The sequence below is a fragment of the Tolypothrix sp. PCC 7601 genome (assembly GCF_025677855.1).
Classification (GTDB): domain Bacteria; phylum Cyanobacteriota; class Cyanobacteriia; order Cyanobacteriales; family Nostocaceae; genus Aulosira; species Aulosira diplosiphon.
Map to the genome: position 1 here is coordinate 1 of NZ_CP064883.1, position 85,278 is coordinate 85,278.

Here is an 85,278-nt window from a genome sequence, read left to right on the forward strand (position 1 = left end):
GGTAAAGACCCCGGTGCTGGGTATGGGAAGGCAATTTATGGTGATTTTTCTATCATGATGCCAGCCGCATACTCAGTAGTTCGCAACCACAACATCCACCTTCACGAAACCATATCTAAAGATGGGTGCTGGGTGCGTTATCTCGAAGGTTCACGCCTTGACTTAAAAGACATTCAATTCTTTTGGGGAAGTGCAGCGCTCCCCCAAGCTGTTCACACCCTGCTACACGAAGATAAAGCCAAAAAAAGCAGAACTGGCATTAGAAAGCATCCTTGCAGACTTAGCAGTTCTCAATATTCCTTCCGAGATGAAACTAGAAATTAGTTTGAGCAACCACAACCCAGAAGCTGGGGAGAGAGGAGATTAAACGCAGAGTTCAAGGTGTTCACGCCTTCCAACACAAGCTTCCCCCCGTAAATCATTGAGATTGTCACCAAAACAGTAGAAATCGCAGTCACAGGTAAATACCAGAAGGATTTGGAAGTATCGCTCATTGCTTATTTGGTGAACCAACTCTAGCCCTAGAAGAGTCGGAAATTGCCATCGGGCTTGATATTGGTTCATCCACTTGGCTAATTACCGTATTTAACGGCAATGGTGCAGTCATAGACCGTCACCTGATTGAAGGTGGATGTGGTGAGTTGCACTCAATGATTGCAGAAGCATTAGACAAGCGGAATGACAAAGTAAGTCTGCTGTCCAAAGATGTCAAACACTCATCTTCTTTAGTGAACCGAGGGATTTTAGAAGGAACTTTAACTTATGGAGGTAATCACCTTACAGGCAAGAATTTTGAAGCTGAATACAGCCAATGTCTTGATGAATGGTGGTCTACAAGAATTGAAAAATTCGCTAATTTCGTCACTTCTAGCAATTACTTAGACCGTGCTAAATATCTTGTTGCTTGGGGTGGTGGTGTTTCACTGCCAGTGGTGGATCAAAATCTCGCTGACTTAGGCTTTGTGGTCTTACCAAACCCCAATTCATCAATGCGTTTGGACTGAAGTTATTAACAGAAATCTCGACAGGAGTATAAACAAGTGGCTGATAAAACGTCATACGAATCTCGGCGTATAACCATTTCTTACTTAGCAGTTGAGGAACTGTGCCAGATGTTCAATATCCCTGCTGATGCGCCAACACAAGCACTATCAGCAGCAGTAGAAAAGCTCATTTTTCAGGGTGGGGTCAATTTACAAACATTTTCCAAAAATCAAAGTCAGGCATCTACAACAACAGCAACTCACCCGAATAAAGCAGGAATAGCTTCTATGGTTAGTCAGTTTAAGGGAGTCGCTTCATGAAGAACCTAAATAGAGTGTATGACTCAACTTTACTTACCCAGTCGAAGGTTTACCAAATCGACCGAACACTGTACCAATACCGCTATAGCACAGGCACAATCCAAGCACCACAATACATCTTCCGCCCACTAGCAGGACAACGAAAGAAAGCGGATTTTAAGCTGAATCACAAAGCTTTAACTACTCGCTGTTATGAAGTTGAGGGGGCAAAAATAAATAGTTCCGTACTAAGTCAAGAATCATTGCAGTTATCAATATTTTGATGAGGTGAATTATGCAGAATCAAGCACTGCCAGAATTAGTTGCACAAGCCCAACAATTACTCACCCAAATCAGGCAGCATCCCCAATTTTTAGCACTGCAAATTGATGCAGATGTCACGATAGGCGATGTTACCCAATTTTTCAACGCGCTGGGGTGGGAAGTAACAGCCACTGCTGTGGATGTATCAAAGGAAGGCTTTTCAGTAATGGGGAGAGGCGATCGTATTCGCCGGCAAGCTGGCGATCGCCCTCTGGTTGCAAAAGAACAACACACAGAGATTTTATCAAGATGAATAACTCCAATCTATTTTTCGCCGCATTAAACGCCCTAACTAACAATGGATGCCCAAGAGAATTGGCGCAATCAGCAGCAGAGATAGTTGCTAATGATGATCCATTCCTACCCAATTTAGGTAGAACACCAGAGCAGCAGCAGATAATCCAAGAAACACTGCCATACTTGCAATCTGGAATCTATGACCAGTTTGAAACAATTGATGAAACACCAAACCCTTTAACTCATGGTCAGTTTTTAGGGAATTTTGGCTCTGAATTACCAGACGAAACGATTTTTCGACTTGCAGAAGGCGATTCAACAGCACTAAATGACATTACGGATCACGCAACTAGAGACAAAGCAAACAACATCTTTACAAGATTGGAAGAACTAGGAGCGTGGGAGTGATGAACCGGACAGTAAAACTCAAACTGGATGCACCCATCACCTATGCCGCTTTGCATTCCCTTTCGGGGCATTAGCCAAGAAACCGTATTCCAAGCCCTAGACGGCAATCAGACAGCAGCTGCAACTGTGGCAGATTTTAGAATCAAGCAAACCCAACGCGCCCAAAATGCTAAGGCAGTATTCGGCAACCTATCACTTGGTTTACAGGCAACTGAAACCGTCATGGCAGAAGAAACCCAGTTTCTCACCGCCGCAGGTACGAGCATCAACAAAATGGCTGAGGGTTGGTCAAAGCTGTTAGGGTCAGTGATACCCGTTTAGGCTATGGGCCTACAGCAAAAAGTGATTGCATCTGATAACCAACTAGCCCAAGAACAGTTTCGGCACTCTAGGACACTTAACTTATTGGGTGAATCGCACCGTGCAACGCTCAGAACCATTGAGATTGACGCTACCAAGGCACAAACTCAACTTTGGCAGCAGGTCAAGGACAAGCAACAAGGACTTTCACCCGCAGACCGAGCTAAAGAAACCTTAAAAGACATTCACAGACACGGTTCTAACGCTGTTAATCGTGCCAAAGGTTTCTTTAGACGCTTACTCGACTAAATCTAAATAAAAGCCCAGGAGCTAAACCTGGGCTAACTTTCTTCCCAAAGGTGTTCCTATGTTGACCAACAATCAAAAACAAACACCAATTTACTTTGATGCAGAGATTGTAGACCTTGGCGTACAGTCTGTAGACGGTGAACAGTATGACTCGGAACTCTTACAGCAGGCGATATCTGAAACTGACAGCAGTATCACCATAATTCAAGGCATTGCTCAAGGTGCATTCCTGGCAGGATTGCAAATCACATCAACCCAATATCTCTACCTTGCTGGCAGTGTTGGACTATTCCCAATAGTCATTGCTGGCTTACCCGTTGGGGCATCCTTGGCGGCTACCCTCTGCTACTTAAGATTTCACAACAGCATCATTCCCCAAATGAGCGACCGCCAAAAATTTGGCATTGGTGTAATTCGCTCTGCAACGCTAGCCGCTAGTTCATGGAAGTTGACAGGTGATGCCCAAGACATGGACAAAATAGCCCGTAACAGTTTTTCTACCGTGACTGAGCAGGTAAAAGCATCCTTGGGCATCGAGAAGCCCAAAGAAACTAATTACGGGTTATTTCTTGGGTTAGCCGCCGTTGTTTCTGTTGTCCTATGTTTCTACTGGCGTAAGAAATGAAAGACGTAAAACCATCAGAACTTAACCAGCGTTGTTATAGTCTGCCACTGCGTCTAAATCTCCTGATGATGGCATCGGTACTAGGGGCGGTGATTTGTGTTGTAGTAGGTCATTTAGGCGACGGGATAGCCAAGAAAGAAATATGTTTTTACCCAAAATCAGCCAGGATACATGATGCTCCACTAGAGGCAGAGGGAGATACAGAGCGTTTACTTTTGGGTAATAAGTATTGCCGTTATGAACAGAGATCGCAAATTCCCGAACCCTACTTGAAGGCTAATCAGTACCGCACCAGCAACCCCAACTATAACGAGTGGGCATTTCTCCAGCATGAAAGCTTATATGTATTCCGAGAACTAAGTGCTGATAATCCGTTTAAGATTCACTTTGGGCTAGGAGCGATGGTGTTGGGGGGAATTGGTTTGTTTTTGACAAGCAAAGCCAAAGACTATCTCAGCGACATTAGACCCCACTACCGAGCTACTAAACAATTTGAGGGCGTAAAAGCTTCTTACAGCGTAAGACTAGGTGAGCAACTGCTAGACCTGTCTGGTAACGAACTGTTGAAATACTTGCGTGGGATTAAAATCGCTGAGGCTAGACAACAGTTTATAGCTAGTATCACCCCACAGCAGCAGACAGCTTTACTCATGGCGATGTCGGCGGATGATTATTACGAATTTGGACACCTGCTCGACTCTGGGCAAAGCTTTGAAAAGTTTGAGCCTCAACAGCAGCCAGCCCCACAGCTACCACACGGCACACCAGGAACTGTGGAGGAGCAAATGCAGCAACCAGTAATCCCACCCGACAATAACACCGCATGGGTGCAAAACCTCATCAAACAAACTGCCCTGATTTGGGGCAACCAGGGCGGTGGTAAATCTTGGCTTGCTCGTTATGTCGCCAAACAGAAAAAACAAGCAGGCTACCGCGTTGTTGTCCTTGACCCTGACAGTAACCGTGCAGAATGGCGAGGGGTTGAAAGTTACCATTCTTGGTCGGATATTGAGCAACAGATCCGCGAATACGTTGAGGAATTAGAACAACGGTTAAAAACCTTTAATAATTCATCTTTAAGTGAGTCGCAATGGCGGCAGAAACTTTGGAGCGAGGGCAAAGCAACCGCCCTAATTTGTGAAGAAGCCACCACCTATGGCGACTTTATTAAAGATGAGGAATTACTATCAAAATTCGGGAAGCTGGCATTAACTAAAAGCCGTAAACAAGAGATGCCTTTAACTGTGGTAGCTCACAACAATACCCAGACTTGTTTATTTGGGATTAAAGGCTTACATAATCTGGTTTCTAAAATGCTGCAAGTTGAATGTTTGGCACAGGTAGATCCAATTACACTGCAACCAAAATCTACGGGTCTTGCCAAGGTAAAACTCGATAGTTCCAACGAATGGATATTAGTTGAACTGCCGACTATGACAGCCAAAATATCTGATTTTAGTGACACTCTATCAGCAGCAGATTCTCACCTAATTCCCCCCATAGATCAAGCCACTTTAGAGCGGATTTATGAACTAGAAATTAATCTTGGTGACAAGGCAAGTGATACCCAATCCGCGCCTAATCAACTATCACCAATGGCGCAAAAAGTTGTATGAATATCTCACCAGAACCGAGAGAATGACAGCCGATGTTAGGGAGTTCAAGGGCAATTTTAAAGTCAACTCGGAGAGATTCACTGTTGAGCAAATTAAGGGTTGGATGTACGAAATTGTGGGGGCAGGAAAGGCTGACTGGATAGGCGACGGTGTTATCAAGCTCAATCAAATTTAGCCGCTTTCTATGGCTGGTGTCTGCTCCCCAAAACCCCCCCCCCTTTTTTGCGGACATCGGACACCAGACACTACAGACACCAAACGCTAAAAGCCTTATACAGTATGGACACGTTCAGACATTAGAGCGGACACGTAAAGACACCAGATGTCTGTGACGTGTCCGTTGTGTGTCTACCAGACACTAATAACAAATCTGCCAACAAATAAACAATTGATAAATTTTAAAAAATTTTGAGGGATTTTTCTCTCTTTTTATCGGTCGTAGTTATCCCAACGTCAATTCACCCGACTGTATATCAACGACTAACCGACGATTTGTTAACCATTGACGACCGAGTAAAACTTCTGTTAAATCTTTGCCAACATGTACAGGGATGTCAAACTCTTGACCATCAAATAGTACTTGACCAACATAGATGTCAAATTTTACATCTCCCCGTGCAGTTCGCATTGTTTGCTCTCGTAAACGCTCCCAACCAAGTGCATCTATATCTTGGTCATTAATCGCTAACCAATACGAAAAACCTGTATCAAACATCGCCTCAACAGGTAATTCTAATCCATCTGATGTTATTAAATTAATTTCAAAAAGTAGTGCTTCCTCATCACCAAAAAAACCGGAAATCGTCATATCGTGCCGCAAGCCCCAGACTCATTAATCCGAAAAGTATAGTGTATTTTGCCTGGATGCTGTTCGCGACATTGTAATGAAACTACTTCTAAATCTTTATCAACAAAATATTCTCCACTATCCGGTTCAACTGCAACAAACCAGTTGTAGTGAGTTTCAATTAATTCTGATTTTACTCGCTCAAAAATAGGTTTACAACGTTGGTAAAAAGCCTCGCGTTCGGCTTCACGTCGTGCTTTTTGTGACTCATTCCATTGGATTTCGGGAAATATTCTCCCCCTACGGACAACACGGGTAGACTTGGTTTCTGTCATGCTTTTACCTATAAACCAATATCTATTATTTTAACGGTAAAGCTATCAAAGAGTGAACCGGGATTTCCGCCTCAGCTGCGTTTATTAAAATAATCATCGCTGTCGGGTTCAAGTAATTGGATGATACAATCCCGTTTTCTGATTAAATTCCCAGCCAATACCAGAAGTATCCTTGCGCTTAGACCATGAAAAAAGCCAAAGAATCGGGGAAAATAAAGTTAATCGTAATGTAAAGTGGTTGTGAGAATGTACGTTTTAACAAGCACTTAACGCGCACAACCCTTATAAATCAACGGTTTTTGTCTATGTCTGGTATCATCACCCTCCGCTCTATCACCTCTTTAAGTGGAATTACACAGAGCGATAGTAAACAAATTCTCGAAGTTTTACTGACGCAAAAACGGTCGGAACACACCCGCAGGGCTTATTCCCATGACTTGCGAAATTTCTTCAGTCTCATCGCCCCCGGTCGCGAATTAACATCCGACCTGGCCTACGAATTTTTAGGGCTATCAAAAACCCAGGCAATATCGGTGGTGGTTGCCTACCGCAAGCATCTTTTCGAGCAAGGTTTAGCGCCAGCGACAATTAACCGCAGAATCAGCGCGATTAAGTCTTTGGTGGAGATGGGGCAGATTTTTGATATCTGCAATTACGACCTGGAAGTGATTAAAAATGAGAAAGTTAGACCCTATCGGGATACTAAGGGGATAGAAGTTCCAGAGGTGATTAAGCTATTTGAGGCGATTGATACTTCGACTTTAGCGGGGAAGCGCGATTATTCCATCATGCGGCTGCTTTGGAGTAATGCTCTGCGGCGCGGGGAGATTCCCCAGTTTGGATGTGAAGCATTTTAAATATGCTAGATGTCAAATCGAGGTTAGTGGTAAGGGACGCAATGGGGAACGGGAGCCGGTGACAATTTCTCAAAAAACGGCTGCTGCAATTTCTGATTGGTTGCAAGCATCTAATGCTGCTGATAAGCCCAACGAACCCATTTTTATTTCCCTTGATCCAGTAAGGTTTGGGAATCGGTTAACTGGGGAAGCGATACGTTTAATTGTTATCAAATATTGTAAGTTGGCAGGAATTGAAAAGCAGATGAGTCCCCACCGGGTAAGGCATAGCGCTATTACTGAAGCGCTGAACCAAAATAATGGTAATATTCGGGCTACTCAAAAGTTAAGCCGCCATTCCGACCCCAGGACTGTGATTATATATGACGATAACCGTGTTGATTTGCAAGTGCTTTGACCAGGCAGCTTGATGATTTGATTTAACAATTTACATCGTATCGTTGAGGTTGAAATTTACCAGGTTCGGTACTGAAGTCGTGAATGTTCCAGTTAACTATATACTTTCTTTATATTATCGATAGCTTCATTTAAATTTCTGTTATGCATCCAACCTACATAACCGCCAAATATCATTTTGTTGTTGGAATCTGCTAAAAATATGTGTTTTACTTGTGCCGGATTTATGTAAATTTTAACTAATGTTTTATCTTTCAATGTGAACAAGGGTACTGCTCTTTGAAAATCTCTACTATGAGCCATAGTCATACCAGGTACATTGACCAATATTTCAATAACTTGTTGTGTTGTTTTAGAAATACTTGAAGCAATTTCAGCTTCCTTATTCCATTCCATTAAATAATCAAGTGCTTTTTCAGATAATTTAAAACCAGATTCAAATGTACCAAATAGATTTAACATTTTAATTTCCTTCAGTTAATACTGTGAGTTCGCTTATTTTTAAACTCCAAATTGAATTAAAGCTTTAATTCAAAGAGAAAAGGGCTATTTTAAAGTAAACAGCCAAGACAAAATCTTAGGAATTAAGCATTGACACAACTATTTAAGTCGATTGCGGCTGCGGCTTGAGAACTATCTATTCTTCTACAATCTGCCCTTAATACTGTGCCCTCAAGCCGGATGTTTGAACAGGTTTTAGAAAAGTCACCCATGATTAATCTCCTTTTTTGATGGGTCTACTGTGGACAAAGTATCTGATGATGTAGCCCAGTTCTCATCAGGTTTGGTTGCAGTTAAGCAAAGAGCTTAATTCTGACTTATTCACATTGGAATTGACCGATTAAGCGTCGTTTCCTTGTGGCTAAAAGGTTTAGCTTGTTTGCTAACTCCCTCGCTCTTCTTAATCTCAATATATTCTTTAAAAAAGTGGATTGATAATTAACTATTTTTAGGTAATTATAGAACCGATAATTAATTATCAAACAGAATTCAGGAGTCAGGAGCCAGAATTCAGAATTGAATTCTGTGCGACTGGCGGATGAATAAACGGGTTTAAGACCCCCACAAAATTGAAAATTTTGTGGTCTTCAATCAGTGGGGGATTCAGACCCACCACTGATTGTATTCTGACTCCTGAATTCTGACTTCTGAATTCTTCAATTTCAGGTGTGATAATTTATTTCTCCTTCTTCTTGGAGTAAGCGAAACGCTCTCCAAAACGTCGAACGCGACATATTAAAAAAGATAACCCAAGTTGTGAACTTGGGTTATCTACATATAAGCGTGTTTGGTAATTGAGACAACTTCGCTTGCGAGTAGCGATACAATATAATGTAAGCTAAACAGAGGTTGCATGGCTTCTACACCCCTGTTATGTCTATTATTCAATTTAGAATAGAATAATAGAAGAATTCTAGCTAGAATACCAGTTACGCTACAGGTGTTAAAAATAGTTCAGCCTCAGCCTGCCTTCGTGCCAAAAGTCCTTCCTCAACATTCGTTCCAGGGTTACGGTATTTGATGAAAGTCTCTTTGATTTCAGACCAATTGCGACTTTCTAAAACTCTGGTAATGGAATTAAAGCCAGGGGCACCAAAGAATTTACTTCCCAAGTTGTAGCTAAAGCTAAGTAAAGCTCCTTGTTGGTTAGTATTTAGTTGATGCCAACAAGGTATTTTTTCTAAATCAGGTAAGTAATTATTTTCCAACTGATAAATCAAAAGCTCCAAAGCTTCTTCTTGAGAAATACTCTCCCCAAGATACCACGGGCTGCCATCGCGTTTCTTGGTTGACCCCACCCAATTGTGATCGGTTCGCGTTTTGTGTCAGGGTCAGGATATGCATTAAGATAGCAGCCTTCAAATTTTTTTGATTAACTCAATTCCGCATTGAGGTAGTTTTGCGGAAATTTGAACCGAGAGATTAGGAACTTCCTTAACTTCAAGCAGGCGGATTTGAACTTGCTTTGCTAACTCTTGGTCTTGACGCAAATAGTCAAACTCAAGAGATTTATCAAGCTTTATAATATCTTGGAGGTTCATATTTATTTTCTCCTAATAAGTATACCCAACGAGAAGTTTGACCGTATTTTGCCCTTGACAATGTTTTTTGAAAAACTTCCTCAAAATCTGTGAATTCTGATTCAGGTAACACAATGCAGCCCATACTTCCTGGCACATTTGCATCTTTATGAATTAGCAGGTCAGAACGGGTTCCTCCACCAATGGTTGTGACTTCAAATGGTGTAATAGGGTAACCATTACCTTCTACTCCTTTGACTTTTCTGAGGTCTACAGGATTAACTGTAACGGAGTAAAAAGGTAATGATGGGCTTAATTCATAAGTAGGAGGTATTACACCACCACGAACATTCCAATCTTTTACCCCTTGTTTATCCGCAATGCTACTTGTCGCAACCCATCTGCCAACAATTCCTTTTGTTTCATCTACTAGAAATAATCTACCTCTATTGAGTTCTGAGGTCTCATCTAGTGCCATTGTAAAAAAATAAAAGCATATTGTTCCTTTTGTTTGTTTCTAAAGAGTTTGCTTATAGAAGTTCTTGTTTTGACGAAATGTATAAGGGTAGGGAATATATACCTCATAAGAGATATACAAATCTCATCTCCACCTGACTCGACTGAGAACTCCTAAAAAATGTTTTGTCCAATTACATTTCCATCTGGATGAAAATGCAACATTGAGCTTGTTTGCTAACCATGAAGCTCTTTGTTAATATCAATACTATTCTTTCTTGATTGGATTAATAATTAACTATCTTTCGAGACTCATAGAAGCGATGATTAATTATTTTTAGATAGTGACAATTTATTTGTCTCTATATATACAAGCTGTAGTTGATTCAGTTAGGAGAAATATATGAATGTGAAAAAAGTGGTAAAAAGCAGCAGTGAGCAACTGCCGAAACAATTACTCACTGCTGTAATAATTCACAACACAGGTAAATCTCAAATTTAGTGCTTGATAATTGAGGTAATTTGGCAAAGCAAATCGAAACTTTTGAAGGCATCGAATATGAACGATCGCTTTTATGTCAGGTTGAACCAGCAAATAATGGCACGTACTCTTGAGAACATACATCGCGCCCTGATTAACCTTCATCAAAAGAGCGATCGCACTAATGTGGTTGGGCTTCTATCGTTACGGTAATCGCTCTCTCTCCTAACAATCCACCTGTGCGACCTGATGTTTCAACGAGTTTCCAGGCAATGCGTTGGTCTGATACGCCTTTGCTGAAAAACTCTAACGCGCTATTAGTAGCTGACAAAAGGGCAGATTGAAAATCCCCTTCTTTTGAGGTTCCTTGAAATTGTTGAATCTTTGTAGTAGTCATAACAGTTCTCCTAAATTTTGAGAAATTGAGTTTTGTTGAACATCAGGTTCAGTTTGTTTGAACCTTATACTTCATCCATGAGCGATCGCATCCTTGAGAATAGACAATCGCACCCTGGAGTGATCGCATCCCTTTTAACAAAGTCCCTACAAAAAGAGCGATCGCACTTAAAATCAAATTTTAGCAAGGGTATAAATTATGACAATTTAAAAAAGGATTGGTAATGATCGCTGGTGTAATACACAGCTGCGACGGATCTTCCGTCTGAACCAATCAATATAACGGCACGGTGCGCGCCAGCCCCACCATGATTATCTTGACCAAGTCGGTACTCTCGATAGTGCTCCCCGTTGAAGCGCGAGGTAATCGAGTACTCCCATGACCTCCTTCATTACTATACACACCACCACCTAGGGTGCCTCCTGTAATATTGGCTCTGATAGTTCTGATTTGATCTTTTTCTGCGGTAGTAGGTCTGCGACTGCCATTCGGTAAAGCACGAGTGCCATCACTACCAGTGCCACCACCAATACGAGCGCCGCGACGAAAACGATCGCGAATACCACTACCAGGAGCGCCACCACGACCACCACGACGAAAACGATCGCGAAAACCACCACTAGGAGCGCCACCACGACCACCACGACTGCGACCACGCGCTTCCAATCCTGCCTGTTCAACGCCCCCCTCGAAATAAGCTTCGAGGTCTTTGGCTACTTCCTCCAAAGATATACTTTCCAAATTAGGATATAGCTCAGATTCAATATTTTCTAATTCCTCTGGTAGGAATTCCAGAGCTTCTAGTTGAGCTTCTGAGAACAATTCCAAATTTTCGACTATCTGTCTAGTCATAATTTCCTCCTGAAAAAATTGAGTTTGTATGTCAGCAAAGTCTGCGAAATCTGCCAAAATTTTGACGCTAACAAGCGTGGTATTTACTTAAGCCTTTTTAAAGAGAACCTTGTTCACAGCACGTTGGGGAATTGTAATTATCTGGTATGGGTGCGTAATCACCTCTTGAACAATCTCTCCAGGCTTAGGCTGGCGATAGGCAACTGTAATTACCAACGATGCCAGGTCTTTTTGCTCAGAGTTTTTGGTCTCGACAGTCAGAATTTCCACCGAATAACCGCCAGTGCGTTTCTCCCCCATAAAGACGGCGACTACCTGGTTATCTGTAAAATCCACGTTGGGAACAGGTGGAGGTGGTATAAAATCAGAGGTGTGTTGCTGCCAAACATCAGCCCATTCTTCAGAATTATCAATTACCAATTGGCTGGCTGTTGGGTATCCGCTATTAGCGCCCCGTGCAATGGTGCGGAAGTTAACTTTCATCTTTTTGCAATCTTCTTACTTATTTTCAGTCTGCTGAAGCAATCTCTATTTAGCCAGACTTGGGACTTGATGGATAATTTGATACGAATCTGTCTTTTTCTGACCACTAGGCGTAGTATAGTTCAGCTTCAAAGAGAGATTGTATTGACTCGGTTTGCCATTGGGAGAGACTTCAATCTCAAAGTTGCGGATAACATCTGCCCCAGTCCGCACATTCCCATAGTCTTGTTCGGCAGCCGTGACTTTAATGTCACTAGTAGGTGATACCAAGCTAGCTTTTACCCCTGCATAACTTCCTTGCTAGTATTTTTCACGGAAATGTTTAGTTGTTCTAGTAACTTCCTTTGTTTAACTACCGAGGTGTAGGTAATCTGTTTCTCTTCTGATACAGGTTGCGTTGCCATCTGCAAAGCCTTGACAACATCTACTAAACCTTTGCCCTGGGCGTTGGGGTCAGTTGTTGAGTCCAGTGGTTTTGCAGATTCCATGAGAATTTTCTTAATCTGCCAAGGTTCCAGTTTTGGATTACGCTCTAATAACAGGGCGCTTATACCAGCAATATGAGGTGATGCCATACTGGTACCGCTCATCTTTTTATAGCGACCACCAGGTACGGTAGATACAATGTCTTCGCCAGGGGCTAAAATATCCGGCTTGGGTCGGTTATCGGCAGTTGGGCCACGACTGCTAAAAGGCATCACTTGGGTTCCGTCGTGGCTAGATGCTCCAACAACAATCACATCACCAAAAGCATCTGCGGGAGAGGTAAGAGTTCCCGGTTCAGAACCATTATTACCTGCACTCTTAACCAAGACTAAGCCTAATTTTGCGGCTCGTTCCGCAGTTTTTGCCCAAACATTAGTACCGTCTAGCTCTGTCGGAACTCCCCAACTACAGTTAGCTACTTTTACACCTTCCTTCATGTCTTTAATCACATCTTCAATGGCATCTGCTCCTTTAAATCCTTCCCCCGAATTATTTGCCTCAGAAGGTAATAATTTATAGCTCCAAATAATTGCCTCTGGTGCCATACCTTTGTACTGCGATCCATTCCCAGCAATAATACCTGCTACGTGAGTTCCATGAGGGTGGGGGTTCCCCCAAGGTTCATTGGTGTAATTTCGCTTATGGACAACACGACCTTTTAAGTCAGGATGGTTAATATCAACTTCGCCATCAAGAACAGCGATAATCACTCCTCTACCAGTACCAACTATTCCTTGAGTTCTAGCATTGACTAAACCCACAGTTACAGAACTTTGGTCTAGTTCTAATCTCAAGGGTTTATCAGCTTCCAAGCGGACTATATTGCTTTGCTGTGAGAATTTTTGAATTTGGGCAGGAGTTAAGTTAGCAACGACAGCTTCACCTAATGTCAGGTGTTCCACCAAAGCTTGCTCTTGTTTTAAATCTTCTATGAGTGATTCAATATCTTGATTTACTAAGCTTTCAAACTCGTCGAAGGCATCAACTTCAAATTCTTCATTGCGTTTTTGGTAAATTTCCTCCAATTGCTCAAACTCCTCATGGTACTGCTCAAAGCACTTGGTCGGTTTGTAATAAATCATCACCCGTTGACGTGTTGTTGAATTCACATCGTCAACTTCATTCATAATTTGATACTCTAAAAAGCGGTCAATTTTACCTTCAATATCGGCTCCCCATTTGTCACGAATTTCTAGTTCGGCTTTTTCTAGTTGCTGTTCTGTGAAATCGAAATCTTCTTCTGAAATCATGATTTACTCCTTGAAAATAAGAGGGTAGGCACTGCTTACATAGAGGCTAAAAAAATTGATTTTTACCTTTTATTTAGTGCCAAACGTATAGTTATTGAGAATGTTGCGAAATATCAGTTAGACAGATTGCTTATCTTCTTCTTCGGTTACGAAAAAAGTCAAATCCCGAAGGTAATACAGTAGTAACAACAGGGATAAGAAAATTCCAAAATTCTGCTGTGGCTGGAATTTCTTCTGGTTTCAAGCCAGCTTGTTTGCAAATAGCAGGAAAAAGACGAGCCACAATTGGCGGAACGAAGATAGTAGACATCCATCTAAAATAGGTTGGCAATGTCTTAGCAATGATTGGAGCCAACAGTTGGGTGACAGCATCAGGGCTTTTGAGACAAGCCGCTTGCAGCTTGGCACGAGTTTTTGGATTGCTAGTGATGTTTTTCACCGCATTTTTGATTAAGGCAGTGAATACTTTTGTTAGTTGTCGAATTACATAACTGTTAGGATTGCGGCGTTCAATATCTCCCTCCATGTAAGCTTCCACATCTTCAGCTACACTTTCAGTAGATACACTTTCGAGAGTTTCTTCTAGCTGAGATTCAATCCCTGCTTCTAATGACTCAACTTCTATCCTTTCTATATCTGCCTCAGAAAACAATTCTAGCTGTTCGAGTGAATTAGCAGATGTTAATGTCGCCATAATTTTCTCCTGTGAAAAGATGAGTATTTTTGCAAGTTTAATTTAGGTTTTACACAATGAAAATATTCGAGATAGCCACATCTATTACATTCATTTGTATATGTGAATGAGTGCAATTATCAGCAATTAACGTGGATTATTGTTTAGGTAAAACCTATCTAGAAAAAAGAAGATTGGTCTTTCCTCCCCTTAAATGGGGAGGATTAAGGTTGAGTAAGTGTGAACGTAGTTGTCCTAACTAAAATTGTGATTAGTAAGACTGATTAACATCACTTAGTCACGCAGACTAAAAGAACCACCGAAAAATATCACCAAATATACCCTCAGTTGCAGCAGATACTTCATCTGATTTCAACCCAGCATCTTTTGCAAATAGCAGGGAAAAGGCGAGCCACAATTGGAGGAACGAAGATAGCAGACATCCATCTGAAATAGGTTGGCAGTGTCTTAGTAATGATTGGAGTCAACAGTGTGGTAACAGCATCAGGACCTTTGCGACAAGCTGCTTGCAGTTTGGCACGAGTTTTAGGGTTGCTGGTGATTTTTTTGACGGTATTTTTGACTAAAGCGGTAAAAATTTTCGTCAACCGTTTAATCACAGAACGGCTTGGAGGACGACGTTCTAAGTCTCCTTCCATGTAAGCTTCTACATCTTCAGCTACACTCTCAAAAGATACACTTTCTAAGTTTTCCTCTAACTGAGATTCAATCCCTGCTTCCGCCGATTCGTATTCCAAAGTCTCGATATCGGCTTCAGAAAATGATTCAAGTGTTTCAGCTGCACCATTTGTTTTTGCTGTATAAGTTGCCATGAGTTTATCCTTTCAGAATTTGATTTGTGTTGTTTAGAAGGTTTTGTTGAAGGAAAGTTTTTAGTTAAAAATCATAGAAGTAATATTTTAATTTCCAGATTTTTAAGAGCTTTTAAGCTTGTTTGTTAGCTCTCCTTTGCTTTCCATACACATATATTATCTTGAGCAAATTTGATTGATAATTAACTATTTTTCGATAAGATTATAATTAAGCATTCAGTATTTTTAGATTCTCCTCAAAAAGTATATCAAATATTTAATATTTTCTAAGCGCACCCTAATTTTGAGAGTTGATGACTTCCATAAATATTTAAATAAAAAAATACTAGATTAGTAAATAACATAATCTAGTATTGCATTGAGATAATATATTAGTTGATTAATTAGCAGTTAATAGGTAGGTAATATTTTTTGTGCCGTTATAACAATGTATGAGAACGCTGTGTCTCTCTCCAAGCACGCGGAGTATTTTTATAGTAATTGCGAAACTGACAATAAAAATGATTGATATTTTGATAACCTACTTTTAAAGCAATTTCTTCAACGGAGTAATTAGTTTCTAAAAGCAAGGTGCTTGCTTCGGCTATCCGGCGCTCGATAATCCAGTTATTTACTGTTTTCCCGGTAAGTTTTCGCACTAAATCGGTTAAGTAAGCTGAGGAATAACCAACAGCTAGAGCTACTTCTTTTAGGCTAATATTTTGATGATAATTAAATTCAATAAATTCAAAGACCTCACGCAGTCGGGGAGTCGATGGAAATATGGACTTCTGAGTATTTGATTTTTTTAGCTTCGGTGGTAGTAGAGAATTTCTCCTGTGGTAACTGAACACTAACAAAGCCTTTTTCTGTGACAATCACCTCAAATCCTGCTGTTTCTAAGCATTTCATTAAGAGGTTTTTGGTTTCAGGATTTTCATGATTTACTAAAATATTAGTCATCTTTTCTCCTAATATTTATTTTTTTGGATTCCTTGGATACGGTGTAGATATTTGCAGTCATTTTTCTTAATTGGCTGGCTACGCCTAATTCAACTTTGCTACTTTTTTTGTTTTAGTATGTTTAATTACTGATACTATGTAACCGATTCAGCTTATCTTTAAGTGTTCTAGTCTAGCTGATTAAGGTAGCAAATAGCACGAAAGCGTAAACCAATTAACTGCTCATACAGAGGATTGAGCTTACACAGAGGTGGTATATGAATAATTAAGTTCCCAAACAGTTTGATGTCACTTGCAAATGGACAAGAAGCTGGAATTACTTTGCACAAGAATCGCGCTAATTTGGAATTATGAATTTCGATAGTATCCAGCTTTTTTCGTATCGGTAAAAGTAAATTTAATGTGTGTGTATTCATGCTGAATTTCCTGACATTACAAGTTTGATATGAGAGAAATTTGAGGTTGCTCTACACATTACTCGGTTAAGAAAAAACCTCTTTATCTGAAATACAGCAGAGTTGTAACAAAACTTTATAAAGAAGTAAAAGTCTGTTGGGGTCTTATCTTCAGCACATATTAAAATGAAATACTATTACCCTGATGGGTACTTTTATCACGACAGAATCGCATAAAAAAAGTACCCTTAAAGGTACTTTTGTGGAGCATCTCAATGCATAAAAAATTATGTTATGCTTCACTACGTGAAACATGCCACCTTCTATTTAACTCAGCGACAACCTTGTGCGCTTTGTCTTCTGTTTCTAACGGGACTTCATAAAAGTCAACAGAGACAAAATTAGGGAGTTGCTTTGCTGTCTTGTAGCATCGGTTGTTTATTCTGTCCATGATTTTTTCATAAGTGTTATCAATGGCGGCAATGATAACAATCGGAAAGTTCCTGTAATGATTAAAGACGAACAATTTCGGGTAATCGGCATCTATATACTCACCGTTGTCCCATCGAGATGGACAATCCCAATCGTTACCTAAGTTACCAATACTCCAGTAATTTTCTTTGGTGTAATAATAATTGTAGGCTACCCCAATTTTTTCTACTTCGTTCTTGTGGTCTTTACTACTGAAAATTACTAAGCGTTTATTGCGCTGAATCATATCTGACAATAAAGGCCATACTTTCTTTTCTTTTACTTGCCACTTTTCATCGTTATCTGGGTCGTATATTAACTCTTTAATGTCTTTAACTTTTTCAAGTTCATCTTTAAGTTCGTTTGTATTGGTGTAATCTTCCAAGAAAACTGTTACTATTTCCGTAGGATTTTCTTTGAGAAAATTTACTACATCATTTAATGCTTGATACAGTCTTTGTAAAGGTAGAGCATAAGTAAATCTGGGTATCCAACCATGCTCGTTAACTCCATGCAATAAGTATACTCCATTCTCTGGAATCACATTAAAAATATCTCCAGAACCAGGTTCTTTGTAATACGTATCAAGCATTAATGCTCTAACACCTTCTCTAAGCTGATTAGCAATCGACCTAGATTGGTTTGGGAAAAGCCAACCAGCATCTTGAGAATTGGCGAAAGAATTATGCGTGCATAAATAACTACTTTCGTTATACCTCAAACTACTAGATGTAAGCGTTGAGGAAAGTCTTTCAGTTTCAGCTATTGTTTGGTTTTGATTGTTTATCATTTCACTACTATAGGATTCTTATTTTATTTTTGAAAAAGCAAGTTAGCTAAGAGCTTGCCGTACAAAGCTTTAGTTCTCAGTTACTTTTTCATAAACTTTGAATTTCTTTATCAGTGAATGGATTTCTACCAGTACGTAGGGTATTAACCCAATGTTGCCGTTTTGATTTATCTTTCGGATTAGAAGTCCAAGCGATGAAAGCTTGAAAATCCTCTATCGCTCCTTTGGTATTGCCTGTTAACGCTCTAGCAATACCGCGACTATCTAAAATTTCTCCATCATTGGGAACAAGAGCTACTGCTTTTTCACAGGCATATATTACATCAGCAGCATGTTTATATTTACTACCAAACCAACAGAGGAAACTCCAAGAACTTGGAGAAATTTCTAATGAGGGATCGAATTTTTGGGCTTGTGCGTAAGCTGCGATCGCTGCCAAAACTTTACCAGTTTCGGCACATTTTTCCCCTTTTCTAATTAAACTTAAAGATACAAACTGACGAGCTTTTGTCTGTGGCTCAAAGCCCAGATTTGAATCTAGTTCTAACGCGGATTGAAACTTAGCACTCGCAACTTCTAAATTACACTGTCGTCCTGCATCTTCTCCTTCTTTAACTAAGGTTAAAGCCTTTACCTTGGCTGTGAGATTAAATTTCAACTTAGGATTCCAATTCAGCGCAGTGCGAAACTTAGTAATTCCATCTTCAATATCACCTTTTATAATTAGTTGTTCTCCCTGAGTTACCATTACAGGTGCCGAAGACGCTTTGATAGCGGGAGTTTCACATTGTTCTAATTCATTGAGTGCGTCAGGGTGGGTGATGAGATAATCCGCAAGCCAGGTACACCCACGCATTTGTAAATCATCAAAATCGAAATTCCATAAAATTACCGTTTTGTCATTACCTGCTGTGGCGAGGGTTTTACCATCGGGACTAAATGTAGCACCATTGACTACATCGCTATGTCCGGTAAGGGTTTGTAGCAACTGACCTTCCCGGTTCCATAGTTTGACCGTCTTATCTTCACTAGCTGTAGCCAAGATTTTACCATCGGGGCTAAAACTGACACTTCGGGTATGATTGCTATGTCCAATCAGGGTTTTGAGAAGTTTGCCCTCCCGGTTCCATAGTTTGACCGTTTTGTCATCACTAGTTGTAGCGAGGGTTTGACTGTCGAAGCTAAATGTAGCGCTGTTGACCAAACTGCTATGTCCGGTAAGGGTTTGTAGCAACTGACCTTCCCGGTTCCATAGTTTAACTGTAGTATCATTACTAGTAGTGGCGAGGATTTGACCATCGGGACTGAATGTAGCGCTATTGACACTATTGTTATGTTTGGCGGTGAAGGTTTGTAGCAACTGACCTTCCCGATTCCACAATTTAACTATATTATCATCACTGGCAGTGGCGAAAGTTTGACCGTCGTCGCGGCTGAATGTAACACTATTGACACTATTTTTATGCCCAGTGAGGGTTTTTACGAGTTGACCCTGCAGGTTCCACAATTTAACTGTCTTATCATCACTAGCTGTCGCCAGGATTTTACCATCAGGGCTAAATGTAACGCTATTGACGCGATCGCTATGTCCAGTTAAGATTTTTTAAAAGTTTGCCCTCCTGGCTCCACAGTTTAGCTGTCTGATCATTACCAGTTGTCGCCAGGATTTTACCATCAGGGCTAAATGTAACGCTATTGACGCGATCGCTATGTCCAGTTAAGATTTTTAAAAGTTTGCCCTCCCGGCTCCACAGTTTAGCTGTCTGATCATTACCAGTTGTCGCCAAGATTTTACCATCAGGGCTAAATGCAACCCTATTAAACTGCTCGTTATTTTGGGTGAGGGTGGTAAACAGCTTGTTATCCAATTTCCACAGGATTACAGTGTTGTCATTACTGGCACTAGCAAGGGTTTTGCCGTCAGGACTAAATGTAGCCCTATGGACTACATCGCTATGTCCAGTGAAGGTTTTGAGCAGTTGACCTTCCCTGTTCCATAGTTTAACTGTCTTGTCATTACTAGCTGTAGCAAGGTTTTTACCATCGGGGCTGAAGCTGACACTGTTAACAAGCTCATTATGTCCAGTGAAGGTTTTGAGCAGTTGACCTTCCCTGTTCCATAGTTTAACTGTCTTATCATTACTAGCTGTAGCCAGGATTTTACCATCGGGGCTGAAGCTGACACTATTAACCTGCTCATTATGTCCAGTGAAGGTTTTGAGCAGCTTACCTTCCCTGTTCCATAGTTTAACTGTCTTGTCATTACTAGCTGTAGCCAGGATTTTACCATCGGGGCTGAAGCTGACACTATTAACTGGCTCGCTATGTCCAGTGAAGGTTTTGAGAAGCTTACCTTTCCTGTTCCATAGTTTAACTGTCTTGTCACTACTAGCTGTAGCCAGGATTTTACCATCGGGGCTAAATGTAGCGCTATTGACATTATCTTTATGTCCTACAAGAGTTGCGATCAATTTGCCTTCGCGACTCCATAGTTTGGCTGTATCGTCATTACTATTAGTAACAATTTGACCGTCAGGGCTGAAACTAATGCTATTAATCAGCCTCGCATGTGCGTCGAAACTTTTGAGCAACTGACCTTTCCGGTTCCACAATTTAACTGTCTGATCGTCACTTCCAGTGGCAATAGTTTCACCGTCGGGGCTAAATATAACACTTCTTATATAACTATGATGCCCTTCCAAGCGATTAAACTGTTTGACTTCATTTATGGCTTGCCCCAATACAACTGTAATGGGAATTTTTAGCTCTATATTTTCCCCCTGAATTTGTGTGACTTTTTTCGCTGCCTTGAGAATAGTTTTCAAAGCATCAAATTCTTGTCCTAAAGCCAGAAGTGCTTCTGAGGAGTTCGTGAGTGATATAATTTCGTTCTTTGTCGAGTTTTGTGATTGCCACCAAGCCACCGCAGTCAAACTCAAGGCTACAACCAAGCCGCCAGAGAGTCCTAAGATAGTAAATTGTTGTCTGCGCTTTTGCGTTTTGCTCTCTCGCTCCCTCAGTTCCACACTCAACGCAATAAAACTCCTCTCTACTGGACTCAATTCTAAAAAACGTTGTCTTTCCCAATATTCCGCATCTGCCAGTGGCTTACCTCGTAAAAGCGCCCCTTCATCATTTCCACTGCTCTCCCAAGTACGCATTGCTACGCGCAACTGTTCTTGCCAGTGGCGAAAGTCCCTATCTTGCTGCATCCACAGATTTAATTGTCCCCAACTGCGGATTAAAGCTTCGTGGACAACCTCTACCGTATCTAAACCTGTTTTCTCATCCCGTCCCGTCACCACCAAACGAGCATTAGCCAAGCGAGTTACCAAATCCCAATTTTCCTCACCCACCTCAGCACGGGTAGCTACACGGCGGGTATCTTCCGTCCCTTCCCCTGGATGTACCAGTTGAATAAAAATTCGCTGCGCCCTTTCTTTTTCCTCAAAATTCAACTTGTTATATGCTTCATCCGCATAACGAGCCAATGCTGCTTCTACTCCGCCAATTTCATCATAAGCAGCATGGGTCAACTGGGCATCAAGTTGTTTTGCCCACAGTTGAGTCAAGGCAAACTCCAATAAAGGTAAATCCCCTGGTTCTGTACTCACCGTAGAAAGAATGCGTTCAACAAGCCCCTCCTCAATTGTCACCCCCAGCAACGCCGCAGGTTTTTCTACTGCTGCTTGCATCTCCTCATCCGTCATTGGACCCAGTTTTAAGTCTGCATACTGCAAGGCATCAGCAAAGGGACGATAAGACAATGCTTGTCCTAAAAAGTCTGCCCTGAGAGTGATGACAAAAGTAAAATTACGACAGGAAGAGATTGCTTCTAATAATCTATCTAAAAAAGCTTTGCGCTCTTGTGCATCTCTGCAAAGGGTATAAAGTTCTTCAAATTGGTCGGCAACTAGCAATAAACGCTGGTTGGGGTCAACAGAGAGGATATCATCCACCACATCCCGCAACCCATTTTCACACTGCCCCAGGTCGCTGGCAAGATTTCTAATCTCCCGCAAGCGTTCTGTGCGGCTAAGTACAGGTGGCAATATTTGAGACCCTTTTTTGATGATAATCTCGATTAAAATTGGTTTCTTTTTTGGTCAACAAGGGCAGTTGCCAGATTAAACAAAGGTCTGGAACCGGGACGAAAGTCAACAATATGACAGTTACCAGCATCTCGCAGACACTTCACCAAACCAGCAAACACCACACTAGATTTACCACTACCACTAGAACCAATCACCGCAACCAAGGGTTGATTTTGCACCGCATCTATCAACATCTGGGTGAAAGATTCCCGTCCAAAAAAGAATTGTGCATCTTCCTCCCGAAACGCAAACAAACCACGATAGGGACTAATTTCGGTGGGACGGCGACCTAAATCTAACCAACTTGGTGGGACTGTATCTGCATTTTGACAAATTACTGGTAACAAAGAGGCACAGGGATATTTATCCTCCAGTCCATGCAGTTTTAATCTTGCTTCTTTTACTGCTTGATATAAGGGTTTGCCATCATTCGCATAAGCCACCAAAAATTGCTTTAAAAATACCTGTGCCACTTCATCTGGCACTTGTTCTCGCATCACAATAATTTGGGGAATCTGTAGCGCTTCTAACTGGGACCCTAATCCCAACCCATCACAGGAATTAAATATCGCCACAGCTAACCCGTTGCTCTTCGCTTTTTTCAAGCCATATTTGAGGTCATCAGTAGTTAAGCTTTCCTTATTCTCATTAATGTATATTCGACCACTATCTCCCACAGTTTGACTATGACCTGCAAAAAACAGGATATCCCAAGGTCTTTCCCATAAGGAATCGTTGATTTCGTGACGTTGGGGCTGTACTAGAAAAGTGACATCGGCATCAGGTAAACTGTTGAGCAACTTTCGGTCTGTTTCGATATCAATACCAGTACTGTTGCCCAAAATCGCCAGAATTTTGACTTGATCTCTTTTGGTAGGGGTTTTCGCTATGATAGGTTTTTGATAATCGGTTGCACTCAAAGCTAGTTCGGCATTGGGATATTCTTCCACTAAATCCCAAAGATGCCAAGGTATTTGTCGCAACTGCTGACTGGATGTGCGAATTAGCACCCGCACCAATTCTTTTTTCTTGTAATTCCTTTAACCAACTCTCCCGGATAGGGCGAAAAGACTCGAAAGCAGCCAGTTGTTTAGTTGCTTTTGTAACTCAGTTGCGGAATTTTTACAATCTTCGTGCTTCTGGGCAATAGAACCATCGTAAGTAACTTTTATAGCTTTGATACCGCGAGGAGAACTCCCTAAACTACGATAGTGCGATCGCCACTCGTCAATTGTTGTTTGTAAAGGAGCAATTGGGGGTAGATTACCAGTGATTTCTTTATGGGGACTAACACCTTCAGTGGCAATTGAAAGCGTTACCCGTACACCCTGCTGTAAATTGCCATCTAGCTTTAGAACAATCAACTTTGTCATCGGTAATACCACAATTGTGTGATGCACAAATCATCATGAGTATATATCTATAGTTGTTTGTTACTTATGCAAAGGAATAAAGGCTGCAATTATCTTTTCAGGGGTGTATAAGTAAGTCGGCGTTAAAAAATCAAGCTATGTGACGAAATGTAAAATCATCGAATAGCTTATAAATTGGTCATTCTACAGTTTTCACAAAACTAAACATACATGGTTTTTATCGTGCCGACTTACTTACGTTTATAAGTAGTCATGCAAAATAAATTATCTACTTAAGAAAGGGAACAGGAAGGAATACAGCGATTTCAATCACGTTGAAAAATGGCTAAATATTTATGTGTAGGTACTTATGAGGTAAATTGACTCAAAAACTGGGTTAGTTGGTTATACTGAAAGCCTATTTATATAACTTTAAATGGGCTGATTATCTGGTATCTGATTTCTCTGCAAGTCCCTTAATTTCAGATTAAAAAGTTCTCTATCACGCTGACATCTCCTAAAACTATCTTGACGCTGAAATTATCTCCCACATCGGCGTTAAACTCCAATGAAATTTTTTTGTTATCGTTTTTGGCTTTAGCTTCCATAACAGCAGTTCCCTCTTCATCTAAAATCATCACATGAAGAGAGGATGGCAAGTACTCTTGACCATTTGTTGGATGTAACTCCACAATAATTTTCATCTCATCCAAGTTGTTTTCGTCATGACTGACTTTAACAACTATCCCTACTGATTCCCTGTTAGCTTTTATCCCAAAATCAATCAATTTAGCCCGTTCAACAGAGTTTTTTAGCCCATCTTCTGCACTTCTAAATTGCCAACCTAGTTCAGTTAAGAATATAGATTCAATTGTTGACCAACTAGACTCAAAAAATATTCTCAAACCATCTTTTAATTCGGCAACATTTTGACTAGATGAATCCAAATTTTGACTCTTAAATTTAGTTGTCTGTAATTCTAGAAATTCTAAATAATTCAGTAAATTTTCTAGAGGTTGTAGTTGGTTAATAGGAAAGTTATCAATTGATACCTCCTTGACAAATCCTAACAACTTGGCTGATTGGAAAGATTCACTTATTTCCACAACAACATAGCCAATCCGGTTTGATTGGACTTTCGGTGGTACATAAACAAACTGTGCATTTTCTAACACCGGACGGCATTCCAATTTGCCCAAATTTGTAATCAATAAATCAGCTACATCCATCAGAGTTTGTTTTACTGGATTCCAACTGTCACTCGCTTCTAGGTCAGTTTCAAACTCCATACATTCTAGATAGAAATTCACGAAAGATACAGACAAGGTATTAAGCAAAACCTGCTGGCTTTTTTCGGGTGTGGCTTGCTCTCTTGACCATTTTTCTGCTAGCCTGCGAGCGACGGTTGATATCAGACCAGTAAATGTAGAAATAGTTGCCATGTCACTCATCATTTGTTTCCTCTAAGTTAAGTCTTCACCACCACCTAAATCTCTAAATTCGTCGCGAAATTCCTCTAAAGTTCGCTGATAAAAATTACTTAATGTTGCCACTGGAATATTCAATTCTTCGGAAATGTCTTTCCAAGATATACCTGACCATCTTTTGACAGCAATTTCCTGGAAATTTACTTGCGGATATTTTTTGATATGTGCTTGTTTAAAAATCCCTTTTGGGTCTATTTCTATATATCGTCTGATTTTTTTAAAAGCAAAGATATAATTATCCTCGTTCTCGCTATCGTTAAATACCAAATATTCCAAGTTTTCTAAGACAGAACTTTCGACATTAATTTCATGGACTTTGCCAATTATTTTGGGAATAGCCTCTTTAAAAAAACGTTGACTCAATAACATATTGACCCAAGTCATAAATAAAGCCCGTTCCGGGTCGTACTTGTCAATATTTTTACAGATATACAAAAATAGGTCTTGTACTGCCTCCTGATAAATTTGTTCGTAAACTCCTTGAAATTGACCGTTATATGGGTGGCAAAGTTTGCCTGAGCAGTATATACCATCGATTAGTTTTGATAAAGTTATCCGTCTAGCAGTTGTACCTAGTGGGTGTTGTTGGGCTTGTAGAGCTAGCTCTTGAAGCTGTTGCTCGTTCATATATTTATTTCTGAGAATATTATTCCTCTAAAAACTATCGGATGCTAATTGTGGCTTTTATCCAAATCGTCTAGTAAAGGTTACAAAAATTTACAATATAATTTTTGGGGAGGCTTCCCGTGAGCTTTCAGACTAGTGGGCGATGTGGATAGCAAAAACGGCAACATTACACCATTTATCTTTGAGTTTTCATGTTGTCAACCCTAGTTATGAAGCTTTAGTTTTAATATTCATTTTTTCTTTTTGCCATTTGTCAACGCTTTCTTTAACTGCTTCTATTTCTGAAAAATCTACTTGCACAGTTGCAGTTTCAAATTCAACACCCAAAGCAGTGCTGACTTCGAGAATTTCTACAAAACTAGCACATTGATAATCTGTATCCTCATATTCTTTCACTCTTTGTTCATCAATTCCTAATATATCAGCAAGTTCTTGCTGACTAATTTGGGCTGCTATCCGAGCTTTAATTAAAGCATTTGGCAGCTTGTTTAAAGAATCAACTTTAATTTTTAAAGGCTTGCTGATGTCGCAATTAATAAGTCTTTCGTATTCCGAAATTTCTAACTTTAACTCGTCAACTTGGCTCTGATATGAGTCTCGGTGCAGCTTCCATCGTTCTAGTTCTGCCTTCAATTGTTCATTGTTATCCAATTGGGCGATAGACTGTTCAAAGCGTTGCAACCAATCTAAGGAATTTTGATATTGTTGCTCGTTTTTGATCATCATGGTTTCCACCTTTTTAGGCTAACGGATTCTAAATTCGCCCTAGCCACTTGCACAGGACAGGGTTTCCACAGGCAGAGTAGTGGTTGCTAGTTCTAAGCGTGTTAGTTCCCGGATGCCCTCCGGTAGCGATGCCGCGATTCAAAATCTTTATTGCTGCATTGACATATTGGGAGCAACTCACAACCACATTTATGTGTGCGAGTTGAAAGATATTTTTTAACAACTGTGCCACTAGGCAACTTAAATTTCCACCAAAGAGCGAACGCTTAAAATTTCATGATTTTTCAGTGGTTTAATATCAGTTATGGGAACGATGACAACAGCTATTGATTCACCAGTTGCATTGAATACTTCTAGAACACATCCGTCTGCGCCATTACTGGGATGAGGGACAAAATCAATCAAAGTTGCGACATCACCTTTTTTTAATTGATACTCGTCTAAGTCACGATTTAAAGCGACACGCTGGTACAGTTCAAAGCTCATTTGCCGACTCCTTGTTAGGTTTGAGGGTGATAAACTGAAACTTGCCGTCAACAGCCCTTTGTAGCCAAACTGTAATTACTGCTAAGTTTCGCTGATTTAAGCCGATTAATTCACCAGTGACGCGATAGAACACCCCATATTCATTATCTCTGTCTTTTATTGCTGGTGTTGTATCTGCCAGTTGACGAATTGCTGCTTTTAAGAGTTCTGGATTGTCTTGTGTAAATCCAGCCATTGCGAGAAACTTTGATTTATCGTCTTGTTCTCTTGGTACTAATAAGTAGCGGGTGATTTTTTCGTTAGCAATAATAGCATCAGGCGGAATTTTCATATTACTGCTTCTACGATTTTCCCTGCTTCGTTGTTTTGGCAATAATAGTGACACCGTGAAATCTACATACGGTGAAGTTATATAAACTCTACTGCAAATTCTATGTAAAAAATAAACTTTTTTCACCTGATACACGTAAACTGGAAACTAAAACCGAGTCGGTTGACCCTACCTCAACGTATTTTCTAGGAACAAGAGCCAGTGTCAACTTCTAACCAGCAATGCCGCATTATTGCCCTGTTTAATCAGGCGGGTGGTGTCGCCAAATCGACATTGACCCAAAACCTGGGATACCACCTAGCGAAGCGAGAACACCGTGTTCTCCTCATCGACATAGACCCCCAAGCATCCTTGACCAAATTCATGGGGTTAGTGCCATCTCAGTTACAAAAAAACCGTTGCTGATGCCATTATCGACGAGCAACCCTTACCAATTCATGAAGATATTCACGGTATGGACTTGGTTCCAGCTAACCGAGTTCTGAGTGGAGCCGAAATGCAGTTAGTCAGTGCTGCCATGCGTGACTTCCGTCTCAAGGAAGCCGTTGAATTCGTTTTAGATGAATACGATTTCATCCTGATAGACTGTCCCCCCAGTTTAGGATTGCTTTCTTATATCTCCTTAGTCGCGGCCACACACGTTCTCGTACCCGTGGAAACTCATCTCAAAGCCTTTGAGGGAACAGACGAACTTTTACAAACTATTACCCACGTTAAAAATAAAGCTAATCGCAAAATCCAAATAGCAGGGTTTGTTCCCACTCGGTATGCTCACCAAAACTCAGCCGATAAACGAGCATTGGCAGCAATAGGTGAACAACTTTCAGCTTGGGGTCGGATTTTCCCAGCCATCCCCAGAGCTACCGCTTTTGTTGATGCGACAGAAGAACGTGCGCCCCTAGCAGTATTTGACCCGAAACATTCTGTAGTGACTATCCTTGAAGAAATCGCTAATTCTTTGGAGGCTTTGTGATCCGACGTAAACAAACTGAGAAACCCTTTGGGGGTCAAATTACAACTCCACCGCCTGCTCCTTGGTTATCCTCAGCAGATGGAGAAAAGCTAACCGCTACTGAAACTACTATCAAACTTGAAGATATAGTTCTGCCTCAGCACCAACCCAGGCGATACTTTGACCCACAAGCATTAAAAGAATTAGTTGAGTCAGTCAAACAGCATGGCATTCTCCAACCTCTGTTAGTTCGTCCAGGGGCGGAGGGAAAATACGAATTAGTAGCAGGAGAACGACGCTATAGGGCAGCACAAGAAATAAAAGTTGAAGTTGTGCCTGTGGTTGTGCGTGAGCTATCAGATGACCAAGCATTTCAGTTGGCTTTGATTGAAAACCTACAACGAGAAGACCTTAACCCTGTTGAAGAAACTGAAGGTATTTTGCACCTGTTGGCAATTCGGCTGCATTGCGATGTAGAAGCCGTCAAATCTTTGCTGTACCGAATGAAGAACGCTCACAGCAAAGGAGAACAACAGCCAACAGACTCATTAAATGAATCTAGGAGAAACGTTTCTCCTAACTCAGATGAAACTGAACCAGGGGATAATATTTCTGACAATTTAGATTCTGAGACAGAATCTAGGAGAAACGTTTCTCCTAAAGAAGAGGATGAGCAATCAAAGACGGTACAACAGGTATTTGAGAGCCTGGGACTAATGAATTGGCTATCGTTCACTACCAAGCGTTTACCATTGCTCAATCTGCCCGAAGAAATTTTAATAGCACTGCGAGAGGGCAAGTTGGAATACACCAAAGCCCAAGCACTGGCACGAGTAAAAGATGAGGAACTGCGAAAACAACTCTTGTCAGAGACGATAGCTAACGATTGGTCTTTAAACCAAATCAAAGAACAAATCATCGCCAACATTTCATCTGAACCATCCGCCTCATCTAAAACACCTAACCAAATACCAGAACGGCTCAAGGATATTACCCAGCGCATTAAAAAGCGCCAACTATGGAAAGAACCAAGAAAACAAAAGCAGCTAGTAAACCTGATAAACAAGCTGGAAGCATTACTAGGGGATGAGTGACTTGGGGTGAATTGTCAGGTAATCTCGAAGAGGAGACTATATCAAAGACTTGGTGGAATATATCAGTTTATTGCCCACCTCCTTTCTTCTTTTGAAGCAGCAACAAGTCCGGGCGGCACGTTAGGATTATCAGCATCTGTTTAGGAGCCAGAAAATTTTGAATTTCGCAGAGAGCGAGCTTCTCTCTTCTGCTGGGCTTTCTTCAACCTCTCATGATCCTTAACGCTCTTGTCGTTAGTAACAGTCTCTTGTGCTGGTTTGTGTTCGACAGTTGGAGTTATGGATTTAGGTGGCTGATTTGTAATACTTGAGAAGCCAAATGTTTCCTGTACATCATCCCAATCTCCGACCACCTCATCATCAACGCACCAGCTACAAAGGCAAACATGCGAAAAGGTAAGATTGTTGGCGATTGTGACAAATTAGTTACTTGGCGTAAATCTAAAATCTGCCCAATAGGTTTGAGTAAGGATGAATTTGATACTCTTCCTCCTGTTTACGTCGTCAACACCCGAGTATACAATACAGATAAATGCTGGGGGAAATGTAAACAACCCCGTCTTTGGCTCAAAGGGTGGTAGGGCAATGACACAGTGCTTCGTACTCACAGATGCAAATGGTGATCGCTTGTTTGCTGTGCTTGCTGACCTATTCCCCCACAAGCAGTTCTCGGTAGAGTAAGGGGAGCTAGGATCAATTAGCTTGAGGCGCAAACCTTCTTTATAAGTTGCTCCCATGTCTTCGTAAAAGCTCGTAAAATCTTTCCACCGTTCGCACACATTAAAGCCTTTGTAATGCTTAGAATTTGGATTGGCTGTTTGGTAAATCAACCGATCCCAATGTTTGTATATTCTTGTTTTTGACATTCCGTGTGGTTTTTTGACATCAATTCGACCTGTGTAAATTCGCTTCTCGGCAGCTTCTAACTTAATGCCTTCCCGCTTTGCTAATGCCTCTGCTGCTGCTTGGACAGATGGGTAAACAGTAGGGTCTCCAGGGAGCCTGGTAGGTTTACCCGGAAAACCGCCAATCTCTCCGCCTTTAGTGACGTTGTAACCATTAGGGGTTAAGGTGTTTAGCTCCTTAATCCATTTGCGCTCTTTCGCTCTCAAGTCTTCAGGACTGTTAGCAGAATCAATAATTTCAATTGTGAAATTCTCTTCCCCAAATTTGGCGATCGCTTTGTGAATTAGTGAGGCGTTTTTTCGAGAAACCTGATCTAAATGTCTCTCCCAGCGCTCTTCTAATGATGTTGTGGTCAGTCCTACATACTGTTTACCGTTTATGAGATTAGTTGCTAGGTAAACAGCACCATTGTCATAACCCAGTTTAGGAGGAGTAAACAGCGCATCCTCTGGTTTCATGCCTTGCTCTAAACGCCTTTTGACAGTTGTGGCACTAACAGGTGCATTCAATTGTCGAACAGCATCTTCTAATCCGTTATAAATAACACCATTCACTTCAAAGGGGTGTCGGGGGTCGTTTGGTGCATCATCAAACGCCTGTTCTAAACTCCAACCAGCGTCTAAGCGTTTAACTACTACCCAATAATCTTTGCCTAATTCTTGGCAAGCGTGTTTGATACTACGATACGAAACCCCTTTATACTCAAAGCCAAACTTAGCTTCAGTTATATATTCTTTAGCACACTCAGGACATTCGGTTCCCTTTAAGTGATTGTAGGGGCGTTGTTCAAAATCACCATGTTGATAGCAGATGATAGTTATCTTGGTGTCTGTGTTAACGTAATTTACTTGACTGTAATCGTATTTCTCACCGTGCTTGGCGCGGGCTTTATTGATGAATTCCTCTGTTGTTAAAGATTGCTTTTCATTGGCGCATTTAACGCAACCTGAGCCATTAATGTGTGCAACCGGCTCTTGCTCAAAATCGCCATGAACAGGACAGGTAATTGTAACCTTAATATTTATTCTTCGATAAACAACCTTGTCATAGCCGTAATAATTTCCATGAACTTGGTGGAATTTGGCGATGATATCGTCTTGACTGTTACGCTGGCGATCGCCATAACATTTGCGGCAGCCTACACCTAGAAGATGATGGCTAGGAGTGATGTTAAATTCGCCATGTGTAGGGCAAATTACAATTACCTTGGTGCTTGAGCCTACATAGCTTGCTTTAGTGTACTCATAAAAGCCATTGTGCTTGGCTTGAGCTTGTTGGATAAATTCTTCTTGGGTTTTACGCTTTGGCATTTGCAAAATTTTCAGGGACTGGTTAGAGAAGATCTGATTTTGGGATTGCTAGGTATAGAACTAGCAGTGGTGTATTCTTGTGTCTAACTAGTAGTCTGCCAAGCCAACTTTGCGTTGTGGTCAGCAGAGGAGCGGAGGGGCAGAGGGGCAGAGGGGAAAGACTTACTACAAGTTTCTCCTCTGCTCCCTTGCTCCCCCTGCTCCCCTGCCCACCTCCACATAGCAATTTTGGGTTGGTGAACTACTAGGGGTAGTGTGAAGGTAGCTGCGACCAGGGGCAAACTAAACCGTATAGTTTAAAAACGAGGAAAATTGTACTAGTACGAACACTTAAAAAAGTACCGAATTTACAATTCGAGTTGGCACTTTGACCAATTTCAAAACAGAATACTCAGTCAACAGAAGCTTATTTAGTCCCAATGCTAGAAGAAAGTTCCGCCTTTGTGTGGAGTCGGAACTTCAAACACGCTTGAAGTGATCGCCTACATCGCTGCATACATGATTGCTCGCTCAAGATATCATAAAATCCTGAAATGCTTATCATGTAAGCCTTATATAACACTCCGCTCCCCTCGCTTCAACTATATCTGCTCATAATGATAGAAACTAAACTGTTTAGTTTACGCTTAGACAAGGATTAGGTAAATCAAATACCTAGCCCTCATCTTCACAAATATTCAACAGTTAATCAAATTATCTGTTGTAGAAGGTTACTCCTCTTTATTGCCAAAGTAGAAACCAAAGGCCACCCCAAGTAAAGTAACTTGAGTTGTAACAAGTTGAGGAATTAAATCTTTAATCAGTTCCTTGTCAGCTTTTGGACTGAATGCAACTACTCCTATCATGACAAAAGTTCCCAGAAGAGAACAACCAAGCAACTTCACCAACCACATGACTAGTTTGGTTCTTGTCGTTTCCCGATGCCTTTCTGTCCAATCAGAAACGTCTTTAACAGATTTTCGAGTGAGTGGTGCATCCTGAACATAGTCAGTAATGTTCAACTCTCCATGAAGGGCTATATCAGGCTCGAACTGAGCTTCGACTGAACTAGTCCGATTGTCACAATGGGTAACAGAAGGCGCGGCTTCAGCCAAGCCATTAATTTCTTGAGGCATTAAAAACTCCAATATTTTATAGGAGCCACCTCATCTTGCTTTATCTAAAGACTACTTCACGAATCTCCTTATCAGGCTTCTGAAGCAAAACTTTAGTCCCCTGCATTCTTTCTTCTAGAAGATATGCCTCTGTTGCAATTGCTTTACGAAGGGCCTCATTCTGAGTAATGCCTTGGGTTTGGGCAAGGAATTCTAGAAGTTTAGCAGCGTCATCAGACAAACTGATAGACAGCCGCTTCCCACTAGTGGTTCTGGTGGCGGATGGGTTTTGGGCTGTAGCAGCAGAGCCTTCCCCTACATTCCGCATCAATTTGTTCATTATGTTGAGATTAAATGTTAGTTTCAGTGTTGAGATTAAATGTTAGTTTCAGTGTTGAGATTAAATGTTAGTTTCAGTGTTGAGATTAAATGTTAGTTTCAGTGTTGAGATTAAATGTTAGTTTCAGTGTTAGATTTTAGATTTTAGTTTTGGATTAGGGAAATAAGGCAAATCTGCTGCTACACGATAGTATACACTCAAACAAGGGATTGGTGCAATAATTACACCAAAATGGTGCAAAAGTGTTCAGCCAGTCATTAGCCGCAATGTAAACCCTGAAAACATTAGCGGATAAAAAAATTCAGATTTTTTTTTGATTTGAGTTATTGCTGTTGGCTGGAGAGTATTGGCATACCAGATTCAAGAAATCGTTGCGACTCTTGCGACAAAGTGGAGTAGCAGGGGGCGGGCTTGTGGATCTAGTTAGCCCAACCAGTAATCATTCTGCCCGTCCCTGCTACCGCAAGAGTCGAGCGAAGCGGCAACGAGTTCGTCGGCGCAACATGAGATTACCGACTTAAACCGCGCTGCTGCTGTCTGCGTTTCTCCTGCTCTATGTGCAGTATTTCTAGCAAATCCTCATTCCAACTGTGATTATTGGGTGGAAGTTGCTTACTTTGGGGCAACAATTTTAATACAGTTTTGGCTGTTTCTTTACCTTGGTCATCTTTACTAAATGCCAGCCCAATTCTGCTGATATTTTTGAGGAATTCTAATGGCAAGTTATCCGGGTCATCCACTACCAAGTACATTGTTTTGACTGGTGGCAGCCCCTTGTGTGCATTCATATCCATATGTGCTAACGTCAGTGCATCAATGGGTGAGTCGCACAAAAATACTCTCTCGATTTTATCGTCTGTTTCTCTACCCAAGTTGATGTGAAACCAACTCTGTCTTGATTGGGTGTTTTCGCTGTTCTGCGAACAGCGATCATCTTGCTTTGGGGTGTCCCAAACCAGTGCGCCTGATTTTTCACCATTGAGATCACGCTTGATAAATACAACTTTTCGCTGCTGGTCTATGTAACCCAAACCTTTACGATGTAATGTTTCGACTAAATTTGACGAGATGCCGCGTTGTTGAGTCAGGTAATTTTTTAATGCAGGCCATAGCTTCTCATCTTCTGATGGTGGCGTAAATGGCAGGGCTGGGGAGCAGGGGAAGCTGAGGAGGCAGGGGAGGAAAGAGAGTAATTGAGGGATAATTCTTTCTCCAAGTGCTGCACCTCTCCCCCAGCTACCCCTGCTTTAGTTTGTATCTGCTCTTTATTAGATGCCAGTTGATTGTTAGCGATTAAAACTAATGCTTTAGCTTCCTCAGTAGTCCATCGGGCGGGACTGGCTAATATAATTTCTTCAACTTCTTTTACTGGCCGATTATCTAATAACGCTCTATTAGCAATTTCTTTGTCTCGGTCAGTCAATAATAAGTTTGGCAATTCGGTACTGTAATACTTATATAACTCGGCTAAAGAATTTTCTTTTGGCTTTGGTTTATCGGTGGTTAAAGGTTGAGCTTTATTTTGAGCGATTGCATCCACTGTTGTTTGAGATGAAAGCTGTTGCTCCTTTTGAGCAATTGCCGGTCGCAGGTCATCTAATGTGGTTCTTCCTTGTTCTAACTGCTGCTCATACACGGACAGTTGTTCTATTAATTGTGGTAAAGTTTCCACCAAGGTTGACTCGGCTGCTGACTGTTCAATAAAATCAGCGATCGCATTTATGAGTTCAAGGTTGTCAACTGCTCGCCCGACACGATTGTTCAACAGATACTCAATCCGCTCGTCATCGCGTTGAGGCTGATAGTCAATAGATTTATGTTTTTGCAGTCCAGGAAAGGTATAGGCAGCCCCAAAGATGTACCGCTAAATTTCTGCTCATTCCACGAATAAGAGATGCCTTTACTTTTGCCATTGCGTGTTACACCGTGGCGCACTTCTACACCTTTTAGCTGCAATCGTTCCACCAGTTGGGGCATGGTCGGTTTATCTATTGTGGCGCGGTCGATTAGTTCAATTAGTTGGGTTTTAATTGGCTGTTGTGGCGGCGTGTTTCTCTCACCCTGCTCGTACTCCAGTTGCTCTCTTTCCAATCGGCGCTGTTGTCCTATGCTTGGGGCGCGGTTAAGTTTTTCTTTACTACTAATAGTCGGCTGTAAACCATATTCTCGCTCTAGCTGGCGAATGATTTTTTCTGAACGTACATACTCCCAGCTATCACTCGTAATCTTGCCGTCATCCAAACTGATTCTACTAGCGCAAATGTGTATATGATCATGGTCGCGGTCACTGTGGCGATAGATGGCATATTGGTTAGATATGTAACCCATTGCTTCCATATATTTCTCTGCTATCTCGCACCAAGTATCATTGTCTAGCTGTTCGCCTGGGCTTAGTGAAAGTGAAACATGGTGAACTACTTTAAGAGCTTCTGGATTGAGTTGTCGAGATAGTCGAAATTCTCTAGACAGTTCTCTAGCATTTCTCCCGAACATATTACCGCCGATTAAAGATGAATCTTCTCGATTCTCTAAATATTCCAAGAGTCCACGGAAGCTTTTACCTTTGGTTTGGTTGCCAATCATTTTTACTCCCACTCTTCGTTATCTTCATCGTCAATGTCATCATCATCAGTGACTTCAGTTTCAATAGAAGATAATTCCCGACCAATTTGCTGTAGAAGATTTCGCAATTCTTCTAGTTGGGATGGATTTGCTGGTGGTCGCACTCCCATTTTTAGGGCGGCGTTTGTTGCTCTAGTGAGTTGATTAATGTTGTTGCCAATGCGGACTAATTCTCTATATGTGAAGAGGGTTATTTTGCTCAGTCGCCTTGGCAATGGTTTTAATAAAACACTACGTCTTGTAAACTCAGCTATCGATAGTCCAGCGTCTTGTGCTTTTTGCTTAATCATCTCGTGTTCGATTGCATTAACACGAGCTTCTAATGTCTTGTTACGCAGCAGGTTTTTTGACAGTTTTGGGCGCATAACTGCAACACAGCGAGAGGGGGTTTCCAAAGCGGGGATACTTCCCCCTTTGGCAAGCCTGTTGTCCGAGCGGAGCGAGGTTTGCCGCAGGCAAAAGACACGGCTTGCTTCTAGCCCAGATTTCGGGGGAGAGCCGAGGACGAGTGTAACCGGATTGGGGCAGCAACACGAGAGATTTTGGGTAATATCACGCTACGGCACTTGCCGCTATTGAGCATTGGTTTTTACCAATAGCTGAACACGGAATTTTCACCGCTTTTAGAATTAAATTTCGCTACTCCTTGAAAATAGTAGATTAAATGATAAATAGCAATAATCGTCAATTTAATTTAATGGATATGGGTAGATAGAAAAATCACAAGCGGACTTTACAAGCACGCCGGATTGAGGCAATTAATCTTTTTCAAATGAAGTTCATAGATTTTCTCTCTTCATTACATTACGGACTCAAGCCCGACCATAAAACGAAGAGCGCATCAGCTACAGCATCATGGATTTGTGCTTCTTTAGGTACTCCAATACTTTCGTACAATGCAATGTTATGTAAGTGTGAAAGTAAAACATTAATAGCAACGGCAATTTTATCTTTGCTCACTCGACCTAACTTGGACTCAGCTATCAGATAATCCATCAGCTAAAGACTAAGTTGTACGGCAGGTACACTATGCCGTGCAAGAAAAGTTTGCATGGTGAACGATGGGTGGCTGATGAGTGTCAAAAAATATTGGCATTACCTCGCGGAAGTATTCAATAATTTTCCGACTTACATACTCAAGGTTTTTGACTACATCCGCCAAACCTGGTTGAATATCGAAAATCAAGTCAAGTTGGGCTTCTCTTCACTTCATGGCTGCGAAAAACAAGTCTTCCTTTGTACCAAAACGTTGATAGATAACAGCTTCAGAAATACCTGCTTTTTTGGCGATGTCTCGTGTAGAAGCGTTCACACCGCTGTACTACAGCATTTAACAGCACTTGCTACATTATTAGTACAGTGAAATGCAGTATTGGCAATGCTTGAGTAAAGCATTCCACTGCACATACACATTGCATACACATTAAAAAACCGTGGGGGCAACGTATGGATGAAGCTGATAGCAAGAGCGTACAAGTCACAGCCTATTTACCCAAGGATGTGCATGAGCAACTCAAGAAGTGGATGGGTGACAATTACCAACGCTCTGTCTCCTCTGCTGTCTCGCTGATTGTCGAACACTTCCTGCAAAAAGACGGTCGCCCATTGGGAAATACCGACATTGGCCCTAGAGTGGCAGCGCTAGAGCAACAGAATCTCCCGTCTAGGTTGGCAATGCTAGAACAGCAGATGCAGCAGTTAAGGGAAGCCCTCATCGCAGCTGGAGCTATTAGCCTAGCGAGTGGGGTTGAGGAGCATCTGGCAGAGAACACCAGCATTGAGGGCGGTCAGTTTATCTACTCTGTTAAGGAAGCCAGGGAGGGGTTGAGTAAAACCGAAATCATGCGCCGTCTAGACATGACCGCTACTACTTTAAAGCGGCTGGCTGAAACCGAGAGGCTCTCTGAAGAGAAATATTTGGTGAAAGTCACAGGTTGGCAGTTAGGTTCTGGCGAGCGTCCAAAATTTTTCCCGCCGCAGTCCAACACTCAAGGGCAGGGTTAGTGAAAAAAGCTTTTCTCAGTATGGCTAATTTTAGGTAATAAAACTGTTCGGTATGCCATGTCAGTTTTATGTGCAATCTATGGTAAAACCAGGGGATTTTCATGTTACATCCTAGTCAATTCCATGTGAAATTCATGGTCAGGAAAATTATCCCCTCAACCAAGCTCTGTTAAATCCTTGGTAAATCTATGGTGGTTTCATGTCAGAACCATGTTAATGGAATATCAAGTTTTTTTGATTTGAACCCTCGCACAGTACGCAAAAATTTTTGGCCAGTTTTTTGAGCCGGAAATACTACAAAAATCGTTGGTTCTAAAACTACTACTGCTTTTACACATGGGCTGTACATGAGAGTGCAGTAATTTTCATGCACTACTAATGTTAAACACGGCATTTACACATTGCTTATGCCGTATTTAGCAGTAATTGTTATGCACTATTAATGTGGAATACCTTATTGACACATTATTTAAACTCTAGATAGCAGTATTATTAATGTGCTAACAATGCTTTTTACGGTAAAAGCACATTATAAATACCTTACATAGCAGTATTGTCTGTGCTTCCCTGCTGTAAAACAGAGTATCAAGCACATTACCAATGCAAGGGGAGGCATTAAGCCCCAGCCGCCCCAACACTGTATATGAAATATTGGGGGTTTGAGGTGTTTATGAGGATTGGATTTTATTACTTGTCCAGTAAACTTGTTTATCTATTTAATTACCGTTAGTGGACGTGACAAAAAACTGGCATTTTGAGATTGTATTTTCGTCAACTTTCAAATTGTTAAGCTTACTAGCTCTCTAAAAACGCGGATTAGACGTAATCAACGCACGGCGAAACTAGCTGTAATCAAAGGACTACAACGCCGCACAGCTATTTAGTTGGGTGGAGAATTGGAATTATTGTTAAGCTGCGGCTTTCTCTTTCTCTTTAGCCAGCCAGTACTGGAAGATTTGCTCACGTCCATCGTCAGCACCAACCACATGATAAATTCGTTGGCGATCTCCTGTGCCATCTCGACCCTTATATTTAAGTTTCAGCCCTATCTTCTTCAGAAAGCGGCGCAAGATGACGATGGGGCTGTCATTATCATTTAAGGTAATATCTAGCACGGTTTTGACTTGCCATTTTACTCCTAGAGCATTGTTAGCCATCTCTACCAAGTCCTCATCAGTCCCCCTGAATGAGCGATCGCCTTTGATGAAATTGGGGATGTTGAACATTTCTAAGGCATGAATCACCAAACTCTTCTGGCCGCCGTTAAAATCCGGTAGCCATGCGCTTTTAGCTTGAAGCATCTTTTCCCCTAGCTTGCGGTCGCGCTCGGCAACATACTCCCTGCCTAATGTTAGGTAATAACACAGCCTCAATTGTGGATAATAGCCAGTATCGTCCTTTTTCACCAGTTCCGGGGTAACTTCCACGCCATAACGCTGTTCGAGCTTGTATTTGCGTTCAATGTTGCGTTCAGTCGTGGTTTTAGAGCGTTGTTGTTGTAATGCCTCATATTTAGCCGGGGTCAATTGGCTGGTATCAGCAGCACAGACATCCTCACACTCGGCATTGTACAGGTCATTTCTTTGCTTAGTAATCAGTTTTTCTAATATGATTCTTCTTGTGTTGTCATCAACATCGATAATGTTGTGGCCCTCCTCGGTTAATGCTGACAGCACCGACTCCCGGTAATGAATCATCCCAGCATTAATCCGACAAGACATTTTACCGAAAATGGCCAAAGCAGTGCGGTTGATGTTGATTTCATCATCTATTACCAATGAAGCATCCTGTAACAGCCTCAGATGAGCTTTAAAGCATTGATGTTCACTAGCCAGGAGTGATTTAAGGTTCGTTCCTCCATTCCCCACCTTGCCGATTCCGTGACGGCCAACCCACAAATGGCGCTCTACTTGCTCACGGACACGGGCTAAAGCTTGGCGAGTAGCATTTTCTGGGGCAACTCCCTGGAAGCATCCCCAAACGCTGGTAAAATGCCCTCTAATGTCGATGCTCACCCCTGTACCAATGGAAGGGGAAGCCAGCACAATGTCATATTCCATTAGCACTGCATTCAGGCGCTCAATGCAGCCATAAGCTTCGTGTTCTGGGTCGGCAATGCTTTCGGAGTCAATGCGAAGTATTTTGCGGTCGGGGAATTTTTTCTTTAACTTCGCCTCTAAAACCTTGGTTCCCCATTTAGATTTGGCTTTTTGAGCGTCAACGGCAATAAACGGCTTACCCCCCGTTTTAATATGAGCTTCTAGGGCAGCTAACCAGCAGATAGGTGTAGTCTGTCTGTAGTGGTAAATGTTCACTGGCTGACCCTTCCAAGTGTTGACTACTACCCAAGGGCTAACTTTGGTTTCTGCTAGACCCATGATCATCTCGGCGGATAAATCCGATAAATCAGCATCAGCCAAGATAATTCTGCCGCGACCAGGGGCAAGGGTATTCTTGAACAGCTGTCTTAGTTGGTTAAGGACTTCAACCCGATGTTTTTTCACTTCGGTGGTGGCAGAGAGTAAATGCCAAATTACCTGCTCTGATTCGTCAATGATCACTAGGGGTTTTTCCAATGAAGGGCGTTAAATCTGGCTTGTCCATAAGGATGTAAACTGTCAACACACAAGGCAAAGCCGAGTAAAATGCCAGTTTCGCTGTTTCTGACTTCGCTAATGTAGGGAATGCCTAAACGGTCGGCTAGGGCTTGGGCTAACTGTACTCGGTGAGATAACAGTAGCACTGGTTGACCGCAGGAGATCGCTTCGGCAACAATGGCGATCAATGACTCGGTTTTACCTGTGCCTTTGGGGGATTTGAGCAAAATCAGTTTAGCCTCATCAGGGATTGCTAATTCTCCTAGATAACGCTGATTCAGGGTCAACGCAGGCTCATAGGACAGGCGATTGTAGCTTTTCACCTGCCATTGCTCTAATGTGAGTGCAAGGCTTATCACTTCATGGGCGACATCTGACCCCCTGGCAATGATTAAATCATCAATGCCCTTTTCGGGATAATTCCACTCGGTAATGAGGACTTGACAGCCACAAGCCGTTAACAGCTTAGTGGTTTGGGCAATGGCAATGTTGACCCGTTGAATTGTTTCTGGCTTGGTGTCGTGGTCAAAGCAGATGGTAAATTTACGTCCCAGTGTGGCGAAGTGTTGCAGGTCTGGAATTAAATGTTTTTCCCCGGTGGGTTGCCCCAGTTCATCTTTAGGGCTGCGGTAGCCACCGTTGACTCCAGGGAGGGCGATCGCCGCATAGCCAAGGGTGAGCAATGCCCCGGCTTTTTTGGCTCCTTCACAAATTACAACGGGGATGTTATATTTCCATATCCAGTGCCAGAAGCCATTGGTTTTATCTTCATCACTGATGGGTTTTTCATAGCGTGCGGCCACAACCTCCCAGATTTCATCCGGTACAGCTAGGAAGAATGCCCTTGTTGGCACTCGCAACGGATGTTCGTATTTGATGACTTTATGGACTTTGTTCGGGTCGCGCCTGGGGCGGTCTGGTTTCATGCAGCCCCACTGCATGGGGCTTTCATCGTTGAGTGGGTCGATGCCACTGCACCACCAGGAAAGTCCCTCGATGTGGCGATACTTCTTCAGTACGCCGTCTCTGAGTCTTCCATCGTTACGGCGGGGGACGTTTTGACCGTAGAACAGATAGTCATAGGCGGCTGTGCCTGAGACTGAAATAACGTTTAATTCAATGATTCCAGGGTCAACAGCACTGGCTAACCATTCATTCCAGTGGGTTGCTTCTATGTGAGAGGGGCGGGAGATGATCTCGAACCTCTCTGTGACTTCTATTTGTTGTAGTCCACAGTTACTATTTTTCACAGCTTTTTCCCTCTAATACTTGTTTTTCAGTATTTGGAGGGGTTTAACGCGCTGCTAGACCTTATATCTATGAGATTTACTGTTTTGCTTATTTATAATTTTTTTGAGCAAAAAAATTGATAAATTTTGGGGCAAAATTCGGCAGTGAAAATATAGAAATTTCCACAAGAACTCATATAATATGAGTAAGCAGCGCGGAACAATCTCTGTTGCCAATCAGTGGTGAGAGCTACCAACTACACTCCACTTTTTTGGTTCTTAAGAGATAAACCCCGCTTCCCAATATTTGAAATATTTAATTTTTTCTGTCGGGCAAAGCGTTCACTACTTAGTGGCTCTTTGTCCTTTTAATTTCTGGTGCTGTTCTATTAAGTACCTCCGTTATACGCTTAATTTAAGCAATAGCTTGATTTTACAAAAGTTCTTGTCCTCTGCAACTTATATTAGTTTTATTTTTTACTTTAAATTTCTCCACATTTGTTGATGTTTGTTTACGGAAAAATCTGAAGGTTTTTAGCCCACTCAGATGGGGCGTGATTACCCAATCTGAATAAGGATTCTCGTTCAAACAGCACTAGCCGCTCCGGTCGTCTCTGTTTTCACCTTTTTTTCAAAAACCTGAATGTTTGGCTCTTCCAGTACAAAGCCATTTTCTGTTTGTTGACCGAGTTTGCCAGCGATTGCGGCTACCCACTGGGGGTAGTTAGCTTGGGCATCGGTGAGTTTCTTCCAAATTTTTGGTTTGACTGTAACGCTGATAATACGTCCGCCACAGTCAACCTCGAACTGTTGCCAGCCGTTTTCTACGGTATTGGTTTGAGGCAGTTCATTAATTTTGATTGTTACTTCCAGTTTTCCTTCAATCATAGGCACTCTCCATTACTTGTCTGGTGAGGGATCATTTTCTTCTAGCCATTTATCTAGAAGTTCATTGAGTACCGTATCCATATTGGTTTTGAGTCTGATGCAAGCGATTTTAAAACGATCACGTTTATCAGACTCAACACGGAGCCTGATAAAAACAGGCTCTTTTGCATTTCTACCCATATTGTTACTTATAGCACCCTATTTGTATAGCACATAAGCACCACTTTTTATTCTATCGAGAATTATCAGAACATTTAATGTAATAGCACCACTAACTCGGTGCTATGGTGCTATAGTTTAGTTGTCAGCCAAAAAAAGGCATACAACAAAGTTAACGTTTACCAAAAAGGTCATAGAGACTGACCAAAAATTGGATGAGCGGATTAATGCAAATATTGCTTAGAACCTCTCAATCATAAGTAATACGATACTTTCACCTAAAACTGAACCATGACAACCACATACACCGATGCCAATTCTTGGCTCAGTCAAGCATCTTTGCTTGCCAATTCTGGACTAAATACCCTCATCGCAGGTAAAGACCCCGGTGCTGGGTATGGGAAGGCAATTTATGGTGATTTTTCTATCATGATGCCAGCCGCATACTCAGTAGTTCGCAACCGCAACATCCACCTTCACGAAACCATATCTAAAGATGGGTGCTGGGTGCGTTATCTCGAAGGTTCACGCCTTGACTTAAAAGACATTCAATTCTTTTGGGGAAGTGCAGCGCTTTCCCAAGCTGACCACACCCTGCTACACGAAGATAAAGCCAAAAAAGCAGAACTGGCATTAGAAAGCATCCTTGCAGACTTAGCAGTTCTCAATATTCCTTCCGAGATGAAACTAGAAATTAGTTTGAGCAACCACAACCCAGAACGCTGGGGAGAGGAGATTAAACGCAGAGTTCAAGGTGTTCACACCTTCCAACACAAGCACCCCGTAAATCGTGAGATTGTCACCAAAACAGTAGAAATCGCAGTCACAGGTATTTACCCAGAAGGTTTTGGAAGTATCGCTCATTGCTTATTTGGTGAACCAACTCTAGCCCTAGAAGAGTCGGAAATTGCCATCGGGCTTGATATTGGTTCATCCACTTGGCTAATTACCGTATTTAACGGCAATGGTGCAGTCATAGACCGTCACCTGATTGAAGGTGGATGTGGTGAGTTGCACTCAATGATTGCAGAAGCATTAGACAAGCGGAATGACAAAGTAAGTCTGCTGTCCAAAGATGTCAAACACTCATCTTCTTTAGTGAACCGAGGGATTTTAGAAGGAACTTTAACTTATGGAGGTAATCACCTTACAGGCAAGAATTTTGAAGCTGAATACAGCCAATGTCTTGATGAATGGTGGTCTACAAGAATTGAAAAATTCGCTAATTTCGTCACTTCTAGCAATTACTTAGACCGTGCTAAATATCTTGTTGCTTGGGGTGGTGGTGTTTCACTGCCAGTGGTGGATCAAAATCTCGCTGACTTAGGCTTTGTGGTCTTACCAAATCCCCAATTCATCAATGCGTTTGGACTGAAGTTATTAACAGAAATCTCGACAGGAGTATAAACAAGTGGCTGATAAAACGTCATACGAATCTCGGCGTATAACCATTTCTTACTTAGCAGTTGAGGAACTGTGCCAGATGTTCAATATCCCTGCTGATGCGCCAACACAAGCACTATCAGCAGCAGTAGAAAAGCTCATTTTTCAGGGTGGGGTCAATTTACAAACATTTTCCAAAAATCAAAGTCAGGCATCTACAACAACAGCAACTCACCCGAATAAAGCAGGAATAGCTTCTATGGTTAGTCAGTTTAAGGGAGTCGCTTCATGAAGAACCTAAATAGAGTGTATGACTCAACTTTACTTACCCAGTCGAAGGTTTACCAAATCGACCGAACACTGTACCAATACCGCTATAGCACAGGCACAATCCAAGCACCACAATACATCTTCCGCCCACTAGCAGGACAACGAAAGAAAGCGGATTTTAAGCTGAATCACAAAGCTTTAACTACTCGCTGTTATGAAGTTGAGGGGGCAAAAATAAATAGTTCCGTACTAAGTCAAGAATCATTGCAGTTATCAATATTTTGATGAGGTGAATTATGCAGAATCAAGCACTGCCAGAATTAGTTGCACAAGCCCAACAATTACTCACCCAAATCAGGCAGCATCCCCAATTTTTAGCACTGCAAATTGATGCAGATGTCACGATAGGCGATGTTACCCAATTTTTCAACGCGCTGGGGTGGGAAGTAACAGCCACTGCTGTGGATGTATCAAAGGAAGGCTTTTTTCAGTAATGGGGAGAGCGATCGCATTCGCCGGCAAGCTGGCGATCGCCCTCTGGTTGCAAAAGAACAACACACAGAGATTTTATCAAGATGAATAACTCCAATCTATTTTTCGCCGCATTAAACGCCCTAACTAACAATGGATGCCCAAGAGAATTGGCGCAATCAGCAGCAGAGATAGTTGCTAATGATGATCCATTCCTACCCAATTTAGGTAGAACACCAGAGCAGCAGCAGATAATCCAAGAAACACTGCCATACTTGCAATCTGGAATCTATGACCAGTTTGAAACAATTGATGAAACACCAAACCCTTTAACTCATGGTCAGTTTTTAGGGAATTTTGGCTCTGAATTACCAGACGAAACGATTTTTCGACTTGCAGAAGGCGATTCAACAGCACTAAATGACATTACGGATCACGCAACTAGAGACAAAGCAAACAACATCTTTACAAGATTGGAAGAACTAGGAGCGTGGGAGTGATGAACCGGACAGTAAAACTCAAACTGGATGCACCCATCACCTATGCCGCTTTGCATTCCCTTTCGGGCATTAGCCAAGAAACCGTATTCCAAGCCCTAGACGGCAATCAGACAGCAGCTGCAACTGTGGCAGATTTTAGAATCAAGCAAACCCAACGCGCCCAAAATGCTAAGGCAGTATTCGGCAACCTATCACTTGGTTTACAGGCAACTGAAACCGTCATGGCAGAAGAAACCCAGTTTCTCACCGCCGCAGGTACGAGCATCAACAAAATGGCTGAGGGTTGGTCAAAGGTTAGGGTCAGTGATACCCGTTTAGGCTATGGCCTACAGCAAAAAGTGATTGCATCTGATAACCAACTAGCCCAAGAACAGTTTCGGCACTCTAGGACACTTAACTTATTGGGTGAATCGCACCGTGCAACGCTCAGAACCATTGAGATTGACGCTACCAAGGCACAAACTCAACTTTGGCAGCAGGTCAAGGACAAGCAACAAGGACTTTCACCCGCAGACCGAGCTAAAGAAACCTTAAAAGACATTCACAGACACGGTTCTAACGCTGTTAATCGTGCCAAAGGTTTCTTTAGACGCTTACTCGACTAAATCTAAATAAAAGCCCAGGAGCTAAACCTGGGCTAACTTTCTTCCCAAAGGTGTTCCTATGTTGACCAACAATCAAAAACAAACACCAATTTACTTTGATGCAGAGATTGTAGACCTTGGCGTACAGTCTGTAGACGGTGAACAGTATGACTCGGAACTCTTACAGCAGGCGATATCTGAAACTGACAGCAGTATCACCATAATTCAAGGCATTGCTCAAGGTGCATTCCTGGCAGGATTGCAAATCACATCAACCCAATATCTCTACCTTGCTGGCAGTGTTGGACTATTCCCAATAGTCATTGCTGGCTTACCCGTTGGGGCATCCTTGGCGGCTACCCTCTGCTACTTAAGATTTCACAACAGCATCATTCCCCAAATGAGCGACCGCCAAAAAATTTGGCATTGGTGTAATTCGCTCTGCAACGCTAGCCGCTAGTTCATGGAAGTTGACAGGTGATGCCCAAGACATGGACAAAATAGCCCGTAACAGTTTTTCTACCGTGACTGAGCAGGTAAAAGCATCCTTGGGCATCGAGAAGCCCAAAGAAACTAATTACGGGTTATTTCTTGGGTTAGCCGCCGTTGTTTCTGTTGTCCTATGTTTCTACTGGCGTAAGAAATGAAAGACGTAAAACCATCAGAACTTAACCAGCGTTGTTATAGTCTGCCACTGCGTCTAAATCTCCTGATGATGGCATCGGTACTAGGGGCGGTGATTTGTGTTGTAGTAGGTCATTTAGGCGACGGGATAGCCAAGAAAGAAATATGTTTTTACCCAAAATCAGCCAGGATACATGATGCTCCACTAGAGGCAGAGGGAGATACAGAGCGTTTACTTTTGGGTAATAAGTATTGCCGTTATGAACAGAGATCGCAAATTCCCGAACCCTACTTGAAGGCTAATCAGTACCGCACCAGCAACCCCAACTATAACGAGTGGGCATTTCTCCAGCATGAAAGCTTATATGTATTCCGAGAACTAAGTGCTGATAATCCGTTTAAGATTCACTTTGGGCTAGGAGCGATGGTGTTGGGGGGAATTGGTTTGTTTTTGACAAGCAAAGCCAAAGACTATCTCAGCGACATTAGACCCCACTACCGAGCTACTAAACAATTTGAGGGCGTAAAAGCTTCTTACAGCGTAAGACTAGGTGAGCAACTGCTAGACCTGTCTGGTAACGAACTGTTGAAATACTTGCGTGGGATTAAAATCGCTGAGGCTAGACAACAGTTTATAGCTAGTATCACCCCACAGCAGCAGACAGCTTTACTCATGGCGATGTCGGCGGATGATTATTACGAATTTGGACACCTGCTCGACTCTGGGCAAAGCTTTGAAAAGTTTGAGCCTCAACAGCAGCCAGCCCCACAGCTACCACACGGCACACCAGGAACTGTGGAGGAGCAAATGCAGCAACCAGTAATCCCACCCGACAATAACACCGCATGGGTGCAAAACCTCATCAAACAAACTGCCCTGATTTGGGGCAACCAGGGCGGTGGTAAATCTTGGCTTGCTCGTTATGTCGCCAAACAGAAAAAACAAGCAGGCTACCGCGTTGTTGTCCTTGACCCTGACAGTAACCGTGCAGAATGGCGAGGGGTTGAAAGTTACCATTCTTGGTCGGATATTGAGCAACAGATCCGCGAATACGTTGAGGAATTAGAACAACGGTTAAAAACCTTTAATAATTCATCTTTAAGTGAGTCGCAATGGCGGCAGAAACTTTGGAGCGAGGGCAAAGCAACCGCCCTAATTTGTGAAGAAGCCACCACCTATGGCGACTTTATTAAAGATGAGGAATTACTATCAAAATTCGGGAAGCTGGCATTAACTAAAAGCCGTAAACAAGAGATGCCTTTAACTGTGGTAGCTCACAACAATACCCAGACTTGTTTATTTGGGATTAAAGGCTTACATAATCTGGTTTCTAAAATGCTGCAAGTTGAATGTTTGGCACAGGTAGATCCAATTACACTGCAACCAAAATCTACGGGTCTTGCCAAGGTAAAACTCGATAGTTCCAACGAATGGATATTAGTTGAACTGCCGACTATGACAGCCAAAATATCTGATTTTAGTGACACTCTATCAGCAGCAGATTCTCACCTAATTCCCCCCATAGATCAAGCCACTTTAGAGCGGATTTATGAACTAGAAATTAATCTTGGTGACAAGGCAAGTGATACCCAATCCGCGCCTAATCAACTATCACCAATGGCGCAAAAGTTGTATGAATATCTCACCAGAACCGAGAGAATGACAGCCGATGTTAGGGAGTTCAAGGGCAATTTTAAAGTCAACTCGGAGAGATTCACTGTTGAGCAAATTAAGGGTTGGATGTACGAAATTGTGGGGGCAGGAAAGGCTGACTGGATAGGCGACGGTGTTATCAAGCTCAATCAAATTTAGCCGCTTTCTATGGCTGGTGTCTGCTCCCCAAAACCCCCTTTTTTGCGGACATCGGACACCAGACACTACAGACACCAAACGCTAAAAGCCTTATACAGTATGGACACGTTCAGACATTAGAGCGGACACGTAAAGACACCAGATGTCTGTGACGTGTCCGTTGTGTGTCTACCAGACACTAATAACAAATCTGCCAACAAATAAACAATTGATAAATTTTAAAAAATTTTGAGGGATTTTTCTCTCTTTTTATCGGTCGTAGTTATCCCAACGTCAATTCACCCGACTGTATATCAACGACTAACCGACGATTTGTTAACCATTGACGACCGAGTAAAACTTCTGTTAAATCTTTGCCAACATGTACAGGGATGTCAAACTCTTGACCATCAAATAGTACTTGACCAACATAGATGTCAAATTTTACATCTCCCCGTGCAGTTCGCATTGTTTGCTCTCGTAAACGCTCCCAACCAAGTGCATCTATATCTTGGTCATTAATCGCTAACCAATACGAAAAACCTGTATCAAACATCGCCTCAACAGGTAATTCTAATCCATCTGATGTTATTAAATTAATTTCAAAAAGTAGTGCTTCCTCATCACCAAAAAAACCGGAAATCGTCATATCGTGCCGCAAGCCCCAGACTCATTAATCCGAAAAGTATAGTGTATTTTGCCTGGATGCTGTTCGCGACATTGTAATGAAACTACTTCTAAATCTTTATCAACAAAATATTCTCCACTATCCGGTTCAACTGCAACAAACCAGTTGTAGTGAGTTTCAATTAATTCTGATTTTACTCGCTCAAAAATAGGTTTACAACGTTGGTAAAAAGCCTCGCGTTCGGCTTCACGTCGTGCTTTTTGTGACTCATTCCATTGGATTTCGGGAAATATTCTCCCCCTACGGACAACACGGGTAGACTTGGTTTCTGTCATGCTTTTTACCTATAAACCAATATCTATTATTTTAACGGTAAAGCTATCAAAGAGTGAACCGGGATTTCCGCCTCAGCTGCGTTTATTAAAATAATCATCGCTGTCGGGTTCAAGTAATTGGATGATACAATCCCGTTTTCTGATTAAATTCCCAGCCAATACCAGAAGTATCCTTGCGCTTAGACCATGAAAAAGCCAAAGAATCGGGGAAAATAAAGTTAATCGTAATGTAAAGTGGTTGTGAGAATGTACGTTTTAACAAGCACTTAACGCGCACAACCCTTATAAATCAACGGTTTTTGTCTATGTCTGGTATCATCACCCTCCGCTCTATCACCTCTTTAAGTGGAATTACACAGAGCGATAGTAAACAAATTCTCGAAGTTTTACTGACGCAAAAACGGTCGGAACACACCCGCAGGGCTTATTCCCATGACTTGCGAAATTTCTTCAGTCTCATCGCCCCCGGTCGCGAATTAACATCCGACCTGGCCCGCGAATTTTTAGGGCTATCAAAAACCCAGGCAATATCGGTGGTGGTTGCCTACCGCAAGCATCTTTTCGAGCAAGGTTTAGCGCCAGCGACAATTAACCGCAGAATCAGCGCGATTAAGTCTTTGGTGGAGATGGGGCAGATTTTTGATATCTGCAATTACGACCTGGAAGTGATTAAAAATGAGAAAGTTAGACCCTATCGGGATACTAAGGGGATAGAAGTTCCAGAGGTGATTAAGCTATTTGAGGCGATTGATACTTCGACTTTAGCGGGGAAGCGCGATTATTCCATCATGCGGCTGCTTTGGAGTAATGCTCTGCGGCGCGGGGAGATTCCCAGTTTGGATGTGAAGCATTTTAAATATGCTAGATGTCAAATCGAGGTTAGTGGTAAGGGACGCAATGGGGAACGGGAGCTGGTGACAATTTCTCAAAAAACGGCTGCTGCAATTTCTGATTGGTTGCAAGCATCTAATGCTGCTGATAAGCCCAACGAACCCATTTTTATTTCCCTTGATCCAGTAAGGTTTGGGAATCGGTTAACTGGGGAAGCGATACGTTTAATTGTTATCAAATATTGTAAGTTGGCAGGAATTGAAAAGCAGATGAGTCCCCACCGGGTAAGGCATAGCGCTATTACTGAAGCGCTGAACCAAAATAATGGTAATATTCGGGCTACTCAAAAGTTAAGCCGCCATTCCGACCCCAGGACTGTGATTATATATGACGATAACCGTGTTGATTTGCAAGGTGCTTTGACCAGGCAGCTTGATGATTTGATTTAACAATTTACATCGTATCGTTGAGGTTGAAATTTACCAGGTTCGGTACTGAAGTCGTGAATGTTCCAGTTAACTATATACTTTCTTTATATTATCGATAGCTTCATTTAAATTTCTGTTATGCATCCAACCTACATAACCGCCAAATATCATTTTGTTGTTGGAATCTGCTAAAAATATGTGTTTTACTTGTGCCGGATTTATGTAAATTTTAACTAATGTTTTATCTTTCAATGTGAACAAGGGTACTGCTCTTTGAAAATCTCTACTATGAGCCATAGTCATACCAGGTACATTGACCAATATTTCAATAACTTGTTGTGTTGTTTTAGAAATACTTGAAGCAATTTCAGCTTCCTTATTCCATTCCATTAAATAATCAAGTGCTTTTTCAGATAATTTAAAACCAGATTCAAATGTACCAAATAGATTTAACATTTTAATTTCCTTCAGTTAATACTGTGAGTTCGCTTATTTTTAAACTCCAAATTGAATTAAAGCTTTAATTCAAAGAGAAAAGGGCTATTTTAAAGTAAACAGCCAAGACAAAATCTTAGGAATTAAGCATTGACACAACTATTTAAGTCGATTGCGGCTGCGGCTTGAGAACTATCTATTCTTCTACAATCTGCCCTTAATACTGTGCCCTCAAGCCGGATGTTTGAACAGGTTTTAGAAAAGTCACCCATGATTAATCTCCTTTTTGATGGGTCTACTGTGGACAAAGTATCTGATGATGTAGCCCAGTTCTCATCAGGTTTGGTTGCAGTTAAGCAAAGAGCTTAATTCTGACTTATTCACATTGGAATTGACCGATTAAGCGTCGTTTCCTTGTGGCTAAAAGGTTTAGCTTGTTTGCTAACTCCCTCGCTCTTTCTTAATCTCAATATATTCTTTAAAAAGTGGATTGATAATTAACTATTTTTAGGTAATTATAGAACCGATAATTAATTATCAAACAGAATTCAGGAGTCAGGAGCCAGAATTCAGAATTGAATTCTGTGCGACTGGCGGATGAATAAACGGGTTTAAGACCCCCACAAAATTGAAAATTTTGTGGTCTTCAATCAGTGGGGGATTCAGACCCACCACTGATTGTATTCTGACTCCTGAATTCTGACTTCTGAATTCTTCAATTTCAGGTGTGATAATTTATTTCTCCTTCTTCTTGGAGTAAGCGAAACGCTCTCCAAAACGTCGAACGCGACATATTAAAAAAGATAACCCAAGTTGTGAACTTGGGTTATCTACATATAAGCGTGTTTGGTAATTGAGACAACTTCGCTTGCGAGTAGCGATACAATATAATGTAAGCTAAACAGAGGTTGCATGGCTTCTACACCCCTGTTATGTCTATTATTCAATTTAGAATAGAATAATAGAAGAATTCTAGCTAGAATACCAGTTACGCTACAGGTGTTAAAAATAGTTCAGCCTCAGCCTGCCTTCGTGCCAAAAGTCCTTCCTCAACATTCGTTCCAGGGTTACGGTATTTGATGAAAGTCTCTTTGATTTCAGACCAATTGCGACTTTCTAAAACTCTGGTAATGGAATTAAAGCCAGGGGCACCAAAGAATTTACTTCCCAAGTTGTAGCTAAAGCTAAGTAAAGCTCCTTGTTGGTTAGTATTTAGTTGATGCCAACAAGGTATTTTTTCTAAATCAGGTAAGTAATTATTTTCCAACTGATAAATCAAAAGCTCCAAAGCTTCTTCTTGAGAAATACTCTCCCCAAGATACCACGGGCTGCCATCGCGTTTCTTGGTTGACCCCCACCCAATTGTGATCGGTTCGCGTTTTGTGTCAGGGTCAGGATATGCATTAAGATAGCAGCCTTCAAATTTTTTGATTAACTCAATTCCGCATTGAGGTAGTTTTGCGGAAATTTGAACCGAGAGATTAGGAACTTCCTTAACTTCAAGCAGGCGGATTTGAACTTGCTTTGCTAACTCTTGGTCTTGACGCAAATAGTCAAACTCAAGAGATTTATCAAGCTTTATAATATCTTGGAGGTTCATATTTATTTTCTCCTAATAAGTATACCCAACGAGAAGTTTGACCGTATTTTGCCCTTGACAATGTTTTTGAAAAACTTCCTCAAAATCTGTGAATTCTGATTCAGGTAACACAATGCAGCCCATACTTCCTGGCACATTTGCATCTTTATGAATTAGCAGGTCAGAACGGGTTCCTCCACCAATGGTTGTGACTTCAAATGGTGTAATAGGGTAACCATTACCTTCTACTCCTTTGACTTTTCTGAGGTCTACAGGATTAACTGTAACGGAGTAAAAAGGTAATGATGGGCTTAATTCATAAGTAGGAGGTATTACACCACCACGAACATTCCAATCTTTTACCCCTTGTTTATCCGCAATGCTACTTGTCGCAACCCATCTGCCAACAATTCCTTTTGTTTCATCTACTAGAAATAATCTACCTCTATTGAGTTCTGAGGTCTCATCTAGTGCCATTGTAAAAAATAAAAGCATATTGTTCCTTTTGTTTGTTTCTAAAGAGTTTGCTTATAGAAGTTCTTGTTTTGACGAAATGTATAAGGGTAGGGAATATATACCTCATAAGAGATATACAAATCTCATCTCCACCTGACTCGACTGAGAACTCCTAAAAAATGTTTTGTCCAATTACATTTCCATCTGGATGAAAATGCAACATTGAGCTTGTTTGCTAACCATGAAGCTCTTTGTTAATATCAATACTATTCTTTCTTGATTGGATTAATAATTAACTATCTTTCGAGACTCATAGAAGCGATGATTAATTATTTTTAGATAGTGACAATTTATTTGTCTCTATATATACAAGCTGTAGTTGATTCAGTTAGGAGAAATATATGAATGTGAAAAAAGTGGTAAAAAAGCAGCAGTGAGCAACTGCCGAAACAATTACTCACTGCTGTAATAATTCACAACACAGGTAAATCTCAAATTTAGTGCTTGATAATTGAGGTAATTTGGCAAAGCAAATCGAAACTTTTGAAGGCATCGAATATGAACGATCGCTTTTATGTCAGGTTGAACCAGCAAATAATGGCACGTACTCTTGAGAACATACATCGCGCCCTGATTAACCTTCATCAAAAAGAGCGATCGCACTAATGTGGTTGGGCTTCTATCGTTACGGTAATCGCTCTCTCTCCTAACAATCCACCTGTGCGACCTGATGTTTCAACGAGTTTCCAGGCAATGCGTTGGTCTGATACGCCTTTGCTGAAAAACTCTAACGCGCTATTAGTAGCTGACAAAAGGGCAGATTGAAAATCCCCTTCTTTTGAGGTTCCTTGAAATTGTTGAATCTTTGTAGTAGTCATAACAGTTCTCCTAAATTTTGAGAAATTGAGTTTTGTTGAACATCAGGTTCAGTTTGTTTGAACCTTATACTTCATCCATGAGCGATCGCATCCTTGAGAATAGACAATCGCACCCTGGAGTGATCGCATCCCTTTTAACAAAGTCCCTACAAAAGAGCGATCGCACTTAAAATCAAATTTTAGCAAGGGTATAAATTATGACAATTTAAAAAAGGATTGGTAATGATCGCTGGTGTAATACACAGCTGCGACGGATCTTCCGTCTGAACCAATCAATATAACGGCACGGTGCGCGCCAGCCCCACCATGATTATCTTGACCAAGTCGGTACTCTCGATAGTGCTCCCCCGTTGAAGCGCGAGGTAATCGAGTACTCCCATGACCTCCTTCATTACTATACACACCACCACCTAGGGTGCCTCCTGTAATATTGGCTCTGATAGTTCTGATTTGATCTTTTTCTGCGGTAGTAGGTCTGCGACTGCCATTCGGTAAAGCACGAGTGCCATCACTACCAGTGCCACCACCAATACGAGCGCCGCGACGAAAACGATCGCGAATACCACTACCAGGAGCGCCACCACGACCACCACGACGAAAACGATCGCGAAAACCACCACTAGGAGCGCCACCACGACCACCACGACTGCGACCACGCGCTTCCAATCCTGCCTGTTCAACGCCCCCTCGAAATAAGCTTCGAGGTCTTTGGCTACTTCCTCCAAAGATATACTTTCCAAATTAGGATATAGCTCAGATTCAATATTTTCTAATTCCTCTGGTAGGAATTCCAGAGCTTCTAGTTGAGCTTCTGAGAACAATTCCAAATTTTCGACTATCTGTCTAGTCATAATTTCCTCCTGAAAAAATTGAGTTTGTATGTCAGCAAAGTCTGCGAAATCTGCCAAAATTTTGACGCTAACAAGCGTGGTATTTACTTAAGCCTTTTTTAAAGAGAACCTTGTTCACAGCACGTTGGGGAATTGTAATTATCTGGTATGGGTGCGTAATCACCTCTTGAACAATCTCTCCAGGCTTAGGCTGGCGATAGGCAACTGTAATTACCAACGATGCCAGGTCTTTTTGCTCAGAGTTTTTGGTCTCGACAGTCAGAATTTCCACCGAATAACCGCCAGTGCGTTTCTCCCCCATAAAGACGGCGACTACCTGGTTATCTGTAAAATCCACGTTGGGAACAGGTGGAGGTGGTATAAAATCAGAGGTGTGTTGCTGCCAAACATCAGCCCATTCTTCAGAATTATCAATTACCAATTGGCTGGCTGTTGGGTATCCGCTATTAGCGCCCCGTGCAATGGTGCGGAAGTTAACTTTCATCTTTTTGCAATCTTCTTACTTATTTTCAGTCTGCTGAAGCAATCTCTATTTAGCCAGACTTGGGACTTGATGGATAATTTGATACGAATCTGTCTTTTTCTGACCACTAGGCGTAGTATAGTTCAGCTTCAAAGAGAGATTGTATTGACTCGGTTTGCCATTGGGAGAGACTTCAATCTCAAAGTTGCGGATAACATCTGCCCCAGTCCGCACATTCCCATAGTCTTGTTCGGCAGCCGTGACTTTAATGTCACTAGTAGGTGATACCAAGCTAGCTTTTACCCCCTGCATAACTTCCTTGCTAGTATTTTTCACGGAAATGTTTAGTTGTTCTAGTAACTTCCTTTGTTTAACTACCGAGGTGTAGGTAATCTGTTTCTCTTCTGATACAGGTTGCGTTGCCATCTGCAAAGCCTTGACAACATCTACTAAACCTTTGCCCTGGGCGTTGGGGTCAGTTGTTGAGTCCAGTGGTTTTGCAGATTCCATGAGAATTTTCTTAATCTGCCAAGGTTCCAGTTTTGGATTACGCTCTAATAACAGGGCGCTTATACCAGCAATATGAGGTGATGCCATACTGGTACCGCTCATCTTTTTTATAGCGACCACCAGGTACGGTAGATACAATGTCTTCGCCAGGGGCTAAAATATCCGGCTTGGGTCGGTTATCGGCAGTTGGGCCACGACTGCTAAAAGGCATCACTTGGGTTCCGTCGTGGCTAGATGCTCCAACAACAATCACATCACCAAAAGCATCTGCGGGAGAGGTAAGAGTTCCCGGTTCAGAACCATTATTACCTGCACTCTTAACCAAGACTAAGCCTAATTTTGCGGCTCGTTCCGCAGTTTTTGCCCAAACATTAGTACCGTCTAGCTCTGTCGGAACTCCCCAACTACAGTTAGCTACTTTTACACCTTCCTTCATGTCTTTAATCACATCTTCAATGGCATCTGCTCCTTTAAATCCTTCCCCCGAATTATTTGCCTCAGAAGGTAATAATTTATAGCTCCAAATAATTGCCTCTGGTGCCATACCTTTGTACTGCGATCCATTCCCAGCAATAATACCTGCTACGTGAGTTCCATGAGGGTGGGGGGTTCCCCCAAGGTTCATTGGTGTAATTTCGCTTATGGACAACACGACCTTTTAAGTCAGGATGGTTAATATCAACTTCGCCATCAAGAACAGCGATAATCACTCCTCTACCAGTACCAACTATTCCTTGAGTTCTAGCATTGACTAAACCCACAGTTACAGAACTTTGGTCTAGTTCTAATCTCAAGGGTTTATCAGCTTCCAAGCGGACTATATTGCTTTGCTGTGAGAATTTTTGAATTTGGGCAGGAGTTAAGTTAGCAACGACAGCTTCACCTAATGTCAGGTGTTCCACCAAAGCTTGCTCTTGTTTTAAATCTTCTATGAGTGATTCAATATCTTGATTTACTAAGCTTTCAAACTCGTCGAAGGCATCAACTTCAAATTCTTCATTGCGTTTTTGGTAAATTTCCTCCAATTGCTCAAACTCCTCATGGTACTGCTCAAAGCACTTGGTCGGTTTGTAATAAATCATCACCCGTTGACGTGTTGTTGAATTCACATCGTCAACTTCATTCATAATTTGATACTCTAAAAAGCGGTCAATTTTACCTTCAATATCGGCTCCCCATTTGTCACGAATTTCTAGTTCGGCTTTTTCTAGTTGCTGTTCTGTGAAATCGAAATCTTCTTCTGAAATCATGATTTACTCCTTGAAAATAAGAGGGTAGGCACTGCTTACATAGAGGCTAAAAAATTGATTTTTACCTTTTATTTAGTGCCAAACGTATAGTTATTGAGAATGTTGCGAAATATCAGTTAGACAGATTGCTTATCTTCTTCTTCGGTTACGAAAAAAGTCAAATCCCGAAGGTAATACAGTAGTAACAACAGGGATAAGAAAATTCCAAAATTCTGCTGTGGCTGGAATTTCTTCTGGTTTCAAGCCAGCTTGTTTGCAAATAGCAGGAAAAAGACGAGCCACAATTGGCGGAACGAAGATAGTAGACATCCATCTAAAATAGGTTGGCAATGTCTTAGCAATGATTGGAGCCAACAGTTGGGTGACAGCATCAGGGCTTTTGAGACAAGCCGCTTGCAGCTTGGCACGAGTTTTTGGATTGCTAGTGATGTTTTTCACCGCATTTTTGATTAAGGCAGTGAATACTTTTGTTAGTTGTCGAATTACATAACTGTTAGGATTGCGGCGTTCAATATCTCCCTCCATGTAAGCTTCCACATCTTCAGCTACACTTTCAGTAGATACACTTTCGAGAGTTTCTTCTAGCTGAGATTCAATCCCTGCTTCTAATGACTCAACTTCTATCCTTTCTATATCTGCCTCAGAAAACAATTCTAGCTGTTCGAGTGAATTAGCAGATGTTAATGTCGCCATAATTTTCTCCTGTGAAAAGATGAGTATTTTTGCAAGTTTAATTTAGGTTTTACACAATGAAAATATTCGAGATAGCCACATCTATTACATTCATTTGTATATGTGAATGAGTGCAATTATCAGCAATTAACGTGGATTATTGTTTAGGTAAAACCTATCTAGAAAAAAGAAGATTGGTCTTTCCTCCCCTTAAATGGGGAGGATTAAGGTTGAGTAAGTGTGAACGTAGTTGTCCTAACTAAAATTGTGATTAGTAAGACTGATTAACATCACTTAGTCACGCAGACTAAAAGAACCACCGAAAAATATCACCAAATATACCCTCAGTTGCAGCAGATACTTCATCTGATTTCAACCCAGCATCTTTGCAAATAGCAGGGAAAAGGCGAGCCACAATTGGAGGAACGAAGATAGCAGACATCCATCTGAAATAGGTTGGCAGTGTCTTAGTAATGATTGGAGTCAACAGTGTGGTAACAGCATCAGGACCTTTGCGACAAGCTGCTTGCAGTTTGGCACGAGTTTTAGGGTTGCTGGTGATTTTTTTGACGGTATTTTTGACTAAAGCGGTAAAAAATTTTCGTCAACCGTTTAATCACAGAACGGCTTGGAGGACGACGTTCTAAGTCTCCTTCCATGTAAGCTTCTACATCTTCAGCTACACTCTCAAAAGATACACTTTCTAAGTTTTCCTCTAACTGAGATTCAATCCCTGCTTCCGCCGATTCGTATTCCAAAGTCTCGATATCGGCTTCAGAAAATGATTCAAGTGTTTCAGCTGCACCATTTGTTTTTGCTGTATAAGTTGCCATGAGTTTATCCTTTCAGAATTTGATTTGTGTTGTTTAGAAGGTTTTGTTGAAGGAAAGTTTTTTAGTTAAAAATCATAGAAGTAATATTTTAATTTCCAGATTTTTAAGAGCTTTTAAGCTTGTTTGTTAGCTCTCCTTTGCTTTCCATACACATATATTATCTTGAGCAAATTTGATTGATAATTAACTATTTTTCGATAAGATTATAATTAAGCATTCAGTATTTTTAGATTCTCCTCAAAAAGTATATCAAATATTTAATATTTTCTAAGCGCACCCTAATTTTGAGAGTTGATGACTTCCATAAATATTTAAATAAAAAAAATACTAGATTAGTAAATAACATAATCTAGTATTGCATTGAGATAATATATTAGTTGATTAATTAGCAGTTAATAGGTAGGTAATATTTTTTGTGCCGTTATAACAATGTATGAGAACGCTGTGTCTCTCTCCAAGCACGCGGAGTATTTTTATAGTAATTGCGAAACTGACAATAAAAATGATTGATATTTTGATAACCTACTTTTAAAGCAATTTCTTCAACGGAGTAATTAGTTTCTAAAAGCAAGGTGCTTGCTTCGGCTATCCGGCGCTCGATAATCCAGTTATTTACTGTTTTCCCGGTAAGTTTTCGCACTAAATCGGTTAAGTAAGCTGAGGAATAACCAACAGCTAGAGCTACTTCTTTTAGGCTAATATTTTGATGATAATTAAATTCAATAAATTCAAAGACCTCACGCAGTCGGGGAGTCGATGGAAATATGGACTTCTGAGTATTTGATTTTTTAGCTTCGGTGGTAGTAGAGAATTTCTCCTGTGGTAACTGAACACTAACAAAGCCTTTTTCTGTGACAATCACCTCAAATCCTGCTGTTTCTAAGCATTTCATTAAGAGGTTTTTGGTTTCAGGATTTTCATGATTTACTAAAATATTAGTCATCTTTTCTCCTAATATTTATTTTTTTGGATTCCTTGGATACGGTGTAGATATTTGCAGTCATTTTTCTTAATTGGCTGGCTACGCCTAATTCAACTTTGCTACTTTTTTTGTTTTAGTATGTTTAATTACTGATACTATGTAACCGATTCAGCTTATCTTTAAGTGTTCTAGTCTAGCTGATTAAGGTAGCAAATAGCACGAAAGCGTAAACCAATTAACTGCTCATACAGAGGATTGAGCTTACACAGAGGTGGTATATGAATAATTAAGTTCCCAAACAGTTTGATGTCACTTGCAAATGGACAAGAAGCTGGAATTACTTTGCACAAGAATCGCGCTAATTTGGAATTATGAATTTCGATAGTATCCAGCTTTTTTCGTATCGGTAAAAGTAAATTTAATGTGTGTGTATTCATGCTGAATTTCCTGACATTACAAGTTTGATATGAGAGAAATTTGAGGTTGCTCTACACATTACTCGGTTAAGAAAAAACCTCTTTATCTGAAATACAGCAGAGTTGTAACAAAACTTTATAAAGAAGTAAAAGTCTGTTGGGGTCTTATCTTCAGCACATATTAAAATGAAATACTATTACCCTGATGGGTACTTTTATCACGACAGAATCGCATAAAAAAAAGTACCCTTAAAGGTACTTTTGTGGAGCATCTCAATGCATAAAAAATTATGTTATGCTTCACTACGTGAAACATGCCACCTTCTATTTAACTCAGCGACAACCTTGTGCGCTTTGTCTTCTGTTTCTAACGGGACTTCATAAAAGTCAACAGAGACAAAATTAGGGAGTTGCTTTGCTGTCTTGTAGCATCGGTTGTTTATTCTGTCCATGATTTTTTCATAAGTGTTATCAATGGCGGCAATGATAACAATCGGAAAGTTCCTGTAATGATTAAAGACGAACAATTTCGGGTAATCGGCATCTATATACTCACCGTTGTCCCATCGAGATGGACAATCCCAATCGTTACCTAAGTTACCAATACTCCAGTAATTTTCTTTGGTGTAATAATAATTGTAGGCTACCCCAATTTTTTCTACTTCGTTCTTGTGGTCTTTACTACTGAAAATTACTAAGCGTTTATTGCGCTGAATCATATCTGACAATAAAGGCCATACTTTCTTTTCTTTTACTTGCCACTTTTCATCGTTATCTGGGTCGTATATTAACTCTTTAATGTCTTTAACTTTTTCAAGTTCATCTTTAAGTTCGTTTGTATTGGTGTAATCTTCCAAGAAAACTGTTACTATTTCCGTAGGATTTTCTTTGAGAAAATTTACTACATCATTTAATGCTTGATACAGTCTTTGTAAAGGTAGAGCATAAGTAAATCTGGGTATCCAACCATGCTCGTTAACTCCATGCAATAAGTATACTCCATTCTCTGGAATCACATTAAAAATATCTCCAGAACCAGGTTCTTTGTAATACGTATCAAGCATTAATGCTCTAACACCTTCTCTAAGCTGATTAGCAATCGACCTAGATTGGTTTGGGAAAAGCCAACCAGCATCTTGAGAATTGGCGAAAGAATTATGCGTGCATAAATAACTACTTTCGTTATACCTCAAACTACTAGATGTAAGCGTTGAGGAAAGTCTTTCAGTTTCAGCTATTGTTTGGTTTTGATTGTTTATCATTTCACTACTATAGGATTCTTATTTTATTTTTGAAAAAGCAAGTTAGCTAAGAGCTTGCCGTACAAAGCTTTAGTTCTCAGTTACTTTTTCATAAACTTTGAATTTCTTTATCAGTGAATGGATTTCTACCAGTACGTAGGGTATTAACCCAATGTTGCCGTTTTGATTTATCTTTCGGATTAGAAGTCCAAGCGATGAAAGCTTGAAAATCCTCTATCGCTCCTTTGGTATTGCCTGTTAACGCTCTAGCAATACCGCGACTATCTAAAATTTCTCCATCATTGGGAACAAGAGCTACTGCTTTTTCACAGGCATATATTACATCAGCAGCATGTTTATATTTACTACCAAACCAACAGAGGAAACTCCAAGAACTTGGAGAAATTTCTAATGAGGGATCGAATTTTTTGGGCTTGTGCGTAAGCTGCGATCGCTGCCAAAACTTTACCAGTTTCGGCACATTTTTTCCCCTTTTCTAATTAAACTTAAAGATACAAACTGACGAGCTTTTGTCTGTGGCTCAAAGCCCAGATTTGAATCTAGTTCTAACGCGGATTGAAACTTAGCACTCGCAACTTCTAAATTACACTGTCGTCCTGCATCTTCTCCTTCTTTAACTAAGGTTAAAGCCTTTACCTTGGCTGTGAGATTAAATTTCAACTTAGGATTCCAATTCAGCGCAGTGCGAAACTTAGTAATTCCATCTTCAATATCACCTTTTATAATTAGTTGTTCTCCCTGAGTTACCATTACAGGTGCCGAAGACGCTTTGATAGCGGGAGTTTCACATTGTTCTAATTCATTGAGTGCGTCAGGGTGGGTGATGAGATAATCCGCAAGCCAGGTACACCCACGCATTTGTAAATCATCAAAATCGAAATTCCATAAAATTACCGTTTTGTCATTACCTGCTGTGGCGAGGGTTTTACCATCGGGACTAAATGTAGCACCATTGACTACATCGCTATGTCCGGTAAGGGTTTGTAGCAACTGACCTTCCCGGTTCCATAGTTTGACCGTCTTATCTTCACTAGCTGTAGCCAAGATTTTACCATCGGGGCTAAAACTGACACTTCGGGTATGATTGCTATGTCCAATCAGGGTTTTGAGAAGTTTGCCCTCCCGGTTCCATAGTTTGACCGTTTTGTCATCACTAGTTGTAGCGAGGGTTTGACTGTCGAAGCTAAATGTAGCGCTGTTGACCAAACTGCTATGTCCGGTAAGGGTTTGTAGCAACTGACCTTCCCGGTTCCATAGTTTAACTGTAGTATCATTACTAGTAGTGGCGAGGATTTGACCATCGGGACTGAATGTAGCGCTATTGACACTATTGTTATGTTTGGCGGTGAAGGTTTGTAGCAACTGACCTTCCCGATTCCACAATTTAACTATATTATCATCACTGGCAGTGGCGAAAGTTTGACCGTCGTCGCGGCTGAATGTAACACTATTGACACTATTTTTATGCCCAGTGAGGGTTTTTACGAGTTGACCCTGCAGGTTCCACAATTTAACTGTCTTATCATCACTAGCTGTCGCCAGGATTTTACCATCAGGGCTAAATGTAACGCTATTGACGCGATCGCTATGTCCAGTTAAGATTTTTAAAAGTTTGCCCTCCTGGCTCCACAGTTTAGCTGTCTGATCATTACCAGTTGTCGCCAGGATTTTACCATCAGGGCTAAATGTAACGCTATTGACGCGATCGCTATGTCCAGTTAAGATTTTTAAAAGTTTGCCCTCCCGGCTCCACAGTTTAGCTGTCTGATCATTACCAGTTGTCGCCAAGATTTTACCATCAGGGCTAAATGCAACCCTATTAAACTGCTCGTTATTTTGGGTGAGGGTGGTAAACAGCTTGTTATCCAATTTCCACAGGATTACAGTGTTGTCATTACTGGCACTAGCAAGGGTTTTGCCGTCAGGACTAAATGTAGCCCTATGGACTACATCGCTATGTCCAGTGAAGGTTTTGAGCAGTTGACCTTCCCTGTTCCATAGTTTAACTGTCTTGTCATTACTAGCTGTAGCAAGGTTTTTACCATCGGGGCTGAAGCTGACACTGTTAACCGGCTCATTATGTCCAGTGAAGGTTTTGAGCAGTTGACCTTCCCTGTTCCATAGTTTAACTGTCTTATCATTACTAGCTGTAGCCAGGATTTTACCATCGGGGCTGAAGCTGACACTATTAACCTGCTCATTATGTCCAGTGAAGGTTTTGAGCAGCTTACCTTCCCTGTTCCATAGTTTAACTGTCTTGTCATTACTAGCTGTAGCCAGGATTTTACCATCGGGGCTGAAGCTGACACTATTAACTGGCTCGCTATGTCCAGTGAAGGTTTTGAGAAGCTTACCTTTCCTGTTCCATAGTTTAACTGTCTTGTCACTACTAGCTGTAGCCAGGATTTTACCATCGGGGCTAAATGTAGCGCTATTGACATTATCTTTATGTCCTACAAGAGTTGCGATCAATTTGCCTTCGCGACTCCATAGTTTGGCTGTATCGTCATTACTATTAGTAACAATTTGACCGTCAGGGCTGAAACTAATGCTATTAATCAGCCTCGCATGTGCGTCGAAACTTTTGAGCAACTGACCTTTCCGGTTCCACAATTTAACTGTCTGATCGTCACTTCCAGTGGCAATAGTTTCACCGTCGGGGCTAAATATAACACTTCTTATATAACTATGATGCCCTTCCAAGCGATTAAACTGTTTGACTTCATTTATGGCTTGCCCCAATACAACTGTAATGGGAATTTTTAGCTCTATATTTTCCCCCTGAATTTGTGTGACTTTTTTCGCTGCCTTGAGAATAGTTTTCAAAGCATCAAATTCTTGTCCTAAAGCCAGAAGTGCTTCTGAGGAGTTCGTGAGTGATATAATTTCGTTCTTTGTCGAGTTTTGTGATTGCCACCAAGCCACCGCAGTCAAACTCAAGGCTACAACCAAGCCGCCAGAGAGTCCTAAGATAGTAAATTGTTGTCTGCGCTTTTGCGTTTTGCTCTCTCGCTCCCTCAGTTCCACACTCAACGCAATAAAACTCCTCTCTACTGGACTCAATTCTAAAAAACGTTGTCTTTCCCAATATTCCGCATCTGCCAGTGGCTTACCTCGTAAAAGCGCCCCTTCATCATTTCCACTGCTCTCCCAAGTACGCATTGCTACGCGCAACTGTTCTTGCCAGTGGCGAAAGTCCCTATCTTGCTGCATCCACAGATTTAATTGTCCCCAACTGCGGATTAAAGCTTCGTGGACAACCTCTACCGTATCTAAACCTGTTTTCTCATCCCGTCCCGTCACCACCAAACGAGCATTAGCCAAGCGAGTTACCAAATCCCAATTTTCCTCACCCACCTCAGCACGGGTAGCTACACGGCGGGTATCTTCCGTCCCTTCCCCTGGATGTACCAGTTGAATAAAAATTCGCTGCGCCCTTTCTTTTTCCTCAAAATTCAACTTGTTATATGCTTCATCCGCATAACGAGCCAATGCTGCTTCTACTCCGCCAATTTCATCATAAGCAGCATGGGTCAACTGGGCATCAAGTTGTTTTGCCCACAGTTGAGTCAAGGCAAACTCCAATAAAGGTAAATCCCCTGGTTCTGTACTCACCGTAGAAAGAATGCGTTCAACAAGCCCCTCCTCAATTGTCACCCCCAGCAACGCCGCAGGTTTTTCTACTGCTGCTTGCATCTCCTCATCCGTCATTGGACCCAGTTTTAAGTCTGCATACTGCAAGGCATCAGCAAAGGGACGATAAGACAATGCTTGTCCTAAAAAGTCTGCCCTGAGAGTGATGACAAAAGTAAAATTACGACAGGAAGAGATTGCTTCTAATAATCTATCTAAAAAAAGCTTTGCGCTCTTGTGCATCTCTGCAAAGGGTATAAAGTTCTTCAAATTGGTCGGCAACTAGCAATAAACGCTGGTTGGGGTCAACAGAGAGGATATCATCCACCACATCCCGCAACCCATTTTCACACTGCCCCAGGTCGCTGGCAAGATTTCTAATCTCCCGCAAGCGTTCTGTGCGGCTAAGTACAGGTGGCAATATTTGAGACCCTTTTTGATGATAATCTCGATTAAAATTGGTTTCTTTTTGGTCAACAAGGGCAGTTGCCAGATTAAACAAAGGTCTGGAACCGGGACGAAAGTCAACAATATGACAGTTACCAGCATCTCGCAGACACTTCACCAAACCAGCAAACACCACACTAGATTTACCACTACCACTAGAACCAATCACCGCAACCAAGGGTTGATTTTGCACCGCATCTATCAACATCTGGGTGAAAGATTCCCGTCCAAAAAAGAATTGTGCATCTTCCTCCCGAAACGCAAACAAACCACGATAGGGACTAATTTCGGTGGGACGGCGACCTAAATCTAACCAACTTGGTGGGACTGTATCTGCATTTTGACAAATTACTGGTAACAAAGAGGCACAGGGATATTTATCCTCCAGTCCATGCAGTTTTAATCTTGCTTCTTTTACTGCTTGATATAAGGGTTTGCCATCATTCGCATAAGCCACCAAAAATTGCTTTAAAAATACCTGTGCCACTTCATCTGGCACTTGTTCTCGCATCACAATAATTTGGGGAATCTGTAGCGCTTCTAACTGGGATCCCTAATCCCAACCCATCACAGGAATTAAATATCGCCACAGCTAACCCGTTGCTCTTCGCTTTTTTCAAGCCATATTTGAGGTCATCAGTAGTTAAGCTTTCCTTATTCTCATTAATGTATATTCGACCACTATCTCCCACAGTTTGACTATGACCTGCAAAAAACAGGATATCCCAAGGTCTTTCCCATAAGGAATCGTTGATTTCGTGACGTTGGGGCTGTACTAGAAAAGTGACATCGGCATCAGGTAAACTGTTGAGCAACTTTCGGTCTGTTTCGATATCAATACCAGTACTGTTGCCCAAAATCGCCAGAATTTTGACTTGATCTCTTTTGGTAGGGGTTTTCGCTATGATAGGTTTTTGATAATCGGTTGCACTCAAAGCTAGTTCGGCATTGGGATATTCTTCCACTAAATCCCAAAGATGCCAAGGTATTTGTCGCAACTGCTGACTGGATGTGCGAATTAGCACCCGCACCAATTCTTTTTCTTGTAATTCCTTTAACCAACTCTCCCGGATAGGGCGAAAAGACTCCGAAAGCAGCCAGTTGTTTAGTTGCTTTTGTAACTCAGTTGCGGAATTTTTACAATCTTCGTGCTTCTGGGCAATAGAACCATCGTAAGTAACTTTTATAGCTTTGATACCGCGAGGAGAACTCCCTAAACTACGATAGTGCGATCGCCACTCGTCAATTGTTGTTTGTAAAGGAGCAATTGGGGGTAGATTACCAGTGATTTCTTTATGGGGACTAACACCTTCAGTGGCAATTGAAAGCGTTACCCGTACACCCTGCTGTAAATTGCCATCTAGCTTTAGAACAATCAACTTTGTCATCGGTAATACCACAATTGTGTGATGCACAAATCATCATGAGTATATATCTATAGTTGTTTGTTACTTATGCAAAGGAATAAAGGCTGCAATTATCTTTTCAGGGGTGTATAAGTAAGTCGGCGTTAAAAAATCAAGCTATGTGACGAAATGTAAAATCATCGAATAGCTTATAAATTGGTCATTCTACAGTTTTCACAAAACTAAACATACATGGTTTTTATCGTGCCGACTTACTTACGTTTATAAGTAGTCATGCAAAATAAATTATCTACTTAAGAAAGGGAACAGGGAAGGAATACAGCGATTTCAATCACGTTGAAAAATGGCTAAATATTTATGTGTAGGTACTTATGAGGTAAATTGACTCAAAAACTGGGTTAGTTGGTTATACTGAAAGCCTATTTATATAACTTTAAATGGGCTGATTATCTGGTATCTGATTTCTCTGCAAGTCCCTTAATTTCAGATTAAAAAGTTCTCTATCACGCTGACATCTCCTAAAACTATCTTGACGCTGAAATTATCTCCCACATCGGCGTTAAACTCCAATGAAATTTTTTTGTTATCGTTTTTGGCTTTAGCTTCCATAACAGCAGTTCCCTCTTCATCTAAAATCATCACATGAAGAGAGGATGGCAAGTACTCTTGACCATTTGTTGGATGTAACTCCACAATAATTTTCATCTCATCCAAGTTGTTTTCGTCATGACTGACTTTAACAACTATCCCTACTGATTCCCTGTTAGCTTTTATCCCAAAATCAATCAATTTAGCCCGTTCAACAGAGTTTTTTAGCCCATCTTCTGCACTTCTAAATTGCCAACCTAGTTCAGTTAAGAATATAGATTCAATTGTTGACCAACTAGACTCAAAAATATTCTCAAACCATCTTTTTAATTCGGCAACATTTTGACTAGATGAATCCAAATTTTGACTCTTAAATTTAGTTGTCTGTAATTCTAGAAATTCTAAATAATTCAGTAAATTTTCTAGAGGTTGTAGTTGGTTAATAGGAAAGTTATCAATTGATACCTCCTTGACAAATCCTAACAACTTGGCTGATTGGAAAGATTCACTTATTTCCACAACAACATAGCCAATCCGGTTTGATTGGACTTTCGGTGGTACATAAACAAACTGTGCATTTTCTAACACCGGACGGCATTCCAATTTGCCCAAATTTGTAATCAATAAATCAGCTACATCCATCAGAGTTTGTTTTACTGGATTCCAACTGTCACTCGCTTCTAGGTCAGTTTCAAACTCCATACATTCTAGATAGAAATTCACGAAAGATACAGACAAGGTATTAAGCAAAACCTGCTGGCTTTTTTCGGGTGTGGCTTGCTCTCTTGACCATTTTTCTGCTAGCCTGCGAGCGACGGTTGATATCGGACCAGTAAATGTAGAAATAGTTGCCATGTCACTCATCATTTGTTTCCTCTAAGTTAAGTCTTCACCACCACCTAAATCTCTAAATTCGTCGCGAAATTCCTCTAAAGTTCGCTGATAAAAATTACTTAATGTTGCCACTGGAATATTCAATTCTTCGGAAATGTCTTTCCAAGATATACCTGACCATCTTTTGACAGCAATTTCCTGGAAATTTACTTGCGGATATTTTTTTGATATGTGCTTGTTTAAAAATCCCCTTTTGGGTCTATTTCTATATATCGTCTGATTTTTTTAAAAGCAAAGATATAATTATCCTCGTTCTCGCTATCGTTAAATACCAAATATTCCAAGTTTTCTAAGACAGAACTTTCGACATTAATTTCATGGACTTTGCCAATTATTTTGGGAATAGCCTCTTTAAAAAAACGTTGACTCAATAACATATTGACCCAAGTCATAAATAAAGCCCGTTCCGGGTCGTACTTGTCAATATTTTTACAGATATACAAAAATAGGTCTTGTACTGCCTCCTGATAAATTTGTTCGTAAACTCCTTGAAATTGACCGTTATATGGGTGGCAAAGTTTGCCTGAGCAGTATATACCATCGATTAGTTTTGATAAAGTTATCCGTCTAGCAGTTGTACCTAGTGGGTGTTGTTGGGCTTGTAGAGCTAGCTCTTGAAGCTGTTGCTCGTTCATATATTTATTTCTGAGAATATTATTCCTCTAAAAACTATCGGATGCTAATTGTGGCTTTTATCCAAATCGTCTAGTAAAGGTTACAAAAATTTACAATATAATTTTTTGGGGAGGCTTCCCGTGAGCTTTCAGACTAGTGGGCGATGTGGATAGCAAAAACGGCAACATTACACCATTTATCTTTGAGTTTTCATGTTGTCAACCCTAGTTATGAAGCTTTAGTTTTAATATTCATTTTTTCTTTTTGCCATTTGTCAACGCTTTCTTTAACTGCTTCTATTTCTGAAAAATCTACTTGCACAGTTGCAGTTTCAAATTCAACACCCAAAGCAGTGCTGACTTCGAGAATTTCTACAAAACTAGCACATTGATAATCTGTATCCTCATATTCTTTCACTCTTTGTTCATCAATTCCTAATATATCAGCAAGTTCTTGCTGACTAATTTGGGCTGCTATCCGAGCTTTAATTAAAGCATTTGGCAGCTTGTTTAAAGAATCAACTTTAATTTTTAAAGGCTTGCTGATGTCGCAATTAATAAGTCTTTCGTATTCCGAAATTTCTAACTTTAACTCGTCAACTTGGCTCTGATATGAGTCTCGGTGCAGCTTCCATCGTTCTAGTTCTGCCTTCAATTGTTCATTGTTATCCAATTGGGCGATAGACTGTTCAAAGCGTTGCAACCAATCTAAGGAATTTTGATATTGTTGCTCGTTTTTGATCATCATGGTTTCCACCTTTTTAGGCTAACGGATTCTAAATTCGCCCTAGCCACTTGCACAGGACAGGGTTTCCACAGGCAGAGTAGTGGTTGCTAGTTCTAAGCGTGTTAGTTCCCGGATGCCCTCCGGTAGCGATGCCGCGATTCAAAATCTTTATTGCTGCATTGACATATTGGGAGCAACTCACAACCACATTTATGTGTGCGAGTTGAAAGATATTTTTTAACAACTGTGCCACTAGGCAACTTAAATTTCCACCAAAGAGCGAACGCTTAAAATTTCATGATTTTTCAGTGGTTTAATATCAGTTATGGGAACGATGACAACAGCTATTGATTCACCAGTTGCATTGAATACTTCTAGAACACATCCGTCTGCGCCATTACTGGGATGAGGGACAAAATCAATCAAAGTTGCGACATCACCTTTTTTTAATTGATACTCGTCTAAGTCACGATTTAAAGCGACACGCTGGTACAGTTCAAAGCTCATTTGCCGACTCCTTGTTAGGTTTGAGGGTGATAAACTGAAACTTGCCGTCAACAGCCCTTTGTAGCCAAACTGTAATTACTGCTAAGTTTCGCTGATTTAAGCCGATTAATTCACCAGTGACGCGATAGAACACCCCATATTCATTATCTCTGTCTTTTATTGCTGGTGTTGTATCTGCCAGTTGACGAATTGCTGCTTTTAAGAGTTCTGGATTGTCTTGTGTAAATCCAGCCATTGCGAGAAACTTTGATTTATCGTCTTGTTCTCTTGGTACTAATAAGTAGCGGGTGATTTTTTCGTTAGCAATAATAGCATCAGGCGGAATTTTCATATTACTGCTTCTACGATTTTCCCTGCTTCGTTGTTTTGGCAATAATAGTGACACCGTGAAATCTACATACGGTGAAGTTATATAAACTCTACTGCAAATTCTATGTAAAAATAAACTTTTTTCACCTGATACACGTAAACTGGAAACTAAAACCGAGTCGGTTGACCCTACCTCAACGTATTTTCTAGGAACAAGAGCCAGTGTCAACTTCTAACCAGCAATGCCGCATTATTGCCCTGTTTAATCAGGCGGGTGGTGTCGCCAAATCGACATTGACCCAAAACCTGGGATACCACCTAGCGAAGCGAGAACACCGTGTTCTCCTCATCGACATAGACCCCCAAGCATCCTTGACCAAATTCATGGGGTTAGTGCCATCTCAGTTACAAAAAACCGTTGCTGATGCCATTATCGACGAGCAACCCTTACCAATTCATGAAGATATTCACGGTATGGACTTGGTTCCAGCTAACCGAGTTCTGAGTGGAGCCGAAATGCAGTTAGTCAGTGCTGCCATGCGTGACTTCCGTCTCAAGGAAGCCGTTGAATTCGTTTTAGATGAATACGATTTCATCCTGATAGACTGTCCCCCCAGTTTAGGATTGCTTTCTTATATCTCCTTAGTCGCGCCACACACGTTCTCGTACCCGTGGAAACTCATCTCAAAGCCTTTGAGGGAACAGACGAACTTTTACAAACTATTACCCACGTTAAAAATAAAGCTAATCGCAAAATCCAAATAGCAGGGTTTGTTCCCACTCGGTATGCTCACCAAAACTCAGCCGATAAACGAGCATTGGCAGCAATAGGTGAACAACTTTCAGCTTGGGGTCGGATTTTCCCAGCCATCCCCAGAGCTACCGCTTTTGTTGATGCGACAGAAGAACGTGCGCCCCTAGCAGTATTTGACCCGAAACATTCTGTAGTGACTATCCTTGAAGAAATCGCTAATTCTTTGGAGGCTTTGTGATCCGACGTAAACAAACTGAGAAACCCTTTGGGGGTCAAATTACAACTCCACCGCCTGCTCCTTGGTTATCCTCAGCAGATGGAGAAAAGCTAACCGCTACTGAAACTACTATCAAACTTGAAGATATAGTTCTGCCTCAGCACCAACCCAGGCGATACTTTGACCCACAAGCATTAAAAGAATTAGTTGAGTCAGTCAAACAGCATGGCATTCTCCAACCTCTGTTAGTTCGTCCAGGGGCGGAGGGAAAATACGAATTAGTAGCAGGAGAACGACGCTATAGGGCAGCACAAGAAATAAAAGTTGAAGTTGTGCCTGTGGTTGTGCGTGAGCTATCAGATGACCAAGCATTTCAGTTGGCTTTGATTGAAAACCTACAACGAGAAGACCTTAACCCTGTTGAAGAAACTGAAGGTATTTTGCACCTGTTGGCAATTCGGCTGCATTGCGATGTAGAAGCCGTCAAATCTTTGCTGTACCGAATGAAGAACGCTCACAGCAAAGGAGAACAACAGCCAACAGACTCATTAAATGAATCTAGGAGAAACGTTTCTCCTAACTCAGATGAAACTGAACCAGGGGATAATATTTCTGACAATTTAGATTCTGAGACAGAATCTAGGAGAAACGTTTCTCCTAAAGAAGAGGATGAGCAATCAAAGACGGTACAACAGGTATTTGAGAGCCTGGGACTAATGAATTGGCTATCGTTCACTACCAAGCGTTTACCATTGCTCAATCTGCCCGAAGAAATTTTAATAGCACTGCGAGAGGGCAAGTTGGAATACACCAAAGCCCAAGCACTGGCACGAGTAAAAGATGAGGAACTGCGAAAACAACTCTTGTCAGAGACGATAGCTAACGATTGGTCTTTAAACCAAATCAAAGAACAAATCATCGCCAACATTTCATCTGAACCATCCGCCTCATCTAAAACACCTAACCAAATACCAGAACGGCTCAAGGATATTACCCAGCGCATTAAAAAGCGCCAACTATGGAAAGAACCAAGAAAACAAAAGCAGCTAGTAAACCTGATAAACAAGCTGGAAGCATTACTAGGGGATGAGTGACTTGGGGTGAATTGTCAGGTAATCTCGAAGAGGAGACTATATCAAAGACTTGGTGGAATATATCAGTTTATTGCCCACCTCCTTTCTTCTTTTGAAGCAGCAACAAGTCCGGGCGGCACGTTAGGATTATCAGCATCTGTTTAGGAGCCAGAAAATTTTGAATTTCGCAGAGAGCGAGCTTCTCTCTTCTGCTGGGCTTTCTTCAACCTCTCATGATCCTTAACGCTCTTGTCGTTAGTAACAGTCTCTTGTGCTGGTTTGTGTTCGACAGTTGGAGTTATGGATTTAGGTGGCTGATTTGTAATACTTGAGAAGCCAAATGTTTCCTGTACATCATCCCAATCTCCGACCACCTCATCATCAACGCACCAGCTACAAAGGCAAACATGCGAAAAGGTAAGATTGTTGGCGATTGTGACAAATTAGTTACTTGGCGTAAATCTAAAATCTGCCCAATAGGTTTGAGTAAGGATGAATTTGATACTCTTCCTCCTGTTTACGTCGTCAACACCCGAGTATACAATACAGATAAATGCTGGGGGAAATGTAAACAACCCCGTCTTTGGCTCAAAGGGTGGTAGGGCAATGACACAGTGCTTCGTACTCACAGATGCAAATGGTGATCGCTTGTTTGCTGTGCTTGCTGACCTATTCCCCCCACAAGCAGTTCTCGGTAGAGTAAGGGGAGCTAGGATCAATTAGCTTGAGGCGCAAACCTTCTTTATAAGTTGCTCCCATGTCTTCGTAAAAGCTCGTAAAATCTTTCCACCGTTCGCACACATTAAAGCCTTTGTAATGCTTAGAATTTGGATTGGCTGTTTGGTAAATCAACCGATCCCAATGTTTGTATATTCTTGTTTTTTGACATTCCGTGTGGTTTTTTGACATCAATTCGACCTGTGTAAATTCGCTTCTCGGCAGCTTCTAACTTAATGCCTTCCCCGCTTTGCTAATGCCTCTGCTGCTGCTTGGACAGATGGGTAAACAGTAGGGTCTCCAGGGAGCCTGGTAGGTTTACCCGGAAAACCGCCAATCTCTCCGCCTTTAGTGACGTTGTAACCATTAGGGGTTAAGGTGTTTAGCTCCTTAATCCATTTGCGCTCTTTCGCTCTCAAGTCTTCAGGACTGTTAGCAGAATCAATAATTTCAATTGTGAAATTCTCTTCCCCAAATTTGGCGATCGCTTTGTGAATTAGTGAGGCGTTTTTTCGAGAAACCTGATCTAAATGTCTCTCCCAGCGCTCTTCTAATGATGTTGTGGTCAGTCCTACATACTGTTTACCGTTTATGAGATTAGTTGCTAGGTAAACAGCACCATTGTCATAACCCAGTTTAGGAGGAGTAAACAGCGCATCCTCTGGTTTCATGCCTTGCTCTAAACGCCTTTTGACAGTTGTGGCACTAACAGGTGCATTCAATTGTCGAACAGCATCTTCTAATCCGTTATAAATAACACCATTCACTTCAAAGGGGTGTCGGGGGTCGTTTGGTGCATCATCAAACGCCTGTTCTAAACTCCAACCAGCGTCTAAGCGTTTAACTACTACCCAATAATCTTTGCCTAATTCTTGGCAAGCGTGTTTGATACTACGATACGAAACCCCTTTATACTCAAAGCCAAACTTAGCTTCAGTTATATATTCTTTAGCACACTCAGGACATTCGGTTCCCTTTAAGTGATTGTAGGGGCGTTGTTCAAAATCACCATGTTGATAGCAGATGATAGTTATCTTGGTGTCTGTGTTAACGTAATTTACTTGACTGTAATCGTATTTCTCACCGTGCTTGGCGCGGGCTTTATTGATGAATTCCTCTGTTGTTAAAGATTGCTTTTCATTGGCGCATTTAACGCAACCTGAGCCATTAATGTGTGCAATAAAGCTCTTGCTCAAAATCGCCATGAACAGGACAGGTAATTGTAACCTTAATATTTATTCTTCGATAAACAACCTTGTCATAGCCGTAATAATTTCCATGAACTTGGTGGAATTTGGCGATGATATCGTCTTGACTGTTACGCTGGCGATCGCCATAACATTTGCGGCAGCCTACACCTAGAAGATGATGGCTAGGAGTGATGTTAAATTCGCCATGTGTAGGGCAAATTACAATTACCTTGGTGCTTGAGCCTACATAGCTTGCTTTAGTGTACTCATAAAAGCCATTGTGCTTGGCTTGAGCTTGTTGGATAAATTCTTCTTGGGTTTTACGCTTTGGCATTTGCAAAATTTTCAGGGACTGGTTAGAGAAGATCTGATTTTGGGATTGCTAGGTATAGAACTAGCAGTGGTGTATTCTTGTGTCTAACTAGTAGTCTGCCAAGCCAACTTTGCGTTGTGGTCAGCAGAGGAGCGGAGGGGCAGAGGGGCAGAGGGGAAAGACTTACTACAAGTTTCTCCTCTGCTCCCTTGCTCCCCTGCTCCCCTGCCCACCTCCACATAGCAATTTTGGGTTGGTGAACTACTAGGGGTAGTGTGAAGGTAGCTGCGACCAGGGGCAAACTAAACCGTATAGTTTAAAAACGAGGAAAATTGTACTAGTACGAACACTTAAAAAAGTACCGAATTTACAATTCGAGTTGGCACTTTGACCAATTTCAAAACAGAATACTCAGTCAACAGAAGCTTATTTAGTCCCAATGCTAGAAGAAAGTTCCGCCTTTGTGTGGAGTCGGAACTTCAAACACGCTTGAAGTGATCGCCTACATCGCTGCATACATGATTGCTCGCTCAAGATATCATAAAATCCTGAAATGCTTATCATGTAAGCCTTATATAACACTCCGCTCCCCTCGCTTCAACTATATCTGCTCATAATGATAGAAACTAAACTGTTTAGTTTACGCTTAGACAAGGATTAGGTAAATCAAATACCTAGCCCTCATCTTCACAAATATTCAACAGTTAATCAAATTATCTGTTGTAGAAGGTTACTCCTCTTTATTGCCAAAGTAGAAACCAAAGGCCACCCCAAGTAAAGTAACTTGAGTTGTAACAAGTTGAGGAATTAAATCTTTAATCAGTTCCTTGTCAGCTTTTGGACTGAATGCAACTACTCCTATCATGACAAAAGTTCCCAGAAGAGAACAACCAAGCAACTTCACCAACCACATGACTAGTTTGGTTCTTGTCGTTTCCCGATGCCTTTCTGTCCAATCAGAAACGTCTTTAACAGATTTTCGAGTGAGTGGTGCATCCTGAACATAGTCAGTAATGTTCAACTCTCCATGAAGGGCTATATCAGGCTCGAACTGAGCTTCGACTGAACTAGTCCGATTGTCACAATGGGTAACAGAAGGCGCGGCTTCAGCCAAGCCATTAATTTCTTGAGGCATTAAAAACTCCAATATTTTATAGGAGCCACCTCATCTTGCTTTATCTAAAGACTACTTCACGAATCTCCTTATCAGGCTTCTGAAGCAAAACTTTAGTCCCCTGCATTCTTTCTTCTAGAAGATATGCCTCTGTTGCAATTGCTTTACGAAGGGCCTCATTCTGAGTAATGCCTTGGGTTTGGGCAAGGAATTCTAGAAGTTTAGCAGCGTCATCAGACAAACTGATAGACAGCCGCTTCCCACTAGTGGTTCTGGTGGCGGATGGGTTTTGGGCTGTAGCAGCAGAGCCTTCCCCTACATTCCGCATCAATTTGTTCATTATGTTGAGATTAAATGTTAGTTTCAGTGTTGAGATTAAATGTTAGTTTCAGTGTTGAGATTAAATGTTAGTTTCAGTGTTGAGATTAAATGTTAGTTTCAGTGTTGAGATTAAATGTTAGTTTCAGTGTTAGATTTTAGATTTTAGTTTTGGATTAGGGAAATAAGGCAAATCTGCTGCTACACGATAGTATACACTCAAACAAGGGATTGGTGCAATAATTACACCAAAATGGTGCAAAAGTGTTCAGCCAGTCATTAGCCGCAATGTAAACCCTGAAAACATTAGCGGATAAAAAATTCAGATTTTTTTTTGATTTGAGTTATTGCTGTTGGCTGGAGAGTATTGGCATACCAGATTCAAGAAATCGTTGCGACTCTTGCGACAAAGTGGAGTAGCAGGGGCGGGCTTGTGGATCTAGTTAGCCCAACCAGTAATCATTCTGCCCGTCCCTGCTACCGCAAGAGTCGAGCGAAGCGGCAACGAGTTCGTCGGCGCAACATGAGATTACCGACTTAAACCGCGCTGCTGCTGTCTGCGTTTCTCCTGCTCTATGTGCAGTATTTCTAGCAAATCCTCATTCCAACTGTGATTATTGGGTGGAAGTTGCTTACTTTGGGGCAACAATTTTAATACAGTTTTGGCTGTTTCTTTACCTTGGTCATCTTTACTAAATGCCAGCCCAATTCTGCTGATATTTTTGAGGAATTCTAATGGCAAGTTATCCGGGTCATCCACTACCAAGTACATTGTTTTGACTGGTGGCAGCCCCTTGTGTGCATTCATATCCATATGTGCTAACGTCAGTGCATCAATGGGTGAGTCGCACAAAAATACTCTCTCGATTTTATCGTCTGTTTCTCTACCCAAGTTGATGTGAAACCAACTCTGTCTTGATTGGGTGTTTTCGCTGTTCTGCGAACAGCGATCATCTTGCTTTGGGGTGTCCCAAACCAGTGCGCCTGATTTTTCACCATTGAGATCACGCTTGATAAATACAACTTTTCGCTGCTGGTCTATGTAACCCAAACCTTTACGATGTAATGTTTCGACTAAATTTGACGAGATGCCGCGTTGTTGAGTCAGGTAATTTTTTAATGCAGGCCATAGCTTCTCATCTTCTGATGGTGGCGTAAATGGCAGGGCTGGGGGAGCAGGGGAAGCTGAGGAGGCAGGGGAGGAAAGAGAGTAATTGAGGGATAATTCTTTCTCCAAGTGCTGCACCTCTCCCCCAGCTACCCCTGCTTTAGTTTGTATCTGCTCTTTATTAGATGCCAGTTGATTGTTAGCGATTAAAACTAATGCTTTAGCTTCCTCAGTAGTCCATCGGGCGGGACTGGCTAATATAATTTCTTCAACTTCTTTTACTGGCCGATTATCTAATAACGCTCTATTAGCAATTTCTTTGTCTCGGTCAGTCAATAATAAGTTTGGCAATTCGGTACTGTAATACTTATATAACTCGGCTAAAGAATTTTCTTTTGGCTTTGGTTTATCGGTGGTTAAAGGTTGAGCTTTATTTTGAGCGATTGCATCCACTGTTGTTTGAGATGAAAGCTGTTGCTCCTTTTGAGCAATTGTTAGGTCGCAGGTCATCTAATGTGGTTCTTCCTTGTTCTAACTGCTGCTCATACACGGACAGTTGTTCTATTAATTGTGGTAAAGTTTCCACCAAGGTTGACTCGGCTGCTGACTGTTCAATAAAATCAGCGATCGCATTTATGAGTTCAAGGTTGTCAACTGCTCGCCCGACACGATTGTTCAACAGATACTCAATCCGCTCGTCATCGCGTTGAGGCTGATAGTCAATAGATTTATGTTTTTGCAGTCCAGGAAAGGTATAGGCAGGCCCCAAAGATGTACCGCTAAATTTCTGCTCATTCCACGAATAAGAGATGCCTTTACTTTTGCCATTGCGTGTTACACCGTGGCGCACTTCTACACCTTTTAGCTGCAATCGTTCCACCAGTTGGGGCATGGTCGGTTTATCTATTGTGGCGCGGTCGATTAGTTCAATTAGTTGGGTTTTAATTGGCTGTTGTGGCGGCGTGTTTCTCTCACCCTGCTCGTACTCCAGTTGCTCTCTTTCCAATCGGCGCTGTTGTCCTATGCTTGGGGCGCGGTTAAGTTTTTCTTTACTACTAATAGTCGGCTGTAAACCATATTCTCGCTCTAGCTGGCGAATGATTTTTTTCTGAACGTACATACTCCCAGCTATCACTCGTAATCTTGCCGTCATCCAAACTGATTCTACTAGCGCAAATGTGTATATGATCATGGTCGCGGTCACTGTGGCGATAGATGGCATATTGGTTAGATATGTAACCCATTGCTTCCATATATTTCTCTGCTATCTCGCACCAAGTATCATTGTCTAGCTGTTCGCCTGGGCTTAGTGAAAGTGAAACATGGTGAACTACTTTAAGAGCTTCTGGATTGAGTTGTCGAGATAGTCGAAATTCTCTAGACAGTTCTCTAGCATTTCTCCCGAACATATTACCGCCGATTAAAGATGAATCTTCTCGATTCTCTAAATATTCCAAGAGTCCACGGAAGCTTTTACCTTTGGTTTGGTTGCCAATCATTTTTACTCCCACTCTTCGTTATCTTCATCGTCAATGTCATCATCATCAGTGACTTCAGTTTCAATAGAAGATAATTCCCGACCAATTTGCTGTAGAAGATTTCGCAATTCTTCTAGTTGGGATGGATTTGCTGGTGGTCGCACTCCCATTTTTAGGGCGGCGTTTGTTGCTCTAGTGAGTTGATTAATGTTGTTGCCAATGCGGACTAATTCTCTATATGTGAAGAGGGTTATTTTGCTCAGTCGCCTTGGCAATGGTTTTAATAAAACACTACGTCTTGTAAACTCAGCTATCGATAGTCCAGCGTCTTGTGCTTTTTGCTTAATCATCTCGTGTTCGATTGCATTAACACGAGCTTCTAATGTCTTGTTACGCAGCAGGTTTTTTGACAGTTTTGGGCGCATAACTGCAACACAGCGAGAGGGGGTTTCCAAAGCGGGGATACTTCCCCCCTTTGGCAAGCCTGTTGTCCGAGCGGAGCGAGGTTTGCCGCAGGCAAAAGACACGGCTTGCTTCTAGCCCAGATTTCGGGGGGAGAGCCGAGGACGAGTGTAACCGGATTGGGGCAGCAACACGAGAGATTTTGGGTAATATCACGCTACGGCACTTGCCGCTATTGAGCATTGGTTTTTACCAATAGCTGAACACGGAATTTTCACCGCTTTTAGAATTAAATTTCGCTACTCCTTGAAAATAGTAGATTAAATGATAAATAGCAATAATCGTCAATTTAATTTAATGGATATGGGTAGATAGAAAAATCACAAGCGGACTTTACAAGCACGCCGGATTGAGGCAATTAATCTTTTTCAAATGAAGTTCATAGATTTTCTCTCTTCATTACATTACGGACTCAAGCCCGACCATAAAACGAAGAGCGCATCAGCTACAGCATCATGGATTTGTGCTTCTTTAGGTACTCCAATACTTTCGTACAATGCAATGTTATGTAAGTGTGAAAGTAAAACATTAATAGCAACGGCAATTTTATCTTTGCTCACTCGACCTAACTTGGACTCAGCTATCAGATAATCCATCAGCTAAAGACTAAGTTGTACGGCAGGTACACTATGCCGTGCAAGAAAAGTTTGCATGGTGAACGATGGGTGGCTGATGAGTGTCAAAAATATTGGCATTACCTCGCGGAAGTATTCAATAATTTTCCGACTTACATACTCAAGGTTTTTGACTACATCCGCCAAACCTGGTTGAATATCGAAAATCAAGTCAAGTTGGGCTTCTCTTCACTTCATGGCTGCGAAAAACAAGTCTTCCTTTGTACCAAAACGTTGATAGATAACAGCTTCAGAAATACCTGCTTTTTTGGCGATGTCTCGTGTAGAAGCGTTCACACCGCTGTACTACAGCATTTAACAGCACTTGCTACATTATTAGTACAGTGAAATGCAGTATTGGCAATGCTTGAGTAAAGCATTCCACTGCACATACACATTGCATACACATTAAAAAAACCGTGGGGGCAACGTATGGATGAAGCTGATAGCAAGAGCGTACAAGTCACAGCCTATTTACCCAAGGATGTGCATGAGCAACTCAAGAAGTGGATGGGTGACAATTACCAACGCTCTGTCTCCTCTGCTGTCTCGCTGATTGTCGAACACTTCCTGCAAAAAGACGGTCGCCCATTGGGAAATACCGACATTGGCCCTAGAGTGGCAGCGCTAGAGCAACAGAATCTCCCGTCTAGGTTGGCAATGCTAGAACAGCAGATGCAGCAGTTAAGGGAAGCCCTCATCGCAGCTGGAGCTATTAGCCTAGCGAGTGGGGTTGAGGAGCATCTGGCAGAGAACACCAGCATTGAGGGCGGTCAGTTTATCTACTCTGTTAAGGAAGCCAGGGAGGGGTTGAGTAAAACCGAAATCATGCGCCGTCTAGACATGACCGCTACTACTTTAAAGCGGCTGGCTGAAACCGAGAGGCTCTCTGAAGAGAAATATTTGGTGAAAGTCACAGGTTGGCAGTTAGGTTCTGGCGAGCGTCCAAAATTTTTCCCGCCGCAGTCCAACACTCAAGGGCAGGGTTAGTGAAAAAAGCTTTTCTCAGTATGGCTAATTTTAGGTAATAAAACTGTTCGGTATGCCATGTCAGTTTTATGTGCAATCTATGGTAAAACCAGGGGATTTTCATGTTACATCCTAGTCAATTCCATGTGAAATTCATGGTCAGGAAAATTATCCCCTCAACCAAGCTCTGTTAAATCCTTGGTAAATCTATGGTGGTTTCATGTCAGAACCATGTTAATGGAATATCAAGTTTTTTTGATTTGAACCCTCGCACAGTACGCAAAAATTTTTGGCCAGTTTTTTGAGCCGGAAATACTACAAAAATCGTTGGTTCTAAAACTACTACTGCTTTTACACATGGGCTGTACATGAGAGTGCAGTAATTTTCATGCACTACTAATGTTAAACACGGCATTTACACATTGCTTATGCCGTATTTAGCAGTAATTGTTATGCACTATTAATGTGGAATACCTTATTGACACATTATTTAAACTCTAGATAGCAGTATTATTAATGTGCTAACAATGCTTTTTACGGTAAAAGCACATTATAAATACCTTACATAGCAGTATTGTCTGTGCTTCCCTGCTGTAAAACAGAGTATCAAGCACATTACCAATGCAAGGGGAGGCATTAAGCCCCAGCCGCCCCAACACTGTATATGAAATATTGGGGGTTTGAGGTGTTTATGAGGATTGGATTTTATTACTTGTCCAGTAAACTTGTTTATCTATTTAATTACCGTTAGTGGACGTGACAAAAAACTGGCATTTTGAGATTGTATTTTCGTCAACTTTCAAATTGTTAAGCTTACTAGCTCTCTAAAAACGCGGATTAGACGTAATCAACGCACGGCGAAACTAGCTGTAATCAAAGGACTACAACGCCGCACAGCTATTTAGTTGGGTGGAGAATTGGAATTATTGTTAAGCTGCGGCTTTCTCTTTCTCTTTAGCCAGCCAGTACTGGAAGATTTGCTCACGTCCATCGTCAGCACCAACCACATGATAAATTCGTTGGCGATCTCCTGTGCCATCTCGACCCTTATATTTAAGTTTCAGCCCTATCTTCTTCAGAAAGCGGCGCAAGATGACGATGGGGCTGTCATTATCATTTAAGGTAATATCTAGCACGGTTTTGACTTGCCATTTTACTCCTAGAGCATTGTTAGCCATCTCTACCAAGTCCTCATCAGTCCCCCTGAATGAGCGATCGCCTTTGATGAAATTGGGGATGTTGAACATTTCTAAGGCATGAATCACCAAACTCTTCTGGCCGCCGTTAAAATCCGGTAGCCATGCGCTTTTAGCTTGAAGCATCTTTTCCCCTAGCTTGCGGTCGCGCTCGGCAACATACTCCCTGCCTAATGTTAGGTAATAACACAGCCTCAATTGTGGATAATAGCCAGTATCGTCCTTTTTCACCAGTTCCGGGGTAACTTCCACGCCATAACGCTGTTCGAGCTTGTATTTGCGTTCAATGTTGCGTTCAGTCGTGGTTTTAGAGCGTTGTTGTTGTAATGCCTCATATTTAGCCGGGGTCAATTGGCTGGTATCAGCAGCACAGACATCCTCACACTCGGCATTGTACAGGTCATTTCTTTGCTTAGTAATCAGTTTTTCTAATATGATTCTTCTTGTGTTGTCATCAACATCGATAATGTTGTGGCCCTCCTCGGTTAATGCTGACAGCACCGACTCCCGGTAATGAATCATCCCAGCATTAATCCGACAAGACATTTTACCGAAAATGGCCAAAGCAGTGCGGTTGATGTTGATTTCATCATCTATTACCAATGAAGCATCCTGTAACAGCCTCAGATGAGCTTTAAAGCATTGATGTTCACTAGCCAGGAGTGATTTAAGGTTCGTTCCTCCATTCCCCACCTTGCCGATTCCGTGACGGCCAACCCACAAATGGCGCTCTACTTGCTCACGGACACGGGCTAAAGCTTGGCGAGTAGCATTTTCTGGGGCAACTCCCTGGAAGCATCCCCAAACGCTGGTAAAATGCCCTCTAATGTCGATGCTCACCCCTGTACCAATGGAAGGGGAAGCCAGCACAATGTCATATTCCATTAGCACTGCATTCAGGCGCTCAATGCAGCCATAAGCTTCGTGTTCTGGGTCGGCAATGCTTTCGGAGTCAATGCGAAGTATTTTGCGGTCGGGGAATTTTTTCTTTAACTTCGCCTCTAAAACCTTGGTTCCCCATTTAGATTTGGCTTTTTGAGCGTCAACGGCAATAAACGGCTTACCCCCCGTTTTAATATGAGCTTCTAGGGCAGCTAACCAGCAGATAGGTGTAGTCTGTCTGTAGTGGTAAATGTTCACTGGCTGACCCTTCCAAGTGTTGACTACTACCCAAGGGCTAACTTTGGTTTCTGCTAGACCCATGATCATCTCGGCGGATAAATCCGATAAATCAGCATCAGCCAAGATAATTCTGCCGCGACCAGGGGCAAGGGTATTCTTGAACAGCTGTCTTAGTTGGTTAAGGACTTCAACCCGATGTTTTTTCACTTCGGTGGTGGCAGAGAGTAAATGCCAAATTACCTGCTCTGATTCGTCAATGATCACTAGGGGGTTTTTCCAATGAAGGGCGTTAAATCTGGCTTGTCCATAAGGATGTAAACTGTCAACACACAAGGCAAAGCCGAGTAAAATGCCAGTTTCGCTGTTTCTGACTTCGCTAATGTAGGGAATGCCTAAACGGTCGGCTAGGGCTTGGGCTAACTGTACTCGGTGAGATAACAGTAGCACTGGTTGACCGCAGGAGATCGCTTCGGCAACAATGGCGATCAATGACTCGGTTTTACCTGTGCCTTTGGGGGATTTGAGCAAAATCAGTTTAGCCTCATCAGGGATTGCTAATTCTCCTAGATAACGCTGATTCAGGGTCAACGCAGGCTCATAGGACAGGCGATTGTAGCTTTTCACCTGCCATTGCTCTAATGTGAGTGCAAGGCTTATCACTTCATGGGCGACATCTGACCCCCTGGCAATGATTAAATCATCAATGCCCTTTTCGGGATAATTCCACTCGGTAATGAGGACTTGACAGCCACAAGCCGTTAACAGCTTAGTGGTTTGGGCAATGGCAATGTTGACCCGTTGAATTGTTTCTGGCTTGGTGTCGTGGTCAAAGCAGATGGTAAATTTACGTCCCAGTGTGGCGAAGTGTTGCAGGTCTGGAATTAAATGTTTTTCCCCGGTGGGTTGCCCCAGTTCATCTTTAGGGCTGCGGTAGCCACCGTTGACTCCAGGGAGGGCGATCGCCGCATAGCCAAGGGTGAGCAATGCCCCGGCTTTTTTTGGCTCCTTCACAAATTACAACGGGGATGTTATATTTCCATATCCAGTGCCAGAAGCCATTGGTTTTATCTTCATCACTGATGGGTTTTTCATAGCGTGCGGCCACAACCTCCCAGATTTCATCCGGTACAGCTAGGAAGAATGCCCTTGTTGGCACTCGCAACGGATGTTCGTATTTGATGACTTTATGGACTTTGTTCGGGTCGCGCCTGGGGCGGTCTGGTTTCATGCAGCCCCACTGCATGGGGCTTTCATCGTTGAGTGGGTCGATGCCACTGCACCACCAGGAAAGTCCCTCGATGTGGCGATACTTCTTCAGTACGCCGTCTCTGAGTCTTCCATCGTTACGGCGGGGGGACGTTTTGACCGTAGAACAGATAGTCATAGGCGGCTGTGCCTGAGACTGAAATAACGTTTAATTCAATGATTCCAGGGTCAACAGCACTGGCTAACCATTCATTCCAGTGGGTTGCTTCTATGTGAGAGGGGCGGGAGATGATCTCGAACCTCTCTGTGACTTCTATTTGTTGTAGTCCACAGTTACTATTTTTCACAGCTTTTTCCCTCTAATACTTGTTTTTCAGTATTTGGAGGGGTTTAACGCGCTGCTAGACCTTATATCTATGAGATTTACTGTTTTGCTTATTTATAATTTTTTTGAGCAAAAAAATTGATAAATTTTGGGGCAAAATTCGGCAGTGAAAATATAGAAATTTCCACAAGAACTCATATAATATGAGTAAGCAGCGCGGAACAATCTCTGTTGCCAATCAGTGGTGAGAGCTACCAACTACACTCCACTTTTTGGTTCTTAAGAGATAAACCCCGCTTCCCAATATTTGAAATATTTAATTTTTCTGTCGGGCAAAGCGTTCACTACTTAGTGGCTCTTTGTCCTTTTAATTTCTGGTGCTGTTCTATTAAGTACCTCCGTTATACGCTTAATTTAAGCAATAGCTTGATTTTACAAAAGTTCTTGTCCTCTGCAACTTATATTAGTTTTATTTTTACTTTAAATTTCTCCACATTTGTTGATGTTTGTTTACGGAAAAATCTGAAGGTTTTTAGCCCACCAGATGGGGTGTGATTACCCAATCTGAATAAGGATTCTCGTTCAAACAGCACTAGCCGCTCCGGTCGTCTCTGTTTTCACCTTTTTTTCAAAAACCTGAATGTTTGGCTCTTCCAGTACAAAGCCATTTTCTGTTTGTTGACCGAGTTTGCCAGCGATTGCGGCTACCCACTGGGGGGTAGTTAGCTTGGGCATCGGTGAGTTTCTTCCAAATTTTTGGTTTGACTGTAACGCTGATAATACGTCCGCCACAGTCAACCTCGAACTGTTGCCAGCCGTTTTCTGACGGAATTGGTTTGAGGCAGTTCATTAATTTTGATTGTTACTTCCAGTTTTCCTTCAATCATAGGCACTCTCCATTACTTGTCTGAGTGAGGGATCATTTTCTTCTAGCCATTTATCTAGAAGTTCATTGAGTACCGTATCCATATTGGATTTGAGTCTGATGCAAGCGATTTTAAAACGATCACGTTTATCAGACTCACGACGGAGGATGATAAACAAACCTTCTTTTGCATTTCTACCCATATTGTTACTTATAGCGCCCCTATTTGTATAGCACATAAGCACCACTTTTTATTCTATCGAGAATTATCAGAACATTTAATGTAATAGCACCACTAACTCGGTGCTATGGTGCTATAGTTTGGTTGTCCGGCCGAAAAAAGGCATACAACAAAGTTAACGTTTGCACCAAAAAGGTCATAGAGACTGACCAAAAATTGGATGAGCGGATTAATGCAAATATTGCTTAGAACCTCTCAATCATAAGTAATACGATACTTTCACCTAAAACTG

General features: G+C 41.5%; 107 protein-coding genes and 4 pseudogenes. 30 read left to right on the forward strand and 81 right to left on the reverse strand.

All coding sequences use genetic code 11. The features are described from left to right. Positions 1-54: 54 nt before the first annotated feature. The 11 genes from HG267_RS39155 (at position 55) to HG267_RS39205 (ending at position 5,277) form a co-directional block, all read left to right on the forward strand. Positions 55-324, forward strand: coding sequence for a hypothetical protein (locus HG267_RS39155; RefSeq protein WP_263420134.1), 270 nt, complete (start codon positions 55-57; stop codon positions 322-324). A gap of 326 nt (positions 325-650) precedes the next feature. Continuing rightward, entirely contained in the window at positions 651-1,004 is a 354-nt protein-coding gene (locus HG267_RS39160; RefSeq protein ID WP_263420135.1) for a hypothetical protein, read from the forward strand. A gap of 36 nt (positions 1,005-1,040) precedes the next feature. Further along, the gene (locus tag HG267_RS39165; RefSeq protein WP_235623158.1) at positions 1,041-1,304 is read left to right on the forward strand and encodes a hypothetical protein; all 264 of its coding nucleotides are present in this window, start codon (positions 1,041-1,043) and stop codon (positions 1,302-1,304) included. Further along, positions 1,301-1,567, forward strand: a complete 267-nt coding sequence (locus tag HG267_RS39170) for a hypothetical protein (RefSeq protein WP_045875011.1) — start codon at positions 1,301-1,303, stop codon at positions 1,565-1,567. Before HG267_RS39165 ends, HG267_RS39170 begins: the two co-directional genes overlap by 4 nt. Positions 1,568-1,578: 11 nt before the next feature. After that, the gene (locus tag HG267_RS39175; RefSeq protein WP_263420136.1) at positions 1,579-1,860 is read left to right on the forward strand and encodes a hypothetical protein; all 282 of its coding nucleotides are present in this window, start codon (positions 1,579-1,581) and stop codon (positions 1,858-1,860) included. Beyond that, positions 1,857-2,252, forward strand: a complete 396-nt coding sequence (locus HG267_RS39180) for a hypothetical protein (protein WP_045875013.1) — start codon at positions 1,857-1,859, stop codon at positions 2,250-2,252. Before HG267_RS39175 ends, HG267_RS39180 begins: the two co-directional genes overlap by 4 nt. Positions 2,253-2,294: 42 nt before the next feature. Further along, entirely contained in the window at positions 2,295-2,573 is a 279-nt protein-coding gene (locus HG267_RS39185) for a hypothetical protein (protein ID WP_263420137.1), read from the forward strand. Positions 2,574-2,576: 3 nt separating this feature from the next. Beyond that, positions 2,577-2,861: a hypothetical protein gene (locus HG267_RS39190; protein WP_263420138.1), complete on the forward strand. Its 285-nt coding sequence runs from the start codon at positions 2,577-2,579 to the stop codon at positions 2,859-2,861. A 58-nt stretch (positions 2,862-2,919) separates the two neighbouring features. Beyond that, a complete protein-coding gene (locus HG267_RS39195) occupies positions 2,920-3,486 on the forward strand; it encodes a hypothetical protein (RefSeq protein WP_045875015.1) in 567 nt (188 codons plus the stop codon). Further along, positions 3,483-5,102 carry a hypothetical protein gene (locus HG267_RS39200; RefSeq protein WP_263420139.1) on the forward strand — a complete coding sequence of 540 codons (1,620 nt, stop codon included), beginning with the start codon at positions 3,483-3,485 and terminating at the stop codon, positions 5,100-5,102. Before HG267_RS39195 ends, HG267_RS39200 begins: the two co-directional genes overlap by 4 nt. Before the next feature lie 22 nt (positions 5,103-5,124). Continuing rightward, positions 5,125-5,277 (forward strand): hypothetical protein, encoded by a 153-nt coding sequence (locus tag HG267_RS39205; protein ID WP_263420140.1) that lies wholly within the window; start codon positions 5,125-5,127, stop codon positions 5,275-5,277. A gap of 267 nt (positions 5,278-5,544) precedes the next feature. Here the strand turns inward: HG267_RS39205 and HG267_RS39210 are convergent, their stop codons facing one another. Together HG267_RS39210 and HG267_RS39215 are read right to left on the reverse strand one after the other, a co-directional pair. Then, positions 5,545-5,910 (reverse strand): retroviral-like aspartic protease family protein, encoded by a 366-nt coding sequence (locus HG267_RS39210; protein ID WP_045875016.1) that lies wholly within the window; start codon positions 5,908-5,910, stop codon positions 5,545-5,547. Continuing rightward, on the reverse strand, positions 5,907-6,224 hold the full coding sequence (locus HG267_RS39215; protein WP_045875017.1) for a hypothetical protein: 318 nt from the start codon (positions 6,222-6,224) through the stop codon (positions 5,907-5,909). The genes HG267_RS39210 and HG267_RS39215 overlap by 4 nt, the downstream gene beginning before the upstream one ends. Before the next feature lie 305 nt (positions 6,225-6,529). Here HG267_RS39215 and HG267_RS39220 point away from each other — a divergent pair, with 305 nt between their 5' ends. Continuing rightward, the gene (locus HG267_RS39220) at positions 6,530-7,081 is read left to right on the forward strand and encodes a tyrosine-type recombinase/integrase (RefSeq protein WP_263420141.1); all 552 of its coding nucleotides are present in this window, start codon (positions 6,530-6,532) and stop codon (positions 7,079-7,081) included. Next, entirely contained in the window at positions 7,068-7,478 is a 411-nt protein-coding gene (locus HG267_RS39225) for a tyrosine-type recombinase/integrase (protein WP_263420142.1), read from the forward strand. The genes HG267_RS39220 and HG267_RS39225 overlap by 14 nt, the downstream gene beginning before the upstream one ends. A gap of 92 nt (positions 7,479-7,570) precedes the next feature. Here HG267_RS39225 and HG267_RS39230 read toward each other — a convergent pair whose 3' ends face one another. The 27 genes and pseudogenes from HG267_RS39230 to HG267_RS39350 form a co-directional block, all read right to left on the reverse strand. Continuing rightward, the gene (locus HG267_RS39230; RefSeq protein WP_045875019.1) at positions 7,571-7,939 is read right to left on the reverse strand and encodes a hypothetical protein; all 369 of its coding nucleotides are present in this window, start codon (positions 7,937-7,939) and stop codon (positions 7,571-7,573) included. Positions 7,940-8,061: 122 nt separating this feature from the next. Then, positions 8,062-8,190, reverse strand: a complete 129-nt coding sequence (locus tag HG267_RS39235; RefSeq protein WP_081584192.1) for a CVNH domain-containing protein — start codon at positions 8,188-8,190, stop codon at positions 8,062-8,064. Positions 8,191-8,907: 717 nt separating this feature from the next. Further along, positions 8,908-9,276: a lysozyme gene (locus HG267_RS41825; protein ID WP_317891636.1), complete on the reverse strand. Its 369-nt coding sequence runs from the start codon at positions 9,274-9,276 to the stop codon at positions 8,908-8,910. Between the two features lie 60 nt (positions 9,277-9,336). Further along, positions 9,337-9,519 carry a hypothetical protein gene (locus tag HG267_RS41830; protein ID WP_317891637.1) on the reverse strand — a complete coding sequence of 61 codons (183 nt, stop codon included), beginning with the start codon at positions 9,517-9,519 and terminating at the stop codon, positions 9,337-9,339. Further along, a complete protein-coding gene (locus tag HG267_RS39245) occupies positions 9,491-9,976 on the reverse strand; it encodes a hypothetical protein (RefSeq protein WP_263420143.1) in 486 nt (161 codons plus the stop codon). Before HG267_RS39245 ends, HG267_RS41830 begins: the two co-directional genes overlap by 29 nt. Positions 9,977-10,616: 640 nt before the next feature. Beyond that, positions 10,617-10,832 carry a hypothetical protein gene (locus tag HG267_RS39250; RefSeq protein ID WP_045875022.1) on the reverse strand — a complete coding sequence of 72 codons (216 nt, stop codon included), beginning with the start codon at positions 10,830-10,832 and terminating at the stop codon, positions 10,617-10,619. A gap of 196 nt (positions 10,833-11,028) precedes the next feature. After that, the gene (locus HG267_RS42075) at positions 11,029-11,199 is read right to left on the reverse strand and encodes a ribonuclease domain-containing protein (protein ID WP_411863282.1); all 171 of its coding nucleotides are present in this window, start codon (positions 11,197-11,199) and stop codon (positions 11,029-11,031) included. Between the two features lie 572 nt (positions 11,200-11,771). Further along, positions 11,772-12,167, reverse strand: coding sequence for a protease complex subunit PrcB family protein (locus tag HG267_RS39260; protein WP_045875024.1), 396 nt, complete (start codon positions 12,165-12,167; stop codon positions 11,772-11,774). Between the two features lie 45 nt (positions 12,168-12,212). After that, positions 12,213-12,437: a hypothetical protein gene (locus HG267_RS39265; RefSeq protein WP_263420145.1), complete on the reverse strand. Its 225-nt coding sequence runs from the start codon at positions 12,435-12,437 to the stop codon at positions 12,213-12,215. Between the two features lie 8 nt (positions 12,438-12,445). Then, the gene (locus HG267_RS39270) at positions 12,446-13,903 is read right to left on the reverse strand and encodes a S8 family peptidase (protein WP_263420146.1); all 1,458 of its coding nucleotides are present in this window, start codon (positions 13,901-13,903) and stop codon (positions 12,446-12,448) included. A gap of 130 nt (positions 13,904-14,033) precedes the next feature. Continuing rightward, positions 14,034-14,597, reverse strand: coding sequence for a hypothetical protein (locus HG267_RS39275; RefSeq protein WP_045875026.1), 564 nt, complete (start codon positions 14,595-14,597; stop codon positions 14,034-14,036). A 341-nt stretch (positions 14,598-14,938) separates the two neighbouring features. Then, positions 14,939-15,409, reverse strand: coding sequence for a hypothetical protein (locus HG267_RS39280; RefSeq protein ID WP_263420147.1), 471 nt, complete (start codon positions 15,407-15,409; stop codon positions 14,939-14,941). A 419-nt stretch (positions 15,410-15,828) separates the two neighbouring features. Further along, a complete protein-coding gene (locus tag HG267_RS39285; RefSeq protein ID WP_263420159.1) occupies positions 15,829-16,047 on the reverse strand; it encodes a helix-turn-helix domain-containing protein in 219 nt (72 codons plus the stop codon). A 15-nt stretch (positions 16,048-16,062) separates the two neighbouring features. Then, positions 16,063-16,173, reverse strand: a pseudogene (locus HG267_RS39290) (AraC family transcriptional regulator); the annotation flags it as partial. Continuing rightward, positions 16,145-16,351, reverse strand: a complete 207-nt coding sequence (locus HG267_RS39295; protein WP_263420162.1) for a hypothetical protein — start codon at positions 16,349-16,351, stop codon at positions 16,145-16,147. The gene HG267_RS39295 and the pseudogene HG267_RS39290, both read right to left, overlap by 29 nt. Before the next feature lie 167 nt (positions 16,352-16,518). After that, positions 16,519-16,767 (reverse strand): Mo-dependent nitrogenase C-terminal domain-containing protein, encoded by a 249-nt coding sequence (locus HG267_RS39300; RefSeq protein ID WP_045875029.1) that lies wholly within the window; start codon positions 16,765-16,767, stop codon positions 16,519-16,521. Positions 16,768-17,038: 271 nt separating this feature from the next. After that, a complete protein-coding gene (locus tag HG267_RS39305; RefSeq protein WP_045875030.1) occupies positions 17,039-18,007 on the reverse strand; it encodes a hypothetical protein in 969 nt (322 codons plus the stop codon). Positions 18,008-18,095: 88 nt separating this feature from the next. Further along, complete coding sequence (locus tag HG267_RS39310) at positions 18,096-19,514, reverse strand: hypothetical protein (RefSeq protein ID WP_411863281.1); 1,419 nt, start codon at positions 19,512-19,514, stop codon at positions 18,096-18,098. 39 nt (positions 19,515-19,553) lie between these two features. Beyond that, a pseudogene (locus tag HG267_RS42080) lies at positions 19,554-19,607 on the reverse strand (hypothetical protein); the annotation flags it as partial. Continuing rightward, a complete protein-coding gene (locus HG267_RS39315; protein WP_263420148.1) occupies positions 19,591-22,059 on the reverse strand; it encodes a WD40 repeat domain-containing protein in 2,469 nt (822 codons plus the stop codon). The gene HG267_RS39315 and the pseudogene HG267_RS42080, both read right to left, overlap by 17 nt. Before the next feature lie 32 nt (positions 22,060-22,091). Further along, positions 22,092-23,111 (reverse strand): CHAT domain-containing protein, encoded by a 1,020-nt coding sequence (locus HG267_RS39320; protein WP_263420149.1) that lies wholly within the window; start codon positions 23,109-23,111, stop codon positions 22,092-22,094. 30 nt (positions 23,112-23,141) lie between these two features. Next, complete coding sequence (locus tag HG267_RS39325; protein ID WP_263420150.1) at positions 23,142-23,474, reverse strand: hypothetical protein; 333 nt, start codon at positions 23,472-23,474, stop codon at positions 23,142-23,144. A gap of 461 nt (positions 23,475-23,935) precedes the next feature. Further along, the gene (locus HG267_RS39330) at positions 23,936-24,907 is read right to left on the reverse strand and encodes a DUF1822 family protein (protein ID WP_263420151.1); all 972 of its coding nucleotides are present in this window, start codon (positions 24,905-24,907) and stop codon (positions 23,936-23,938) included. A gap of 9 nt (positions 24,908-24,916) precedes the next feature. Next, entirely contained in the window at positions 24,917-25,567 is a 651-nt protein-coding gene (locus HG267_RS39335) for a hypothetical protein (protein ID WP_045874996.1), read from the reverse strand. A 207-nt stretch (positions 25,568-25,774) separates the two neighbouring features. Next, on the reverse strand, positions 25,775-26,290 hold the full coding sequence (locus tag HG267_RS39340; RefSeq protein WP_045874997.1) for a helix-turn-helix transcriptional regulator: 516 nt from the start codon (positions 26,288-26,290) through the stop codon (positions 25,775-25,777). 243 nt (positions 26,291-26,533) lie between these two features. Then, the gene (locus HG267_RS39345) at positions 26,534-26,779 is read right to left on the reverse strand and encodes a DUF4926 domain-containing protein (RefSeq protein ID WP_045874998.1); all 246 of its coding nucleotides are present in this window, start codon (positions 26,777-26,779) and stop codon (positions 26,534-26,536) included. Then, complete coding sequence (locus tag HG267_RS39350) at positions 26,769-27,110, reverse strand: DUF6883 domain-containing protein (RefSeq protein ID WP_045874999.1); 342 nt, start codon at positions 27,108-27,110, stop codon at positions 26,769-26,771. The genes HG267_RS39345 and HG267_RS39350 overlap by 11 nt, the downstream gene beginning before the upstream one ends. Positions 27,111-27,311: 201 nt before the next feature. On the opposite strand from HG267_RS39350, the pseudogene HG267_RS39355 reads away from it, so the two are divergent. Both HG267_RS39355 and HG267_RS39360 read left to right on the forward strand, forming a co-directional pair. Beyond that, positions 27,312-28,083 (forward strand): annotated as a pseudogene (locus HG267_RS39355) (ParA family protein). Beyond that, a complete protein-coding gene (locus HG267_RS39360; RefSeq protein ID WP_369792196.1) occupies positions 28,080-29,156 on the forward strand; it encodes a ParB/RepB/Spo0J family partition protein in 1,077 nt (358 codons plus the stop codon). Before HG267_RS39355 ends, HG267_RS39360 begins: the two are co-directional and overlap by 4 nt. Before the next feature lie 422 nt (positions 29,157-29,578). Here the strand turns inward: HG267_RS39360 and HG267_RS39365 are convergent, their stop codons facing one another. From HG267_RS39365 to HG267_RS42085, 8 genes are all read right to left on the reverse strand, one after another. Continuing rightward, on the reverse strand, positions 29,579-31,372 hold the full coding sequence (locus tag HG267_RS39365) for a GIY-YIG nuclease family protein (RefSeq protein ID WP_263420152.1): 1,794 nt from the start codon (positions 31,370-31,372) through the stop codon (positions 29,579-29,581). Between the two features lie 710 nt (positions 31,373-32,082). Next, entirely contained in the window at positions 32,083-32,487 is a 405-nt protein-coding gene (locus HG267_RS39370) for a hypothetical protein (protein ID WP_045875004.1), read from the reverse strand. Between the two features lie 40 nt (positions 32,488-32,527). Continuing rightward, positions 32,528-32,794, reverse strand: coding sequence for a ribbon-helix-helix protein, CopG family (locus HG267_RS39375; RefSeq protein ID WP_063749858.1), 267 nt, complete (start codon positions 32,792-32,794; stop codon positions 32,528-32,530). Between the two features lie 521 nt (positions 32,795-33,315). Continuing rightward, positions 33,316-34,011 carry a DUF3991 domain-containing protein gene (locus HG267_RS39380; RefSeq protein ID WP_317891638.1) on the reverse strand — a complete coding sequence of 232 codons (696 nt, stop codon included), beginning with the start codon at positions 34,009-34,011 and terminating at the stop codon, positions 33,316-33,318. Further along, positions 33,903-34,571 (reverse strand): hypothetical protein, encoded by a 669-nt coding sequence (locus HG267_RS39385; protein WP_263420153.1) that lies wholly within the window; start codon positions 34,569-34,571, stop codon positions 33,903-33,905. Before HG267_RS39385 ends, HG267_RS39380 begins: the two co-directional genes overlap by 109 nt. Further along, on the reverse strand, positions 34,568-35,389 hold the full coding sequence (locus HG267_RS39390; RefSeq protein ID WP_263420154.1) for a relaxase/mobilization nuclease domain-containing protein: 822 nt from the start codon (positions 35,387-35,389) through the stop codon (positions 34,568-34,570). Before HG267_RS39390 ends, HG267_RS39385 begins: the two co-directional genes overlap by 4 nt. A 2-nt stretch (positions 35,390-35,391) precedes the next feature. Then, positions 35,392-35,823 (reverse strand): MobC family plasmid mobilization relaxosome protein, encoded by a 432-nt coding sequence (locus tag HG267_RS39395; protein WP_263420155.1) that lies wholly within the window; start codon positions 35,821-35,823, stop codon positions 35,392-35,394. Positions 35,824-36,632: 809 nt separating this feature from the next. Beyond that, on the reverse strand, positions 36,633-36,740 hold the full coding sequence (locus HG267_RS42085; RefSeq protein WP_071989501.1) for a helix-turn-helix domain-containing protein: 108 nt from the start codon (positions 36,738-36,740) through the stop codon (positions 36,633-36,635). Between the two features lie 134 nt (positions 36,741-36,874). On the opposite strand from HG267_RS42085, the gene HG267_RS39405 reads away from it, so the two are divergent. Next, a complete protein-coding gene (locus HG267_RS39405; protein ID WP_045875007.1) occupies positions 36,875-37,432 on the forward strand; it encodes a hypothetical protein in 558 nt (185 codons plus the stop codon). Positions 37,433-38,340: 908 nt separating this feature from the next. Here HG267_RS39405 and HG267_RS39410 read toward each other — a convergent pair. From HG267_RS39410 to HG267_RS39425, 4 genes are all read right to left on the reverse strand, one after another. Continuing rightward, positions 38,341-39,993 (reverse strand): plasmid replication protein, CyRepA1 family, encoded by a 1,653-nt coding sequence (locus HG267_RS39410; RefSeq protein ID WP_263420157.1) that lies wholly within the window; start codon positions 39,991-39,993, stop codon positions 38,341-38,343. Beyond that, a complete protein-coding gene (locus HG267_RS39415; RefSeq protein WP_263420158.1) occupies positions 39,993-41,279 on the reverse strand; it encodes a DUF3854 domain-containing protein in 1,287 nt (428 codons plus the stop codon). Before HG267_RS39415 ends, HG267_RS39410 begins: the two co-directional genes overlap by 1 nt. A gap of 564 nt (positions 41,280-41,843) precedes the next feature. After that, positions 41,844-42,146: a hypothetical protein gene (locus HG267_RS39420; RefSeq protein WP_045875008.1), complete on the reverse strand. Its 303-nt coding sequence runs from the start codon at positions 42,144-42,146 to the stop codon at positions 41,844-41,846. Between the two features lie 12 nt (positions 42,147-42,158). After that, complete coding sequence (locus HG267_RS39425) at positions 42,159-42,326, reverse strand: plasmid partition protein ParG (protein ID WP_081584190.1); 168 nt, start codon at positions 42,324-42,326, stop codon at positions 42,159-42,161. A 270-nt stretch (positions 42,327-42,596) separates the two neighbouring features. Here HG267_RS39425 and HG267_RS39430 point away from each other — a divergent pair, with 270 nt between their 5' ends. The 9 genes from HG267_RS39430 to HG267_RS39470 all read left to right on the forward strand — a co-directional run bounded on the left by HG267_RS39430 (position 42,597) and on the right by HG267_RS39470 (position 47,950). Next, complete coding sequence (locus tag HG267_RS39430) at positions 42,597-43,712, forward strand: ParM/StbA family protein (protein ID WP_045875009.1); 1,116 nt, start codon at positions 42,597-42,599, stop codon at positions 43,710-43,712. Positions 43,713-43,716: 4 nt separating this feature from the next. After that, complete coding sequence (locus tag HG267_RS39435) at positions 43,717-43,980, forward strand: hypothetical protein (protein ID WP_235623158.1); 264 nt, start codon at positions 43,717-43,719, stop codon at positions 43,978-43,980. After that, complete coding sequence (locus HG267_RS39440) at positions 43,977-44,243, forward strand: hypothetical protein (RefSeq protein ID WP_045875011.1); 267 nt, start codon at positions 43,977-43,979, stop codon at positions 44,241-44,243. Before HG267_RS39435 ends, HG267_RS39440 begins: the two co-directional genes overlap by 4 nt. 11 nt (positions 44,244-44,254) lie before the next feature. Then, the gene (locus HG267_RS39445) at positions 44,255-44,452 is read left to right on the forward strand and encodes a hypothetical protein (RefSeq protein ID WP_045875012.1); all 198 of its coding nucleotides are present in this window, start codon (positions 44,255-44,257) and stop codon (positions 44,450-44,452) included. Positions 44,453-44,533: 81 nt separating this feature from the next. After that, on the forward strand, positions 44,534-44,929 hold the full coding sequence (locus HG267_RS39450; RefSeq protein ID WP_045875013.1) for a hypothetical protein: 396 nt from the start codon (positions 44,534-44,536) through the stop codon (positions 44,927-44,929). Further along, the gene (locus HG267_RS39455; RefSeq protein ID WP_045875014.1) at positions 44,929-45,534 is read left to right on the forward strand and encodes a hypothetical protein; all 606 of its coding nucleotides are present in this window, start codon (positions 44,929-44,931) and stop codon (positions 45,532-45,534) included. The genes HG267_RS39450 and HG267_RS39455 overlap by 1 nt, the downstream gene beginning before the upstream one ends. 58 nt (positions 45,535-45,592) lie before the next feature. Continuing rightward, positions 45,593-45,973 carry a hypothetical protein gene (locus tag HG267_RS39460; RefSeq protein WP_263420109.1) on the forward strand — a complete coding sequence of 127 codons (381 nt, stop codon included), beginning with the start codon at positions 45,593-45,595 and terminating at the stop codon, positions 45,971-45,973. Positions 45,974-46,004: 31 nt separating this feature from the next. Further along, positions 46,005-46,160 carry a hypothetical protein gene (locus HG267_RS39465; protein WP_263420110.1) on the forward strand — a complete coding sequence of 52 codons (156 nt, stop codon included), beginning with the start codon at positions 46,005-46,007 and terminating at the stop codon, positions 46,158-46,160. Further along, positions 46,157-47,950, forward strand: coding sequence for an ATP-binding protein (locus tag HG267_RS39470; RefSeq protein WP_081584191.1), 1,794 nt, complete (start codon positions 46,157-46,159; stop codon positions 47,948-47,950). The genes HG267_RS39465 and HG267_RS39470 overlap by 4 nt, the downstream gene beginning before the upstream one ends. A 262-nt stretch (positions 47,951-48,212) precedes the next feature. Here HG267_RS39470 and HG267_RS39475 read toward each other — a convergent pair whose 3' ends face one another. Both HG267_RS39475 and HG267_RS39480 read right to left on the reverse strand, forming a co-directional pair. Further along, the gene (locus HG267_RS39475) at positions 48,213-48,578 is read right to left on the reverse strand and encodes a retroviral-like aspartic protease family protein (protein ID WP_045875016.1); all 366 of its coding nucleotides are present in this window, start codon (positions 48,576-48,578) and stop codon (positions 48,213-48,215) included. After that, positions 48,575-48,892, reverse strand: coding sequence for a hypothetical protein (locus HG267_RS39480; RefSeq protein WP_045875017.1), 318 nt, complete (start codon positions 48,890-48,892; stop codon positions 48,575-48,577). Before HG267_RS39480 ends, HG267_RS39475 begins: the two co-directional genes overlap by 4 nt. Positions 48,893-49,197: 305 nt before the next feature. On the opposite strand from HG267_RS39480, the gene HG267_RS39485 reads away from it, so the two are divergent. Further along, on the forward strand, positions 49,198-50,172 hold the full coding sequence (locus HG267_RS39485) for a tyrosine-type recombinase/integrase (protein ID WP_045875018.1): 975 nt from the start codon (positions 49,198-49,200) through the stop codon (positions 50,170-50,172). 66 nt (positions 50,173-50,238) lie between these two features. On the opposite strand, the gene HG267_RS39490 is transcribed toward HG267_RS39485, so the two are convergent. From HG267_RS39490 to HG267_RS39510, 5 genes are all read right to left on the reverse strand, one after another. Beyond that, the gene (locus HG267_RS39490; RefSeq protein ID WP_045875019.1) at positions 50,239-50,607 is read right to left on the reverse strand and encodes a hypothetical protein; all 369 of its coding nucleotides are present in this window, start codon (positions 50,605-50,607) and stop codon (positions 50,239-50,241) included. A 122-nt stretch (positions 50,608-50,729) separates the two neighbouring features. Beyond that, positions 50,730-50,858, reverse strand: coding sequence for a CVNH domain-containing protein (locus tag HG267_RS39495; RefSeq protein WP_081584192.1), 129 nt, complete (start codon positions 50,856-50,858; stop codon positions 50,730-50,732). Between the two features lie 716 nt (positions 50,859-51,574). Further along, positions 51,575-52,186 (reverse strand): lysozyme, encoded by a 612-nt coding sequence (locus HG267_RS39500; RefSeq protein WP_045875020.1) that lies wholly within the window; start codon positions 52,184-52,186, stop codon positions 51,575-51,577. Between the two features lie 12 nt (positions 52,187-52,198). Continuing rightward, positions 52,199-52,660, reverse strand: coding sequence for a hypothetical protein (locus HG267_RS39505; protein WP_045875021.1), 462 nt, complete (start codon positions 52,658-52,660; stop codon positions 52,199-52,201). Positions 52,661-53,283: 623 nt separating this feature from the next. Next, entirely contained in the window at positions 53,284-53,499 is a 216-nt protein-coding gene (locus tag HG267_RS39510) for a hypothetical protein (RefSeq protein ID WP_045875022.1), read from the reverse strand. Positions 53,500-53,531: 32 nt separating this feature from the next. On the opposite strand from HG267_RS39510, the gene HG267_RS39515 reads away from it, so the two are divergent. Then, positions 53,532-53,669 carry a hypothetical protein gene (locus HG267_RS39515; RefSeq protein WP_263420111.1) on the forward strand — a complete coding sequence of 46 codons (138 nt, stop codon included), beginning with the start codon at positions 53,532-53,534 and terminating at the stop codon, positions 53,667-53,669. Between the two features lie 25 nt (positions 53,670-53,694). On the opposite strand, the gene HG267_RS39520 is transcribed toward HG267_RS39515, so the two are convergent. The 19 genes from HG267_RS39520 to HG267_RS39610 form a co-directional block, all read right to left on the reverse strand. Further along, entirely contained in the window at positions 53,695-54,165 is a 471-nt protein-coding gene (locus tag HG267_RS39520; RefSeq protein WP_263420112.1) for a ribonuclease domain-containing protein, read from the reverse strand. A gap of 252 nt (positions 54,166-54,417) precedes the next feature. Then, on the reverse strand, positions 54,418-54,834 hold the full coding sequence (locus HG267_RS39525) for a protease complex subunit PrcB family protein (RefSeq protein ID WP_263420113.1): 417 nt from the start codon (positions 54,832-54,834) through the stop codon (positions 54,418-54,420). A 45-nt stretch (positions 54,835-54,879) separates the two neighbouring features. Then, the gene (locus tag HG267_RS39530; RefSeq protein ID WP_263420114.1) at positions 54,880-55,410 is read right to left on the reverse strand and encodes a S8 family serine peptidase; all 531 of its coding nucleotides are present in this window, start codon (positions 55,408-55,410) and stop codon (positions 54,880-54,882) included. Beyond that, positions 55,361-55,867 (reverse strand): S8 family peptidase, encoded by a 507-nt coding sequence (locus tag HG267_RS39535; protein WP_411863280.1) that lies wholly within the window; start codon positions 55,865-55,867, stop codon positions 55,361-55,363. The genes HG267_RS39530 and HG267_RS39535 overlap by 50 nt, the downstream gene beginning before the upstream one ends. Continuing rightward, positions 55,836-56,573, reverse strand: a complete 738-nt coding sequence (locus HG267_RS39540; RefSeq protein ID WP_263420116.1) for a hypothetical protein — start codon at positions 56,571-56,573, stop codon at positions 55,836-55,838. Before HG267_RS39540 ends, HG267_RS39535 begins: the two co-directional genes overlap by 32 nt. Positions 56,574-56,702: 129 nt before the next feature. Further along, positions 56,703-57,266 (reverse strand): hypothetical protein, encoded by a 564-nt coding sequence (locus tag HG267_RS39545; protein ID WP_045875026.1) that lies wholly within the window; start codon positions 57,264-57,266, stop codon positions 56,703-56,705. 524 nt (positions 57,267-57,790) lie between these two features. After that, entirely contained in the window at positions 57,791-58,078 is a 288-nt protein-coding gene (locus HG267_RS39550) for a hypothetical protein (protein ID WP_263420117.1), read from the reverse strand. A 421-nt stretch (positions 58,079-58,499) separates the two neighbouring features. Then, complete coding sequence (locus HG267_RS39555) at positions 58,500-59,021, reverse strand: helix-turn-helix domain-containing protein (RefSeq protein ID WP_045875028.1); 522 nt, start codon at positions 59,019-59,021, stop codon at positions 58,500-58,502. A 167-nt stretch (positions 59,022-59,188) separates the two neighbouring features. Beyond that, a complete protein-coding gene (locus HG267_RS39560) occupies positions 59,189-59,437 on the reverse strand; it encodes a Mo-dependent nitrogenase C-terminal domain-containing protein (protein ID WP_045875029.1) in 249 nt (82 codons plus the stop codon). 272 nt (positions 59,438-59,709) lie between these two features. Continuing rightward, positions 59,710-60,678, reverse strand: a complete 969-nt coding sequence (locus HG267_RS39565; protein ID WP_045875030.1) for a hypothetical protein — start codon at positions 60,676-60,678, stop codon at positions 59,710-59,712. 88 nt (positions 60,679-60,766) lie between these two features. After that, a complete protein-coding gene (locus tag HG267_RS39570) occupies positions 60,767-61,138 on the reverse strand; it encodes a hypothetical protein (protein WP_263420118.1) in 372 nt (123 codons plus the stop codon). Then, a complete protein-coding gene (locus tag HG267_RS39575; protein ID WP_263420119.1) occupies positions 61,123-64,554 on the reverse strand; it encodes a WD40 repeat domain-containing protein in 3,432 nt (1,143 codons plus the stop codon). Before HG267_RS39575 ends, HG267_RS39570 begins: the two co-directional genes overlap by 16 nt. Continuing rightward, entirely contained in the window at positions 64,523-65,269 is a 747-nt protein-coding gene (locus HG267_RS39580; RefSeq protein WP_263420120.1) for a hypothetical protein, read from the reverse strand. Before HG267_RS39580 ends, HG267_RS39575 begins: the two co-directional genes overlap by 32 nt. After that, positions 65,247-66,146 carry a CHAT domain-containing protein gene (locus HG267_RS39585; protein ID WP_263420121.1) on the reverse strand — a complete coding sequence of 300 codons (900 nt, stop codon included), beginning with the start codon at positions 66,144-66,146 and terminating at the stop codon, positions 65,247-65,249. The genes HG267_RS39580 and HG267_RS39585 overlap by 23 nt, the downstream gene beginning before the upstream one ends. Positions 66,147-66,608: 462 nt before the next feature. Then, positions 66,609-67,580: a DUF1822 family protein gene (locus tag HG267_RS39590; protein ID WP_228045454.1), complete on the reverse strand. Its 972-nt coding sequence runs from the start codon at positions 67,578-67,580 to the stop codon at positions 66,609-66,611. A 206-nt stretch (positions 67,581-67,786) separates the two neighbouring features. Further along, positions 67,787-68,242 carry a sigma-70 family RNA polymerase sigma factor gene (locus HG267_RS39595; protein WP_263420122.1) on the reverse strand — a complete coding sequence of 152 codons (456 nt, stop codon included), beginning with the start codon at positions 68,240-68,242 and terminating at the stop codon, positions 67,787-67,789. A gap of 208 nt (positions 68,243-68,450) precedes the next feature. After that, positions 68,451-68,966: a helix-turn-helix transcriptional regulator gene (locus HG267_RS39600; RefSeq protein ID WP_045874997.1), complete on the reverse strand. Its 516-nt coding sequence runs from the start codon at positions 68,964-68,966 to the stop codon at positions 68,451-68,453. Between the two features lie 243 nt (positions 68,967-69,209). Beyond that, the gene (locus HG267_RS39605) at positions 69,210-69,455 is read right to left on the reverse strand and encodes a DUF4926 domain-containing protein (RefSeq protein WP_045874998.1); all 246 of its coding nucleotides are present in this window, start codon (positions 69,453-69,455) and stop codon (positions 69,210-69,212) included. Next, the gene (locus HG267_RS39610; RefSeq protein WP_045874999.1) at positions 69,445-69,786 is read right to left on the reverse strand and encodes a DUF6883 domain-containing protein; all 342 of its coding nucleotides are present in this window, start codon (positions 69,784-69,786) and stop codon (positions 69,445-69,447) included. The genes HG267_RS39605 and HG267_RS39610 overlap by 11 nt, the downstream gene beginning before the upstream one ends. 200 nt (positions 69,787-69,986) lie before the next feature. On the opposite strand from HG267_RS39610, the pseudogene HG267_RS39615 reads away from it, so the two are divergent. Beyond that, a pseudogene (locus HG267_RS39615) lies at positions 69,987-70,756 on the forward strand (ParA family protein). After that, positions 70,753-71,829, forward strand: coding sequence for a ParB/RepB/Spo0J family partition protein (locus tag HG267_RS39620; protein WP_369792196.1), 1,077 nt, complete (start codon positions 70,753-70,755; stop codon positions 71,827-71,829). The pseudogene HG267_RS39615 and the gene HG267_RS39620 overlap by 4 nt, the downstream one beginning before the upstream one ends. Positions 71,830-72,758: 929 nt before the next feature. Here HG267_RS39620 and HG267_RS39625 read toward each other — a convergent pair. The 9 genes from HG267_RS39625 to HG267_RS42090 form a co-directional block, all read right to left on the reverse strand. Continuing rightward, positions 72,759-73,721 carry a GIY-YIG nuclease family protein gene (locus HG267_RS39625; protein ID WP_263420123.1) on the reverse strand — a complete coding sequence of 321 codons (963 nt, stop codon included), beginning with the start codon at positions 73,719-73,721 and terminating at the stop codon, positions 72,759-72,761. Then, complete coding sequence (locus tag HG267_RS39630; RefSeq protein WP_263420124.1) at positions 73,693-74,049, reverse strand: hypothetical protein; 357 nt, start codon at positions 74,047-74,049, stop codon at positions 73,693-73,695. The genes HG267_RS39625 and HG267_RS39630 overlap by 29 nt, the downstream gene beginning before the upstream one ends. A 709-nt stretch (positions 74,050-74,758) precedes the next feature. Continuing rightward, on the reverse strand, positions 74,759-75,163 hold the full coding sequence (locus tag HG267_RS39635; RefSeq protein ID WP_045875004.1) for a hypothetical protein: 405 nt from the start codon (positions 75,161-75,163) through the stop codon (positions 74,759-74,761). A gap of 40 nt (positions 75,164-75,203) precedes the next feature. Continuing rightward, positions 75,204-75,470 carry a ribbon-helix-helix protein, CopG family gene (locus HG267_RS39640; RefSeq protein ID WP_063749858.1) on the reverse strand — a complete coding sequence of 89 codons (267 nt, stop codon included), beginning with the start codon at positions 75,468-75,470 and terminating at the stop codon, positions 75,204-75,206. A 519-nt stretch (positions 75,471-75,989) separates the two neighbouring features. Then, the gene (locus tag HG267_RS39645) at positions 75,990-77,078 is read right to left on the reverse strand and encodes a DUF3991 domain-containing protein (protein WP_263420125.1); all 1,089 of its coding nucleotides are present in this window, start codon (positions 77,076-77,078) and stop codon (positions 75,990-75,992) included. Continuing rightward, complete coding sequence (locus tag HG267_RS39650; protein WP_263420126.1) at positions 76,999-77,688, reverse strand: hypothetical protein; 690 nt, start codon at positions 77,686-77,688, stop codon at positions 76,999-77,001. Before HG267_RS39650 ends, HG267_RS39645 begins: the two co-directional genes overlap by 80 nt. Beyond that, positions 77,624-78,067: a relaxase/mobilization nuclease domain-containing protein gene (locus tag HG267_RS39655; RefSeq protein ID WP_263420127.1), complete on the reverse strand. Its 444-nt coding sequence runs from the start codon at positions 78,065-78,067 to the stop codon at positions 77,624-77,626. Before HG267_RS39655 ends, HG267_RS39650 begins: the two co-directional genes overlap by 65 nt. Before the next feature lie 2 nt (positions 78,068-78,069). Continuing rightward, positions 78,070-78,573 carry a MobC family plasmid mobilization relaxosome protein gene (locus HG267_RS39660; RefSeq protein WP_263420128.1) on the reverse strand — a complete coding sequence of 168 codons (504 nt, stop codon included), beginning with the start codon at positions 78,571-78,573 and terminating at the stop codon, positions 78,070-78,072. 738 nt (positions 78,574-79,311) lie between these two features. Further along, entirely contained in the window at positions 79,312-79,419 is a 108-nt protein-coding gene (locus HG267_RS42090; protein ID WP_071989501.1) for a helix-turn-helix domain-containing protein, read from the reverse strand. A gap of 135 nt (positions 79,420-79,554) precedes the next feature. On the opposite strand from HG267_RS42090, the gene HG267_RS39670 reads away from it, so the two are divergent. After that, the gene (locus tag HG267_RS39670; RefSeq protein ID WP_045875007.1) at positions 79,555-80,112 is read left to right on the forward strand and encodes a hypothetical protein; all 558 of its coding nucleotides are present in this window, start codon (positions 79,555-79,557) and stop codon (positions 80,110-80,112) included. Positions 80,113-81,020: 908 nt separating this feature from the next. Here the strand turns inward: HG267_RS39670 and HG267_RS39675 are convergent. The 5 genes from HG267_RS39675 to HG267_RS39695 form a co-directional block, all read right to left on the reverse strand. Continuing rightward, on the reverse strand, positions 81,021-83,420 hold the full coding sequence (locus HG267_RS39675; RefSeq protein WP_263420129.1) for a plasmid replication protein, CyRepA1 family: 2,400 nt from the start codon (positions 83,418-83,420) through the stop codon (positions 81,021-81,023). Further along, positions 83,329-83,637 (reverse strand): DUF3854 domain-containing protein, encoded by a 309-nt coding sequence (locus HG267_RS39680; RefSeq protein ID WP_263420130.1) that lies wholly within the window; start codon positions 83,635-83,637, stop codon positions 83,329-83,331. The genes HG267_RS39675 and HG267_RS39680 overlap by 92 nt, the downstream gene beginning before the upstream one ends. A 115-nt stretch (positions 83,638-83,752) precedes the next feature. Then, a complete protein-coding gene (locus HG267_RS39685; RefSeq protein ID WP_263420131.1) occupies positions 83,753-83,962 on the reverse strand; it encodes a hypothetical protein in 210 nt (69 codons plus the stop codon). A 606-nt stretch (positions 83,963-84,568) separates the two neighbouring features. Then, complete coding sequence (locus HG267_RS39690) at positions 84,569-84,790, reverse strand: hypothetical protein (protein WP_263420132.1); 222 nt, start codon at positions 84,788-84,790, stop codon at positions 84,569-84,571. Positions 84,791-84,819: 29 nt separating this feature from the next. Next, positions 84,820-85,044 (reverse strand): plasmid partition protein ParG, encoded by a 225-nt coding sequence (locus tag HG267_RS39695; protein WP_317891635.1) that lies wholly within the window; start codon positions 85,042-85,044, stop codon positions 84,820-84,822. Positions 85,045-85,278 lie beyond the last annotated feature (234 nt).

Bases quoted from the DNA above. Each gene is read 5' to 3' on its own strand.
- HG267_RS39155 (WP_263420134.1), top strand. From the start codon at position 55: ATGATGCCAGCCGCATACTCAGTAGTTCGCAACCACAACATCCACCTT.
- HG267_RS39160 (WP_263420135.1), top strand. From the start codon at position 651: ATGATTGCAGAAGCATTAGACAAGCGGAATGACAAAGTAAGTCTGCTG.
- HG267_RS39170 (WP_045875011.1), top strand. From the start codon at position 1,301: ATGAAGAACCTAAATAGAGTGTATGACTCAACTTTACTTACCCAGTCG.
- HG267_RS39175 (WP_263420136.1), top strand. From the start codon at position 1,579: ATGCAGAATCAAGCACTGCCAGAATTAGTTGCACAAGCCCAACAATTA.
- HG267_RS39180 (WP_045875013.1), top strand. From the start codon at position 1,857: ATGAATAACTCCAATCTATTTTTCGCCGCATTAAACGCCCTAACTAAC.
- HG267_RS39185 (WP_263420137.1), top strand. From the start codon at position 2,295: ATGCCGCTTTGCATTCCCTTTCGGGGCATTAGCCAAGAAACCGTATTC.
- HG267_RS39190 (WP_263420138.1), top strand. From the start codon at position 2,577: ATGGGCCTACAGCAAAAAGTGATTGCATCTGATAACCAACTAGCCCAA.
- HG267_RS39195 (WP_045875015.1), top strand. From the start codon at position 2,920: ATGTTGACCAACAATCAAAAACAAACACCAATTTACTTTGATGCAGAG.
- HG267_RS39200 (WP_263420139.1), top strand. From the start codon at position 3,483: ATGAAAGACGTAAAACCATCAGAACTTAACCAGCGTTGTTATAGTCTG.
- HG267_RS39205 (WP_263420140.1), top strand. From the start codon at position 5,125: ATGACAGCCGATGTTAGGGAGTTCAAGGGCAATTTTAAAGTCAACTCG.
- HG267_RS39210 (WP_045875016.1), bottom strand. From the start codon at position 5,910: ATGACGATTTCCGGTTTTTTTGGTGATGAGGAAGCACTACTTTTTGAA.
- HG267_RS39215 (WP_045875017.1), bottom strand. From the start codon at position 6,224: ATGACAGAAACCAAGTCTACCCGTGTTGTCCGTAGGGGGAGAATATTT.
- HG267_RS39220 (WP_263420141.1), top strand. From the start codon at position 6,530: ATGTCTGGTATCATCACCCTCCGCTCTATCACCTCTTTAAGTGGAATT.
- HG267_RS39230 (WP_045875019.1), bottom strand. From the start codon at position 7,939: ATGTTAAATCTATTTGGTACATTTGAATCTGGTTTTAAATTATCTGAA.
- HG267_RS39235 (WP_081584192.1), bottom strand. From the start codon at position 8,190: ATGGGTGACTTTTCTAAAACCTGTTCAAACATCCGGCTTGAGGGCACA.
- HG267_RS41830 (WP_317891637.1), bottom strand. From the start codon at position 9,519: ATGAACCTCCAAGATATTATAAAGCTTGATAAATCTCTTGAGTTTGAC.
- HG267_RS39245 (WP_263420143.1), bottom strand. From the start codon at position 9,976: ATGGCACTAGATGAGACCTCAGAACTCAATAGAGGTAGATTATTTCTA.
- HG267_RS39250 (WP_045875022.1), bottom strand. From the start codon at position 10,832: ATGACTACTACAAAGATTCAACAATTTCAAGGAACCTCAAAAGAAGGG.
- HG267_RS39260 (WP_045875024.1), bottom strand. From the start codon at position 12,167: ATGAAAGTTAACTTCCGCACCATTGCACGGGGCGCTAATAGCGGATAC.
- HG267_RS39270 (WP_263420146.1), bottom strand. From the start codon at position 13,903: ATGATTTCAGAAGAAGATTTCGATTTCACAGAACAGCAACTAGAAAAA.
- HG267_RS39275 (WP_045875026.1), bottom strand. From the start codon at position 14,597: ATGGCGACATTAACATCTGCTAATTCACTCGAACAGCTAGAATTGTTT.
- HG267_RS39280 (WP_263420147.1), bottom strand. From the start codon at position 15,409: ATGGCAACTTATACAGCAAAAACAAATGGTGCAGCTGAAACACTTGAA.
- HG267_RS39295 (WP_263420162.1), bottom strand. From the start codon at position 16,351: ATGACTAATATTTTAGTAAATCATGAAAATCCTGAAACCAAAAACCTC.
- HG267_RS39300 (WP_045875029.1), bottom strand. From the start codon at position 16,767: ATGAATACACACACATTAAATTTACTTTTACCGATACGAAAAAAGCTG.
- HG267_RS39305 (WP_045875030.1), bottom strand. From the start codon at position 18,007: ATGATAAACAATCAAAACCAAACAATAGCTGAAACTGAAAGACTTTCC.
- HG267_RS39325 (WP_263420150.1), bottom strand. From the start codon at position 23,474: ATGACAAAGTTGATTGTTCTAAAGCTAGATGGCAATTTACAGCAGGGT.
- HG267_RS39330 (WP_263420151.1), bottom strand. From the start codon at position 24,907: ATGATGAGTGACATGGCAACTATTTCTACATTTACTGGTCTGATATCA.
- HG267_RS39335 (WP_045874996.1), bottom strand. From the start codon at position 25,567: ATGAACGAGCAACAGCTTCAAGAGCTAGCTCTACAAGCCCAACAACAC.
- HG267_RS39340 (WP_045874997.1), bottom strand. From the start codon at position 26,290: ATGATCAAAAACGAGCAACAATATCAAAATTCCTTAGATTGGTTGCAA.
- HG267_RS39345 (WP_045874998.1), bottom strand. From the start codon at position 26,779: ATGAGCTTTGAACTGTACCAGCGTGTCGCTTTAAATCGTGACTTAGAC.
- HG267_RS39350 (WP_045874999.1), bottom strand. From the start codon at position 27,110: ATGAAAATTCCGCCTGATGCTATTATTGCTAACGAAAAAATCACCCGC.
- HG267_RS39365 (WP_263420152.1), bottom strand. From the start codon at position 31,372: ATGCCAAAGCGTAAAACCCAAGAAGAATTTATCCAACAAGCTCAAGCC.
- HG267_RS39370 (WP_045875004.1), bottom strand. From the start codon at position 32,487: ATGCCTCAAGAAATTAATGGCTTGGCTGAAGCCGCGCCTTCTGTTACC.
- HG267_RS39375 (WP_063749858.1), bottom strand. From the start codon at position 32,794: ATGCGGAATGTAGGGGAAGGCTCTGCTGCTACAGCCCAAAACCCATCC.
- HG267_RS39390 (WP_263420154.1), bottom strand. From the start codon at position 35,389: ATGATTGGCAACCAAACCAAAGGTAAAAGCTTCCGTGGACTCTTGGAA.
- HG267_RS39405 (WP_045875007.1), top strand. From the start codon at position 36,875: ATGGATGAAGCTGATAGCAAGAGCGTACAAGTCACAGCCTATTTACCC.
- HG267_RS39420 (WP_045875008.1), bottom strand. From the start codon at position 42,146: ATGATTGAAGGAAAACTGGAAGTAACAATCAAAATTAATGAACTGCCT.
- HG267_RS39425 (WP_081584190.1), bottom strand. From the start codon at position 42,326: ATGGGTAGAAATGCAAAAGAGCCTGTTTTTATCAGGCTCCGTGTTGAG.
- HG267_RS39430 (WP_045875009.1), top strand. From the start codon at position 42,597: ATGACAACCACATACACCGATGCCAATTCTTGGCTCAGTCAAGCATCT.
- HG267_RS39440 (WP_045875011.1), top strand. From the start codon at position 43,977: ATGAAGAACCTAAATAGAGTGTATGACTCAACTTTACTTACCCAGTCG.
- HG267_RS39445 (WP_045875012.1), top strand. From the start codon at position 44,255: ATGCAGAATCAAGCACTGCCAGAATTAGTTGCACAAGCCCAACAATTA.
- HG267_RS39450 (WP_045875013.1), top strand. From the start codon at position 44,534: ATGAATAACTCCAATCTATTTTTCGCCGCATTAAACGCCCTAACTAAC.
- HG267_RS39455 (WP_045875014.1), top strand. From the start codon at position 44,929: ATGAACCGGACAGTAAAACTCAAACTGGATGCACCCATCACCTATGCC.
- HG267_RS39460 (WP_263420109.1), top strand. From the start codon at position 45,593: ATGTTGACCAACAATCAAAAACAAACACCAATTTACTTTGATGCAGAG.
- HG267_RS39465 (WP_263420110.1), top strand. From the start codon at position 46,005: ATGGACAAAATAGCCCGTAACAGTTTTTCTACCGTGACTGAGCAGGTA.
- HG267_RS39470 (WP_081584191.1), top strand. From the start codon at position 46,157: ATGAAAGACGTAAAACCATCAGAACTTAACCAGCGTTGTTATAGTCTG.
- HG267_RS39475 (WP_045875016.1), bottom strand. From the start codon at position 48,578: ATGACGATTTCCGGTTTTTTTGGTGATGAGGAAGCACTACTTTTTGAA.
- HG267_RS39480 (WP_045875017.1), bottom strand. From the start codon at position 48,892: ATGACAGAAACCAAGTCTACCCGTGTTGTCCGTAGGGGGAGAATATTT.
- HG267_RS39485 (WP_045875018.1), top strand. From the start codon at position 49,198: ATGTCTGGTATCATCACCCTCCGCTCTATCACCTCTTTAAGTGGAATT.
- HG267_RS39490 (WP_045875019.1), bottom strand. From the start codon at position 50,607: ATGTTAAATCTATTTGGTACATTTGAATCTGGTTTTAAATTATCTGAA.
- HG267_RS39495 (WP_081584192.1), bottom strand. From the start codon at position 50,858: ATGGGTGACTTTTCTAAAACCTGTTCAAACATCCGGCTTGAGGGCACA.
- HG267_RS39500 (WP_045875020.1), bottom strand. From the start codon at position 52,186: ATGAACCTCCAAGATATTATAAAGCTTGATAAATCTCTTGAGTTTGAC.
- HG267_RS39505 (WP_045875021.1), bottom strand. From the start codon at position 52,660: ATGCTTTTATTTTTTACAATGGCACTAGATGAGACCTCAGAACTCAAT.
- HG267_RS39510 (WP_045875022.1), bottom strand. From the start codon at position 53,499: ATGACTACTACAAAGATTCAACAATTTCAAGGAACCTCAAAAGAAGGG.
- HG267_RS39525 (WP_263420113.1), bottom strand. From the start codon at position 54,834: ATGAAAGTTAACTTCCGCACCATTGCACGGGGCGCTAATAGCGGATAC.
- HG267_RS39530 (WP_263420114.1), bottom strand. From the start codon at position 55,410: ATGGCATCACCTCATATTGCTGGTATAAGCGCCCTGTTATTAGAGCGT.
- HG267_RS39535 (WP_411863280.1), bottom strand. From the start codon at position 55,867: ATGGCACCAGAGGCAATTATTTGGAGCTATAAATTATTACCTTCTGAG.
- HG267_RS39540 (WP_263420116.1), bottom strand. From the start codon at position 56,573: ATGATTTCAGAAGAAGATTTCGATTTCACAGAACAGCAACTAGAAAAA.
- HG267_RS39545 (WP_045875026.1), bottom strand. From the start codon at position 57,266: ATGGCGACATTAACATCTGCTAATTCACTCGAACAGCTAGAATTGTTT.
- HG267_RS39550 (WP_263420117.1), bottom strand. From the start codon at position 58,078: ATGGCAACTTATACAGCAAAAACAAATGGTGCAGCTGAAACACTTGAA.
- HG267_RS39555 (WP_045875028.1), bottom strand. From the start codon at position 59,021: ATGACTAATATTTTAGTAAATCATGAAAATCCTGAAACCAAAAACCTC.
- HG267_RS39560 (WP_045875029.1), bottom strand. From the start codon at position 59,437: ATGAATACACACACATTAAATTTACTTTTACCGATACGAAAAAAGCTG.
- HG267_RS39565 (WP_045875030.1), bottom strand. From the start codon at position 60,678: ATGATAAACAATCAAAACCAAACAATAGCTGAAACTGAAAGACTTTCC.
- HG267_RS39575 (WP_263420119.1), bottom strand. From the start codon at position 64,554: ATGCACAAGAGCGCAAAGCTTTTTTTAGATAGATTATTAGAAGCAATC.
- HG267_RS39580 (WP_263420120.1), bottom strand. From the start codon at position 65,269: ATGCGAGAACAAGTGCCAGATGAAGTGGCACAGGTATTTTTAAAGCAA.
- HG267_RS39585 (WP_263420121.1), bottom strand. From the start codon at position 66,146: ATGACAAAGTTGATTGTTCTAAAGCTAGATGGCAATTTACAGCAGGGT.
- HG267_RS39590 (WP_228045454.1), bottom strand. From the start codon at position 67,580: ATGATGAGTGACATGGCAACTATTTCTACATTTACTGGTCCGATATCA.
- HG267_RS39595 (WP_263420122.1), bottom strand. From the start codon at position 68,242: ATGAACGAGCAACAGCTTCAAGAGCTAGCTCTACAAGCCCAACAACAC.
- HG267_RS39600 (WP_045874997.1), bottom strand. From the start codon at position 68,966: ATGATCAAAAACGAGCAACAATATCAAAATTCCTTAGATTGGTTGCAA.
- HG267_RS39605 (WP_045874998.1), bottom strand. From the start codon at position 69,455: ATGAGCTTTGAACTGTACCAGCGTGTCGCTTTAAATCGTGACTTAGAC.
- HG267_RS39610 (WP_045874999.1), bottom strand. From the start codon at position 69,786: ATGAAAATTCCGCCTGATGCTATTATTGCTAACGAAAAAATCACCCGC.
- HG267_RS39630 (WP_263420124.1), bottom strand. From the start codon at position 74,049: ATGCCAAAGCGTAAAACCCAAGAAGAATTTATCCAACAAGCTCAAGCC.
- HG267_RS39635 (WP_045875004.1), bottom strand. From the start codon at position 75,163: ATGCCTCAAGAAATTAATGGCTTGGCTGAAGCCGCGCCTTCTGTTACC.
- HG267_RS39640 (WP_063749858.1), bottom strand. From the start codon at position 75,470: ATGCGGAATGTAGGGGAAGGCTCTGCTGCTACAGCCCAAAACCCATCC.
- HG267_RS39645 (WP_263420125.1), bottom strand. From the start codon at position 77,078: ATGACCTGCGACCTAACAATTGCTCAAAAGGAGCAACAGCTTTCATCT.
- HG267_RS39650 (WP_263420126.1), bottom strand. From the start codon at position 77,688: ATGTACGTTCAGAAAAAAATCATTCGCCAGCTAGAGCGAGAATATGGT.
- HG267_RS39655 (WP_263420127.1), bottom strand. From the start codon at position 78,067: ATGATTGGCAACCAAACCAAAGGTAAAAGCTTCCGTGGACTCTTGGAA.
- HG267_RS39670 (WP_045875007.1), top strand. From the start codon at position 79,555: ATGGATGAAGCTGATAGCAAGAGCGTACAAGTCACAGCCTATTTACCC.
- HG267_RS39680 (WP_263420130.1), bottom strand. From the start codon at position 83,637: ATGAAACCAGACCGCCCCAGGCGCGACCCGAACAAAGTCCATAAAGTC.
- HG267_RS39690 (WP_263420132.1), bottom strand. From the start codon at position 84,790: ATGAACTGCCTCAAACCAATTCCGTCAGAAAACGGCTGGCAACAGTTC.
- HG267_RS39695 (WP_317891635.1), bottom strand. From the start codon at position 85,044: ATGTGCTATACAAATAGGGGCGCTATAAGTAACAATATGGGTAGAAAT.